The organism is Chryseobacterium sp. CFS2 (genome assembly GCF_036543225.1).
Lineage (GTDB): Bacteria > Bacteroidota > Bacteroidia > Flavobacteriales > Weeksellaceae > Chryseobacterium > Chryseobacterium culicis_A.
Genome location: NZ_JAZHQU010000008.1, coordinates 173,014 through 262,821, shown reverse-complemented (window position 1 = coordinate 262,821; position 89,808 = coordinate 173,014). Strand labels below are relative to the sequence as shown.

The window sequence follows — 89,808 nt, the reverse complement described above, 5'->3', positions numbered from 1 at the left end:
TGTTATATACTATACCCATAGCTACCTGCTTACCCTGACAAATCCCAACCCAACATAAATAATCAATAATGAGTAATCAGCAATGAGTAATAAGTAATATCCAACGTATGCTATTATTACCTATTACTCATCTCTACCCAACACTATTGTCACTCCGTAGGAGCCTAAACAATCCATTTAAAATTCTGTAGTTTGTCCTTTGAATTCTTTAGACTCTAATAAATCTGGCTAGATTCCTACGGAATGACATAATTGGAACTATTAAATCTCACGATATAAAACTGATCATTCTTAAATCGGATCCCACAACTCATAATTTAACTTATCATTCATCATTAATGTCCTCCTAGCCCCGATAGCAATGGTTACCCCGCAGCTTGGATTGGCGAGTGGGTCGGTCTGAGCGTGGGAGTGTGCAGGCGCGAGGAGTATGAATGAATAGCGGGATACAGCTCCTGAAATATCACGACTTAAATTTATTAAACTTCTTTATTTAATCAAGAGGAAGTGTTCATTATTTATACGCTGATTATTTACGCTCATATAAGGCTTATTATCCTTGGAAGCTTATCTGGTATGGAAAATATATATAAATCCTCAGAACCTGCCTTATCTTAATCCAGAAGAAATAAAAAAACCGCTTCGTAAAGAAACGGTTCTTATTTATGATATTGGGACTTTCAATCTTACATATCACTGTTTGTGTCCGGGCATTTAAAATCATCACTGCAGGTAGCACATACAATGGTTCCATTGCAATAGTACATACAGAAATCTGTTTCAGGAAGATTAGCACCTCCAGAAATGTTTTTTAATTGGCCTTTTTGTAGTTTTTTTAAATTTTTCATATCGTTTTAATTAAAAATTTGTAGTTAAAGTAAAATTAGCTAAAATATTTTTAATTAAATAGTGTTTATGAAAATAAAAATTTAATGTAGTTTAAAATAATACAACCCGAAAAGCTTACAGCGCGAGAAAAAACTAAAGATCTGGGTGATGAAACATCTAATAAAAGTTTGAATAGAAAATACGTATTGTTGAAGAAATAGACTGAAAGGAGATTGTTGTGATGCTTATATCTGTTTTTGAATAGTTTCAGGCAGCCTAAGAAACTACTGAATTTTATAGTGTAATAAAATAGGGCAAAAAGGCCAGTTCAGATTTAAATAAAATGGGCTGTCTCAATTTTGAAACAGCCCATTCTTTTCTTATTTTTTAATCAATCCCAGTTCGATCAATCTTTCATGCAGGAATTCTCCGGCAGTTGTATCTTCGTATAATTTTGGATTGTTTTCATCTACACAGTTCTCAAGTGCATTTAAAGACATTGCACTGATAGGATGCATAAAGAAAGGAATTGAATATCTTGAAGTACTCCACATTTCTCTTGGCGGGTTTACCACTCTGTGGATGGTAGATTTCAATTTGTTGTTCGTGTGTCTTGAAAGCATATCACCAACATTGATCATCAGTTCATCTGGCTCTGCAATGGCATCAATCCATTCTCCGTTGTGGTTCTGAACCTGAAGACCTTTACCTTGTGCTCCCATTAAAAGGGTAATAAGGTTAATGTCTCCATGAGCAGCAGCTCTTACCGCATCATCTGGTTCTTCGGTGATTGGCGGATAGTGAATAGGTCTTAAAATAGAATTTCCTTCTGCGATTTTATCATCAAAATAAAACTCATTTAACCCAAGGTGTAATGCTAAAGCTCTTAACACATACTGCCCTGTTTTCTCAAGCATCTGGAATGCCTCTTTACCTACTTCGTTGAATTTTGGAAGTTCATCAACGATTACATTGTCTGGATACTCAGTTTTGTATTTTGAATCCTCAGACAGATACTGTCCGAAATGCCAAAATTCTTTTAAGTCTCCTTTTTTGAAACCTTTTGCAGTTTCTTTACCGAATCCTACATAACCTCTCTGTCCACCAATTCCTGGAATCTCATACTTCTGTTTCGTTTCCACTGGTTGTTCAAAAAAGTTTTTTACCTCTCCATACAAATCATCCACTAGGTTGTCATCAAGAAAGTGGCCTTTTAAGGCTACAAAACCAATTTCTTCATAAGCTTTTCCGATTTCATTTACAAATTTCTGTTTGCGTTCCGGGTTGTCCGAAAGGAAATCACGCAGGTCTACACTAGGTATTTTATCCATTTTTAGAAATTTACGAACAGCAAAATTACATTTTTTTTAAATTAAATGATTTTAAAATCATTATTTATAAGTTAAATTTGCTGTATGAAAAAATATTCTTCTAAGAGAAGTATCCAAATACTTGCACATCTTCTTCAGCAGTACGGAATTGCAGATATCGTAATTTCTCCGGGGTCAAGAAATGCTCCTTTGGCCATTCATTTTTCAGAGGTAGATAGTTTCAACTGTTACAGTATTGTAGACGAAAGAAGTGCTGCTTTCGTGGCAATGGGAATGGCAAAAAGCGAGAAAAAACCTGTAGCGATTACCTGTACCAGCGGATCAGCAGTAGTTAATTACTATCCTGCAGTGACTGAAGCTTTTTACCAGAATGTTCCCCTTTTGGTATTGACGGCAGACCGACCTACTGATTTTGTTGATATTTTTGATGGGCAGACGATTAGACAGAAGGATGTTTTTCATCAGCATTCCTATGGTGACTTTCAGCTTTTGGAAGACAGCAAAGAAAATGCAGAAGATATTAATTTCGATATCATTAAAAAAGCAATTGAGCTTTGTTTTGAGAAACAAGGCCCGGTACATATTAATATTCCTTTAGAAGAACCTTTATATGAGCTGGTATCTGAGCTTCCTACTTTTCCTACTGTTGAAAAAACAATCAAACATAGAGAGTATGAAATTCCATCCAATCTGATTGCAGAATGGCATACCTCACAAAGAATTTTACTGTTGGTGGGAACGAGAGATTACAGTCCGGAATTGGAAAATCAGTTGACTCAATTGGTAAAAAATCATTCTGTTGTTGTATTAAGTGAAGCCAACTCAAATTTACATCACGAGAAGTTCTTCAAACATATAGACCGTTATATTTTCAATTTTACGGAAGAAGATTATAAAACCTATGCCCCTGATCTGTTGATTACGATAGGACAGAATGTGGTTTCCAAAAAGGTAAAACAATTCCTGAGAAAAGCCCACCCGAAGCAACATTGGCATCTGGATGAAGTGTGGCAGCCTGATACTTATTTCTCCCTCACAGAAAAGATAGAAGTTAAGCCTGAAGTATTCTTCTCAAAACTGCTGAAATTTATCAATCTGGAGCCGAGACCTTATTTTAATCTTTGGGATGTTTTAAGGGATAAAAAAGATGCCAAGCATGAACAGTTTTTGAATACAATTGATTTTTCAGATTTTTATTTCTTCAATAAGGCATCACAAACGATTCCTGAAAACTATAATATTCATATCAGCAACTCCTCCGGAATCAGATATGCACAGCTGTTTGATTTTGGAAAGAGAAAAATATATTGTAACAGAGGAACAAGCGGTATTGACGGTTCTACTTCTACGGCAATGGGATTTGCTATCAAAAATGAAAATCCTACGTTGCTGATCACAGGAGATTTAAGTTTCTTTTATGACATCAATGGTCTTTGGAATCAATATATTCCACCATTTGTAAGAATTATGATCTTCAATAACGGTGAAGGAAACATCTTTAAAATCATTCCGGGGCCTGGTAATGCCAACCCGAATACGCTGGATGAATTTATTGCTACAAAACACCGTAAGAATGCAGAATATCTGGCGAAACATTTCGGATTCTCCTATATTCGGGTAGAGGACGAGCTTACGCTGGACAGGGTTCTTGAGAATTTCTTCAAACCTGATGCACAGCCAAAAATCCTGGAAGTAAATACTCACGGGAAGAATAGCGCAGATGTACTGAAGTCGTATTTTGAATTTATGAAATAAGGTTAAAGATCAAGATATTCCTCATTCCCCGGCAGGTTGATAATCCTGTCGATAGGGTAGATAAACATATCATCAAAATCATTCAACGCATTAATGATCTGGAAATGGGTGAATTGCTTTATATTCTGTAAAGTAATCTCCGTTTCTTTGATCTTTTTATGCTTTAAAAGATGCTGTCTCTGTACTCCGTTCAACAGATAGGTAGAAGGGGTAAACCAATCTTTTCCTTTTAAAAACAAGAGGTTGGAAAAAGAGGTGTCAGTGATATGATTGTTTTTGACAATGATGATTTCTTCAGCTTTTGCTTTCATTTTCATCTTATCCAACTCTTTTCGGTCTTCAAATTTAAATGAATAATCAAAGCTGTTGTTTTCTACCAGCTTGAAATCCTGTATTTCAGGAATAGCATAAGGAATCATCTGTGTCCTGATTCTTTTATCAAGGTCATAGGCAATTCTTAGTTTGAAAAGACCATCCTCATCATGCTGCAGGTTTTTATAGATCTTGGCCAGATCGATAGAGTCTTCCTTCCCGAAATGGGAAAATGTTTGATTGACACGTTTCTGATGTAGATCCAATAGAAAAACCTCCTGATCTTCTACTTTAATGCTTTCAATGAATTGGGACATAGATTTTATTTTTCATTTCCTGATACTCGTCTTCTAACTTACTCATGTGCGTTATACCGCCTCCGCTTTTGAAATAAAGTTGATCTCCTTCTTTTTCAATAAAGCGTATCATTACACAGCTGTCAACATTTTGACCGTCAAACCAGCCACAAACTCCTGTGTAATACCCTCTGTCATATCCTTCCGCATCCAGAATTATTTCCAGTGTTTTAGGTTTTGGAGCTCCTAAAATAGAGCCCGCAGGAAGAAGCTTCTGCATAATACTTCCTACTTTTCCGTCAAATTCAGGCTTTATTGTTCCTGAAATCTCAGAACTCATGGCATACAGATCCTTCTGCTGGGTTTTGATAAAATCAATATGCTGAAACTGATCTACCTTTACATCATCAGCTACCATGCTCAGATCATTTCGGAGCAAATCTACTACCGTGTAATGTTCTGCCTTTTCTTTCTTATCATTTTTTAGAATTTCTGCTGCATTTTCAATAGAAGCATCAATTGTACCTTTCATGGGATAAGTTAGAATTTTACCATCAATAATCTTTACAAAAGTTTCAGGAGAAAAAAATACAAAAAAATCTTTATAAAAAACTTTGTACTTCGCATTTGAATGGTAAAAAATTTCTTCTAAGGTTAAATTGGTCTCTATCTTTGTTTTTCTAGTATAATTTACTAAATAAGAGTTTCCTAAACGAATATTTTTCTGAACCTTGTTAAAGCCTATTTTAAAGCTTTCCAGTGTCTCAGGAAATGACTTCCATATTACGTTTTTGTCTAGTGTATGGGGTTCTTTTGGTTCTGTAAGTTCTTTGAAATCAATAATTAAACCCTCTTTTTCAATTTCATGTTCCTGGTATATTTCAACATTCTCTGCGAGAAAGTCGATGACGAAAAAATAGGGAACCTTCTGAAGGGAAAGCTCGTCCATTTCCATAAATTTTTGATGATTCACTGAAAACATTCTGCAAAAATACTTATTGATGTTTACTTTTGCATAAATTTTTTATGATGCAGAATAAATATCCTCAGAAACCGGGACTAGATTTTATATTGAAGCAGGCATTTTTTTATTGGAATAAAACACTCGTTTTTCAGTTGATGTTTTCCATTTTTTATTTTGGAATTTTCCTGACGGTGTTTTTCGCTGCAGATCTGAAATATAATATTTTGAGCCAGTATATGGAAACCAGCAAGTATCTTAAAGATGGGATGCAGGCTTATGCCACACAATATAGTAAAATGGTTTCTACTCCGGAATTTCAGAATTTTTCTCTGATGATTGTGGGAACTATGATTTTTCTTTATCCTCTCAATATCGGGTTTTATCAGATTTACAGAAAAATTGATCTTAAGGAAAAGCTGGAACTGAGAGATTTACTGGTAGGATACAATGGACTTAACTTTTTTAAGTACATAGGATATTATATTTTCTGGTTTTTCATTTATATCAATGCTGCCCAGACCATTATTCTTGGAATCGTTTGGGTGATGGTAACTGTGTTTGTTGCTCCATTGATGTTTTTTACCAATAAAAGAATCTTTGAATCGATTTCTCTTAATTTTAAAGCACTCAGAATGTATTTTCTGGAAATAACAGTATGTGTAATCGTTGCTTTTATATTTAAGTATTTAGGCTTTGCCCTGTTTTTTGTTGGAGGATTATTTACTTTTCCTTTTTGGAATGCCATGATTTATTCATTGTATAAAACTGTCTTTTCTGAGAAAAGTTAAAATTCATTCGTGTTTAATATGATTTTTTACTAAAAAAAAGTAAATTTGGTAAAATCATTAAATATTTAAACTATGTCTGAATTTAACGAATTTGATCAGCAAGGCTCTGTGCCTAACAGAGATACGGGATCAATTATTTCTCATGCCTTTGAAATGTATAAAGGTGTTTTCGGTTACGGAATCGTAGCAATGATCATTTACCTGATTGGAGGATCTCTTATTCAAATGCTTACCGGATTTGATTCTGCTTCAATGGTTGAAGAAATGAAATCCTCAGATGGCGATTTTAATTATTGGAGTGCTCCGGGACTTCCTTTGTATATGGGAGCTTCCAGCCTTTTCGGACTTTTGTTATCTCCTTTATATGTAGGACTGATCTACATGGTGAATAAATACAATACCAAAAATCCAATTGAGTTTTCCGACCTTTTCATCGGATACCGTCAGAATTTTGTAAATATACTGATCTACAGTCTTCTTTCCGGTATTATTTCCTCAATTGCATTGGCATTGTGTGTTTTACCTATCATTTTTGTGTATCCTTTCCTTTTGATAGGATATCCGATTCTGTTATTCGAGAATGCTTCAGCTACAGACGCTTTATCGAAGTCTTTCAATATTGCTAAAGAAAACTATGGAATTTTCTTATTAACAGGATTTTTAGGATTTCTGATTTCTATCGCCGGAGTGATCCTTTGTGGAATAGGAGTGATTCTGACGGCTCCGTTTATTATGATTGTAATGTACTCCACCTATTGTGCTTTCTTAGGAAAACCAAGACAAATTATGTTCAGCAAATAAAAATATAAAAATACATGATGAATAAGGACAAACAAATAAGCAGTGTTGCAATAAAGCAGATGTCATTGCTGGCCATTATTCTGGTATTGGCAGGGTTGATCTGTTTCAATCTGGCATTGTTTATTCCCTCAGTTCTGGGAGCAATTACCATTTATGTAGTCTGCAGAAAGTATAATTTTTATCTGCAGGAAGAAAAAAAATGGAAACCGTCACTGGCCGCTTTTGTGCTTATGTTGGCGAGTCTTATTGTTCTTATTCTTCCTATCTATTTTATTGCTGATCTGATTATTGATAAACTGGGAAATGCTCAGGCTTATATGGCCAAGTTCAATATTTTCCTGGATAAAATCCATTCTTATATTTTCTCTAAAACAGGATTTGATATTCTGAGTAAGGAGAATATGGCAAAGCTTAAAGATAATGTAGGAAAATTTTCTACATCAGCAGTCAGTGGTACATTCAATACCCTTACCGTAGTGATGTCCATGTATTTCATTCTTTATTTTATGCTGGAAAGGCCGAGACTCTTTGAAAAGATCCTGACTTCTTCCGCACCGTTGAAGAGATCCAACATTTCTTTAATTGGCGATAAAATGAGAAAGTTGATCATGGCAAATGCTATCGGAATTCCGGTAGTGGCAGTAGGCCAGGGAATAGTTGCCCTTATAGGATATCTTATTTTTGGAGCACCGGGAGCAATATTGCTTTTTGCATTAACTGCTGCTGCTTCTGTGATTCCTGTAGTAGGAACGGCTATTATCTATGTTCCGGTGTGTATCTTTATGATTGCAGAAGGCAATACCGGGCAAGGAATTGGTTTGGCAGTCTATTGTCTTGTGGTGGTAGGGCTTACTGATAATCTGCTTCGTTTTACCCTTTTAAAGAAACTTGAGAATATTCACCCACTGAATACCGTATTCGGAATCATCATGGGAATGAATCTGTTTGGCTTCATGGGGCTTATTTTCGGACCTATTCTGATCTCATTGACACTTCTCCTGGTTCAGGTATACAGAAATGAATTTTCGGATGAAGAAACCCCTCCGGATCTTGAATTACCCGGTGAGGATGATATTAAAGAAAAATTAATTTAATTATATAAAAGTGGAAGGACTGAATCCCGAAATATTAAAAGAAATCTGTGTAATGAAAATGCCTTTTGGTAAGTATGAAGGAACGGTTCTTATTGATCTTCCGATCAGCTACCTGGAATGGTTCAATAAAAACGGAATGCCAAAGGGAAAACTGGGAATGCAGCTTTCAACGGTTTATGAGATCAAACTAAATGGACTTATGGATTTGTTGGTTCCTATCAGAGCAGCAGTAAGGAATGGATTGTAAAAATTAAAATATATCAATCTTAGTTTTTGGCGTATTGAAGATGAAACGGCATATATTTAATTGAATTAGACATAACTTATCGGAATTAGCTCGCATAGCAAACTGTTGAATTAGCTATAAAATGTAAATGATTGGCTTTACCTATCTGCGGTAAAGCCAATCATTTTTTATTTAAAGGTATTAAGCGTGATTACTGTTTCGTAAAAATTAAACCTTTTGTTTCAGGAAGATAAATATTAATATCTGTTCCAGGAGGACACTTACTATCATCAAGGATAATATCATTAGGTCGATATTCCCATGAAAGCTGTGTAGAATTTATCTTTTTTAGAATTATTTTCCCCCATCCGACACCACAATTAGTACCGCTATAGCTCATTATAACGGAATTTTGATAGGATTTTGTGCCAATACTATACAATTCGATATTGGGAATATTATTATTTTTTGTATCCTGTAAAATTGTACCTGTTGAGTTTTTAACAATATATTTTATTACTAAAGCATCTCTATAAAATTTTTGGTTACCGTAATCCATCAACTTGCTTTCTTCCTTTGTTATATAAAGAGTAATTTCATTTCCCTGAAAATTAGTTCTATAAATTCCTATGTATGGAGTAAGTTCATTATTAGTATCTTTTACATGGGAATTGAGAGGGATATCTGTAATACTTGTATTCAACGGTAGTATTTGTGCTTTACAAGATAAAAGGCTTATAAAAAAACTAAAAAGTATTGTGGCTTTGATATTTGTTTTCATATTCTATATTTGATTTACTATTAGCAAGTACTTGAGATTGGCTGATTATTGGCATTCAGATTAATATTTTTTACAGTACCATCATTTTCTATTCTTTGTAAATTAACTTTTCCTTCCAATCCCATATCCTTTAATGTTTCAAAAAAAAGTTTTTCTACTCCTAAATTATTAATTGTCCCATCACCATTCATATAAGTCATTCCATTTTTTGCTTCATCTGTTAAATTAGACTCCAATTCTATATATTTTTTTTTATATTTATTCAAATCTTCCTGGGAAAAATTTGTTACAGCATTCTCATAAGTTCCATTAAACCAAATAACATAATGCATACCATTTGGAGCAACCATTCCAACATATGCATTATTTACATTTGCAGGATTGGAAGTTGGTTGTGCTCTTGCAAAGCCTAAAAGCTGGTCAATATCATTTGGCGATAACATAGGTATTCCTGTTGGAGTATGATTATGATAACCTCCTGCATAACCTGTTTTATCCTTGAAATTTACACTGTGTGCCAGGCCAGGTATTATCTCAGAAGGTGTTCCGTCTACTTTAAATTTTACTCCTTTTTCACCACCTAAAGTAGATTGTGCTTTAAGTTCATCAATTTTTGCTTTGACAGTAGTATTGGTTATTATACCAGTAGTCTTTTCACAAGGATTCTTAGGGTCCTGAGGGTTTTGTGTTTGGCTTCCACCACCTGAACCTCCATAGGTCTCAGATCCGCCGCTCATTCCGCCACCATTGCTTCCGTAATCTACATAAGGTTGGTAATAATGATTAACAGGTCCAGTAATGTCTCCATAAACAGTAATTATGACGGGTAGTATATCTTCTGTTTGCTCAGGCTGTCCACCTCTTGATACTATTGAAGGTGAATGATAAACGTTTTGAAAATTTGAAATCATACTCTGTACTTCGGGTGAATTATTTTTCAATACTATAAAATTAACCCAATCTCTTTTGGGAGTCACCAATCCTACCAATACTGCATTAACTGAGCCGTCTTTTATGATTGGGTAGGCAATTCCTTTTGTTGTTTCTCCGTAAGTAATACTTCTAAGATTAAAATAGATTTCTCCTACTTCATTCTGGAATTTCTGAGTGAAAACAGGATTATTGTTCATGAATGTCTGAATAATTTCCTTAAATGGCTCATGATAACTGATGTATTCAGAGTTCTTTTGTGTGTGTTTTTGAGAGTCTAGATTGCTCTCAAACCTACTAAATGCTTCGATTTTTTCTCTTTCAGTTCTTTTTTCTTCCTGTATAGCTTCATCGGTTCTACAAGAATTGAAAAAAAACAGAGACACTGTTACTCGTAACAGTAACCGCAAAATAAATTTTTTGTTCATCGATTTGTTTTAATTTTTTAAGTTGGCTAATATATAAATATTCTTCATTTGATAACATGTAGTTTTCCCTATATTTTGAAATATCTTTCCGTAAATTTATATATGTGGAGCGACAAAACGTGTCGTATTATTTTAGTTCTCAATCTCGTATTAAATAAAATTAAACGGATTGATGGATCTTTTGACTCTCATCAGAGTAACGGGTAAGGAATGGATTATAAAAATTAAAATATACTATTTTATATAGTTTCGGCGGCATTGAAGATGCCGCCGAAATTTTTTATTATCAGTTGTTTAAGCTTTTAAGGCTGCAATTTCATCTCTCAGTTTGGCTGCTTTTATAAAATCAAGATTTTTTGCGGCAGCTTCCATCTCTTTCTGTTTCTGGGCAATCATTTTCTCAATATCTTCACTTGCGTAACTGGCTTTTGTTTCAGCAACTTTCTGAAGAATTTCTTTTTGGGTATATTTTTCATCGGGGAAATCTTTGCTTCTCCCTACCAGGTTCTCAGAAATCTTTTTATTTAATGCTTTTGGCTTCAGGCCGTGATCGTCATTGTACTTCATTTGTTTTGCACGACGGTATTCGGTTTCATCCAATGTAGCCTGCATTGATTTGGTGATTTTGTCTGCATACATGATCGCTTTTCCGTTTACATTCCTTGCGGCACGCCCTACGGTTTGTATCATTGATCTTCTGCTTCTGAGCATTCCCTCTTTATCCGCGTCAAGAATGGCTACTAATGAAACTTCTGGTAGATCCAGTCCTTCTCTTAATAGATTGACTCCAATTAATACATCAAAAAGCCCTAAACGAAGATCCTGCATGATCTGAATACGTTCCAGTGTTTCAACATCAGAGTGAATATATCGTGTTCTGATCCCGAATTTGGTAAAGTATTTCGTAAGTTCTTCAGCCATTTTCTTCGTTAAAGTGGTTACCAGTACTCTTTCATCAGCATCAGATCTTTTATGGATTTCTTCCATCAGATCATCAATCTGGTTGATGGTAGGTCTTACTTCAATAATAGGGTCAAGAAGTCCTGTTGGACGGATAATCTGCTCTATATAAGCGCCTCCGGTTCTCTCAAGCTCATAATCTGCAGGAGTTGCAGATACATATATTACCTGATTCTGAATGGCCTCAAATTCTTCAAATTTTAAAGGTCTGTTGTCCATAGCAGCCGGAAGTCTGAAACCATATTCCACTAATGCTTCTTTTCTGCTTCGGTCACCACCATACATGGCATGAACCTGTGGAACTGTGACGTGGCTCTCATCAATAACCATCAAAAAGTCTTTAGGAAAATAGTCAATCAGGCAGAAAGGTCTTGTTCCCGGAAGACGGCCATCCAGGTATCTCGAATAGTTCTCAATTCCTGAACAATAGCCCAGCTCTTTAATCATTTCAAGATCCAATTCGGTTCTTTCCTGAAGTCGCTTGGCTTCTAATGGTTTTCCAACAGAGCTAAAGAAATCAACCTGTTTTACCATATCATCCTGAATGTCTTTAATGGCGCCGTTTAAGGTCTCCTTTGAGGTTACAAAAAGATTGGCAGGGTAAATTTGTATCTGATCAAAATTGTCTTCTACATTCCCCGTTACAGGATCAAAGCTTTGGATTTTTTCAATTTCATCTCCAAAAAACTGAATTCTGATGGCATTATCAGTATAGGCAGGAAAAACATCAATTACATCTCCCTTCACTCGGAATGTCCCTCTTTGGAACTCGTTTAATGTTCTGGCATAGAGTGCGTTTACTAATGAGTGAAGAAGTGCGGTTCTTGTGACCTTCTCACCAATCGCTATGGAAATTAAAGATTTATGAAATTCTGTGGGATTTCCGATACCATAAATACATGAAACGGAGGCTACAATCAAAACGTCTCTTCTCCCTGAAAGAAGACTGGCCGTAGCGGAAAGACGTAATTTTTCTACCTCTTCATTGATACTCAAATCTTTTTCAATGTAAGTTCCTGTTGTGGCAATATAGGCCTCTGGCTGGTAGTAATCATAGTAACTGACAAAGTATTCCACCGCATTTTCCGGGAAGAATTCTTTAAATTCCATAAAAAGCTGTGCTGCCAGTGTTTTATTGTGTGCCAGGACTAATGTCGGACGCTGAACATTTTGTACAACATTTGCAACCGTAAAGGTTTTTCCGGAACCTGTTACCCCAAGAAGCGTCTGATATTTTTCACCGATCTCTATTCCTTCGGTAAGTTTTTCAATAGCTTGAGGCTGATCTCCTGTAGGTTTATATTCTGATTGAAGCTTAAAATCCATAGAAAAGAATGTATACAACAAAAATACAAAAGAAATTATTAGGCAGGATAATGTTTTATGGCATTATTTTTCCATTCATAGCCTACAATCACCTAATCGTAATGCTATGAAAATCAATCAATTTTACATCCCTGTAGTAAGCCTTTTTCTTTTTTTATCTTCATGTAAAGAGAATCATACCAATGCTCAGAAGACAGGAAATGACGGAAGTGTGGAAACGGAAAATCCGAATTCTGATTATAAGCCGGCATTTAAAGGACAGACAAGAATCAAGGCTGTGAAGACAACAACCGCCTATAATGTAGAAATATTGAATAAAGATTTGGGAAGGCCCTGGGGAATTATCAATTTGCCTGACGGGAGGTTTCTCATTACGGATAAAAAAGGTCATATGAATGTTGTTTCAACAGATGGAAAACAGGTGTCAAAAATTGAAGGCTTTCCAAAAGTGGATTCTAAAGGGCAGGGAGGAATGCTTGATGTAGCCCTTGATCCTGATTTTAAAACCAATGGTATTATTTACTTCAGTTTTTCTGAACCATTTGGAAAAGGAAACTTAACGTCTGTTGCGAAAGGGAAGTTGTCTGCAGATCTCAAAAATATTTCAGAGGTGAAAGTTATTTTCCGTGCCGAACCTTCTTATGACGGAGATAAGCATTATGGAAGCCGTCTGGCTTTTGATAAAGATGGAAATTTATTTGTCAGTACCGGAGAAAGATCAGATAAAGTAACCCGCGTATACGCTCAGAAAACAGATAATTATCTTGGAAAAATTCTAAAGATTACAAAAGAAGGTAAGCCTGCTCCGGGAAATCCTTTTATTGGTAAGCAAGGCTTTAAGCCTGAGATCTATGCCTATGGTATCCGTAATCCTCAAGGTATGGCAATCGATTCCAATGGAAATTTATGGGATGTGGAAATGGGACCGAGAGGAGGAGATGAGATTAATCTGATTCAACCGGGAAAAAATTATGGATGGGGAGATGTAACCTATGGGATTGAATATTCCGGGGACAAGGTAGGAAAGGGAATAACCCAAAGAGAAGGAACAGAACAACCGGTTTATTATTGGGATCCTGTGATTTCACCAAGTGGTATTACTTTTTACACGGGGAATATTGATGAATGGAAAGGAAATCTCATTATCGGATGTCTGAGTGGCGAGCATATCAACAGAATCGTAATGAAAGATAATAAAGTAGTGGGAGAAGAACGCCTTCTTGCAGATCAGAAAGAACGTTTCCGTGATGTATTGAATGGAATGGACGGAAATCTGTATGCTGTAACAGACAGTGGTAAGCTTTATAAAATTTCAAAAAAATAACATAAAAAAACTCCTGAGAATCTTCAGGAGTTTTTATTTTCAATTAAAACTTAAAGTTGAGTCTGGCAAAAACCTGTCTTCCGGCAAATCCCATCTGTACAGGATCAAAAATACCTCCGGCTTCTGTATTTCCGCTGGATACATGAGAGGTCTGTAAAGTAGGATATCTGTTGAACAGATTTTTACTTCCTAAAGTCAGATTCAGATTCTTGCAGAATTCATATCCGAAAGAAAGATCGGTGGTAACTTTTGGGTTATAGACCTGTTCTGAGTCGTCATAGCCAATCAGGGTTACTTTATCGAACCTTACCATCTGTAAGTTTACATTAAATTTGTTGAGTCTATAATTAAGATTTAAATTAACCTTGGTCTTCGGAGCTGAAGCAAGGATAAAAGCCTTTTCTCTTGCACTCAGGTAAATGTCTTCTTTTCCCGCCAGCTGTTCTGAAGTATTTACTTTGGTGATTTCCATATCATTATAGTTTCCGGCTAAAGTAGCAGTCAGTTTTCCGGAACCAATGTTTTCAGTATAACTTAAGATAAGGTCAACCCCTTTTGTTTTGGTATCAATAGCATTGGAAAAGAATTGTACCTGATCGATGAATGGATTCTCTGCCTGAACATCTGCCGGCAAGTCTGCTTGTGCAAAATATCCCGTCAAAACGATTCTGTCCTTTACACGAATATAGTAGCCATCTATTGTTGCCGTGAATTTTCCTGTATTGAAAGTAAATCCGGCACTTCCGTTCACAGAGGTTTCCTGTTTCAGTTGAGGGATTCCAAGGCTGCTTGCCAGCTTGCTGTCGTTAGATGCCAGCTGAATTGTAACCAACTGCCCTCCCTGGAAGTTGGTAAACTGTTGGCTGTAGTATTTCTGAGCCAGAGAAGGAGCTCTGAATCCTGTAGAAACAGACCCACGGAACGCAAACTGTGGAGTGATAGCGTATCTTGTAGCAAACTTACCATTCAGGGTACTTCCGAAATCATTATAATTTTCAAATCTTCCGGCAATACTTATCATCCAGTTTTTGGTTACATCCAGTTCAGTGTCTACATACGCCGCAAAGTTATTTCTGCTTTTACCGGTATCAGTAGAATATCCCGGGAATCCCTGAGAACCGCCAGGCCTTACATTGCCACTCGAAGGATTGGTGACCAATAAATTTTGAGGAGTATCTTTTGTAACTACATTTCCATTAATATCATACATGGCATATGAGGCTTCTTCTCCTTTGATGATGTCAAATTTTTCATATCTGAACTCTGATCCGAAAGCGATATTAAGCCCTTCCAGTACTTTAAACTGTTTCACAGCATTAAACCCAGTGGTATTCTGAAGTAGAGAATGTCCTCCTGCATTAAAACTTGTAGGAGATTTAACTCCCAAAGTGGCATTAATTGTATTGTCTATTTGGTAAGTAAATCTATTGTTACCAAAAGCATTATAGAAATCTACATCCCAGTTTGCAACTTTGAATCTTAGGCCATTGTCAAAAGTAAAATCTGTAATGCTGGTGTTTTCAATCGGGTTGAATCCGTTAGGATAAACTTCAGGAATATTTCCGTCTGCATCAGGTGTTCTGGTCCAGGCATAAGCCTTTGTATTTCTATGTGAAAAGCCCTGACGGGAATAGAATTTCAGACCATCAGTTAAGGGCACCTCAATATTTCCAAAAAAGTAAATGTTTTGCGCTTTTGCATCCCCGAAACGCTGTCTTGGTGATGTGTACACATCCGGATTCGCATTTCGTATCGCATAATCTTTATTGATAAACTCTACGGTAAAGTTTCCAAAACCTCCTTTTGAACCTATTTTAGTTCCTAAATTTCCACTGAAATCAAAAGTAGTTCCGTCTATTTTATGATCAGAGACCACATCATTGTTTCCGGGGCTTTTAAAAAGGTTCATTCCTGTGAATAGATTTCCTTCAAAACCTTTATCTCTGTCATTCAGAATAACATTAATTACTCCTGCAATAGCATCCGAACCGTACTGAGCTGATGCTCCGTCACGTAGAACTTCCACTCTTTTTATCGCGCCAATCGGAATGGTATTCATATCATATCCGGTGTTTCCTCTTCCCTTGGTTCCGAAAAGATTAATCAGTGAAGACTGATGGTATCTTTTTCCATTTAAAAGAAGTAAAGTCTGATCAGGGCCAAGACCTCTTAAAGTAGCCGGATCTACAGCATCAGCACCGTCAGATCCTGATTGTTTATTGGAGTTGAAAGATGGAGCAGAAAATTGCAAAAGCTGGTTAATTTCTACCTGTCCTGTGGACTGGCTTACCTGTTTAATGTCTATAATATCGATAGGTACAGGCGTATTGACTACAGTCCTTTTTTTGTTTCGGCTTCCGGTAATGGCTACTTCGTCAATCTTTGATTCTTTCAGAGTGTCTTTTATTTGCTGGGCATAGGAGAGAGTAGAAACTCCAAGGAAAATAATGCTGATGTATTTTATTTTCATATTAATAATTTTAAGTGGTGATTCAATCAAAATTATCAATATTTATTTTTAAATCAACATTAAAATAAAATATTTAGTATGAATATCTTAATTTAATGTTGATTTGGGTTAAATTCGGAAAAATAATAATGTGTTATCCAAATTTAATTAAAAATTTTAATGTTAAAAGCTGGTAATGATTCTGTTAATTCCTTCTTCTAAAATTTCCTGTGAGGTAGAAAAGCAAATTCTGATATGGCCTTCAGCGCCTTTTCCGAACCATCTTTCTGATCCGGGAACAATCGCTACTTTTCCGTGCTTTAAAACGTGCTGGGCAAATTCATCACTGGACATTCCGTTTTCTATCTTTGGAAACAGTACAAAAGTTGCCTCAGGCAGATTAGGAGTTAGAATTTCTGAACGGCTTAATAATGTAAACGCAAGATTCCTGTTACTCTGTAAATGCGCTAAAAATTCCTTATACCAGGGTTTTGCTTTTTCCAAAGCTACACTTCCGGCGATCTGTGACAAAGTAGAAACGCCTTCTATCGTTGAATTGAAATTGGATTTCTCTGTGAAATCTTCAAGGATCTCCTGATCATTGCACAGTACAGCTCCGATTCTCAATCCTGCTATTCCGAATGATTTTGAAAATCCATATACTGTAAAGCTCTTTTTCTTGGCCTTCTCAGATACTGAAGAATAGGTATGAAAGCTTTTATTGTCATAAATAATATCACTCCAGATTTCATCACTCATGACCCAAAGATCATGGGCTGAAGCAATCTCTGCTACTTTAATCAATATTTCTTTAGAATAAACTTTTCCAAGTGGATTATGAGGATTGCATATGCTGATAAGCTTGGTTTTAGGACTGACTAAAGAAACCAGCCTTTCAAAATCAATTTCTCCCGTCACTGTATCCACGGGACATAATATTACTTTTCCTCCTGCCGTTTCTACCGATTTTTTGAAAAGAAAATCTACCGGATCCAGAATTATGGCTTCATCTCCGGGGGTAAGAACATAGGACGCGACCAGAAACATTCCCTGTGCAGCACTATTGACTGCCAGTACATTTTCAGGAGATAAATTTCCGTGTTTTTCAGCATTAAAATGATCTGCAACACTTTTTTTGAATTCCGGAAGTCCCGAAAACGGGCCGTAACTTAAGTAGCCATCTTTCAGGTATTCAATAATTCCCTGTTCTATTTCGGGAGCCGTTCTGAAGTCGGGATCTGCAGCTGTAAGAGGGATAATTCCGTCTTCCAGGGTTGCCCATCTTCCGTTGTAGGCCTTTCTTTTTAGCGCTTCAAAGTTGATATCGTTATTGGTGAACATATTTATTTATAAGATATGGGTAAAATATTTTCTGTTTGTTGGTTGAGAGGGAGTAAAAACTGATTGAGTAATATCCTCCCATTGCTGATGTGAAACTCGATTTCAGGTTTTCTCTCAGACTCATATTTACTGAAAGCATACTCTATGGAATTTTCTTCAACTAGATATTTCGTTAGTAAAAAAGAATCTTTCAAAGCAGAAGTAACTCCCTGGCTTGTAAATGGAATCAGTGGATGTGCTGCGTCACCGATAAATACGGTGTTTTCTTTGTAAAATGGATTGAGTTCTTCCAGTTCATAAACATTCCATAAATGTACATTTTTATAGTCTGATTTTCGTATGATTTCCGGAACTATAGGATGCCAGTTTTCAAAAACTTCAAGCATATATTTTCTTAGGTTCTCTGCAGAACACTCATTGATTGTGTATTTTTGGTTATCAAACTGTGAATACCAAAGAATCGTATCATCAGACAGCTTAAGAATCCCGAATGTCAGACCGCCTTCTTCATGATGAAATTTCATAAAGTCATTTTCAATAGAATCTGCAATTTCTTTATTCTGAATGATATTAACGACCTCACTTTCTCTTACCATTCTCATTATTTCATCTTTAAAAAGATTCTTCCTGATGCGGCTTCTGGATCCGTCAGAAATAACAATAATATCTGCACCAACATTGGTTCCGTCAGAAAACTTAAGGTTGTCACTTTGCTGATCATCGTAAAATATGGTTTCTTCGTATGATATCTTTTCAGCAGAAATGTTTTGGGCTAACAGATTAATCAATGCGTGTCTCGAAATTGCAAAAACATTATCCAGATCTTTTTCTGCCAGAAATTTTCCGGTGTGAGAATACTGTACATATTTTTTCAGGAAATTTCCATTTTTGAGAAGAAGATCAGGGGTAATGATTTGATAAAGATAGTCCATCCCTTCCTTCGGAATGAGAAAGCCGTGACCTGCCAGATCTTTCTTTTTTCTTCTTTCATAAATGTGATAATCAATCTTGTATTTTTCTAAGTAATTCGCCATGCTTAAGCCGGAAATACCGGCGCCCACGACAGCAATTTTCTTCATTTGCGGAATAATGTATTTTTCAGGTTGGTTTTTTAAGTATTTTTTTTATCTCCTTTAGATAAATACAAAATTAAAATTAAAAACCTTCACTATCTCAAAAAATGGTCAATTTGATTTTTGTTTTATAAAAAATAGAATGAAAAGCATGATGTATTATTAGCAATAAAAAAATATGATTGATTTATTTTGTTTATAATATCTAAATGATTATAAGGTTGTTGGGTTAGTGATGACAGCGAAAACAAAAACAGGTAAACTTCTTCCTGTTTGATGAATTCTCAAAATGAATGCATAAAAAAACCGGAAAAAATTTCCGGTTCTATCATTACGCTTTTTCAAGCTGAACAGTAAAGTGTCTTAAGATTTCCGGTTCCCAGGTGATCTTGTATCCTTTTGCTATTTCTTCACGTCTTTCATATACGTTTTTGATAGCAGCAGCAATATAATCCATATGGTTGTTGGTATAAGTTCTTCTAGGAATTGCCAGACGTACCAATTCTAACTTCGGATAGCGGTTTTCTCTTGTTGCAGGATCTCTGTCGGCTAACAAAGTTCCGATTTCTACAGTTCTTATCCCTGCTTCCTTATAAATTTCAAGTCCTAAGGTCTGTGCCGGATATTCTTCACGGGAAACATTCGGAAGGAAATTTAAAGAATCAATGAATACAGCATGTCCTCCAATAGGTTTCTGAACAGGAATTCCATATTCTATTAATTTATTCCCCAGATATTCAACCTGAGAAATTCTGCTTTCAAGGTAAGCAAATTCAGTAGCTTCATCAAGACCTACTGCCAATGCTGCCATATCTCTTCCGGCCATTCCTCCATAGGTAATAAACCCTTCGTAGATAATGGTAAAATTGGATGCCTTTCTGAAAACTTCCTCATTATTCAATGCAATGAAGCCTCCTATATTTACTAAGCCGTCTTTTTTGGAACTCATTGTCATCCCGTCTCCATAAGAGAAAATCTCTTTACAGATATCCTTAATGCTTCTGTTTTCCTGTCCTGCTTCTCTTTTTTTGATGAAATAAGCATTCTCTGCAAATCTTGCTGAATCAAAGAATACAGGGATTCCATATTGGTCAGAAAGAGCTTTTACCGCCTTCATGTTCTCCAAAGAAACAGGCTGTCCTCCGGAAGAGTTACAGGTAATGGTAATTAAACAGAAAGGAATGTTTTCTTTAGGATGGCTTTTATAAACTTCTTCCAGTTTTTCAAGGTTGATGTTTCCTTTGAAAGGGTGAAGATCATTAATATCAAAAGCTTCATCAATTGTACAGTCGATGGCATGAGCTTTTCTGATTTCGATATGTCCTTTTGTGGTATCAAAATGAGAGTTCCCGGGAACTACATCACCTTCTTTTACCAATACTGAAAAAAGAACATTTTCTGCTGCTCTTCCCTGGTGTGTTGGCAATAAATATTTGAATCCTGTGATACTTTCAACGGTTTTCTGTAATTGTTCGAAAGAACGGGATCCTGCATAGCTTTCATCTCCTGTCATCAAAGCTGACCATTGTCTGTCAGACATTGCTCCGGTTCCGGAATCCGTAAGCAGGTCAATGTAAACATGTGAAGATCTTAAATTGAAAAGATTGTAATTAGCTTCTTTAAGCCATTGCTCTCTTTCTTCTCTTGTAGATTGGTAGATTTCCTCCACCATTTTAATGCGGAAAGGTTCCGCGTACGGTAAATTCATGAGTTAAATATGTTTTAAATTGTTTGTAAAGAAAATGTGCTTGAAAATAATTTTTCAAATTTCATCAATGTATAAATAAGGCGGAAAAAGAAATTATTCCGGAGCCTTAAATATATTTTCATCAGAATGGAATCCGGCTACACCGCCACTCACTGCAAACTTCATGGCAGAAGCTGCTGTCATTCCCACTACAGGTTTGATGTTTTTTTCTTCAGTAACAATTACCCAGCCCGAGATGGCGTACGAGTGGGGAAGATATACCGCAACGTAATTATGCTTGTCAACGTCCGACATTTCTTTTTGAGTTAAAAAGCCGATTCTCCAGATTTCCGGATTCTCATTGGTTTTTACCCATACAGGATCGTTGAATTTTTTCTTGTCGCCCACGAATGAAGACATCACGTCTTTCGTGGGAGTATAGATATGTTTTACTCCCGGAGTTTTCTCCAGTAAGCTGTCCATCGTATCGAAAAAGAATCTTCCGACAACGAATTTATTTCCTAAATATCCTAAAATAGCCGTAAACAGAATGATGGATACAAATACGAGCCCCGGAATCTGCTTGGCAAGAGAAGGAACAAGATTGTCAATCGCACTTACGATATACCAGATGACAAAAATGGTAAGCCCGATAGGACCAATGATCACGAGCCCCTGGAAAAAATTTTTCAGGAATAGATTGGCGATATTTTCAAAGCTTGGCTTCTTCAATGGATACTCTTTACTATTTTTATTTTAACCGTGGATGGTTTCTTTGTTTCCGTAGGATTTAATGATATTGGCTTCATATTCCAGCCATTCTTCCCAACGTTTGTTTACTTTTTCAGGATCTCCAAGCTGTCTTGCAAATCCTATGAAAGTTGTATAATGATTGGCTTCAGAAATCATCAGTTCTTTGTAGAAAACCTTAAGCTCTTCGTCTTTGATGTTTTCGGTAAGAACCTTAAATCTTTCGCAGCTTCTGGCTTCAATCATAGCCGCAAAAAGCATTTTGTCCACGATGAGGTCTTCTCTGCTTCCCTGCACAATAAATTTTGCCAGTTCATTGACATAATCATCTTTTCTGGCTCTTCCAAAAGTAAAACCTCTTTTCTTAATGATTTCATGCACCTGATTAAAATGATCCAATTCTTCCTGTGCAATGGCAAGAAGTTCGGTCACAATCTCAGGATATTCCGGAAGCATTGTAATCAGGCCTATGGCATTGGTAGCTGCTTTTTGCTCACACCAGGCATGATCCGTTAAAATTTCTCCAATGTTTCCTTCTGCAATATTTGCCCACCTTGGATCGGTAGGTAGTTTCAACTTAAACATGTTGTAAAATTTTTGTAAATTTAAACAAATTGAGGTAAGGAATGTGACTTTATTTCAATTTGATCATTAAAGTCTTAAGATGCGGTCTTTCTTCTTAAGAATTCCAGAATATTCCAACCTGATGTATCTACTTTTTTCAATCCTGCCGAAATAATGAAGGCCAAAACGATATTAATACCATAAATAATGATCATCAAAAGCCACCACGGCATGTTTTCTTTTAATGGAACTACAAGGAAATAAACCAGTGAAGAACTGATTCCCTGTGCAAAATAGAAGAAAATGGCATTCTTCCCGATATAGGTGATGAAGTTTTCTTTTGTAATCTTCAGTCGGTTATAAAGGACAAATAAAGTTACCAGAGAGAATAATGCCCAGATGATATAAGGGATTTTTGGAGGAAACTTATTCTTATTGATTTTATAGAAGATATCACCTCCATAGTACCAGAACATCCCTATAAGTGCTGCGGTCACAAGTGCATATAATACAGGAATTGCTTTGGAAGGAATCTTTTTTCCACGCATGGTGTGGCCAATTAAAAAGACAGCAAGGTAGAAAGCGACATATCCCACCTGTCCCGTTGGATAATATTCCGGAAAGATGTTGAATAGCAGTGTTAAACCTATACAAAGCCCGATGAACCAATGGATATGTTTTGGGAAAAACCTTAAAATTAATACCCCGAAAACGGTGAGTATATAATATACTTTTAGATACCAGAAGCTTCCCATTACCACAGGAAAGGTATCGGCGTTGGTGTACTGATGAAGATACCAGTTTCCAAGATTTTCCCATTGGGGATAGACTGAAATACTGGTTGTTGAATATTTGGAGCCAAAGGTGGAGTAAAAACTCTGGAGCCATTCCATAGAAAAGAAACTCAATCCAAATACTTTAAAGAAGTAATCTAAAAAGAACAGGAAGGTTACAAAAATCATATAAGTGATCTGCAGTTTCAGAAGACGGTATAATGTTTTTTCAATATTTGCTCCCGAAGTAATACCACTCAACGCATAAAAAAGTGCGACATCAAAGACCAGAGAGAACACCCTTACTTCTGTGGGAATATAAAACTGCCCAGACCAGAAAGCGGTATGGATAAATATGATGGAAAGTGTGGCCAGTCCTTTGGCGAAATCAATGTAGAGATCTCTGTTCATTGTAGTTGCTTGGATATTCTTTTTTATTTTTCAAAAATACAAACAAATTGATTTTATAAAAGAGAAAAAAAATGTTAAAATAAAAAGGGGCGGAACATACTGTCCGCCTCCTTTCTTAAATATGCTAAAAATGAATGTTCTCGTTTATTGAAGATGTTTAAATTCTTCCGCAGAAATTTCTCCTGACTGAATTTTTCTAAGTTCATCAATATATTGACTCATATACGCGTCAATTTCAGGATTTACAGTGTTCTTAGCCATCTTATAAGTTCCGTTTAATACTCCCTGATAATAATAGAAGAAGTTATAATCGAAATTGGAAGCATTAAGATCATACTGTCCTAAAAGGAATCCTAAACGAACTGCTGATCTTCTTTGTGCAGGTGTTCCGTGATGGTTAACACTCGTTGTCTGATAGTCCCCAATACTTTGAGCAAATTCATAGGCTGCTGCAATTTCCGGGAAACTGGTTTTATTGTACCCGTTAGGTCTTCTCAGATAATATCCTGCAAAGCCATCCGCTTCAAGTTCGTTCGGTCTGTATGTTGACTCTGATACAGAAGGAAGATTGAAGATGTACTGCAGCTGATGTCCATATTCATGAGCAAGAATCATTGCGTTTACAATATCACCCCCTTTTGATTTTGCATCATAATAGATTGCATATCCATAATAGATCTTTCCTGTAGAGTAGGAAATCGCATTATAGGTTGAATTGAAATTGGATGGATCGTTTACAAAACGCAGCGTAGGATTGCTTCTTCCCCACATGCTTGCAATTTTAGTCATCTGACCGTTCATAAAATTGGTGTCTGTGGTGTTTTGAAGCCCGGTCAGTAAAACTGAATTGGAACTCCAGTTGTTGTCAACATAAGAACACCCTTTTTCGGTAGTTCCTGGCTGATCAATTTTTGCACTCTGTGCTTCTTGTTGAGGTTGAACATTGTTGTCCATTTGGTCATCACTACATGCTGTTAATGAAGTAACAGCAATGGCGCCTGCTAGTAAGCAGAGATTAAAGTTTCTTTTCATATATAAATTCAATTTGGTAAAACGAAGGTATGAAATTATCTCTTAAGTGTGAGTACATTATTTAAAAAAATTATTCAAAACATAGTGAATAGGATTTTAATTAAAAAAACATTGCTTTGATTGTAAGCTAATTAGAAAATTATATGTATATTTGCACCTCGAAATAACTAAAAATTTATAAACAATGTTTGCAATTGTAGAAATAGCAGGGCTTCAATACAAAGTTGAGCAAGACCAGAAGTTGTTTGTAAACCGTTTAAAAGGAGATAAAGGAGGAAAAGTTTCTTTCGATAAAGTTCTTCTTACTGTAAACGGTGCAATCACTGTAGGCGCCCCAGCTGTAAACGGAATCACTGTAGAAGCAGAGATCCTTGACCACGTAAAAGCTGATAAAGTAATCGTTTTCAAAAAGAAAAGAAGAAAAGGTTACAAAGTGAAAAACGGTCACAGACAATCTTTAACTCAAATCGTAATCACTGGTATTACAGGATTTGAAGGTGGAGCTAAAAAAGCTGCTGCTAAAAAAGAAACTGTGAAAGGTGAAGTTCTTTCTGACAACGCAACTGTTAACTTTGGTGAAGATCACGAGTTGAACTATCACTTAAAGAAAAACAACTTGTCTCAGTCTAAAGAGAACAGAGAAACTTTAATTACTTTAGGTAAAGCAGTTAAAGTTGAATTAGAAAAGAATATTCTTACTCATGAAGAAGTAGATGCTGCTATCATTAAGAATATCGATCAATTTAAAGCACTTAATAAATAATCCAGTAATAAAATGGCACACAAGAAAGGAGTCGGTAGTTCCAAGAACGGTAGAGAGTCTCACTCTAAAAGATTAGGTGTGAAGATTTTCGGAGGACAAGAAGCTATTGCCGGAAATATTATTGTTAGACAAAGAGGTACTCAACACCACCCAGGTGATAACGTGGGAATCGGTAAAGATCACACTTTGTTTGCATTAGTAGATGGTAAAGTAGTTTTCAGAAAGAAAGCAAACAACAGATCTTTCGTATCTGTAGAACCAAACGCATAATTTTTAAGCGTTTTATAAAAATTAAAACCTCAGTTTTTACTGAGGTTTTTTATTTACTGGTTTTCAAAGCATTCATTTATTCGTGAAATATTTTATATTTGTTAACTGCCCAGTTTTGAGTCAGTTGCGAAAGCCGAAAAGCATAAAGAGTAGGCAATATTAAAAACAAAATATCTATGAAAAATGTAAGAAAATTAACCAGAACGAATTTAAAAGGAGTAACCGGAGGTGTGGCAGCAGTATGTCCTTCCATGTTTCAGTCCTGTGACGAATGGTGCAGATGGTCTCCGTGGCAGAAATCACACTGCATGCTTTCTCAGCCATGTACAGAATGTTTTGAATAAGACATACAAGCACAGATTGTATTATTCTTGAAAATAACAAGAGAGCTGAACCTTTAATGTGTTCGGCCTTTTTTAAATATTAAAAAAAGTTAAATAATATCTCATGGTTGTGAAATATTGATATATTTGTCCGAAATCAAATAAAAAAATCATTGCGGAAGCCGAAAAGCAGAGAGAGTAGGCAGCAAATAAAACTAATTATAATCATGAAAAATTTAAAGAAATTAACGAAGAAGAACCTTAAAGAAATCAACGGAGGAGCGGGTACAGTATGGTGTCCACCAAAACCAATTACTTCATGTAGTACGTGGTGCGGACTGACAAAGGAGCAGAAAATGCGTTGTCTGCTTGACGTGGAAGAACTTTGTGAGTGCTTTTAAGCATCACTGACTTTATATAAAGTTTAAAAAATAAACTCCGGCGGCTTCAAAGAAGCCGCCGGAGTTGTTTTTATCTTATTTTCAATTTAGAATCCTACCTGGAAACCAGCTTTAACGCCGAATTTTGAGATATCTGGTCTGTCAAGGTAATTGCCTCTCCAGTTGAAATCAACTCTGAAGATTCTAAGGTTTCCGATTCCTATATTTTCAATCCCGAATCCGTATTCATAATAAATATGTTCGCTGGGCGCTGAATATCTGAAGCCTTCCACATTGATTGCCTTGGCTGCATCACTTAATGTTCCATACGCTCCTCTGATGAAGGCAACCTCTCTAAGTTTCAGTTTTTTAATCAACGGAATATAAGAAAGTATCTTACCGTTAAAATGGTGCTCCAGCTGAAGGGTGGTATAGGCATCAGCTACAAATTCATAATAGTTAAGCTGAGAGAATGTATTGGGTACCAAACCATAGGAAAGGTTGGCAGGAATGATATTCTGTAGTGCCAAAGGAACTGTATTAAAGTTCTTTCCGGCCTCAAAATTAACCACTAGTTTTCCCACACTTCCAATCAGGAAAGGTTTATAAAGCATAAACTGCAATTTGTCATAGTTGAAATCTGCATTAAATAGCCCTTCAATACCTCTTGTATATCTTAAAACAATAGTTGGAGCTAAGTTTCTGGCCTGGTAACGGTCAATTCCGGTTTGTGAGAATTTTGCACCGGGTTTTGCAATTAAACTGATGGTAACATGTGAGTCATTCACTGTTTGTCTTAGGCGACCGTCTTTATAATACATCAGGTTGAATTTCTCCGGAATAGCAGACTTAATACTCTGCATTACTCCGTCTATTCGGATCTGGAAGTTTTTCCAGGGTTCAATAGCAGCAAAGACACTTGTTTTGTTTACAGAACTTAAAGAAATGTTTTCTCCTCTTGCAAAAAATGTACTGGAAGATGAAGATTGTGGGGTAACCCCATCACCGGAAGTAAGCTGTCCTCCAAGCTGAACAATATCTCTGCTGGTTCCTGCCCCAATCATAAAGCGGTTAAGCTTATTGAACATATATCTTGCCTCAACTCCATATTTGAACTGTTGATCTTTGAATCCGTAGGCTGTATAAAACTGAGCTCTCCAGGTATCGTTCAATCCAAAATAGGTTCTTGCTCCTAATCTTATTCTGTCTCCTTCTACCTCATTTCTTCCGTAAATTGAAAAGATAGGACCAATATCTATTCCTTTAAATGCATTATAATATCTTGAACCAAGCGTTTCAAACAGTTTTACCATTCGGTTGAATTTAGGAGTCTGCTGAAGCTGATCAAGCATATTATAAACACCCTGCTCAGCTTTAGATAAAGTATCAGGTCTGGCTTTAGTCCAGTAGGCTTCATCTTTATTGGTAAACTTGTCTTCGTATTCTTCTTCGGTGCGTTTGAATACTTTAGGATCAAGAGGTTTGTTGAATTGATAATCGGAATAATCTACTGACCTTTTGGCTATGATACTCTTGGCGCCTTTCTTTTTTGAAAAAGGGCTCATTTCAAATTCCGTGATCAGTTTTTTAGGAAGAAATGTAGCGTCATCAGGGTTGTCATATTCCACCTGAGTATACACACTGTTGACAAAGTTGACATTGATTTTCTGTGTTGACTTCAATGTTGCTCCTAAAACAGCATAGGTATCTGTATCAATATAAAGATTTCCCTGGAATGCAAGGATGTCTTTTCTCTTAGGCTGATACCTTATCTGGAAGGCTTTTTCCCCACGAATAGTAATGGTGTCCATAAGACTATAATCATAGGTGCTGAAGCCATCTGTTCCCACGGGACTTTGGAAGCCAATATCAAAATAATTTAAAGTATTGTCGTAGATATTAATATCACGATATAAGTTTTTAGCAGAAACCGTAATCACCTGATTGTCCTGAAAACCTGAAGTCTTTTGGGCAACTAATGTTCTTTTGCTGTCCTTATCAGGTCTGTTTTTACCAAAGTTCTCATAAACGGCTTCATTGATGAAAATAGGGAGGCCTAATCTTCCGCTTGCTGTGGAATCTGCATAGTCAAAAATAAAATCCAGTTTGTTGAAAATCTTTTTCTTCATGAACGCACTGTCTAGATTGTTCAGATCAAACTGTGTTTTTTCGTACTCCTTATACGAATAGGTATCGAACTTCTCCAGTCCGTTATTTCTTTTTTGAGCCCAGACTTTCTGCATAATCGCATAAGCCGGGTTTTCTTTCTTGTTCTTGTATTTTGTTTTACCACTTTGAAGAACAATCTCCTGAATATCACTTACTTTAGCCTGTGAAAGCTGTACGAAAATATTTTCAGCATTTTCGGGAGTAATATCAAGGGTTTCTGTAGTATAATTTTTTCTGGAAAATCTTAACTGATGAATGATGCTGTCTGACTGAACGATGAAACTACCTGAAGTTGTCGTCAGGGAAGGATTCTTATCATTGTTGATAAAAATATCAACTTTATTCAGTTCTTTATTGTTCTTTTCGTCAACCACCTTACCGCTGGCCCTGTTTTGAGCGCATACGGAACTGGAGAGAATCAGAAAAAAAAATAAAAGATAGTGTTTTTGGGAGTTATTGTTTAACATCATTCGTTTCTTCAGGCAATTATCATAAACAAAAAGCATGCAGTTTATTAAAAAAATAGGTGAAAAAGTAAAATATTTTTATTCTATAATATAAAACGACAAATGTAGCGAAAATTATATATGCGTTTGTGAAAATTAAAAAGGAAATTTTGATGCTTAAAGGATAAGAATCAGAGGATTAATAGTCGGTAAAAAGTCTTTCCCTGTTGGAGTGATTCCCATTCTTTTTCATTATGATTATAAATGAAAAAAGACCTACATTTCTGTAAGTCTTTTTGCTCCTCCTGCTGGGCTCGAACCAGCGACCCTCTGATTAACAGTCAGATGCTCTAACCAACTGAGCTAAGGAGGAATTTCCCTTGTTTTAGGTGCTGCAAATATAATATGAATATCCGTACCAAGCAAGTTTTATCCTTTATTCTTAATAGTTTTTAACTAAATGTATTGAAATTCAATAAGAAATATTTTCAGAAAATTTCAGGTAAAGTTAGATGTCTTCAAATAAATGTTGAAAATAGCGTTCTGGTGATTCCAAAAAATTCTTTGTGAGCTGATAATGCTCTGTTTCTTTATAGTGTATTTTTTGAATTTTATCATCAAGCAGATAAATTTCTGCAGTCGGATAACTCATTAAGATCGGAGAATGGCTTGAAATTATAAACTGAGCCTTCCCTGTTTTTTCTAATTTGTGAATAATAGAGAGTAAGGAAAGTTGCCTTTGTGGTGATAAAGCAGCTTCCGGTTCATCAAGAAGATAAATTCCGTGTTGAAAATGGTTATGGAATAATGATAAAAATGCTTCACCATGGGACTGCTGGTGTAAAGATTTCCCTCCATAGGCTTCCAGAACTCTTTGATCCTCTTCAGCAACTTCGTCAATATAGGTCGCAAAGTTGAAAAAGCTTTCAGCCCTCATGAAAAAACCTTGAGAAGTTTTATGATGCCAGGAAAGAGTAAGATATTCCGACAGCGTCGATTCTGTTTTATGAAAGTTGTAATTATGATTGCGATTTCCTCCGGCAACATTGAAATTACACTTGTCTGCAATAGCTTCAAGCAGAGTGGATTTTCCAATTCCATTTTCGCCAACAAAAAAGGTAACATTGCTTTTTAGTCTTATATCTAGACCCTTGCGCAAAAAAGGCAGGGTGAAGGGGAAGTCTTGTGGACAATTATCTTTTAAATAAATCCTGGATAAATAAGGCATTTTGCTTGATAAAAATGATTACCTCTTATCAAGCAAAATATGTGCAAAAAATAAGAGGTAATCCTTATTTCTTCAAATCCTTAAGTATTTCCTGAACAGCTCTTTCCAGCTGAGGATCATTATCCTGAAGACGGTCCATAAAGGTGTTTTTAACGTAAATGTCAGGTTTTACTCCTGTTTTTTCAAGATTTTGTCCGTCCAGCGTATAAGTACCCCATGAAGGCAATCTATAAGAAGAACCGTCTACAAGACCTTTTGCTGAAGTAAAAATAATCCAGCGATACGTATCCTGGCCAATGATTTTACCCAGTTTCAATGCTTTAAATCCGGCTGCAGTCATTTCTGCATCACTTAAAGAAGCTTCATTAATCAAAAGGACAATTGGTTTTCCGGAAGGGGCAAAATTAGGTTGTGTCGTTATTTTTCCTTCACGGTATTTCCATTGCAGATAAGGTTTTTGAGAAAGGAAATTCAATACTTTGTCATGAACATTTCCTCCGGTATTATAACGAAGGTCAAGAATAACAGCATCTTTTCTGTTTTCCTGCTCTACCATATCCAAAAGAAAACGGTCCAGCTCATCAGTAGACATGTTTTTCATGCATGAATAAGCGATTCTGTTGTTGCTAAGCTTATCAACACGCTGGTGATTATTGTAGATCCACTCATCGTAAAGTAATCCTTTTAATTCTCCATTAGAAATCGGATGCACTTTGGCGGTTACATTTTTACCATCACGGTTGAACGTGAGTACAAGCTCATCCTGTTTTTTAGGGCTTGTAAAATACGTTTCGATATTTTCGTTTGGATCAATTTTTTTTCCGTTTACAGAAATCAGCTGGTCGCCAGGTTTAATATCAACTCCTGAGCGGTAAGCCGGAGATTTTCTCAAAATGCTTTCTACGGTGTAAGGCTGGTCTTTTTTGAAGGTAATTCCTGTTTCGTTGGTGAAATAGCTCAGGAACATGGTTTCTTCTTTCCCTGTAGAAGAAAATCCTGTGTGAGAAGAATTAAGCTCACCTAAAAGATCATTTAGTAAAATTCGCAGATCATTTCTGTTATGCACATACGGCAGATATTTGGCGTACTGTTCTTTTTTTGCTTTCCAGTCAATGCCATGGAACTTTTCATCATAGAAGTTTTCTTCTACACCCGTCCAGGCTTCAGCATACATCTGGGTAAATTCTGACGCCAGATCCTTGTCAAAACTATATTGAATGTTTATTTTCTCAGGTTTTAATGCGGCAACCGTTGTTTTATAAATATTACCTTCTATTAGAGCGAAGAGGTTTTTCTCGTTTTTAGTAAGGTAATAAGCTGCTTTATCGAAAACTTTTTCTGATTTGGCAGGTTCAAAATCTGTGAAAACTTTTTTGAACAGTTGTCTTTTTCCGTTATCCTGATTAGAATTGAAAAGGAGGATTTCTTTCTTGTCGTCAGCAAAAACGGCAGGATCGTCCTGATATCCATATCGGTCCGTAACCAGCTCGATTCTGTCCAGCGTATCTTCAGGATTTACTTTCAGTTCTTTGATAGCCGGTTCTTTTTCTTCTTTTTTCTCTTTTTCCTTTTCGTCGTCTTTTTTATCCTTCTTGTCTTTATCTTTTGCTTTATCTGAAGATTTTGTTTCCTTCTTTTCTTCAGTAAAAAGATTATCGAATTTTTCAGATTTAAAAGGTTCATCAAACCAGTCCAGCGCCATGCGGTAAATGTTAGACTTCTGCATGCCTAAAGGATAGGACGGATTGGTTCTGTCGCTGGCGAAATAAATATACTTCCCATTCGGTGACCATACAGGATCTTCCTCTGAAACACCTGTGTTGGTAAGGTTCAGGGTCTGTGCTTTTTTAATATTGTAGATGAAAATATCAAGTTCAAAGTTTCTCTTTGCTGAAAACAATACATATTCATCGTTAGGAGAAAAAGAAGGTCTGGAGTTTTGGAAAGCCCATATTTCATCCTTTACAATGGTTGTAGATTTGAAGCTTTTTAAATCCAGCAATCTTACTTCATCACGACCGCTTAAATAAACTGCTTTTGAAAGGTCGTTATTCAGGGTGATATTGCGGTTGTTGCGTAAATCTTCCGTTAATTGCTTTGGTTGACCTTTCCCGTCTGCAGGAATCGTAAACCAGTTTTGATAGCCGTTATATGTTTGATTATAAAGGAGCGTTCTGTTGTCTTTCAGCCATTTTACTTCCATTGCCCGTTCTTTCCCATCAGAAACCTGCTGGGAAAATTTTCCCTCAATATCTGAAACGAATATGATTCCACGGCTTATGAATGCCATCTTTTTACCATCGGGCGATACATCGTAATAGGAAATATTATTTTCAACATTGAAATTCTGTGCTTTTTCCAGTGTTTTGTTGGCATTCAGACTGATGGTAAGAGGTGTGGTATTTTTTGAGGCTACATCATAAGTGAAAAGCTGATAATCCTTTTCAAAAATAACTTTAGATCCATCCGCTGAAACATACGGTTTTTTAATAGAAGTATCAAATTGGGTTAAAGCAGTCTTTTTACCATTTTCAAGTTTGTAAAGATTGTATTCCCCGTTGTTCTCATCAGAAATAAAGTAAATAATACCATTTTTATCTACACTTGGGTTGAAGTCCTTTCCTTCGTAATGGGTGTACTGTTTGAAAGAATTGCTTTTTGAGTTGTATCCAAGAATATCAGGATTGTTTTCTCCTTTATAACGCTTTCTCTGTACCTGATGAGCGCTTTCCGAAGAACTCGTGAAAAGATATTCTCCTGCAGGTGTTTCTACAAGACCGTTGGTATTGTTAAAATAATTGTTGAATAGTTTTTGTGGTGTTTTCCCTTCAATGGTTGTTTTAAAACTGCCGAAGTTATTATTTCTGCTGGACGTAAAATAAATGGTTTTACTGTCCCATGCCCAGCTTTCCATTTCATCTCTTCCGGTATGAAAGGTTAGCTGCTTTATTGTCCCTCCTCCTGCAGGCATTATATACACATCATAATTTCCATATTGGTTGGAACTGAAGGCAAGCCATTTTCCATCAGGAGAAAGACGGGGATTGATCTCCTCTCCGTCCAGTGCAGTAATTCTTGAAGCATTTCCACCATTGGAATCTGATTTCCAGATATCACCATCGTAAGCGAAATAAGCTGTTTTTCCATCAGGGCTTAATGAGGGACTTGATAAAAAATATGACTTTTCCTGCGCTGCAATTCCTATAATAGAAAATACTGTTAGTAACGAAATAATAGTTTTCTTCATGGTACAATTGGGTATTGTTATTTTTTTGCCTTTTTAGAAAAATGTTTATTTGTGAAAAATTTTCTCAATCCGGATTACTCTAAAAAAGAATAGTCGGATGATTAACGAAATAGTTACAGGTAAAATGCTTTAAAGGCTGATAAAATCCAATAAAAAAGAGGTGTGTTTTTGGAAAACTGAAGAAAAATTACAAATATTTATTTTTTGTGTTGGACTCATTGGTTCTACAAAACGCAAAGATTATTTTCATTCATCTTATTTTAAGATAGCTAAGAAGGCGACAGAGTCGCTGATGAATCTGAATGGTTATGTTTGCGCTTAGAAAGAATCAACAAAGTTGATTCCGCCTTTGATTCCTTAAAAATGAAGTACCAGCTACTAATCCTTTGCGTTATATTTAAATTACAAGTGTGTAATTTCTCAGATTTGGAGTCCTTACTATGAAATAGTTCATAGTAAGACACAAAAAAAGACTTACATTTCTGTAAGTCTTCTTGCTCCTCCTGCTGGGCTCGAACCAGCGACCCTCTGATTAACAGTCAGATGCTCTAACCAACTGAGCTAAGGAGGAATGTCCTTTGTTTTAAGTGGTGCAAATATAGGACGAATATTTATACCCTACAAATATTTTTAAGAAAAATTTTAAAAAAATTATAATTTCCCTGTTAATACCTTGAAGATGTCGCTTCCGAAGATGAGTAACATTAAGCCTAACAGGAAGATAACTCCAATCATCTGAGCATTCTCTAAAACTTTCTGTGGAACCGGTTTTCCTACAATAATTTCATATAAAGTAAATAAAACGTGTCCACCATCAAGTCCCGGAATAGGAATAAGGTTCAGGAATGCCAACCATACGGAGAACATCGCTGTAAAACTCCAGAAAGCAACCCAGTTGATTTTAAAGCTTCCGTCAGCATCTTTATCTACAGGCATATTCTTTACAATCGCAATAGGACCTCCTACATTTTTATACCCCTGAACTTTAGAGTTGAACATAATTTTGAACTGCTTAACCTGAGTGGTCAACGCCTCGATAGTTCTTGTAAATCCTCTTGGAATAGCTTCTCCGAAAGAATATTGTTTATTGGTTACAATTTCTTTTGCAATGCTTTTTGTATCAATAGCTATTCCTAATTTTCCGTTTTTATCAACAGAAACTGAAGGTAAGGTTTGTACAGCTCCGTTTCTTTCAACGTCTACAGTAATTGTTTTTCCTTTATTTTCAGCTAAAAGAGCACTTACTTCATCAAAGAATGCTGCTTTCTTACCGTTGATTCCCACAATTTTATCACCTTTCGCAAGACCAGATGCCTGAGAAGAAGGAGTGGCTAATGAATCAATAACCATAGAAACTCTCGGTGTAATGTATAGTTTCGCTTCTCTCTGTTTAAGAACATCCGCAACACCGTCAGCATTTACCGGGAAAGTGACTTCCTGTCCGTTTCTGTTTACAGTAACATTGTCTCCTAAAAGAATATTGATTGAAGTGTTTTCAAGTCTTTCTGCCGGTTTTCCATCTACGCTGATGATTTTGTCACCATTCTGGAATCCCATTTTCTTTCCAGCTGAAGTAGCTTCAATACCGTTATTGAATTTCGTGATATCTGTATACGTTTCTCCATTGAAGAAAGATAGAGAACTGTAGATTAACCATGCAAGGAAAAAGTTAACAGTAACCCCTCCCAGCATAATAATAAGTCTCTGCCAAGCCGGTTTTGATCTGAATTCCCATGGTTCTGCCGGTTTTTTCATTTGGGCAGTATCCATACTTTCATCTACCATTCCTGCAATCTTCACATACCCTCCGAAAGGCAGCCATCCGATTCCGTATTTGGTTTGTTCAGGATGTTTTCTCCAGTCGTTGTCCGGAAGTTTTGATATATCGATAGGAACTTCTTCCTTCTTTCCGTTTACCTCTATTACTTCAGAATCCGGCAGGTTCTTTGATAAAAATTTGTACTGCCATTTTCCATTGATTTTCTTCATGGAGAATATGGAGAAGTAAGGATCAAAAAACAGGAAAAACTTCTCTGCTCTTGTCTTGAACCATATTGCGGGTAAAAAATGCCCAAGCTCATGAAGAAGCACTAGTATAGAGATGCTCAGAATGAACTGAAAAAGTTTGATTGCTATTTCCATTAATAAATTTTAGATTTTAATTTGCAAAGGTAACAATTATCAAAACTATGCCAAATAAAAAAGCTCCCCGAAACGAGAAGCTTTGTCATATTTAAAGACGATTTGTTTATAAATTGAAAGAAACCCCAAGACTGCCATTATTACCAACCTCTGCAAAGACTCCTATTTTCTCTGTGAAGAAATAGCGGGCTCCGATGTGAGCACCCACTCCAAAGTCTTTTCCCAGAACGCCAAGGTCCACTCCTGGGTAGATGTCCCATTTTGAAGGCAGGTTCAGTGCTTCCTGTAAATGAAAGTTCAGTCTCCCGAAAACAAAAACACGATTATCCTTATCGTTGTTTTTATAATTGTCAAAATAGCCGTTGATACCAGCTCCTACTGAAATAAGTTGATTGAGTCCGTAGTCATAAGTTCCCGTTATTCCGGTTCCATATCCCCAGGCACTCAGCCCCAGTTGTATTTTCTGATCTCCTTTTCCTGTCCAGGCCTGAGCATTGGCCATTGCACCAAAAAATAAGATCGTCACCATAAAAAACAATTTCTTCATAAATTTTTAATTTTTAAGGATATTAATAAAAAATACTTCTATCAAAAATGAAACCGAAAGAATGTCAGTCCTATGAAAATGGGTGACTTTAATAAATTATTATGAAAAAGGATTCAGTTTTTGTGGATAAAATCGTCTTTTCAGCAGTTTTAATTCCTCTTTTGTAATCATAAAAACTGTATTTTTATACATCAGATTTCGAATAATTTAAAAAAAGAATAAAAGATGAAAGTTGTAGGGCTTAATTTAGATATCATCTGGAAAAATAAAACTGACAATTTTAAACTCATAGAAAACGAACTGCAAAATGTGGAAGCAGATCTGTTTCTCCTTCCTGAAATGTTTTCAACGGGTTTCTGTATGGATGCTTCTGAAGTTTCGGATCGGAATAATGAATCACTGGAGTTTTTGAAAAGAATGTCAAAAGAAAAAAATGCAGCTTTCTGTGGAAGTGCTCCCGTAGAGCAAAACGGAAATTTTTACAACAGAATGTATTTTATACAACCGGATGGTGAAACGGCTTTCTATGACAAAAGGCATTTGTTTTCCTTTTCGGGTGAAGATAAAGTTTATACACCAGGGAAAGAAAGGGTAATCGTTGAATATAAAGGGATACGTTTCCTGCTTCAGGTCTGCTATGATCTGCGTTTTCCTGTTTTTGCAAGAAATAATGATGATTATGATGCTGTTTTATATGTTGCAAACTGGCCGGAGAAAAGAGTAGGAGCGTGGGAACATTTGTTAAAGGCCAGAGCCATTGAAAATTTATCTTTCGTATTTGGTTTAAATAGAATAGGAACGGATGGGAATAATCTCTTTTATCAGGAGAGCTCTCACTGCTTCTTTGGGGATGGAAAAGAAATTTCTCAGAAACAGGGAAATCTTGTATCTGCAGAACTATATATGGAAGAATTGAACGATTTTAGAAAGCATTTCCAGTTTTTGAATGATAGAGATTCCTTTTCTATTGAATTTTAGGATTTTCCCACAGATTTCGCAGATCTTCACAGATTTTTAATTTCTATATAAAGAAAAATAAACATAATTATCTGTGGAAATCTGTGCGATCTGCGGGAATTATAAAAAGCAAAAACTGTGAAAAATTACAGTTTTAAGCATATTCTTGTAAAAGTTGTGTGAGGGTATTCACATCATGAACACCACTTTCCTTCCATAGCATTTCTCCTTTTTTGAAAATGGCCAGTGTAGGGACTCCACGCACTCCGTATTGAGCTGCCAGTGCAGGATATTGGTCTACATCTACCTTTATGATTCTGGCTCCTTCACCAATATTTTCCTTTACCGTATTTAATACTGAAGACTGTACTTTACAAGGTTGGCACCATGTTGCGAAAAAGTCAATAAGTACCGGTCTTTCAGAATCAATAATTTCCTGAAATTTTTGTGACATAGTTTGGGTTTTATTAGTTTGCTTTTTTGTTTGTTTCGTCCTGGATCGCTTTTACATTTTTCCAACTTGTACCATCATAGGCTTCAACTCCATTTTTCTTCAGTATTTCCATAGCCTGATCTGCCTGAACTCCTTTATTGCAGAACACAACAACTTTTTTGCCCTTCAGGGGTTCTATATTGCTTTGAATCTCCGCTAATGGAATATTGATGGCATTTTTTGCCGTTCCTGCCGAATACTGTTCCGGAATTCTGACATCCACCAATGTGACATCAGAACTGTTGACCACTTCTTTGATGTTTGCTTTGGGGGTGACAGTCGTATGATTTGTTTTACAGGCACTTAGCGTAAAAGCCGTTGCTAAAACAAGTCCAAAAAACTGAATCTTCATGATCTTACGATGTTTTGGATTGGCAGACAAAATCTGTAGTCGGGAATTTTTCCGTCTTTTTGATGCCGTTAAAACCTCCTTCTATTTCAGTAAAGTTTCTGATTCCGTGTGAGTTAAGAATACTTGCTGCGATCATGCTTCTGTATCCCCCGGCACAGTGCAGAAAGAAATGTTCAGAATCATCAATCGTACGAGCCCAGTCACTGATGGCATCCAATGGCTTGTTGTAAGCATTGTCTATATGCTCGGCAGAATATTCAGTCAGTTTTCTTACATCCACTACTGTAGAGTCTTCTGTAAACTGTTCTGCGAATTCGGCTGGAGTGATTCTTTTGATCTCGTCAATTTCATTACCTGCATTTTTCCAGGCTTCAAAACTGCCTTTCAGATATCCTATTACATTATCAAAGCCTACTCTGCTCAGTCTGGTGATTACTTCCTCTTCAGTACCTTCATCAGTTACCAATAATAAAGGGTGTTTTACATCCACAATAAGCGTTCCTACCCATGGTGCGAAATCACCTTTCAGACCTATATTGATAGAGTTAGGAACAAATCCTTTATGGAAATCTGCAGGTCCTCTGGTATCTAAAATTAATGCTCCGGTTTCTTCGGCCAATGCTTCGAAATCTTGCGGAGCAACAGGTTGCATCCCTTTGTTCATCACAACATCCAGACTTTCATAACCGCCTTTATTTAAAGCGACATTCATTCCGAAATATTTCGGTGGAGCGGTCAAACCGTCAAGTACTTCTCTGATAAAAGATTCTTTATCTGGTTGATTAAGAGCATAGTTTGTCTTCTTTTGATTTCCTAAAATATCTACCGTTTCCTTCTGCATATTTTTTCCACAGGCAGATCCGGCACCGTGAGCAGGATAAACCGTAATGCTGTCATCCAATGGCATGATTTTGTTCTGAAGACTGTCGTAGAGAATTCCTGCAAGGTCTTCCTGAGTAAGATTCGTTGCCTTCTGCGCAAGATCTGGCCTTCCAACGTCTCCTAAAAATAAAGTGTCACCTGTAAAGATCGCAGTTTCAACACCATTTTCGTCTACTAAAAGGTAAGTGCTGCTTTCCATAGTGTGCCCAGGAGTGTGCATTACCTTTATTTTTATTTTTCCGATTTCAAAAATCTGATTATCCTCTGCAATAATGGCTTCAAATTCCGGAGCGGCTGTAGGTCCATATACAATCGGAGCACCTGTTTTTTTACTTAAATCCAGATGTCCTGATACGAAATCAGCATGGAAGTGAGTTTCAAAAATATATTTTAAAGTGACATTGTCTTTTTCCAGACGATCCAGGTAAGGTTTTACTTCTCTTAAAGGATCAATAATGGCAGCTTCATTCTCTGATACAATATAATAGGCACCCTGAGCCAGACAGCCCGTATATATTTGTTCAATTTTCATTGGGTCTTTTTTTAATGAGTTAAAGATACAAAGTATTAGATAAATTCTAAATGAAATGTTAAATCCCATTGATAGTTTCTTTCAATACTTTGTTAAACGGATGTTTAACGTAAGATGTTTTTCAGCAAAAAGAATGCCTTACATAAAGACAATTGGGAAATGCTGTTTTATATCATGTTTAGCTTTTGAAGCATAATTCCTTTACTCAATGATATAGTATATTTTGTAAAGAATTTCATTGGTATTTTCCGTGATGTTTTTATCAGTTTTGAATTGAAGATATTCATCTTTTTTAGCTTCTCCTTCATCATATTGAATCAGCCTGTTGTATTTGTCATAGAGATAATCTTTAATCTTCCCATGGTCTGCAATCCTGATCATTTCATCAAAATATTTTTTAGTGTCTGCATGCATGGGCCAATCTTTTTCATGGGTTTTATAGAATTCTATCATTTTCTGTATGGAATATACCTCAGATTCAATATTCATATCGTTAAACCCAGTCAAAAGTTCTTTTTTTTCTGAATTTTTACCCAGCCATTCTATTTTTGCATCAGCTGCAGCAATTACAGAATTAATCATCATAGAATCTCTTTTGATAACGGGAGATAAAATAATATCAGGAGTATTGCTGATAGGAAGAGATTTTTTAGATGCAATGTCCAATAATCCAAAATAGACTTCAGTTTTATTTTTGAGTTCTGCCAGTTGATCAGAAGTCATATCATCACTTGAAACCCTTATTTTAAAGCCCCATCCTCCACATTCATAAATGGCGAGGAGAGATTTCTTATCCGTATATTTTACTCCTTTAAAAAATCACGTTCACCCATGGCATGATCAAATATTGAATAGAGATAATGTACTTTTACTTTATCATTGGATGAGCTTCCAAACATAGGTTTTAGATCTACACTTTTATTAGAATTCTGATTAAGAACCGTTTCATATACAGCAAATTCATCCCTCAATAGCTGATTGTCAACTGATTTTTTAGGATAGAGATATAAAGTAAGAACCGTTTTGCTTTTTTTACTGTTTTGCTGTACATAGCTTACTACAACGTGTTTATTCTGTATATCATAAGAGGTGATCGTTTCTCTTTGAAAACCAGACCATAAAGTTGGAAAGACTACTGAACTAGATGTATGGGTATAATCTCCTTTTATCTGTAAATTGACAGGTTCATTTCTTTTTAGAGAAAAAAATAATGTAGAAAAAATAGAAAGAATAACGAATGTAATTTTCTTAAATGAAATCATATGTGGTATATATGTTGTTGTCATGGCTAAGTGAGTAGTAAATTTAATGAACTTAGAACAAAATTTAATCATATAATATTACTTTAATTACTCAGATTTTTACAAAAAATTTTATATTTATAAGTTAAAAAAGCGATCAAATGGCAGACAAAACACAATTTATTGAAGAACTCAACGCTAGATATACTCCGAAAGGAGAGCATATAATATTAGGAAAAGGAATGCTGGATGGAGAAGTGGTCACAGAGGTAAACGTAACCATTCCCCTGAAAACGATTAACCGCCATGGTCTTATTGCCGGCGCTACGGGAACAGGAAAAACAAAAACATTACAGGTGTTTGCAGAACAGCTTTCCCATGCAGGAATTCCCTCTTTGGTTCTTGATATTAAAGGAGATTTCTCCGGGATTGCAGAAGCCGGCCAGATGAATGCTATCATTGAGGAAAGATATGGCAAAACGCAGCTTCCTTATAACCCACAAGGCTTTCCGGTGGAACTGATGAGTATTTCCGGAGGAGAAGGAGTGAAACTGAGAGCTACGGTTACAGAATTTGGTCCTGTTTTACTCAGCAAAATCCTTGAGCTTAATGATACGCAGCAAAGCATCATGTCTATTGTCTTCAAATATTGTGATGATAAGGGCCTTCCATTGATTGATCTTAATGATTTGAAGAAAGTACTTCAGTATGTGACGGATAATGCACAAGGAAAAGCTGAGCTTGCAGCCAATTACGGATCTATTGCGCCATCATCTCTCGGAGCGATTTTAAGATCTATTGTTGCGCTGGAACAACAGGGAGCAGCAGGATTCTTCGGTGAACTGAGTTTTGATGTTCATGACTTACTGGAAACAAGAGACGGAAAAGGAGTAGTTAATATTTTAAGAGTAGCAGATATTCAGAACAAGCCACAGCTTTTCTCAACATTCATGCTTTCGCTTTTTGCGGAAATTTATATGACGTTTCCGGAAGAAGGAGATAGTGGTAAACCAAAGCTGGTATTATTCATAGACGAAGCCCACCTGATTTTTGATGAAGCTTCCAAAGCCCTTCTTTCACAGATTGAAACAATGGTAAAACTCATCCGTTCCAAAGGAGTAGGAATTTATTTTATTACTCAGATTCCGGGTGATGTTCCTGAAAATGTACTTTCTCAATTAGGATTGAAGATACAGCACGCTTTAAGAGGTTTTACCGCAAAAGATAAAAAAGAAATTACCAAAGCAGTCGAAAATTATCCTACTACAGAATATTACAATGCTTCCAGCCTGATTCAGAACTTGGGAATTGGAGAAGCATTTGTTACGGCTCTGGATGAAAAAGGAATTCCTACCCCATTAGTGCATACTTACCTGATCTCTCCGGAATCAAGAATGGATGTTTTGAGTGGAGCAGAAGTCTCTGATCTGACTTCAAAATCAGCTCTCGTTGCAAAGTATGAGCAGGCCGTTGACAGAGAATCTGCTTATGAAATGCTGACTAACAGAATGGAACAGGCTGCACAAAATCCAGCTCCTACACAAAAGACAAAACCAGTAAAAGAAGAACCGGGAATGTTTGAACAGGTATTGCAGAGTAAAGCAGGCCGTACTTTTACCAGTACATTAATGAGAGAAGGAGCAAAAGCTATTCTCGGAATGTTTGGTCTGGGAGGCAGAAGAAGATAATTTTGAAGAATAATCTGTTATATTTTAACATATTTTTTGTTATTTTAGCGGGTTATCTTTACTTAGCAAGAAAAAATAGAGCCGGATTTTATCGGGAAAAAGACGCCGGTTTTACATATAAATGACAAAAAAAAACAGCAGTTAATATTAAATGTATTCAATTATAGATATAGAAAGTAATGGTGCAGGTTATAGAAATGAATGCATTATAGATATCGCCATATACAGATATGATGGTCAGAAAATTATTGATCAGTTTATATCTCTGGTAAATCCTGAAGGTGATATTACTCCTTTTGTACAGAAGCTGACCAGTATTACCCCGAAAATGGTCAAAACTGCCCCGAAATTTCATGAAATTGCCAAAAGAGTTATCGAAATAACTCAAAATACAACGTTGGTAGGGCATAATATTGATTTTGATTACAGAATGCTTCGTCAGTCATTCAAAAGGCTTGGCTATGATTTCAAAATCAATACGTTAGATACAATTCCATTGGCGAAGAAACTGATCCCTGATGAGGTAAGTTACTCGTTGGGAAAATTGGTGAAGTCTTTGGGGATTCCTTTGACAAACCACCACAGGGCAGAAGGTGATGCCAGAGCTACGTTAGAGCTTTTTAAACTTCTGATTTCGAAGGATACCGAAAATGAGATCATTCAGAAACAGCATGATGAGTCCAACGCAAAAACCTATATCAATAAGATCAAAGAGCTTACCCAGGATCTTCCTAATGATAAAGGTTTTGTCTATTTTCAGGATGAATCCGGACGGATTATGTTCTCGGATTATGTTCAGGATATCAATAAGTTTTCCAAAAAAGTCTTCAATTCCAAATCAAAAAAATGGGAACAGATCCAGAAAGAGGTGGAGCAGATTAATTTTGAGCTTACCGGAACAGACACTATTGCCAAGCTGATTCTGAATTCTAAGAATATTAAAAAGAAAGAAGTTCTGCCTTTCGGACTCTATTTCAGGAATAATAAATATATAGTTGAAAAAAATACACTCAATAAAACTGAAAAACCAGTCTTAAAATTCAGATCATTTACCCAAGGAACCAAGGCGGTTCAGTTTATCGGTTCTCAGGAAGAATTTAAAGATTTTTCTGCTTTGAAACAGAAAATTGAATTCAGAAAAAGAAATGAACTTTGGCTGGGACAGGGAAGAAAATTGGGTGAGAAATTATTTTTAATCATAGAAAATGGAAAAGTAGTTTCCTTTGGTTTTTATGAATTGTTTACACAAATTCAAACCTTAAGTAAGCTTGCGAAGTTAAAAATTGACCTTCCATTATCCTCCACGGATTTGAATAATGAATTGCAGCTGGCACTGCTTCGAAGCGATTTTGAAACTCTGCCTTTACCGAAATGATATAGGAATTAACACTTTATATGTTGATATGAAAGAAGATGCTTTTCAAATCAATTTTCGTAAAATAAAAAATAAATAGTATTTTTGCAAAAAATAAATAGTAGCAATGCAAAATTTTAAACAAATTAAAACTGGAAAAAAGGGAGCTGTAAGGTTCTCTAAGGTTTGGAATATTTAAAAGAGTTGTCTTGCATAAAAAATAATCAATGCGGCAGACTCTTTTTTGAAAGAATCTGCCTTTTTTTATGTTAAAATGAAATTATGAATTCAAAAGAATTATTAAAGATTGCCACTGAGTTTGGCACCCCGGTGTATGTTTATGATGCTGAGTCCATCAAAGTTCAATACGAAAAACTTACATCTTCTTTCTTAAAACATACGAAGTTCTTCTACGCAGCGAAGGCTTTGACGAACATCAATATTCTTAAGTATGTCAAGAACCTGGGCGCTTCTTTGGATTGTGTATCGATTAACGAAGTTAAACTTGGATTAAAGGCAGGATTTTCGAAAGAGAAGATTTTGTTTACTCCCAATTGTGTTGACTTGGCTGAAATTGAGGAAGCAATGACTTTTGGAGTTCATATAAACATTGATAACATTTCTATTCTTGAGCAATTCGGGAATAAGTACGGAAATACCTATCCTATTTTAGTAAGAATCAACCCGCATATTTTTGCCGGAGGTAACTATAAAATTTCAACAGGACATATCGACAGTAAGTTCGGTATTTCCATTCACCAGGTTCGTCACATTGAAAGAGTGATGAAAAGCACAAACCTGAATGTTGAAGGACTTCACATGCATACAGGAAGCGAGATCAAAGATCCGGATGTATTTCTACAGGCTCTGGAAATCATGTTAGAACTTTCTGAACATTTCCCGAACCTGAAATATCTGGATATGGGAAGTGGTTTCAAAATCCCTTATCAGGACAGTGAAGAAGAAACTGATGTGAGAACATTAGGTAAAAAAGTAGAAAAAGTAATTTCTGAGTTTTCAAAATCTACAGGGAAAAAATTCGAGCTATGGTTTGAACCCGGAAAATTCTTAGTAGGAAAAAGCGGATATTTATTGGTTAAAGCTAATGTGATTAAGCAAACAACAGCTACTGTTTTCGTTGGGGTGAATTCAGGATTCAACCATCTGATCCGTCCGATGTTCTACGATTCTTACCATATGATTGAAAATTTATCCAATCCAAAAGGAGCGGAAAGAATTTATACTGTAGTAGGAAATATCTGCGAAACAGATACTTTTGCATGGGACAGAAAACTTAATGAAGTGAGAGAAGGAGATGTCCTTGCTTTCCATAATGCAGGAGCTTATGGTTTTGAAATGAGTTCAAACTTCAATTCAAGATTAAAGCCTGCTGAAGTGTTGTTCTTGGATGGAAAAGCACATCTTATCCGTAAGAGAGATGAATTTGAAGATCTGTTGAGAAATCAGATCGAAGTAGTGATGTAAATCTGAAACATATTATATAAACAGCCACCTTTTTTGGGTGGCTGTTTTGTTTTAAAGTAAACATCCAATCTGTAAAGTTTCATTATAAATTCACAAAGTTTTAACATGGTAATAACGGGGGAATTTCAATTTAATTAGCTAAATTTGATAGGGATAGGATGACGATTGTCCTTCTCAATTACTATTTTTCACCAAAAAAACAACCACCAAAATAGAGTAATTATGGCAAAAAACATAGCAGAGCAGATTGTTGAAATGCTCGAAAATGCCAATGTGAAAAGAATTTATGCAGTAACCGGTGATAGTCTTAATCATCTGAATATTGCTGTTAAAAAAAGCAGTATCCAATGGATTCATGTAAGACACGAAGAAGTAGGAGCGTATGCAGCGGCGGCAGAAGCAGAGCTTGATGGGTTGGCCGTATGTGCCGGAAGTTGTGGTCCTGGGCACGTTCACCTGATTAATGGAGTTTACGAAGCACATCGCTCTCATGTTCCAATGTTGGTGATTGCTTCCACCATTCCCAGTGATGAAATGGGAATGGATTACTTTCAGGAAACCAATACCATAAAACTTTTTGATGACTGCAGCTACTACAATCAGATGATTACCCGTCCGGAGCAGGTGCAGAGAACCGTTCAAACGGCTATTCAACATGCGATTTCCAAAAAAGGAGTTGCCGTGATAGGTCTTCCGGGAGATGTTTCCGAACTGGATGCCGAAGAAGGATCTACTTCCACTCAAATTTTTAAAACAAATCCTGTAATAAGGCCTTCGGATACTGAGTTAAAAAGCTTATCAACACTCATAAACAATAGTAAAAAAGTAACAGTCTATTGTGGAATAGGTGCTGCTGAAGCCCGTGATGAGGTGATAGCATTGTCTAACCTGTTGAAAGCCCCTGTAGGATATTCATTTCGTGGGAAAATGGCCATCCAGCCGAATAACCCTAATGAAGTGGGACTTACGGGATTATTAGGATTTCCTTCAGCTTATCACGCCATGCATGAAGCCGACCTGGTGATTCTTTTGGGAACGGATTTTCCGTATCAAAAATTCATGCCTGTAAAAAATAAAATAGTGCAGATTGATGAAAGCCCTGAAAGATTAGGAAGAAGGGCAAAGTTGGAGCTGGGGCTTGCAGGAGATGTTAAAGAAACAATTAAAGCATTACTGCCATTACTGCAAGAAAAGACAGATGTTCATTTTCTGAATGAGCAGCTGGCATTTTACGATAAAGTAAAAGAAAACCAATTGGAGTATGTGAAAGATTTTGGGAAAGAGAATGCTATTCAGCCGGAATATGTGGCACATACTCTAGACAAACTTGCTAAACATGATGCTATTTTTACGGTAGATACTGGAATGTGTTGTGTTTGGGGAGCCAGATTTATTACAGGAACAGGGGAAAGGAAAATGCTGGGATCATTTAATCACGGATCAATGGCGAATGCAATGCCTATGGCAATTGGTGCTGCCCTGGCTCATCCTGAAAAGCAGGTTATTGCTATGTGTGGAGATGGAGGATTATCCATGTTATTAGGTGATATGGCGACTATCTTTCAATATAAATTGCCGGTAAAACTGATTGTATTCAATAACAGAACCCTGGGAATGGTAAAGCTGGAAATGGAAGTGGGAGGAATGCCCGATAATGAAACAGACATGATTAATCCGGATTTTGCGATGGTAGCCCATGCGATGGGCTATCCCGGAAAAAATGTACACCTGCCGGAAGATGTGGAAAGTGCCATCAAAGAATGTCTGGATCACAACGGTCCTTATCTTTTGAATATTTTTACCAATCCTAATGCATTGGCTCTTCCTCCTAAAATTGAGTTTGACCAGATTATGGGGATGACCAAATCAATGGCGCAACTGATGCTTGGCGGTAAAATGGATGAGGTTTTTGAAACGGTGAAAACGAATTATAAACACATCAAAGGTCTGCTATAAGGTCAGAATATAAAGATTTCAAATCTACCTTGAATTCAGGATTCATACTTAAAACTTCATACTTTGTGTGAAGTTTTTCTTTTTTATAAATGAGCTAAATATTTACCTTTGTTTATTATTAGGAAACAAAATTATGAGAACGATACTTTTATTTTTGGCCTTATGTGCAGCGAATTTTTCATTGGCACAGGATCAGGAAGAACGAGATGATTCATTTATCAGGGAAAGTAATAAAAACCTTTTAAAAATAGATATCAAAGAACCCTTTATGCAGGTTGCTGTAAAATGCAATAATTTTAAACCTGCAGCTTATGAAGGTGGAGTGGCAGCTTACAAAGATATCCTGAACAAATATATGTATGCTTATCTCAATTCGGATTTCTATGCGCTTACTGGTGACTTTACATTTACTCTGGTTCTTGATGACAAAGGAAAAGTTGTTGATGTAAAGGGAATGCCTAAAGTTCAGAACAGTGAAGTTTTTTTTGATGATATGCAGTATGTCGTAAGAAGAATAAAGAAAAACTGGACTCCCGCGTCGTGTAACGGACAGCCTGTAGCTTCACAGATCAAAGTTAAAATGAACTTTTCTTCAGTTTCAGTTGATATAGATTAAATAATTTAAATACAATGATGAAAACAAAATTTATTATGTTTTTTCTGGTTTTTGTATCTATTTGTAAGGCACAGATACTTGATGAATACCCAGAAAAACAAAGCTTTTATGAAGGAGGAATCGTTAATTTTTATAAAGATGTTCATGAATATCTTGTCAAGAATAACTTTAAAGAATGTAGTGATAAGGAAATTTATCAACCCCGAATTATTGTAACAGAAAAAGCTGAAGTTAAATTTATTAAAGATCAGGATACGGCTAATATTGCAAGGAACAAATGTGCATATGATCTTTCCAGAGAAGTTCTTAAAAATCTTAAAAAATGGAAGCCTGCCGAAGCAAAAGGATGGAAAATAGGAGCTATTACCGAATTTATTTTATATCCAAAGGATCTGATGAGCAATTATCAGCCTGGTTATGATGCCAATAAATTTGTAGCGCATACCAAATATCCTGAAGGATCGAAAGCTTTTCATACCTTATTTCATGATAATTTTATGACGATTTTTTCCGATTATCAGCTTAACGGAAAAGTAAATTTGGAGTTTTATATCAATAAAGACGGCCGTATTACTAACCCCAGAATTTATCCTGAAGTTGATAATAAAAATTTCAATATTGATTTTATGCGAACTCTTGCAAGGATAAAAAAGATCTGGATACCAGCTTTCTATAAAGATATTCCTATCGTTGAGAGGATTTCATTTCCGGTACAATTTTCAATAACATTTACTGAAAGATAATCCTGACATTCTGTCACAATATTTTGTATCTTTGCAGACTTATTTCTTCGTAATTAAAAATTGCGAACCTTAAATTGATTATCGTGCAGGAAAAATATATAGACGAAACAAAACAGGGCGAAGCTTTTGCTATTGCAGAAAGACCGGAGAACTCTAAAAAACTATTTTTAGAAAGCTATGGTTGTCAGATGAACTTCTCTGACTCTGAAATTGTTGCATCCATCCTTAATGAACAGGGATATAATACAACAATGAAGGTAGAAGAAGCCGACCTGATTCTTTTAAATACCTGTTCCATCCGTGAAAAAGCGGAACAGACCGTAAGAATGCGTCTTTCCCAGTTCAAAAACCTCAAAAAAGAAAGACCGAATATGACGGTAGGTGTTTTGGGATGTATGGCGGAAAGACTAAAAACCAAATTCTTAGAAGAAGAACAATTGGTGGATCTTGTTGTAGGGCCAGATGCCTATAGAGATTTGCCAAATCTTTTAAAAGAAACTGATGATGGAAGAGATGCAATTAATGTAATCCTTTCCAAAGAAGAAACCTATGCCGATATCAATCCCGTTCGTTTAGGCGGAAACGGTGTTACTGCTTTTGTTACCATTACCAGAGGTTGTGATAACATGTGTACATTCTGTGTAGTTCCTTTTACAAGAGGAAGAGAAAGAAGCCGTGATCCTCACTCCATTATAGAAGAATGTAAAGATCTTGCCAACAACGGATACAAAGAAATTACCCTTTTAGGACAAAACGTAGACTCTTACCTTTGGTATGGAGGAGGTCCTAAAAAAGATTTTGCCAAAGCATCTGAAATGCAGAAAGCAACAGCCGTAAACTTTGCTCAGCTTCTTGATTTGGTTGCTAAAGCTGTTCCGGAAATGAGAATCAGATTCTCTACTTCAAATCCACAGGATATGAGTCTGGATGTATTCAGAATGATGGCAAAACACGACAATATCTGTAAATATGTACACCTTCCTGTACAAAGCGGAAGCAATAACATGCTTGAAGCAATGAACAGACAGCATACCCGTGAAGAATATCTGGATCTGATTAAAAAAGCGAAAGAAATTGTTCCTGATGTATCCTTTTCTCAGGATATGATCATTGGATTCTGTAATGAAACTGAAGAAGATCACCAGGATACTTTAAGCCTGATGAGAGAAGTAGAATATGATTACGGTTATATGTTTGCCTACTCAGAAAGACCGGGAACTCCGGCTCACAAGAAAATGGAAGACAATATTCCTGCTGATGTGAAACAGAGACGTCTTGCTGAGGTTATTGCGCTTCAGGGTGAACTTTCAAAACAAAGAATGAAATCTTATGTTGGAAGAATCCATCAAATTCTGATTGAGGGAATTTCCAAAAAGAACAAAAATCAATGGAAAGGAAGAAACTCTCAGAATGCAGTATGTGTATTCGATCAGCTTGAAGGACAGAAAATAGGTGACATTGTGGATGTTTTTGTATATGACAACACACAAGGCACACTTTTAGGGAGAACAGCGGAATAGTATAAGAAATATATATTCTGAAAAGAAGATCAGCGGCTATATTACCGTAATATTTTTAGTAAATTGTGAAGGAAAGACAGGCCTGTTCAGATTACAGCATATGAGCCCGGATCTGAAAGATGCTGTACTGGATGAAGAATTGGAAAATAAAGTACTGCAGTTTACAAAATCACTCGATGGCTCGATGCCGAAAGAGATAAAAGGTTTAAAAGTAGATTACTATCAGTATTTAACCTATAAAATTGAAAATGGAAAAGTTTCAGAGGTATTACCTTAGCTTTTTGTTACTTATCGTTTACACCAATACTATTGCACAGGTTAACTGTAATGCAGTAGAGGGTGAGAACTGCAAAAAAGCGTGTGGGTTATACAACTGGGCTTCAGATTTACAAGGATATGCAGCATCGCAGGAAGGCTTTGATAAAGCGATTGAACTGTGCCCCGATTTCTCCCGTTCCTATATGGAAAAAGCCGTTCCATATCTTAAAAACGGAGATTTTGTTACCTGGAAAATTTTAATTGACAAAGCCGTTGCTTTAGACCCTCAAATGCACCTTGGCTATAGAGGCTGGACCAAGTTTCAGTTTTTAAGAGACTATAAAGGAGCTATTCAGGATTTAGATGCATTAAAAAAATATGAGCCCGGAGACTTAGGGAGATCTCAAAACGGAGACTATAATCTGGATGTAGTAAGAGCTGTGTCCTACAGTGCTTTAGGACAAAAAGGAAAAGCAGCAGGGATTATAGAAAGGCTTCTGGCTACCAGAGGTTATGTGAAGGGAATGTTTGATCATTACCAGCTGGGAGTGACCTATTTCGAGCTGGGAAGGTATGACAAAGCCCTGGAAAATTTTGAAAAACAAAGCAAAGAATACAACTTTGCCGAGAACATATACTTTAAAAGTAAAGTTTCTAAGATCAGAAACAAAGATTATTTGGATTTAAAAATGTTAGCCCAGCAAACGTATGATGAAGGAAAGACCATGAAAGATGTCTACACTCATCATTTTTAACAAAGTCTACAGAAAACAGATTGAAGAACTGTAGAAGATTAACATTAAATCAATAATCAAAAATTTACTTATGAGCAACGAGCTACAAAACATAAAAAACCGTTTCGGAATTATCGGAAACTTTCCTGCACTCAACCGGGCCCTGGAAAAATCTATACAGGTGGCACCTACAGATATTTCTGTACTGGTCATTGGAGAAAGTGGTGTAGGTAAAGAATTTATTCCGAAAATCATTCATTCAGAATCAAAAAGAAAACATCAGCCTTATATTGTGGTAAACTGTGGTGCAATTCCGGAAGGAACCATAGATTCTGAATTGTTCGGACACGAAAAAGGAGCTTTTACAGGAGCAACAGCTACAAGAAAAGGATATTTTGAAGTAGCAGATGGCGGAACGATATTTTTAGATGAGGTAGGAGAACTTCCGCTGCAGACTCAGGTTCGTCTTTTAAGAGTGCTTGAGAGTGGTGAATTTATGAAAGTAGGTTCTTCACAGGTTCAGAAAACGAACGTAAGAATTGTGGCCGCTACCAACGTTAATATGATGAAAGCCATCCATGACGGAAGGTTCCGTGAGGATTTATATTACCGTTTGAATACCGTTCAGATTGATATGCCGCCTTTGAGAGAAAGGAAAGGTGATATCCATTTATTATTCAGAAAGTTTGCAATAGATTTTGCAGAAAAATACAGAATGCCGGAGCTTGAATTGGAACCAAGCGCTGTTCATTACATTGAAAGTTATTCTTTTCCAGGTAATATCCGTCAGCTAAGAAACTTGGTAGAACAGATGACTGTTGTGGAAAGGAACAGAAATATTACCGCTGAGAAACTGGCCGAGTATATTCCTATGGAAACCCATCTTCCCATGGTAGTAAATACTCAAAGTACTCCAAAGCAGAGCGATTTCGGAAGTGAAAGGGAAATCATGTATAAAATTCTATTTGATATGAGGAATGATATTAATGATTTAAAATCCTTAACTTCGGAATTGATCAAAAACAGAGGAACAGCAGATCTTAGTAATCATGAGAAAAACCTGATCAACAGGATTTATACCCCCGAAAGTCAGCCGCAGGTGAATTCCGGATCATTGTTGTATTTTGAAAATAATAACGATACACCGACCGTTCAGACTCCTACAATTATTTCGACTCCTGATGACAGCTATGAAGATATTGAAGACATCGAAATTGAAGAAAACAGACCGGAATCACTTTCGCTTCAGAATAATGAAAAAGATTTGATTATCAAAGCTTTGGAGAAGCATAAAGGACGAAGGAACAGAGCGGCAGATGAGCTGGGAATCTCACAAAGAACTTTATACAGAAAAATAAAACAATATAACCTGGAAGATTAACACAACATAGATAATGAAAGTAAATTTAACACCCAAGCCGGTCAATTTTAAACTCGGAGAATATATTAACAAAGGTTTCGAACTTTTAAAGAAAGATTTCGGAAATATTTTTGTAGCATTTTTACTATGCTTTATCATGTCAATTATTCCTTTCTGCGGACTGTTGGCAATGGGTAATTTATACAAATATCTTCAGAGATTAAATAGAAATCAGCCGGCTAGCCCGGGAGATATCTTTGATTTTAAAGATTTCATGCCTTATTTTATGTTGCAGTTAATTATTTTTGGTGGTGTGTTATTGCTTTACATTCCTTTATTTGCGGTGTTGGGTATATCAGGAGCAATATCAGAGCGTAATGAACCTAACCCAATGGTTGCTCTTTTCGTGTTTCCTTATATATTCTTATTAATTGCAGCAATATATTACTTCGTATTGAAGGGCTTTTATATCATCCCGTTAATCAGTCTTAAAGGGGTTAAAGAAATAAAAGAAGCGTGGAATATTTCAAAAGTAATGACCAAAGGAAATCTCCTGTCGATTTTCCTTTTCTCATTGGTAGTGAGTATTTTAGCTCAGATTGGTATTGTTGCCTGTGGGATAGGAATTTTTCTTACCTTACCATTTTTATACACAGCAAACTATTTTGCTTATGAAGACGCTATTCAACAAATTGAGTATGATGAAATTATTGAAATCGGATCTAAAAATGAATTTTAACATTAAAAATATCAGCCTGAAACAATCACTGTTAACGGGAATGCTTTTTGCATTGCTGGGAGTTTTAAATTCATGTTACAGCTTTACAGGGTCGTCTCTTACAGACGAAAAGACTGTTCAGATCAATGAATTTCCCAATAATGCACCTCTTGTAAATCCTGCATTATCGCAACAGTTTTCTACAGCAATACAAAACAGATTCCTTCAGAGAACGACTTTGAAAGGAACAAAAGAAAATCCTGATATTCTTATTGAAGGAGAGATTACAGACTACTCTATCACGCCTACCACAATCAGTTCCAATACCCAGACAAACCCTTCTGGTGGGGTGATTCAGCAAGCACAGAATAAACTTACGATTACAGTAAAAGTACATTATGAAAATAAAATTCATCCGGATGCAAGTTTCGACAGAACGTATTCTGATGAAGCTGCTTTCAACAGTGATGTATCACTAAGTCAGATCGAAGACCAGCAGGTAAAGCTGGTAACAGATAGAATTATTAATAAGATATTTAACGACATTGTAGCGAATTGGTAAGATGAATCCACGAGTTTTAGAATTAATAAAAAATCCGAAAAATATTCAGTCCGAAGACCTTGGTCTTTTGAAAGAAGAGATTCACACTTTTCCTTATATTCAAAATATCAGGGCACTTCACTTGTATGGAGTCCATCTGTACGAGAAAGAAAACTATCAGAAAGAGCTTTCCACAACAGCGGCATATACTACTGATAAGAAGATTTTGTATCAGTTGATCAACGGAAAGGTCAAACAAGAGCTCAAACCAGAGATTGTTGAAGAAAAGAAAGCCTCTAAAACAATTGAAAAACCTGCTCAATTAGTCCAGAAAGCCAAGTCTTTCCCTATTAAAAGAGAAGAGGAGGGTTCTGTAGAAAAACCAGCAGAAGAGCAGGAGTCAGCATGTGTCTTACCAACTGCACAGGAGATTAAACATATTTATGTAAATGGGGAACGAAACAGAATTTTATTTGAAGGAGAAGAAAACTTCCTGAACGAGCAAAATTCTGAAACAATAGATATTGAGTCTACTCTGGAATCAGGAACTTTGGTAACCCAAAAGGCTGAACCTGTAGTGGAGGAGCCTATTCAGCAGGAAGAAAAGCAAACTGAAATAGAGGAAAAAGCAGGAGAAGACTTTACACCGGAAACGATCATTCATGAAGATCATATTTCTTCAGAAAAAGAAGAAGAAAAGGTTGACGAAGAAGAAAATATCAGTTTCCATGAAGTATCTCCTTTATCATCAGAGGAAAGTATTGAAGAAGTTACGGAAGAGCCTTTAAATACAGGATCAACTGATATTGAAGCTATATCTGTTTCTGAAGAAGAAATCGCTCAACAAGAAATGCAAGCTGAAGTAGAAGATAATGCTGGAGAAAACTTTACGCCAGAAACCATTATCGACGAAGATCAGATTTCTGCTGAAAAAGAAGAGGCAAATAATAATGAAGAAGAGTCATCAATAGAAATATCTGATGCTGAAGTAAGCTTCCATGGAACAGAATCATTTATGCCGGACGTTAAAATTCAGGCCAATAATGAAGAAACTGTAGAAACCGTTGAGATTTCCCAACCGAATGTAAATAAACATGAGGAGGAAATGAGACGCCTGATTGAAGAGGTTGAGAAAAAAATGAAGGAAACGAAACCTGTTCTGCAAGAGGAGGAAGTAGAGCTTGAAGTGGTTGAAGATCATGGAATTAGCTTTGCTGATACCCAGAATTTTCATTTCTGGTCAACAAGTGAGGATAAACCTCAGGAAACAAAAGAAGAATCCTTACCTAAAGAAGTTGTTGAAAGTCAACTGCCTGCAGAAGAAGCTAAGGTTGAAATTACAGAAGAAAAAGAAGAAGAAACTCCTGAAGTACAGTCTGTATGGAAGCCCATGAGTTTGGAATCCAATATGCCAGATTCTTTAATCAGCAAATCAGAAAAAGAATCAGCGCCTGAAATCAAAACTCCGGTAGCGGAAGCAACTCCTGTTGCAGAATCTGAAGCAATCATTGAAGAACAGCAACCTATCGAAACTGTTATAGCAACCGTTCAGGAAGAAGTTCTGCCAGTGTCGGAAATATCTGAAAATAAAGAGAATCACTCTGTATCAATTGAATCAACTGAAGAAGAAAAAACGGATACAGAAAATGGAAAAGAAGATGTTCCTGTGATGAATGTTTCATTCTTTGGAACTGATATTTCTACCCTTAAAGTTGAAGAAAAGCAGAAGGAAAAGAAAGAAGAACCTGTAGAAAAAGCAGAAGAGGTTACTATGAAGAATATGGCTCAGTCATCAATAGACAGTAATGTCCCTGGTTTTATCAATACTTGGCAGAGCTGGCTTAAGATTGGCAGAACAGAAGAAAATGAAAAGGAAAAGTTGGAAATTAAAGATAAGGCTATTGAAACCTTTATTGAAAACAATCCTAGAATCAGTCAGTTAAAAGAAGAAAGTACCTATGTTGTAAAAGAAAAGAATGACGATATCTCGCATTTGATGACAGAGACATTGGCCAATCTTTATTTTGAACAGAAACTCTATACAAAGGCCATAAAAGCGTTTGAAATATTAATTAAAAAGAGTCCTGAGAAAAAGGAATATTTTGAATCCAAGATTAAGGATATTAAGGACTTCAGAAGTAAAAATTAAAAAAGAAAAAGGTACTGATTAGAACAGTACCTTTTTTTATTTTATCATTTCTAAGGATTGTTTTTACTGCTTCTTAATTTTTTCCAGGCTTTTCGCCCGAACACAATAACAACAATTAAGGTAATTATTGCAAAAATAGCGGCCAGTACTGGAGCTGCCATCGCAAGAATAGACATTATGCCTGCTCCTGCCGTCTCTGTTGTTCCTACCATAGAATTTCCCAGACCTCCTGTTGTTGCGGTAGAAGCGGCCCTTATTCCTGCAAATCCGGAACTGATCGTTGCTGCGGTGCCTCCACCTGCAATTAATGCCAGTGCCCATTGCGGAAAAGTTCCAAGCTCAGCAAACTGGCTGGCAAATAAAATGGAACCTGCAACTGTGGCCATAGGAATAGAGACCGTGTCCAGTAAATGATCAACAAAAGGGATATAATAAGCCAGAATCTCAATAATAGTGGCTATTCCTGTTGTAATAAGCGTAGGGAGACCTGCAAGCCATTCAAAATGCTCATTCATGGGAATCCAATTGAAATAAGAGGCAAGGCTTACTATAAACATGGGAAGAAATACCCGGAAACCTGTAGCTGCCGCCAATCCAATGCCGATAAACGCACTGATTATATAGGGAAAATAGGGAATATTGTCTAACATATTAATTTTCAGATTTATTGTCTTCTCTAAAATACAAAAACTATCTGAAATTAAGAGTATGGTTGATTTTTGAGCTCCGGGATACGAGTTTCGATCTTTGCTATCTGTGATTTACTGTAGAATAAAAAAATACCTACGTAATAATCAGCATAAATCTGTGTGATCCGTGGAAAAATAAAAAATCTGCATGGTTAGCATAATCCGTGGGATAAAATACATCACAGATCTCTTATTCTAAAGGAAAATTATTTTTTCTGTGCTTCACAAAGCTTTATAAACTGAGCCTCTACATCCTGAAATTTCGGAGGCATCTCAGCAGAAACCCAAAACAGCATTGCCACAGTTTTTTCTCCAAACGCTTGTTTAAACAAATCTTTGTTCAGACGATAACATTCTCTCAGTAATCTTTTGATACGGTTTCTGTGCACTGCTCTTTTAAAATATCTTTTAGAAACAGAAACGCCAAATTTTGCATCTTCTACAGCAAGATTGGGTTTGTCTTTCAGAATAATAATTCTCAGATTTCCGCTCGTTCTCCATTTGCCTTTTTCAAAAAGCAAACTGATCTCTGTGTTTTTTTTGAGCTTTTCCGCTCTGGGATATTGGAAATTCGTCATTTACGGAATGTAAATAGGGGTTTTTATTTTTCTCCCGTCTATTTCACAAATTTATATACGAAATCGTTTTGTAAATCTGTGAAATAGGCTGGGGAATATTTTAATCCTGGTTTAATAAATGATTAATCACTTCTGAAGCGGTATACAACCCGAAAATAGCAGGCATATAGCTTATTGTTCCGTAAAAAGATCTTTTATAATTGGTTCCATCAGTCATTTTCAAACTTTCTTCATCCTGGATATCATTGGCAAAAACACAACGAACTCCTTTGTCAATTTTTTCTTTTTTCAGTCTTTTTCTTACCTGTCTTGCAAGGTGACAATGTTCAGTTTTGCTAATATCTCTTACCAATACTTTGCTTGGATCGGTTTTTCCGCCGGCTCCCATTGAACTTACAATTTTTATCCTTCTTCTTTTGGCTGCAATAATCAGACAAAGCTTTGGCGTAACACTGTCGATGCAGTCCAAAACATAATCAAATTTTGCAGAATCCAAAACTTCATCCATTCTTTCCGGATTCAGAAATTCATTGATTTTCGTTAAATTAAGCTGTGGATTGATGTCAAGAAGCCTTTCAGCAACCACCTCTACCTTATGTTTTCCGACCGTAGAATGCAAAGCAGGAAGCTGTCTGTTGATATTGGTAATATCTACCGTATCACCATCCACAATCGTCATATTTCCCACTCCGGCTCTTGCAAGAAATTCCGCGGCAAAAGAACCTACTCCGCCCAGGCCTACTACAAGCACATTGGCTTTTATGAGCTTTTCTAATCCATCTTCTTTTATCAAAAGTTCAGTTCTTTCCAGCCAGTATTTATCCATTTTTTATTCTGTGTAAATTTTCTAAAATTTGTTCATTGAGTTGTTCCAAAGAAACTTCTTTTATTTCCGAAACTTTAACGTACAATTCTTCGATGTTAAAATCTTCATTGTCAGTCTCTAAAAAGATTTTGTCTAATGGAGTGTTTTTCAAAATATCCTGCAAAGATAAATTATACAAAACAGCTTTTCCAAAACTCAGGTAAAAATTATTGGCAAGAAGATCTTCAGCAATTTGATGTTTCTTATTAAAACCATGAATGATCATAGGCTGTTCCGCCTTCTTTTTAAATGAAATAACCTCATAAAATTTTCTTACACAATGAATAATCAGTGGTTTTTTTACTTCATTAGCAATCTTAATCTGCATTAAAAACACTTCTTCCTGAATTTTATGATCAATAGAAACTAAAGAATCTAAGCCACATTCACCAATGGCAAAACAGTTCTGAAATATCATATTTTTCATCCACAAAAACTGCTGTTCTATATTATTTACATCAATATCCTGAGGATGAATTCCGATAGAATAAGGGGAGTCAGGCGGAATTTGCTCAATGTTCAGATTGTAAATTCCGTTTCTGATGTTTTTTTTATGATGGTGAAAATCAAAAAATTCCATATTCAAAAGTAAGGATTTTTCAGAATTAATTTAAAATTATTAAACGTACGTTTATAAATGTGTTAAAAATTTCTTAACTTTACTCAAAGTACGCTTCATGAAAAAAAAATTTACAGAAAAACAGATTCACATACTGGATATTGCAGAAGAGCTGATTGCAAAAAAAGGATACGAGGGAACTTCTGTAAGAGATATTTGTTCTAAAGCAAATATCAATGTTGCCATGATCTCTTATTACTTTGGTTCCAAAGAGAAAATGATGTCTTACCTCTATCAGTACAGGGTGCTGAAAACCAGAGAGAACTTTTCGGAATTTGCTGATACCATCAAAGAAGGGAAACCGGAAATGCAGCTGCGGGAAATGATTAAATATATTGTTTCTCAGCTTTTTAAGTATAATTATTTCCATGGTTTTGTGACTCAGGAGCTTCGTCATACAGAAAATCTGAAAGATGAACTGCTTGATTTCTATCAGTTATTTGTCAAAAAACTGGATGAAGTCATTAAAAAAGGCGTTGCATCAGGTGTTTTTACTTTTACCCCAAAGCCTGAAGATATTCTTACCATGATTATCGGATCCACCTTATTTGTAATCAGGAATAAAAATTTCTATGAGCTCTATGTTCCGAGCAAAAATGAGGAAACCTATGCAAAAGAAGCTGAGAAAAAGGTGAGAATGAATCTTTTATTAAGTGTTTTTGCGATTCTGGGATACGCTGCAGACTAAAATTACGTTAAATATTCATAAAAAAAAATCTATTGACAAAAAAGTTATATTTTTGCAAATTAGTAAATCGGCTGTATAATCCGAAAACTGTTGAACTTTTTATATGAAAAAATATATTTTAGGTCTTTTTGTTGTAGCGGTGATTTCATCTTGTGTAAGCCAACAGGAAAGAGCAATGAGGAGTGCTGATAAAGAATTTATCTTAAAGGCAGCTAATGAAAATTTCGCTAAGAAAAAGTGGAAAAATGCATTGGCTCTTTACGACAGACTGGCAAATCTTGTGGCAGGAACGGATGATTTTCCTAATGTAGGTTTCAACACTGCTTATGCTAACTACTATGACAAGAGTTATAAGCTGGCAGGTCACCAGTTTAAAAACTTTGCAGTGAGTTTCCCAAAAGATCCAAGAGCTGAAGAAGCAGCGTATATGTCTGCATTGTGCTATTATGAAGGATCTATGGACTATAACTTAGATCAGTCCAGTACAGAATTGGCTATTAATGAGCTTCAGGAGTTCCTGAACAATTATCCCAACTCTGAAAGATCTAAAAATATCAGCCAACTTATTGATGAATTGTCTTATAAGCTTGAATTTAAAGCTTACGAAAACGGAAGACAATACTATAAAATGGGAGAGTATAAAGCAGCGAATGTAGCATTTGAAAATGTTTTAGAAGATTTCCCAAGTACAAAACTTCGTTCAAAAATTTATGATTATATCATGAAGTCACGTTATGAACTGGCGATGAAATCCGTATATAATCTTAAAGATGAGCGTATTGAAAGTGCTCTGACTTATACAAAAGTGGTAGAGAAAGAGCTTCCTAATACAGAATATTCTAAAACGGCATTAGATCTTAGGGAAAAGCTGGAAAAGGAAAAACAAAACTTCGTTGTTGTTAAAAAACAAACTGAAGCAAGAATTGCAGCTTTAACGGCAAGACAGAAAAAAGAAGCTGAAAAACTGGCAGATAAAGATAAAGCTGATCAGCAAATAAAGGATCAGATCAGCAACGAAAAGAAAGCAATCCAGTTACAGAGGGACAGTGCGGCACTTAAGACGCCTCCTCCGGCAGCGACTTTCAAAATTCAAAGATAATTCGTAAATTTGCCATCTTAAAATAAAATAATTTTCTCAAAATGAGTGTAAAAGATACAAAAGCAGAAGTAAATACTATTACTTACGATAAAGATAAGATTGAAGATAAAGTAGGTTCAATCTATGAAGCTATTGTTATCATGGGAAAGAGAGCAGAGCAGATCAATGCGGAGATCCGTACGGAACTTCACAACAAGTTGGATGAATTTGCTGTTCATAATTCTACATTAGAAGAGGTTTTCGAAAACAGAGAACAAATTGAGATCTCTAAACATTACGAAAAGCTTCCAAAGCCAACTTCAATTGCTATTGAAGAATGGTTAAATGGAGATGTTTATTTCAGAAAAACAGAAGAAAGAAAATAATCAATCATCTGTGTTTTAATAAATCAAGGTCATAAAGGAATTCATTTCTTTTATGACCTTTTGTTGTTTTAAAGCCTCATTGTGTGGGAAAAAATAAGTACTTTAGTATTTCAAAAATTAGAACTAAATGAGTGTTTCCGGTAAAAAGATACTTATCGCTGTCTCTGGAGGAATTGCGGCTTACAAAATTCATTTTCTCATCAGAGATTTTGTGAAGAAAGGAGCCGAAGTACAGGTTATTATGACTCCTGATGCTGAAAACTTTGTGACGAAACTAAGTCTGTCTACATTATCCAAAAAACCTGTGTATTCAGATTTTTACAGCAGTAACGGAACATGGAACAGTCATGTGGAAATGGCTTTGTGGGCAGATGTTATGATTGTCGCTCCATGTACGGCCAATACACTGTCTAAAATGGTCCACGGAATGTGTGATAATCTGGTTATTGCAACGTATATGTCTGCAAAATGCCCGGTATTCATTGCTCCTGCAATGGATCTTGATATGTATGCACACCCTTCTACAAAAAAGAATCTGGAGCTGGCAGAAAGCTTCGGCCATATAATCATACCTGCGGAAAACGGAGAATTGGCAAGCGGACTGATCGGGCAGGGAAGAATGGCAGAACCGGCAACGATCTTTACTACAGTTGAACATTATTTTCATTCAGATAGCCATTCCGGAAGTCTTGATGGGAAAACAGTTTTAATTACTGCAGGACCTACTTATGAGGCCATAGATCCGGTAAGATTCATCGGAAATCATTCGTCTGGGAAAATGGGCTTCTCTCTCGCAGAAGAGGCTTCGAAAAGAGGCGCAAAAGTGATTTTGATTTCAGGACCAAGTTTTCAGACCCTTAATGATCCAAATGTTGAACTTCATAAAGTAATTTCGGCAAAAGAAATGCTGGCCAAAGTATTTGAATTTTACGACAGAATAGACATCGGGATTGCCAGTGCGGCAGTAGCAGATTATGCTCCAAAAGAAGTGGCTAAGGAAAAGATCAAAAAAAATGATGAAAACCTAACGATTGAATTGGTTAAGAATCCTGATATCCTTAAAACAATGGGGGAAAAGAAGACTCACCAGTTTCTGGTAGGATTTGCCCTGGAAACCCAAAATGAAGAGGAAAATGCAAAAGGAAAACTGGAAAAGAAAAATCTGGATATGATTGTTCTGAATTCTCTTCGTGACGAAGGCGCTGGTTTTAAAAATGACACCAACAAAATCAAAATATTTACGAAAACAGAGAAAAAAGAATTCAATCTGAAATCAAAGGATGATGTAGCAAAAGATATTCTCAATTTTGTAGAGGCTCAATTTTTAAAATAATTTTAATAAATTTCCGTTCTCAATTTTTAATAGACAATGAAAAAAATTATAAGTTTATTTTTTCTGTTTTTTCTCTATACCCAAAGTTTTTCTCAGGAGCTGTTGGCAACAGTGCAGGTAAACTCCAAACAGTTGGGAGGAAGTAACCAGCAGGCCTATAAAGCATTGGAGAAAAGTCTCAGGGATTTTATCAATAATACCAGTTGGACAGGTAAAAAGCTTCAGAATTTTGAAAAAATAAAATGTAATTTCTCCATTGTCATTGGCGAAAGAGATGTTAACAAATTCAAAGGAACTATTGTTATTCAGGCAGTAAGACCTGTTTATAATACGACCTATGAATCTCCTTTGCTGAACCTTCAGGATCAAAGATTTGCCTTTGAATACATTGAAAATGAGAGTCTTATTTTTAATGAAAGACAATTTTCAGGGAAGAATCTTACGGATGTGGTCAGTTTCTATATTTATGTGATTTTAGGGTTGGATGCAGATAGCTTCCAGTCTATGGGAGGATCTCAATGGTATGCAAAAGCACAGCAGATTGCACAGAATTCCCAAAACAGAAACTATGAGGGCTGGAATACCATCAACGAGCCAAGAAGCCGTTCTATTTTGATCAACGAAATCATGAACCCAAACTGGAGTCAGTTGCGTTCTACCATTTATACTTACCACAGAGCAGGATTGGATAACCTTTTCAACCAGGATCAGACGGCCGGGAAAAAAGTGATTTTTGATGCTCTGATGCAGCTTAAAATGTACGAAAACAATTTCCAGCAGGCATTTTTCTTCAACCTGTTCATGGATACCAAAAGTGATGAAATTTTCAATATTTTCAATTCTGGAAATAATGGAGGTCTCATTCTTAATGACCTTAAGCAGAATATGATTATCCTTTCACCAAAGAATATAGAGGATAAGTGGAATAAATGGAAAGTCTAAAATTTCTGAGTACGTTTAATAACAGATAGCATGATTGATGAGTGCACAATCAAAAAACGATTTCTTAACTCATTAAAAAAACTTAATTTTACCGTTCAAACTCAAATTGGATTATAACCCGGATTATCAATGCTTTCGAGAATTTACATTAAAAACTTTGCCCTGATTGATACCCTTGAAGTATCATTGAAAAATGGTTTACAGGTTATTACCGGAGAAACCGGGGCCGGTAAATCTATTATTTTAGGGGCTTTGCGACTTATTTTAGGAGAAAGAGCAGATGTAAAATCTATTGCCAAAGCTGAAGAAAAAAGCGTTGTGGAAACCGAGTTTTCCCTCAACAATCAGTTTAAGAAATTCTTTATTGAAAATGATCTGGATTACGAGCTTCAGACCATTATCCGAAGAGAAATCCTTCCTTCAGGAAAATCCCGGGCTTTCATTAATGATGTACCGGTAACGCTGGATATTCTTAAAGAACTTTCCTCACAACTCATTGATATCCATTCTCAATTTGAAACCTCTAACCTTTTTACCTCAGAATATCAGTTTAAAATTATTGACGGGCTTTCTGAGAATAAAAAAATTATAGAAGATTATCAACAGGAGTTTTCTGATTTTCAGACTCTCAAACTATTGTTGAAAAAGCTGAAAACCCAGCTTTCAGAATCTAATAAAGAAAGTGATTACAAAGAATTTCTGCTTAACGAACTGGAAGAGCTTAAACTTGATGATGTAGACTATGAAGATGTTCAGAATCAGCTTTCCATTCAGGAAAATGCAGGGATGATTTCAGAAAATATAGGCCAGATCTTATCAAGATTCCATCAGGAAGAAATAGGTATTTTATGCTTCTTCCATGAAGCCACAAACAAGCTTTCGAAAATTTCCGAAGTTTCTACCAGTTTTTCTGAACTTGATGAAAGACTTGAAACCTCTTTTGTAGAGCTTAAAGACATCATTTCTGAACTGGAACATGAGGCGGAGAGAGTTGAAATCAATCCGGAAAATCTGGTATACCTTACCGATCTTAATAACAAAATCAATGCTTTATTCCTGAAGCACAATGTTTCAGATCTTCATGAACTGATTGAAATCAGAAATCAGCTGGCAGGAGATCAGAAAGGAGCTTCTGATCTGGAATCACAGATTGAAGAAACAGAAAACAATATTTCTCAAAAAGAAAAAACACTTCAGACCCTTGCTGCAAAGCTTTCAAAGAACAGACATAAGAATGTTCCTGTTTTCATCAAAAAAGCAGAAGTCCTTCTGAAAAAACTAGGGCTGGAAAAAGCAAAAGTCGATATAGAATTACAGGATGCTGAAGAATTCAACCCGTTTGGAAAAGAAAATATCCAACTGTTGTTTCAGGCCAATTCCGGTTTTCCTTTAAAGCCTATCCAGACTGCTATTTCCGGAGGAGAAAGATCAAGAGTAATGCTTGCTGTAAAGAAGATTATTGCAGAAAGTGATGAGCTTCCAACCCTTATTCTGGATGAAATTGATACCGGAGTTTCAGGAAAAGTAGCTGAAGAGATCGGAAACCTTATGAGAGAAATGTCTGAAGACATGCAGTTGATCGTTATTTCTCACCTTGCACAGGTTGCCGCCAAAGGAAATGATAATTATAAAGTGGTGAAGCAGGATATTTCAGGCAAAACACAATCCACCATTATTCCTTTAAGCAGTGAAGAAAAACTGAACGAAATTGCCCAATTGCTTTCCGGAAGTAAAATTACAGAAGCCGCTCTGGCACAGGCAAAAGAGCTTATAGGATAACTGTAGAAATCTAATTTTCGTTAAAAAATTGTAACATATTTTACATTATATTTACTAATGTAAAAAACTAACATATGTTTCTAAAGTTCCTTAGGCTTGAAATCAAAAGCTTCTTTCGTGGTACATCTTTAGGGATCAACCTGACCATGAAAATCCTCCGTTTCATAGGAATTCTTTACTTCATAGGATGTCTTATTGGAGGTGCCTTTCTTGCTTTTTTCTACATTCAGGAAGAAATGCATCAGAACCCTTTAAAGATGGTTTCAAAATTCATGATCGTTGCATGGATTATAGATTTGGCTATTAAATATTTATGGCAGGAAGTTCCTACACAAAATATTAAACCGTTTCTTACGATGAATATCAGGAAGAATACACTGGTCAATTATATGCTGGCCAAAACCTTTCTTTCTGCATTCAGCTGGCTGACATCATTATTCTTTATCACATTTTCCCTGATTGCGTTATTCAACGGATATAGCATTATAGGAATACTGGTATGGCTTATTGGAGTCATAGCATTGCTCTATCTGAATAACTTTATCAATATTTTCTTCAATGGGAAAGAGCCTTTAGCTATTGCCATAGGAATCTGTTTTGTGATCATCGGAAGTCTGGGATACTACAATATCATTCCGGTTTTGTCTTACTCAGAATCAGTTTTTTTAAGCTTCTATGAAAAGCCTTACTTTGCCCTGATCCCTGTTATTCTGTTTGTCCTGCTGTGGTGGATTTGTTTCCGTTATCTGCGTAAAGAGTTTTATCTTGATCAGGGGCTTGAAGCCAAGAAAACAGTAGGAAAAACAGAAAATATAGCTTTCCTGAATAAATATGGGGTTATTGGTACATTTATCAATAACGATGTTAAAATGTTGAGACGTAATAAGGTCACAAAAGGTATTTTACTCGGCAGTGTTATGTTTCTTTTTTATGGATTGCTGATGTTTACTTCTTCACTATACAAAACCCCTGCAATGATGATGTTCATGGGATTATTTGTAACAGGTGGCTTCCAGTTTCTTTTTGGGCAGAGGGTGCCGGCTTTTGACAGCTCATATTATCCTCTGATGATGACTCTGAATGTTCCGTACAAAGAATATTTAAAAGCAAAATGGTGGCTGATGAATATTGTAACAGGAGCTTCTATAATTGTAGCACTTTGCTATGCTTATTTTGGCTGGGAAGTGTATGTCACATTTTTTGCAGCAGGATTGTACAATATGGGGGTGAATTCTCAATTTACTTTATGGTCGGGAGCCTTCAACAAAACTCAGATTGACCTGAACTCAAAGGAAAAAAGACTGGGGCAGAAAGGAAGTTTTAATATGGTGGCTATACTTTTATTGATTCCTAAAATGCTTCTTCCTATGGGTGTATTTGCTTTGGCAAAATATTTTACAGGAATTACAGGTGGAGTGATAAGTATTGCTATTATTGGAGTTATCGGATTTTTTATGAGAGAAAAGATCTTCGATATCATTGTAAAACAATATAAAAGAGAAAAATACAGCGCACTTGATGCATTTAAAAATAAAGGTTAAAACATGATCAACATACAAAATTTATCCAAAACATACGGAACAGCAACTGTTCTTAATATTGAAAATCTTGAAATTCCAAACGGGGAAACATTTGGCCTTGTAGGAAATAACGGAGCTGGAAAAACAACCCTTTTCAGCCTGATGCTGGATTTGATTCAGGCAAGCACAGGATTTGTGAGTATTGACGGAATTAAGGTCAATGAATCCGAAGCCTGGAAAAATAAAGTTTCAGCATTTGTAGATGATACCTTTCTCATTGGCTATCTTACTCCGGAGGAATATTTTTATTTCATCGGGGAGCTGAGAGGTCAGAACAAAGCATCTGTAGATGAATTCCTGAAACCTTTTCATGATTTTTTCAATGGTGAGATCCTGAAATCCGGGAAATATATCCGTGATCTTTCAAAAGGAAATCAGAAAAAAGTAGGAATTGTAGGAGCTATCATTGGAAATCCTGAGATTATTATTCTCGATGAGCCCTTTGCCAACCTGGATCCTTCTACCCAGATCAAACTTAAAAATCTGATCAAAGAATTATCAAAACAAGATGGTGTTACTTTCCTTATTTCCAGTCATGATCTTTCGCATACAACAGAAGTATGTAACAGAATCGTGGTTGTAAACAAAGGTCTTCAGGTAAAAGATATTCAGACCAATCCGGAAACTTTGAAAGATTTGGAACAATATTTTGCAGATCAGGTGTCAGTTTCGGATATTTAATACCACAAAAATAGAGGTATGAATACGACAGAATCACAGAATGTGACAGACTATCCAAATAGCAATACTATTTTCATGGTCTGGAAACTTCATGAAAGCCCTCAGCTGAAAGATATTTTTCAGGAGCTGTGTGCTTTGGTTTTAAATCTTAATAATTCGGTTTTTAACCGTTTTCCGGACAGCAGGGCAAGCTGTGTAATGGGAATTGGTGCTGAAGCATGGAGGAAACTGGAACTTCCAACACCACTGCCAAAGGAATTGACCGATTTTGAAGAAATAAAAGGAGTAAAACATACGGCTGTTTCCACTCCCGGAGATCTTCATTTTCATCTGAGAGCAGATAACAAAAGCCTGATTTTCGATATGGCGATTGAAATATCCAAATTATTGAGCTCCGTAGCTGAAAGTATTCTGGAAATTCACGGATTTAAATATTGGGATGCACGTTCCATTCTTGGTTTTGTAGACGGAACGGAAAATCCGCATGGTGACGACCGTGATTATTTTGGAAAAATAGGAGATGAAGATCCTCAATATAAAGGAGGAAGTTATCTTTTCGTTCAGAAGTACCTTCACAATATGGATGCCTGGAAAAGTCTGTCCACAGAAGATCAGGAGAAAGTGATCGGAAGATCAAAGGAAAATGATATTGAAATGTCTGACGATGTAAAACCTTCGAATTCACACATTGCCTTAGCCAATATCGAAGGCGAGAATGGAGAGGAATTGAAAATAGTCAGAGATAATATGCCTTTTGGTAACCCATCTACGAATGAGTTCGGGACCTATTTCATTGCCTATTCAAGTACATTTACCACAACAAAAAAGATGTTGACCAATATGTTTATAGGTGATCCTCCGGGAAATTATGACAGAATCTTAGATTTCAGTACCGCAGTTACCGGAACACTTTTCTTCGTTCCCACCAGAAATATGCTTGATGAATTTTCAGGATAAAATACAAAGGCTGTCTCATTCTAAGGCAGCCTTTTTCCTTTATTAAGTAATATCAATAAAAATATTTTAAAAAAATTGTAACCTTTTTTTGTTTTGAGTGTCTTTAAGATAGAAACAGCATAAGCATGAAACTTTTGTTCGGAAATAAAAAGAATGATTTGTTGAGCCTCCTGAAAAAACAGGATCCGGCTGCACAGAAGATTTTCTATGAACAGAATGTGAAGAGATTCCTGAGTGTAAGCAAAAGCTATGTGAGCGATTTGTATCAGGCAGAAGATTGTCTCATAAAAGCATTCTGTAAAATTTTTAAGCACATAGAAAGCTTCAGAGGAGAGTCGAACCTGGAAAGCTGGGCGAGGAGAATTGTCGTTAATGAATGTCTGAATTTTATCAAAAGCCATAAAACAGTATTCTATCTGGACGAAATCAACCAGTCTTTTCACGAAGACATCCATGAGCCGGAGATAGATTGTGATTTTAATGCACAGGAACTTTTGGATCAGCTTCCCGATGCCTACAGAATGGTTTTTAACCTGTATGTACTGGAAGGCTATTCTCATCAGGAAATTGCTGATACTTTGCAGATTTCAATGGCTGTCAGCAAGACCCAGTTGTTTAGAGCAAAAGAAAAATTAAGAAAGATCTACTTTCAACAACAAAAAAAAGTGAAAAATGAAAACGTCTAAAGATAATATGGAATGGCAGATCAAAAAACAGATGGAGGAAAGAGAAATTACCCCATCGCGCGATCTGTGGTCTGAAATTGAGCTTCAGAACAGCAGTAATCGTACCAGATTACAGGTGAACTGGATATTAATAGCGGCATGTTTCCTGTTGACATTTGGTTTAGGGAGTGTTTTCTTTTTTCTTAATCGGCCTTCAGAAACACAACCGGAAATTGTAAAGAAAACAGCAAAAAATAATGAAGAAGAAATTATAAAAGTTCCGGTTCAGAATAATATTCCGCTGGCAGTTGAGAATAATGATAAAAAGGAAGTGAAGAAAACACTTTCAGAAGATAACAAAGAAGTTATTTCTCCAGTGGCAATAGGACAAAATAAACTTCTTCCTAAAGAAATGGTTCCTATTAAGAAACTGGAGATTCCTCAGATTTCCAATCCTAGACTGATGGCGAAAGCCGATTCTTTAAAAACTCCGGTTAAAAAGAAAAAATATGTAGATCCTTCCACGCTTCTTTTCTCAGTAGAGCATAAAGATGTCATCGAAAAAACAAAAGATGGAAGCAACGTGGCAACTACTATTGATTTGAATGCCAGATAATTTATCCGTAAAAAAATAAAAAATAATACTATGATCAAGAAATTAATCGTAATGGGATTGCTGTGCTTTTTTTCAGCGTCAATCCATGCACAAAAGAAATTCAATATTAATCTGTCTTCTAAAAAAGATACGGAGGTAAGCCCGATTGTAAAAGAGAAAGTAGAAGAATATGCAGCTAAAATCAACGCTATTATTCAGGAAGAAAAAAAACTGATGGAGGAGGAATTGGTCGTTTTGCAGGCAAAAAATCTCAATAAATCTGATTTCGACAGAGAAAAAGCTCTGATTGCAGATCGGTATTCTGAGAAAATGGATAAAAGAATTGAGGAACTTGGATTTGATCTGGATGATGTGATTCAGAAGCAGGTAAGATATTCTCTTTTGAATACAGATGTTACGTCCAAAGAAGAACTTAAAGAAAAGCTTTTGAAAAAATTCCGTCCCAGCAGAAGCTTTACAGGATATTTCTCCTATGGAATTATGACATTAACGAATAGCTCTCCGGATAACGTACTGGATAAAAATATCGGATATGCCAATAACCTTGAGTTTGGTCTGAAACTGAACTATCAGCTTAGCAGAACAAGCCCCTGGGCTATTATTTCCGGATTAGGATTCTCCTGGAGAACGCTTAGAGCAGATAATAATATGCTGTTTACAATAAGTGCAGATCAGGGAGTTGCTTTAGTTCAAGCTAACGAAAATCTTGATAAAAGTAAACTGAGAACTGGGTATATTATGGTTCCTTTGGGGGTACAATATAATTTCTCCAAGCTTAAGAATGCAGGAATGGATATCCAGTACCGCAGCTATTACACCGGATTTAAAATTGGAGCCAATGTATACGGAGGGGTAAAAATGTCAACCAACAATATTGTAAAAGATGGTGATGGTGAAACCAGAGACCGTGGAAATTATCAGGTGAATCCTTTTGTATACGGAGCACAGATTACGGTTTCCTATAACAGCTTTAGTCTCTTTGTTAAAAAAGATTTCAGCAACTTCTTTAAAGACAGCTACTTCAAAAATGATAAAGCACTGATATTCGGCTTGGCCATTGGATTAGATTAAATATATTTTAATAGCAAACGAAAAACTCCGGGAAAAGCTCCCGGAGTTTTTGCATTGTATCAGTTATAGAATCATTATTTTAAACTTCCTACCATATCTTCCGGTTTCACCCACTCGTCAAACTGTTCAGCAGTTAATAAACCAAGATTAACAGCCTCTTCTTTTAACGTTGTTCCGTTCTTATGAGCGGTTTTTGCAATCTTAGCTGCATTTTCATATCCGATATGAGTATTTAATGCTGTCACGAGCATTAAAGATTTGTCTACAAGCTCTTTAATTCTCTCATGGTTCGGTTCAATACCTACAGCACAATGATCATTGAAGGAAATACATGCATCAGCAATCAACTGGGCAGACTGTAAGAAATTGTAAGCCATAACCGGTTTGAAAACATTCAGCTCATAATTTCCTTGAGTTCCGGCAAAAGAAATGGTGGTATCATTTCCTAAAACCTGTGCACAAACCATCGTCATTGCCTCATTTTGAGTAGGATTTACTTTTCCAGGCATGATAGACGATCCCGGTTCATTCTCAGGAATATGAATTTCCCCGATTCCTGAACGGGGACCTGATGCCAGTAATCTGATATCCTGAGCAATTTTATATAAAGACACAGCCAGTTGCTTTAATGCTCCGTGAGATTCAACAATCGCATCGTGTGCAGCAAGGGCTTCAAATTTATTTTCTGCAGTAATAAAAGGATGGTTGGTAAATTGAGCAATATATTCTGCCACCTTTACATCATACCCGTTAGGAGTATTCAATCCTGTTCCTACAGCTGTTCCGCCTAATGCAAGCTCAGAAAGGTGAGGTAATGTATTTCTTAAAGCTCTCAATCCGAATTCCAGCTGAGCTACATAGCCGGAAAATTCCTGTCCGAGGGTAAGCGGAGTAGCATCCATCAGGTGGGTTCTCCCGATTTTTACAACATCTTTGAAGGCTTTTGATTTGTCAGCCAGTGTATTTTTTAATTTTTCTACTGCCGGAATGGTTACCTCCACTACTTTTGTATAGGCAGCGATGTGCATGGCAGTAGGATACGTGTCATTGGAAGACTGGGACTTATTCACATCATCATTCGGGTGAATTTCAGATTTTTCACCCAATGTTCCTCCATTATTAACATGGGCTCTGTTGGAAACGACTTCATTCACATTCATGTTCGATTGCGTTCCGGAACCTGTCTGCCAGATCACCAACGGAAACTGGTCATTCAATTTTCCCTCCAGAATTTCATCACATACTTTAGCAATCATATCTCTTTTTTCAGCAGGAAGCACTCCCAGATCAGTATTGGTATAGGCTGCTGCTTTTTTCAGATACGCAAAAGCTTCAATGATTTCATGCGGCATTGAACCCTCAGGTCCGATTTTGAAATTATTTCTGGAACGTTCAGTCTGTGCACCCCAAAATTTATCTGCAGGTACCTGCACTTCTCCCATGGTGTCTTTTTCTATTCTGTAATTCATAGTGGTTGAAATTTGTATGATCTGTTGGTTTAAAAGCCATAAAAATTTTTAACATTATTGATTTTTAGTGGAAAAAATAATGTTTTGGCTTCGTTTATTTAGCTTCTATAAAGGTACTTATAAACTCAGAATCCTACAATTTATAATCATTATAAATATCAATATAAATGACTGATTTTACTCATATTTTTTTAAAGGAGGCGTATTTTTGTACAAACAAAAATTGAATGGATTTTAGATATCAGGATCCGTATCCTATTCAGAAGGATGATACGGTGTACAAAAAGCTTACATCAGACTATGTAAAGGTTGAAAAACTAGGGGACAGAGAAATTTTAACAGTAGATCCGAAGGGATTGGAATTGTTAGCCGAAGAAGCAATGGCAGATGTTTCTTTCATGCTTCGTTCTTCCCACCTGGAAAGCCTTAGAAGAATTATTGATGATCCTGAAGCTACAGATAACGACAGATTCGTTGCTTATAACCTTTTACAAAATGCTGCAGTGGCTGTTGAAGGAGCCCTTCCTTCATGTCAGGATACCGGTACAGCCATTGTAATGGGGAAAAAAGGAGAAAATGTGTACACAGGAGTAGAAGATGGAGAGTACCTGAGCAAAGGAATTTTCAATACCTACCAAAAAAGAAATCTAAGATATTCTCAGGTTGTTCCTTTGACTATGTTTGAGGAGAAGAATTCCGGGTCTAACCTTCCTGCACAGATTGATATCTATGCTAAAAAAGGAGATTACTATGAATTTTTATTCTTAACAAAAGGAGGAGGTTCAGCTAATAAAACATTCTTATATCAAAAAACGAAATCTTTATTGAACGAAAAATCTCTTGAAGAATTTGTTAAAGAAAGAATTTCAGATCTTGGAACAGCGGCTTGCCCACCGTACCACTTAGCATTGGTAATCGGAGGAACTTCAGCAGAAGCCAACCTTGCTGCAGTGAAAAAAGCGTCAGCCAAATATTATGACAACCTTCCGACAGAAGGAAATGAGGCCGGGCAGGCATTCAGAGACCTTGAATGGGAAGCTAAAGTTCAGAAAATCTGCCAGGAAAGTGCAATTGGAGCACAGTTTGGGGGTAAATACCTTACTCACGACGTAAGGGTAATCAGACTTCCAAGACACGCTGCATCTTGTCCGGTAGGAATGGGAGTTTCTTGTTCTGCAGACAGAAATATCAAAGGAAAAATTACGAAAGAAGGTATCTTCCTTGAACAATTGGAACAGGATCCGAAAAGATTCTTGCCTGATACTCCTCCGCACCTGGAAGAAGCTGTTGAGGTTAATCTGAACAAGCCAATGCCGGAAATTCTTGCTGAGCTTTCTAAATATCCGATCAAAACAAGATTAAAACTGAACGGAACATTAATCGTAGCAAGAGATATTGCGCACGCAAAAATCAAAGAAATTATCGACAGTGGGAAACCAATGCCGGAATACTTTAAAAACCACCCGATCTATTATGCAGGACCGGCAAAAACTCCGGAAGGAATGGCTTCAGGTAGTTTCGGACCTACTACAGCAGGAAGAATGGACGTTTATGTAGACGAATTCCAAAGCCACGGCGGAAGTATGATCATGTTGGCAAAAGGAAACAGAAGTAAAGATGTTACCAATGCATGTCATAAATATGGAGGTTTCTATCTTGGATCTATCGGAGGGCCGGCTGCCATTCTTGCGAAAGACAATATTGTATCTGTAGATATAGTAGACTTCCCGGAATTAGGAATGGAAGCAGTAAGAAAAATCGAAGTAAAAGACTTCCCTGCATTCATCATTTCCGATGATAAAGGAAACGACTTCTTCGCAAATCTTGCTCACTAATTAGTTTAAAATTAAAATAAATAACAAAATAGAACGCCGATCTTTTGTGTAAAAAGGAAAAAAGTTCTATTTTTGCCTAAAATCTTTAAGAGAATGATAACGATATTATCAGCATTTTGGCCGTTCTACCAGTTCCTTTGGACTATATTCTTCATTACTATGTTCTTAGTAGGATTCTGGTGTATTTTTATGTTCTTCGGATTAGTAATCCCAATGTGGCTAACTGAAGGTTTGAAAGAGTATTTCGGAAAAGTAAAGCCTTTCGACCCTGAAGATATCAGAAGAAAGCTTGTTTCTGAGCAGGAAGGTGTAGAGGTTATCTACAGCGAGCCTAAAGGAAACGGACCTTTCCTTCACGATCACGGACATCATCATTAATTGATTGTCATTGCTTTTTCACCTGAATTCTGAAAAAGTAATATCAAAGCAAAACAACATATACAAAACCGCTTAATTCGTTAGGCGGTTTTTCTATTTATTATTCCTGAGGCTTTCCGGAGAGACTCCAAACTTTTTTTTAAAAGCCCGCGTAAAGTTCTGGAGATATTCATAGCCGCATTCAATGGCGATCTCTTTGATCATAATTTCTTTATTGGTGATCAGTTTCTTTGCTTTTAACATTCTGAGTTCCGATATATAATGAGCAATCGTTGTATGATACTGAGCTTTGAATTCCTTTCTTATAATATTTTGATTCATACCAATATATTTTCCAATCTCTTCTGCTTTTATATTCCGGTGATAATTTTCATCAATGAATTTTCTGATTATTTCCGGAGTCTTTGGGGTAGATTCCAATGTGTTTTTCTCATTAAACTGTTCAAAAATCAGAATAAGAAGTTTGATGATTTTTGCTTCTATGAATAATTTCTGCATGATTCCTTTCTTGGTATAACCTAAAATTTCCTTTACAATCATATGCATTTCAACGGTCATGTCCGGAGGTGTTTCTTTATGCAGGAATATAAAATTATTATGAATCATATTTTCAAGAATCTCTGCGTTCTCACGATTATGCTCAGGATTGATGAGGTTGAAAATATATTGATAATTGATCTGAATCTGCAGATATTTCAGAATTTCCTGATTTTCAGTCCATACTTCTGCAACATTTTCTTTAGGGGAATAATGAAGGATATATTGATTTTTCTTGAACAAAAATTGAGTTCCACAGTCATGAGCCTCCAGATTAATGGCATTACTCAGAAAGAACAGAAGGTTAAAGCTTGACTTCCCTTCCAGCATATGAGACTTGAAGGTTTGGTCAGGACACAGATCTTCCTGCATAATGATTTTGATGTCTTCGGATCTGAACAAAAGTCCATTTTTAGATTCACTCCTCATACAACACATTTTTACGGCCATGGTACAACTTCTTAAGGGAAAAGTCCTTCGCAGGATAACCAAAAGTTCGAAAATGATAACTCGGGGTTAATTATGTGAGGTACTTTTGCGCAAAATTAAATTAAATTTAGAATAATTAAAAATAATATTTCATATGTTTAAAGATTTACATTTTGCAATAAAGAAAATCAGAACGGGATTAGCGCTGCTAACCCTTGCTGGAAGCTATATGTATGCCCAACAATGGGAAAATGTAGGAGGAGTTCAGGATGTATCTGCAGGAGGAAGCAGTTTTAATAATTTGGTTATTGATAATCAGGGAAATTATTATCTGTCCTATTATGATGTTTCAGTAGCCAAAGGCTCTGTTCAGAAATTTAACGGAACCTCATGGGCTTACTTGGGGGGAAGTCCTGGAATTACTACAGGAACAGCAACTTACAACTCACTGTCAATAAGTCCAAACGGGAACAGCATTTATTATACCAACCAACTTGGTTATCCAGGTTCCGGAATGGAAGTACGCTTGTTTACAGGATCTTTATGGTCTCAGCTTCCCAACGCTACCGATAGCTCTGTTAATTATCAGGCTTCCGCAGTATCAGCTGACAATATCATATTTACTTATGGATCTTATGGTTCAGGAACTGTTAAAAGATACTTTGGAGGGGCTTGGGGACAAGTAGGAAATGCAGGCTTTTCAGGAGGAGCTGAATTTGCTGAAATGGTCATCGGAACCAATAATATGGTGTATACCTGTAATGTTTCCGGAGGTTTGAAAGTATATCAAAACAGTACTGGTGCCAACTCAACACAAAACTGGAGTTTAGTAGGCGGAGCTGCGGCAGACGCTTCTTCTTCAGGAGAACAGTATAATACTGATATTGCTTTAGATGGATCCAATACTATTTATGTAGCCTATGTTTCAAACTCAGGAGGAGGAAAAAAGGTAAATGTCAAAAAATTTGATGGGAATTCATGGGTACAGGTTGGAAATGCTAACTTTTCAGAAGGAAGGGTACAGCATGTTGCCTTAGCGGTAACAGAATCTGGGAAACCTTACGTGGTTGCCAGCCGTTTTGAAAATGACAATTTCCTGAGAAATACCGTTTATAAATTAGATGATTCACAAAACTGGATCCCATTTGGTGGTGACTTCGTTTCCGATGGTGAAGCAAAATATAATGATCTTGCAATAGATAAAGCACACAACTATCTTGTTCTGGCTTATTCTGACAACACCACAAAAGTTAAAAGAATTTCATTGACATTAAATCCTCAAACGTGCAGCAATACAGATCCAGGAGTAAATGTAGGTGACGTAGGCTGTGTAAGTTTTATGTATCGCGGTCAACAGGTAGCGTATTCTACGGTAAGAGGCGCTGACGGAAAAATATGGCTTCAACAGAATCTGGGAAGTACGCAGGTAGCTTCTTCAGTAGCTGATGCGAACGCCTATGGAGACCTTTTCCAATGGGGAAGATGGGATGATGGGCACCAGCTTAGAAATTCTCAGGTTGTACAGGCTCCATCGCCCAATACACCTGAAGGAACAAGTACTACGGGAGGAGGTTATATTGCCGGATCTCCAGCATGGTGGGCTGGTTTTTCAAGTGGAGATACATGGACAGGAATATCAGCGGCAGATGTTAATGCATCGGCTGGAGTAGATCCTTGTAAAGCAATAGGTGCAGACTGGAAAATGCCTTCTCAGGCGGACTGGACTGCTTTAGTAGGGGCAGAAGGTATTGCCAATCCGGCAACGGCCTATAGCAGCAATCTTAAATTACCGGCTGGAGGATACAGAAGCTCCAGTGATGGTAACTTTACTTTTGTAGGACAAAGAGGGTATTTCTGGAGCTCAGATACATCAAGTTTGGGAGCAAAATATCTGTATATCGGATCAACAATTGCAAATCCGTCAGCAGGATCTATGAGAGGACAGGGATCATCGGTAAGATGTATCAAGCCTACAACTTCTTTGGGTACTTCTGAAACTACACTGAAAAATGCAGTAATAGGAATGAATCCTAACCCTACAAAGGGAATTCTTACGGTTAAATCTGATTCAGGAATTGAAAAAGTAAATGTAGTAAATGCTGTGGGACAAAGAATGAATGTACAGTTCTCAGATAATCAGATTAACATGACCGAACTTTCTTCAGGATTATACATCGTAGAATTAAAACTTAAGAACGGACAATCCATTTCGAAAAAGATTATAAAAGATTAAGCGAATTTCAGGAACATCGATTTTCGTCAAAAAATTAGTTCATTACAATTACTTTTATTGGGAGGCTCATGAAAATTTCATGAGCCTTTTTTTGATTTATTTTTTCCCGGAAAATTGAAATATTTGATGATGATTAAGCAAGAATAGTCGTTATGAAGGAAAAATTATACTATATTCGATAAAAAATAATAAATGAAAAAGTTTTATTCCGTTGGTTTTCTGCTGATTACATTGTTCGTTTTTGGGCAGATCAATTATACCATTACCCCTAACCCATTCGATGAGACAGATGCTGTAACACTTACAGTTCCGGGAGATCAGATTGACGAATCTGCGTGGGGTGTTTCCAATAATGCCATCTATATCTGGTCCTGGTCTTTTGATACGAATTATCAGAACAGTCAGGATTGTCCTACCAATGGCAGCTGGAACAATTCAAGTGATGTAAATAAACTGAATTATAATGCAGGTACAGACAGTTATTCGCTTACTTTTACTCCAACAGCCTTTTTCGGAAGAACAGGAATAGGGAGGTTTGGATTTCTATTAAAAGATAAAACAGGATCACATCAAACCTCACCTGATATTTTTGTAAACGTAGGTACTTTAAGCTTAAGTCTTACCCATCCGCTGGCCAATAGTTTAACTTCTGTTCCCGTGGGGAATTCTATCAATATTACGGCTACTTCTAATGTTAATGCTACATTTCAGTTAAAAGCCAACGGAACGGTTGTAAATTCAACAACAACACCTTCACAATCTTATTCTTATAGTTATAATGTTTCTCAGGATGCCAGTATGGAACTTATAGCTACACAGGGATCTAATTTTAAAGCCGCAACGTTTATCCTACAGGTTCCGAGAAATGTAGTTTCTGAAGCAATACCTAACTGGATTAAACAGGGAATCAATTATCACCCGACAGATCAGACCAAAGTGGGACTTGCTTTATATGCGCCGGGTAAAAACTTTGTGCATGTCATCGGAAGTTTCAATAACTGGGCAGTGAATGATTCTTATTTAATGAAAAGAGATACTACAAACCCGGATCTTTATTGGATTGAACTCAACGGGATTACCCCTCAACAGCTTTATACTTTCCAATACAGAACCAATGATTTGAGAAAAGTAGCAGATCCTTATTCACCACAAATATTATCTTCTTATGATGATCCGTGGATTTCGGCTTCTACCTATCCAAACTTACCTGCATTTCCTGCCGGGCAGGGTTTTGAAGTGTCAACATTTAAAACAGGGCAGACGGCTTATAACTGGCAGACAACCAATTTCCAAAGACCTGCAAAAGAAGATCTGGTAGTGTATGAATTATTATTGAGAGACTTTACACAGGAAAAGAACTGGCAGTCATTGATTAATAAAATTTCTTATTTAAAAAATCTAAAAATCAATGCTATAGAATTGCTCCCGATCATGGAATTTGACGGAAACCTTTCCTGGGGATACAATACTTCCTTCCATTATGCATTGGACAAAGCTTATGGAACTCCTGAAAAATTCAAAGAATTTGTAGACCTGTGCCATCAGAACGGAATTGCGGTTATTCTGGATGTTGCTTTTAACCATGCAACAGGACGCTCACCTTTGGTAAGACTTTGGAACGTAGATCCTGATGGTGACGGCTATGGAAATGTTGCTCCAGACAATCCTTATTTTAATCAGGTTCCGAAACATTCATACAATGTATTTAATGATTTTAACCATACAAGTACTTCAACGCAATATTACGTTGAAAGATGTCTTCAGCAATGGCTGACTGAATATCACATAGACGGATTCCGTTGGGATTTAACAAAAGGATTTACCCAAAGCTGCTCTGAAAATGATGAAGCCTGTACGAATGCTTATCAACAGGACAGAGTAGATATCATGAAACATTATGCTGACAGACAGTGGGCTATAGACCCGAATTCTTACATGATTTTTGAACATCTGGGAACTGATGCGGAGGAACAGCAATGGGCAAACTACAGGATCGCAGAAGGAAAAGGCATTATGCTTTGGAATAAGCAGACAGAGCCTTACAATCAGAATACAATGGGGTATCAGGAAAACAGCAATTATGACCGTATGAATCACAGTCTTCATGGCTTTACCAATATGAGTGCTGTAGGATATGGAGAAAGCCATGATGAAGAAAGGCTGATGTTTAAAAACCTTGCCTATGGTGCAGTAAACGGCAGCTATAATGTGAAAGACCTGAATACTGCTCTTGAAAGAATGAAAACTTTCGGTGCTACGTTCTTTACCATTCCCGGTCCGAAAATGATCTGGCAGTTTGGAGAATTGGGATACGAATTTAGTATTAACAGATGTGCTAACGGAACTATCGACAGCGGATGCAGAACAGATGAGAAACCTGTTGCATTTACATTAGGATATGATACCAATGCAAACAGAAAAGCAGTTTATGATACATGGGCTAAAATAATCAATATCAGGAATACCCATCAAGTTTTTAAATCTAAAACTTACAGTATAGAATCCAATAACCTTACGAATGATCCTAATGGGTTGATCACAAGAATTTACGTGTATGATGCAGCAATTACAACGGGAATAAAAAATATAGTTGTATTGGCCAATTATACTACTTCTTCCCAAAATGTGGTGCCTTATTTCCCTTACACAGGTCAATGGCAGAATCTAATGGATGATAGTATTTTGAATGTGGCTTCTACAACCACTCCGATCACTTTACAGCCTGGAGAATTCAGAATATTTGGAAACTATGCAGGTGCTTTGTCAACAATAGATATCAATGAAGGGAACAAATTGTCCCTTCAGATTGCAGACAATCCGATACAAAACGGAATCGCACGATTCATTTTCAATAAAGCCAAAAACGGAGAAATTTTAATTTTTGATATGACGGGTAAAAAGCTGGACTCTTTCAAGCTGAATAAAGAAAACGGTATTCATGAAACGAAAATCAGTTATCCACCGGGAACCTATCTGGTACAGCTGAAATCGGATATAGGAATTGCGATTCAAAAGATGATGATCAAATAAAAACAAATTATCAAGCTGTTTAGACTGATAAAAAATGTTGAATATAGTAAAACCATTAAGAAGGATTTAAGAAATAAAGGTAGTTAAGATGAATCATTCTGAATTTTAAGCTTAAAACGAAGCTTATCTTAATACTCTTATCACCTTAATATCATCTTAATGTTTCAAAAATAAAACTTACCACAAGTTCTATAAAATAATGAAAGGCAGATTTGCATTACAGCAGATCTGCTTTTTTGTATATTTAAAAAAATAGTCTACTTTTGCAGTAGATTTATCAAGAAAGGTGGAGGGATTTGGCCCGGTGAAACCTTAGCAACCTGCACGGTTCCAGAAGTGTAAAGGTGCTAATTCCAACCCGGAGGGGGAGATAAGTGAAGTCAATATTCTATATGAATTCCATTTCTTGAAGTCTTGTGTATCTGCGGAAAGATCCGTCAGATTCGTATTATTAATTGGCAAGAACAAAAATGAAAAAATTAAGCACAGCTGTATTATTGCTTGGGGCAATGTTAGTCGCTGCTCAGGAGAATGAGGAGAAAGGCAAAGAAATAGAAGATATCATCATTGTCGGAAACCGAAATGTCAAAAGAACAAAACTGGAAACACCAGTTCCTGTAGATGTTATTAATATTGACAAAATACAAAGAAGTTCTCCACAAATGACGGCTCAGGATCTCCTGAACTATGTGATTCCATCGTTTAATGCAGTGAGACAGTCTGCTTCTGATGGAACAGAGCATATTGATCCTGTAACCTTAAGAGGAATGGGACCAGATCAGATTCTGGTTTTACTTAACGGAAAAAGAAGACATTCCACCTCTTTAGTTAATTATCAGAATACGGTTGGAAATGGATCTGTAGGAACAGATTTAAGTACAATTCCGGTCATTGCGATTGATAGAATAGAAGTGTTAAGGGACGGAGCTGCAGCACAATACGGTTCTGATGCCATTGCGGGAGTTATCAATATTATTCTTAAAAAAAATACGGGAGCCTCAGCAAGTCTTACGTATGGATTGACTGGGAGAAATGATGGGGATACTTATCAGGCAGGAGCCAATTATGGGACTTCATTAGGAAAAAAAGAGGGTTATATCAACCTTTCCCTACAATTAAGCCACAGAGGAAAAACAACACGAACTCAAAATCATGATCTGGATATTTTTGGAAATAATTTTGCCTATGCATTTGCTGATGATCCCGAAGCGGCAAGAGCGGCAGATGATGCAAAGATTAAAGAACGAGGACTAACCCGTGACGATTTTAATTTTCAGATTGGAGATGCCCAGATCAGACAGGGACAGTTGTTTTTCAATGCAGAATATCCTTTTAACGATCAATTTAAAATCTATTCTTTTGGAGGTTTCAGTATCAAAGAAGGAAAAGGTTTTGGTTTCAGAAGACTTCCAAGCGAAACTTCTAATGTGGTTTCATCCATTTATCCGAACGGATTTCAGGCAAATCTCGGATCACAAGTATATGATGTCTCCTATGCTGTAGGAGCAAAATATAATGTCAATGACTGGTTTTTTGACCTTAGCAATACATTCGGAAGCAATACCTTCAATTACAATGTTAGCAATACCAATAATGCTTCCCTGGGAGCAAATTCACCAACGCGTTTTTATGCTGGAGCACACAGCTTCCTTCAAAATACGATTAATCTTGATGTTTCCAAAAAGATAAATCGTTTCAATATCGGATTCGGTGGAGAGTTCAGATTGGAACAATACCAGATCAAACCCGGTGATGAAGCTTCTTATACCCAATATGACATCAACGGAAATGTTGCCACCGAAGGATCAACGGTGCTTGGAGCGGGCGGATCTCAATCTTTTATCGGATTCTCTCCAGACAATGCAGTGAAAAAAAACAGGCATTCCACGGCAGTATATGCAGATGTTTCCTATGATCTGGATAAAAAACTGAATATTGACGCTGCTGCCAGATTTGAAAATTATTCAGATTTTGGAAATACCCTGAATGGGAAATTAGCAATACGATATGAATTTGTAAAAAATTATGCAATTAGAGCAGCTGTAGGAACAGGGTTTAGAGCTCCTTCCCTTCAACAGCAGTATTTTAATAACTCTTATGCCGACATTTCTACTTCCGGTTCAGGAATTGTAACCAAAGGGATTTTCCGAAATGATAGCGAAGCAGCCAGAATTCTTGGGTTTGATAAGCTTAAACAGGAAACGTCTGTTAATGCAAGCGCTGGATTTACGCTGAGACCTTTAAACAAACTGTCTATTTCAGTAGACGGATATTGGATAAAAGTAAAGGACAGGATTGTAATTACCAGCAATATTACCGATCCCAGACTGGATCAGTTTAACGTAGAAAGCGGAAGATTCTTTACAAATGCCATTGATACTGAAACAAAAGGAGTAGATGTGGTCGTTTCTTATGACTTGATTCTTGGAAGCGGTAATTTAAATATTAATCTTGCCGGAAACTATACAGAAACAAAAATCACAGACTTTCATTTTCCGGAAAACTTAGGAACTCCTCAGAATGAATTCTTTGGCCCGGATCAGATCAACATCATTGAAACCCTGTCTCCAAAAACAAAAGCTTCATTAGGCTTGAATTATGGAATAGGAAAGTTCAATTTTCTCGTAAGAAATACCTATTTTGGTAAAGTAATAAGAGATGGTTATCCATTTGGAGGCGTTCAGGAATTCTCTCCGAAGGTTGTTACGGACATCAGTGTCGGGTATGACATCACAAAAAACATCAATTTTACAGTAGGAGCCAATAATGTATTTGATGTTTTCCCGGATCGCCAGATCTATGAAAATTCATATTATGGAGTATTCAAATATGCGCCGGTTCAGATGGGAACACTGGGAAATTATTTCTTTGGAAGACTTAATTTTAACTTTTAATCATTAAATGAGTACTGCTTCACATCAGATTGGCTGGAAAACAGCCGCCGCTATCGTTGTTTCCAATATGATCGGAACCGGGATTTTTACAACCCTGGGATTTCAGTTGTCCGATATTACCAATACCTACAGCATTTTCCTGCTTTGGAGTATTGGAGGAATTCTCGCTTTGTTCGGGGCTTTTTGCTATGCCGAATTAGGTTCGCATTTTAAAGGAAACGGGGGCGATTTTATTTACCTTAAAGAAACCTATCATCCGATATTCGGATATCTGATAAGCTGGATTTCACTTATCATCGGGTTTTCCTCTCCGGTTGCACTGGCTGCATTGGCAATGTCAAAATACCTTTCCGTATTCGATTTTTCTTTTGGAAATGGGTTTGCCATTGCCGCAATATTTCTGGTTGCCATTGCATTATCATTTAGCCTGAAAACATCCAGTAGATTTCATAACTTTTTTACGTTCATTAAGATTGCATTCATTATTGTCCTGGTTATTCTTGGAGTAGGAATTTCAGGTTCACCGCAGATTGGGAACAGTCTCAATTTCAGTGACAGCTGGCAGAATGAGATAATGCTTCCTGCATTTGCTACCTCTCTGGTATTTGTAACTTATTCTTACACAGGCTGGAATTCGGCATCTTATATCGCAGGAGAAATAAAAGATGTTCAGAAAAACCTTCCTAAATCTCTTATTATAGGAACTGTTTTCGTGACGGTAAGCTATATTCTGGTGAATTATATTATGCTGAAACATGCTCCTGTGAGCCAGTTGGCAGGAAAAGAAGATGTGATGGGAGAAGCTGCTGTCAATATGTTGGGACCTGCTTTTGGAAAGATTGTTAATATTTTTATTGCTCTGCAATTGATAGCAACGATTAGCGGATATCTGTGGGTAGGTTCGAGGTTAACACAGGCTTTTGCAAAACATACCTACATTTGGAAACCCTTATCCGAAGGGAATAAAAAAGGAATTCCGGTAAGAGCCATTTTTGCTCATGCAGTGATTGCCTCTGTTATTATTCTGACAGGAAGTTTTAAAGAAATCTTTGTCTATACAGCTTTTATTTTACAGCTTTTTGCCAGCCTGGCTATTTCTACCGTGTTCTTTCTTAAGAAAAAAGACAGAAAAATCTTTAAATCTAATGCTTTTCATATTTTTCCAGCCGTTTTTCTATTGTTCAGCATCTATATTCTTTATTTTACTTTTATCCATAATCCTAAAGAAAGCTTGATAGGATTGGGAATTATTGCAGTGGGAATTGTTTTATATCTGATTGACAGAAGGCTTTCTAAAAGATATTAAAGTAAATTTTAGCGATACAGAAAGACGGATAAACAATTGGTAAATTGGGAATTTTCTTCATTTTGCTCCCTTTATCCCTAATGCTCAAAAATTTATGATGATTCGGAATTTTAATTTTGAATTAATAATCCTTATCTTTGCACCCACAAAATTTCTACAATGTCTAAATCATTAATTCCAAAATTAGAAGCTATAAAACAAAGATATAATGAGGTTGCAGACCTTATTATACAGCCTGATGTCATTTCAGACCAAAAAAGATATTCTTCTTTGAACAAAGAATATAGTGATTTGGGAAAAATTGTAAGAGTTTACGATCAGTACAAAGGAGCGCTGGACAGTATTGCAGAATCTGAAGAAATTATTGCAGACGGTTCAGACAGAGATTTGGTAGATCTTGCTAAAGAAGAAAAGCTGGAAGCTCAGGCTAAAATTCCAGGATTAGAAGAAGAACTGAAAGTATTACTGATCCCTAAAGATCCTGCTGATGACAAAAACGTTATCGTAGAATTACGTGCCGGAACAGGAGGTGATGAAGCCGCTATTTTCGTAGAGGATGTGTACAGAATGTATACCATGTATTTTAAAACAAAAGGATGGAGACATGAAGTAACAGATTCCAACGAAGCTGCAAAAGGATACAAGGAATTGATCATGAAAGTGGAAGGAGAAGGAGTTTACGGAATCATGAAATTTGAATCCGGAGTTCACCGTGTGCAGCGTGTACCTGAAACAGAATCTCAGGGAAGAGTACACACTTCTGCTATTACAATTGCTGTTTTACCGGAAGCTGAAGAAGTAGATTTTGAACTGAATCCTGCAGATATTGAAATGCAGACTTCCCGTTCAGGAGGTGCCGGAGGTCAGAACGTAAACAAGGTTGAAACTAAAGTTCAGCTTACCCACAAACCTTCCGGGATGGTAGTGGTTTGTCAGCAAGCCCGTTCTCAGCTGGCTAACCGTGAGCTGGCAATGGAAATGCTAAGAACAAAATTATACGATATCGAATTACAGAAAGTACAGGGAGATATCGCTGCACAACGTAAATCTATGGTATCTACAGGAGACCGTTCTGCAAAAATTAAAACGTACAATTACCCTCAGGGAAGAGTTACAGACCACAGAATCAATAAGTCTATGTACAACCTTGATGCTTACATGAATGGAGATATTTCTGAGATGATTGATGCCGTAATCATGGCGGAAAATGCAGAGAAAATGAAGGGGGAAGAAGAAAATTACTAAAATTATCAATACATAAAAATATAGCCTCTGACTTTTCAGGGGCTTTGTTTTTCCAAATAATAAAACAAAATATACACTATGAAAAACTACAAAATTATTTTCCTGCTGTTGCTTACCATGATGGGACAGCAACTGATGGCTCAGACGGAAGTAAAGAAACCTAAAGAAGCCTTTGAACTCTTCTTTGGTACTTTCGTGAACAATGATGAAGCAGCATTGAATAAACTCAATGATTATTTAAAGCCTACAGTAGATGGACAAACCGCTTATCAGGTGGATTTTAAAGAAACTTCAAAGGAAATGATCAATGGAAGCGTAGATAATTTTCTTTCAGCTTTTCCTAAAGCAACAGCTGCAGCATGTAAAAAAGAAGCAGAAGATTATTTCACGGCGATGTTCGGGAATTTTAAAACCGGAAAACTTAACGTCAAAGAAGTAAAAGTGGTTCCTAATGAATATGTTGAAGGGCAAAAAATTGCAGAAATAAGGTATGCTGTAAGCTTCCTGGTTCCTTCCAAACTGACTTCCGGTCCAAAAGGTGATCTGAATAAAATAAAAACTGAGGATCTGAAAAAATATTTAATTCAGGCAGTTCAGGATTTTAAAAATGCCGATAAAACGGTAACAACAGATCAAAACTTTACTTTATATGAATTGAAAGAAGGAGATAAAATATACTACTGGAATGGAAGTCCGGATGAGATTGTTAGCAACCTTACCGATTTCTATTTTGAAAGCTTCGGTGCCAATGAATAGTTGAAATATCCTATAATACATAAAAAAGTCCCAATATAACGGGACTTTTTTTATTTCACATACTTTGCGTATTTTTGAGAAAAACCGATCAGTATGAATTTTAAACCTATATTGTTAACAGCTGGAGTATTATTTTCAGCATCTTTTTACTCTCAGAAAATGATTTATCCTAAAGCACTAAAAGGAAGCCAGACAGATTCCTATTTCGGAAGCGCTGTTTCCGATCCATTCAGAGATCTGGAAAATGATTCTGAACCTACAAAAAAATGGGTAGATGAAGAAGTTGCTTACAGTCAGAATTATCTATCTAAAATTCCGTTCAGGGATAAAATCAAAAGCCAGCTGAAGGATATCTGGAACTATGAAAAAATTTCAGCCCCTTTCAAAGAAGGAGACTACACCTATTATTCTAAAAACGATGGATTGCAGGCTCAGTCTGTTTTGTATAGAACAAACAATAAGACCAATGCTACAGAAGTATTTTTAGATCCTAATAAATTTTCAGAAAAAGGAACTACTTCACTTTCCAACCTGTCATTCAACAAAAAAGGAAACCTTGCTGCTTATTCTATTTCTGAAGGAGGAAGCGACTGGAATAAGATTATTATCATTGATGCAATTACCAAAAAGCAGATTGATGAAACGTTACTGGATGTAAAATTCAGCGGAATTTCATGGCAGGGAGATGAAGGGTTCTATTATTCCAGCTACGACAAACCTAAAGAAGGGACTGTACTTTCGGGAATGACAGATAAACATAAAGTATACTTTCATAAACTGGGAACAAAACAATCTGAAGATAAATTGATTTTCGGAGGTGATAAAACCCCAAGAAGATACTTAAGTGCAGGCGTTTCTCAGGACCAGAGATACCTTATTGTCTCTGCGGCTAATGCTACAAATGGTAATGAATTGTACATAAAAGACCTTAAAAAAGGAGGTGACTTTGTACAAATTATGAGCGGATTTGACATTAATGCCAGCATCGTAGATACACAAGGTGATGATCTTTTCATTTTTACTGATAAAGATGCCCCGAATATGCGTCTTGTGAAAACAACTATCGCTAACCCGGCTCCTGCAACATGGAAAGATGTAATTCCACAAACAGAAAACGTGTTAGGAATTTCTACAGGTGGAGGATATTTCTTTGCAACCTATATGATTGATGCCATAGATCAGGTAAAACAGTTTGATAAAACAGGAAAACTGATCAGAGAAATTACACTTCCCGGAAAAGGAAATATTTCAGGATTTGGAGGAAAAGAAAAAGAGAAAGATGTGTATTTCTCTTTCAGTAACTATATTACACCGGGAACCACCTACAAATTTAATGTAGACTCAGGAAAATCTGAAGTGTATCAAAAACCTAAAGTGAAGTTTAATCCGGATGATTACGTTTCAGAACAGGTATTCTATACTTCAAAAGACGGTACAAAAGTTCCTATGATGATCAATTATAAGAAAGGAACTAAACTTGACGGTAAAAATCCTACTATTCTGTATTCTTACGGAGGTTTCAACATCAGCTTACAGCCTTCGTTCTCTGTAGTAAATGCAATCTGGATGGAAAATGGTGGTATTTACGCTGTTCCAAACATCCGTGGTGGAGGTGAATATGGTAAAAAATGGCATGATGCAGGAACAAAACAACAGAAGAAAAATGTATTCGAAGACTTTATCGCTGCCGGAGAATATCTTCAAAGTAAAGGGTATACTTCAAAAGAATACATGGCACTTTCAGGAAGATCAAACGGGGGATTATTAGTAGGAGCAACAATGACAATGCGCCCGGATCTTGCGAGAGTAGCTTTCCCTGGAGTTGGAGTTTTGGATATGTTAAGATATAATAAATTTACAGCGGGTGCAGGATGGTCTTACGACTATGGCACAGCAGAAGACAGTAAAGAAATGTTCGAATATCTTAAATCCTATTCTCCTGTACACAACGTAAAAGCAGGAACCTGCTATCCGTCAACAATGATTATTACCAGTGATCATGATGACAGAGTAGTTCCGGCACACTCATTTAAATTTGGTGCAGAGCTTCAGGAAAAACAGGCTTGTAAAAATCCTATTCTCCTGAGAATTGAAAAGAATGCAGGGCACGGTGCCGGAAGAGCTACAGATCAGGTGATTAGTGAAAATGCGGATCTTATATCATTTGCTTTATTTGAGATGGGAATAAAGAAATAACTCTAAAAAAATAGTATATTTAAGAAAACGGCTAATTTTATTTAAAATTGGTCGTTTTTTTTATGTTATTGTGTTAATAATTCTTATTTTTAGGGCGGATATTTAAAGTTTATTAATTCTAAACTAATTAGGTAATTATGAAAAAAAGAATTTTACTAGTGTGTGCCTTGGCTGCTGGACTTTCCAGTCTCCATGCACAGAGGTGGGAACCGGCCTCACAAAAAACCTCTCAAATCAGAAAAGAAGTAGAAGTTCAATATTCTTACAGGTTTGATTTGCAATCGCTTAGAAATATTTTAAAAGATGCTGTAGAAACAGGGAAAGGGGCTCAGGCTGTGATTGTTTCTTTACCTACAGCAGAAGGGAAAATTGAAAAATTTGCTGTATACAGTGATCCTGTTATGGAAAAATCTATTGCAGACAAATATCAATTGGGTTCTTACGTTGGTGTAGGAGTAGATGATCCTGGAAAATATGTAAGATTCAGTACTGCCCCTACTGAGTTGCAGTCGATGATAATCAAAGACGGAAAATTCCAGTTTATAGAACCTATTACTACAGATAAGCAGGTGTATGGTGTTTTCTACAAAACAAACAGAACAGAAAGCGAGCACGGATTTGAATGTTCTACAGAAGAGAAGAACTTTAAAGATATAAAGTCATTAGAAGCTAATGGAAAAAAGACCCTTTCTAATGTAGGAATCACCAGTAGACCTTCAAGTACAAAATTCAGAACTTACAGATTAGCAATTTCTGTTACTGGAGAGTATACTCAATACTTTATGAATTTGGCAGGTGTACCGGCTACGGCTACTGATGATCAAAAAAGAGCTCCGGCACTTGTTGCAATTAACAATACTATGAGCCGTGTGAACGGAGTATTCCAAAAGGATTTTGGAATAAAATTACTTGTTCAGAATTTCCCGAATGTTATCTATACAGATCCGGCTTCAGACCCTTATTCACCAGGTGATGTAGGATCCGAAGGAGCTTGGAATCTGGAACTTCAGAATGCGATTACAGCTCAGGTAACCAATGCCAACTATGACATAGGCCATTTATTCGGTGCTTCAGGAGGAGGAGGAAACGCTGGATGCATCGGCTGTATATGTGTTGATCCAACAACGACTGTACCTGCAGGTAAAGGATCAGGATTTACTTCACCAGCTAATAGTATCCCAAGTGGAGATGCTTTTGATATTGACTATGTGGCTCATGAAATGGGGCATCAGTTAGGAGGAAATCACACATTTTCAAATAAATCTGAAGGAAGTAATGTTAACGTAGAACCAGGAGGAGGAACTACTATTATGGGATATGCAGGAATTACAAGTGATAATGTTCAAATGTCTTCAGATGCCTATTTCCATTATAAATCTGTAGATCAGATTTTAACGAATTTGGACGGTAAGCCTGCCACATGCGGTACCTCTGAGACAATCACGAACAACACGCCACCAGTAATAGCAGCACTTACCTCTTATACAGTGCCTAAAGGGACTGCTTATTATCTGGATGCCTCAGCAACAGATGCAGAAGGAGATGCTATTAATTACACTTGGGAGCAAACAGATAGTGTTACCGGACTGGCTTCAATTTCAGGAGATACGGGATGGGGATACAATACACAGGGTGCATTAACAAGATCCCGCTTT

At 36.5% G+C, this 89,808-nt stretch carries 77 protein-coding genes, 2 tRNA genes and 1 riboswitch (1 of these 80 only partly in view); of the genes, 46 read left to right on the top strand and 33 right to left on the bottom strand.

The features are described from left to right. Positions 1-686 precede the first annotated feature (686 nt). Together ODR02_RS18890 and ODR02_RS18885 are read right to left on the bottom strand one after the other, a co-directional pair. Positions 687-848: a bacteriocin-like protein gene (locus tag ODR02_RS18890; protein ID WP_165791697.1), complete on the bottom strand. Its 162-nt coding sequence runs from the start codon at positions 846-848 to the stop codon at positions 687-689. 360 nt (positions 849-1,208) lie between these two features. Further along, on the bottom strand, positions 1,209-2,159 hold the full coding sequence (locus ODR02_RS18885; protein ID WP_309513049.1) for an isopenicillin N synthase family dioxygenase: 951 nt from the start codon (positions 2,157-2,159) through the stop codon (positions 1,209-1,211). Between the two features lie 84 nt (positions 2,160-2,243). On the opposite strand from ODR02_RS18885, the gene menD reads away from it, so the two are divergent. Beyond that, positions 2,244-3,914, top strand: coding sequence for a 2-succinyl-5-enolpyruvyl-6-hydroxy-3-cyclohexene-1-carboxylic-acid synthase (gene menD / locus ODR02_RS18880; protein WP_209786626.1), 1,671 nt, complete (start codon positions 2,244-2,246; stop codon positions 3,912-3,914). Between the two features lie 2 nt (positions 3,915-3,916). On the opposite strand, the gene ODR02_RS18875 is transcribed toward menD, so the two are convergent. Both ODR02_RS18875 and ODR02_RS18870 read right to left on the bottom strand, forming a co-directional pair. Further along, on the bottom strand, positions 3,917-4,543 hold the full coding sequence (locus tag ODR02_RS18875; protein WP_105684018.1) for an aminotransferase class IV: 627 nt from the start codon (positions 4,541-4,543) through the stop codon (positions 3,917-3,919). Beyond that, positions 4,527-5,504 (bottom strand): aminodeoxychorismate synthase component I, encoded by a 978-nt coding sequence (locus tag ODR02_RS18870; protein ID WP_309513048.1) that lies wholly within the window; start codon positions 5,502-5,504, stop codon positions 4,527-4,529. Before ODR02_RS18870 ends, ODR02_RS18875 begins: the two co-directional genes overlap by 17 nt. Positions 5,505-5,548: 44 nt before the next feature. Here ODR02_RS18870 and ODR02_RS18865 point away from each other — a divergent pair, with 44 nt between their 5' ends. The 4 genes from ODR02_RS18865 to ODR02_RS18850 all read left to right on the top strand — a co-directional run bounded on the left by ODR02_RS18865 (position 5,549) and on the right by ODR02_RS18850 (position 8,416). Beyond that, positions 5,549-6,274 (top strand): hypothetical protein, encoded by a 726-nt coding sequence (locus tag ODR02_RS18865; RefSeq protein ID WP_245169805.1) that lies wholly within the window; start codon positions 5,549-5,551, stop codon positions 6,272-6,274. A 72-nt stretch (positions 6,275-6,346) separates the two neighbouring features. After that, positions 6,347-7,075: a beta-carotene 15,15'-monooxygenase gene (locus ODR02_RS18860; RefSeq protein WP_209786628.1), complete on the top strand. Its 729-nt coding sequence runs from the start codon at positions 6,347-6,349 to the stop codon at positions 7,073-7,075. Positions 7,076-7,089: 14 nt separating this feature from the next. Beyond that, positions 7,090-8,169, top strand: coding sequence for an AI-2E family transporter (locus ODR02_RS18855; protein WP_309513047.1), 1,080 nt, complete (start codon positions 7,090-7,092; stop codon positions 8,167-8,169). Positions 8,170-8,188: 19 nt separating this feature from the next. Then, positions 8,189-8,416 (top strand): DUF3820 family protein, encoded by a 228-nt coding sequence (locus ODR02_RS18850; RefSeq protein WP_309513051.1) that lies wholly within the window; start codon positions 8,189-8,191, stop codon positions 8,414-8,416. Positions 8,417-8,606: 190 nt separating this feature from the next. Here the strand turns inward: ODR02_RS18850 and ODR02_RS18845 are convergent, their stop codons facing one another. The 3 genes from ODR02_RS18845 to uvrB form a co-directional block, all read right to left on the bottom strand. Further along, complete coding sequence (locus tag ODR02_RS18845; RefSeq protein ID WP_209786630.1) at positions 8,607-9,176, bottom strand: hypothetical protein; 570 nt, start codon at positions 9,174-9,176, stop codon at positions 8,607-8,609. Between the two features lie 20 nt (positions 9,177-9,196). Next, entirely contained in the window at positions 9,197-10,534 is a 1,338-nt protein-coding gene (locus tag ODR02_RS18840) for a hypothetical protein (RefSeq protein WP_309513046.1), read from the bottom strand. Between the two features lie 294 nt (positions 10,535-10,828). Beyond that, positions 10,829-12,820 carry an excinuclease ABC subunit UvrB gene (gene uvrB, locus ODR02_RS18835; RefSeq protein ID WP_209786632.1) on the bottom strand — a complete coding sequence of 664 codons (1,992 nt, stop codon included), beginning with the start codon at positions 12,818-12,820 and terminating at the stop codon, positions 10,829-10,831. Positions 12,821-12,926: 106 nt separating this feature from the next. On the opposite strand from uvrB, the gene ODR02_RS18830 reads away from it, so the two are divergent. Next, the gene (locus tag ODR02_RS18830; RefSeq protein ID WP_309513045.1) at positions 12,927-14,144 is read left to right on the top strand and encodes a PQQ-dependent sugar dehydrogenase; all 1,218 of its coding nucleotides are present in this window, start codon (positions 12,927-12,929) and stop codon (positions 14,142-14,144) included. Between the two features lie 43 nt (positions 14,145-14,187). Here ODR02_RS18830 and ODR02_RS18825 read toward each other — a convergent pair whose 3' ends face one another. The 8 genes from ODR02_RS18825 to ODR02_RS18790 form a co-directional block, all read right to left on the bottom strand. Then, positions 14,188-16,614 carry a TonB-dependent receptor plug domain-containing protein gene (locus ODR02_RS18825; RefSeq protein ID WP_309513044.1) on the bottom strand — a complete coding sequence of 809 codons (2,427 nt, stop codon included), beginning with the start codon at positions 16,612-16,614 and terminating at the stop codon, positions 14,188-14,190. 162 nt (positions 16,615-16,776) lie between these two features. Further along, positions 16,777-17,934, bottom strand: coding sequence for a pyridoxal phosphate-dependent aminotransferase (locus ODR02_RS18820; RefSeq protein WP_309513043.1), 1,158 nt, complete (start codon positions 17,932-17,934; stop codon positions 16,777-16,779). A 2-nt stretch (positions 17,935-17,936) separates the two neighbouring features. After that, on the bottom strand, positions 17,937-19,013 hold the full coding sequence (locus ODR02_RS18815) for an FAD-dependent monooxygenase (RefSeq protein WP_309513042.1): 1,077 nt from the start codon (positions 19,011-19,013) through the stop codon (positions 17,937-17,939). Positions 19,014-19,338: 325 nt separating this feature from the next. After that, the gene (locus ODR02_RS18810; RefSeq protein WP_309513041.1) at positions 19,339-20,715 is read right to left on the bottom strand and encodes a tryptophanase; all 1,377 of its coding nucleotides are present in this window, start codon (positions 20,713-20,715) and stop codon (positions 19,339-19,341) included. A gap of 93 nt (positions 20,716-20,808) precedes the next feature. Beyond that, positions 20,809-21,426: a DUF502 domain-containing protein gene (locus ODR02_RS18805; RefSeq protein WP_047377240.1), complete on the bottom strand. Its 618-nt coding sequence runs from the start codon at positions 21,424-21,426 to the stop codon at positions 20,809-20,811. A gap of 24 nt (positions 21,427-21,450) precedes the next feature. Further along, positions 21,451-22,029, bottom strand: coding sequence for a tRNA-(ms[2]io[6]A)-hydroxylase (locus tag ODR02_RS18800; protein WP_062676098.1), 579 nt, complete (start codon positions 22,027-22,029; stop codon positions 21,451-21,453). Positions 22,030-22,103: 74 nt separating this feature from the next. Continuing rightward, a complete protein-coding gene (locus tag ODR02_RS18795) occupies positions 22,104-23,192 on the bottom strand; it encodes an acyltransferase family protein (protein ID WP_209786638.1) in 1,089 nt (362 codons plus the stop codon). 144 nt (positions 23,193-23,336) lie between these two features. Continuing rightward, on the bottom strand, positions 23,337-24,224 hold the full coding sequence (locus ODR02_RS18790) for a metalloprotease (RefSeq protein ID WP_105684033.1): 888 nt from the start codon (positions 24,222-24,224) through the stop codon (positions 23,337-23,339). Between the two features lie 184 nt (positions 24,225-24,408). On the opposite strand from ODR02_RS18790, the gene rplU reads away from it, so the two are divergent. The 4 genes from rplU (at position 24,409) to ODR02_RS18770 (ending at position 25,981) form a co-directional block, all read left to right on the top strand. Next, the gene (rplU, locus tag ODR02_RS18785; RefSeq protein ID WP_076597840.1) at positions 24,409-24,987 is read left to right on the top strand and encodes a 50S ribosomal protein L21; all 579 of its coding nucleotides are present in this window, start codon (positions 24,409-24,411) and stop codon (positions 24,985-24,987) included. 12 nt (positions 24,988-24,999) lie between these two features. Next, positions 25,000-25,257 (top strand): 50S ribosomal protein L27, encoded by a 258-nt coding sequence (gene rpmA / locus ODR02_RS18780; RefSeq protein ID WP_002984034.1) that lies wholly within the window; start codon positions 25,000-25,002, stop codon positions 25,255-25,257. Positions 25,258-25,433: 176 nt separating this feature from the next. Then, entirely contained in the window at positions 25,434-25,601 is a 168-nt protein-coding gene (locus tag ODR02_RS18775; RefSeq protein WP_165791699.1) for a bacteriocin-like protein, read from the top strand. Positions 25,602-25,807: 206 nt separating this feature from the next. Further along, a complete protein-coding gene (locus ODR02_RS18770; protein WP_309513040.1) occupies positions 25,808-25,981 on the top strand; it encodes a bacteriocin-like protein in 174 nt (57 codons plus the stop codon). 86 nt (positions 25,982-26,067) lie between these two features. On the opposite strand, the gene ODR02_RS18765 is transcribed toward ODR02_RS18770, so the two are convergent. The 7 genes from ODR02_RS18765 to ODR02_RS18735 all read right to left on the bottom strand — a co-directional run bounded on the left by ODR02_RS18765 (position 26,068) and on the right by ODR02_RS18735 (position 35,739). Further along, entirely contained in the window at positions 26,068-28,599 is a 2,532-nt protein-coding gene (locus tag ODR02_RS18765) for a DUF5686 family protein (RefSeq protein ID WP_245169806.1), read from the bottom strand. A gap of 275 nt (positions 28,600-28,874) precedes the next feature. After that, a tRNA-Asn gene (locus ODR02_RS18760) sits at positions 28,875-28,948 on the bottom strand. Positions 28,949-29,083: 135 nt separating this feature from the next. Then, a complete protein-coding gene (locus tag ODR02_RS18755) occupies positions 29,084-29,803 on the bottom strand; it encodes an AAA family ATPase (protein WP_209786641.1) in 720 nt (239 codons plus the stop codon). A gap of 64 nt (positions 29,804-29,867) precedes the next feature. Next, positions 29,868-33,050, bottom strand: coding sequence for a S41 family peptidase (locus ODR02_RS18750; protein WP_309513039.1), 3,183 nt, complete (start codon positions 33,048-33,050; stop codon positions 29,868-29,870). A 497-nt stretch (positions 33,051-33,547) separates the two neighbouring features. Beyond that, a tRNA-Asn gene (locus ODR02_RS18745) sits at positions 33,548-33,621 on the bottom strand. Between the two features lie 80 nt (positions 33,622-33,701). Beyond that, entirely contained in the window at positions 33,702-35,192 is a 1,491-nt protein-coding gene (gene rseP / locus ODR02_RS18740) for an RIP metalloprotease RseP (RefSeq protein WP_309513038.1), read from the bottom strand. Between the two features lie 106 nt (positions 35,193-35,298). Continuing rightward, positions 35,299-35,739: a DUF6646 family protein gene (locus ODR02_RS18735; RefSeq protein WP_105684037.1), complete on the bottom strand. Its 441-nt coding sequence runs from the start codon at positions 35,737-35,739 to the stop codon at positions 35,299-35,301. A 225-nt stretch (positions 35,740-35,964) separates the two neighbouring features. Between ODR02_RS18735 and ODR02_RS18730 the strand changes: the two genes are divergently transcribed. Beyond that, positions 35,965-36,717, top strand: coding sequence for a nitrilase family protein (locus ODR02_RS18730; protein ID WP_309513037.1), 753 nt, complete (start codon positions 35,965-35,967; stop codon positions 36,715-36,717). Positions 36,718-36,850: 133 nt separating this feature from the next. Here ODR02_RS18730 and ODR02_RS18725 read toward each other — a convergent pair whose 3' ends face one another. The 5 genes from ODR02_RS18725 to ODR02_RS18705 all read right to left on the bottom strand — a co-directional run bounded on the left by ODR02_RS18725 (position 36,851) and on the right by ODR02_RS18705 (position 40,217). Continuing rightward, positions 36,851-37,150, bottom strand: a complete 300-nt coding sequence (locus ODR02_RS18725) for a thioredoxin family protein (RefSeq protein WP_034692844.1) — start codon at positions 37,148-37,150, stop codon at positions 36,851-36,853. A 13-nt stretch (positions 37,151-37,163) separates the two neighbouring features. Next, positions 37,164-37,541, bottom strand: a complete 378-nt coding sequence (locus ODR02_RS18720) for a rhodanese-like domain-containing protein (protein WP_309513036.1) — start codon at positions 37,539-37,541, stop codon at positions 37,164-37,166. A 4-nt stretch (positions 37,542-37,545) separates the two neighbouring features. Beyond that, positions 37,546-38,955, bottom strand: coding sequence for an MBL fold metallo-hydrolase (locus tag ODR02_RS18715; RefSeq protein WP_309513035.1), 1,410 nt, complete (start codon positions 38,953-38,955; stop codon positions 37,546-37,548). Positions 38,956-39,156: 201 nt separating this feature from the next. Beyond that, positions 39,157-39,678 (bottom strand): hypothetical protein, encoded by a 522-nt coding sequence (locus ODR02_RS18710; protein WP_309513034.1) that lies wholly within the window; start codon positions 39,676-39,678, stop codon positions 39,157-39,159. An 80-nt stretch (positions 39,679-39,758) separates the two neighbouring features. Further along, entirely contained in the window at positions 39,759-40,217 is a 459-nt protein-coding gene (locus ODR02_RS18705; RefSeq protein ID WP_309513033.1) for a hypothetical protein, read from the bottom strand. Between the two features lie 140 nt (positions 40,218-40,357). Between ODR02_RS18705 and ODR02_RS18700 the strand changes: the two genes are divergently transcribed. The 13 genes from ODR02_RS18700 (at position 40,358) to ODR02_RS18640 (ending at position 55,318) form a co-directional block, all read left to right on the top strand. Beyond that, positions 40,358-41,884, top strand: a complete 1,527-nt coding sequence (locus tag ODR02_RS18700) for a helicase HerA-like domain-containing protein (protein WP_309513032.1) — start codon at positions 40,358-40,360, stop codon at positions 41,882-41,884. 151 nt (positions 41,885-42,035) lie between these two features. Further along, positions 42,036-43,259, top strand: a complete 1,224-nt coding sequence (locus ODR02_RS18695; RefSeq protein ID WP_309513031.1) for a 3'-5' exonuclease — start codon at positions 42,036-42,038, stop codon at positions 43,257-43,259. Between the two features lie 261 nt (positions 43,260-43,520). Next, positions 43,521-44,723: a diaminopimelate decarboxylase gene (gene lysA, locus ODR02_RS18690; RefSeq protein WP_209786650.1), complete on the top strand. Its 1,203-nt coding sequence runs from the start codon at positions 43,521-43,523 to the stop codon at positions 44,721-44,723. A 222-nt stretch (positions 44,724-44,945) separates the two neighbouring features. Further along, positions 44,946-46,679 carry a thiamine pyrophosphate-dependent enzyme gene (locus ODR02_RS18685; RefSeq protein WP_209786651.1) on the top strand — a complete coding sequence of 578 codons (1,734 nt, stop codon included), beginning with the start codon at positions 44,946-44,948 and terminating at the stop codon, positions 46,677-46,679. 133 nt (positions 46,680-46,812) lie between these two features. Continuing rightward, positions 46,813-47,295 (top strand): hypothetical protein, encoded by a 483-nt coding sequence (locus ODR02_RS18680; protein ID WP_309513030.1) that lies wholly within the window; start codon positions 46,813-46,815, stop codon positions 47,293-47,295. Between the two features lie 14 nt (positions 47,296-47,309). Beyond that, complete coding sequence (locus ODR02_RS18675) at positions 47,310-48,038, top strand: energy transducer TonB (RefSeq protein ID WP_209786653.1); 729 nt, start codon at positions 47,310-47,312, stop codon at positions 48,036-48,038. A gap of 83 nt (positions 48,039-48,121) precedes the next feature. Further along, positions 48,122-49,558, top strand: a complete 1,437-nt coding sequence (miaB, locus tag ODR02_RS18670) for a tRNA (N6-isopentenyl adenosine(37)-C2)-methylthiotransferase MiaB (protein WP_105684216.1) — start codon at positions 48,122-48,124, stop codon at positions 49,556-49,558. A 100-nt stretch (positions 49,559-49,658) separates the two neighbouring features. Continuing rightward, on the top strand, positions 49,659-49,835 hold the full coding sequence (locus ODR02_RS18665) for a hypothetical protein (protein ID WP_309513029.1): 177 nt from the start codon (positions 49,659-49,661) through the stop codon (positions 49,833-49,835). Further along, the gene (locus ODR02_RS18660; protein ID WP_309513028.1) at positions 49,807-50,571 is read left to right on the top strand and encodes a tetratricopeptide repeat protein; all 765 of its coding nucleotides are present in this window, start codon (positions 49,807-49,809) and stop codon (positions 50,569-50,571) included. The genes ODR02_RS18665 and ODR02_RS18660 overlap by 29 nt, the downstream gene beginning before the upstream one ends. Positions 50,572-50,641: 70 nt before the next feature. Beyond that, entirely contained in the window at positions 50,642-51,931 is a 1,290-nt protein-coding gene (locus ODR02_RS18655) for a sigma-54 interaction domain-containing protein (RefSeq protein WP_105684051.1), read from the top strand. Positions 51,932-51,944: 13 nt separating this feature from the next. Then, positions 51,945-52,649, top strand: coding sequence for a hypothetical protein (locus tag ODR02_RS18650; RefSeq protein ID WP_209786657.1), 705 nt, complete (start codon positions 51,945-51,947; stop codon positions 52,647-52,649). Then, the gene (locus ODR02_RS18645; protein WP_105684217.1) at positions 52,639-53,190 is read left to right on the top strand and encodes an LptE family protein; all 552 of its coding nucleotides are present in this window, start codon (positions 52,639-52,641) and stop codon (positions 53,188-53,190) included. Before ODR02_RS18650 ends, ODR02_RS18645 begins: the two co-directional genes overlap by 11 nt. A gap of 1 nt (position 53,191) precedes the next feature. Then, entirely contained in the window at positions 53,192-55,318 is a 2,127-nt protein-coding gene (locus tag ODR02_RS18640) for a hypothetical protein (protein WP_309513027.1), read from the top strand. 50 nt (positions 55,319-55,368) lie between these two features. Here the strand turns inward: ODR02_RS18640 and ODR02_RS18635 are convergent, their stop codons facing one another. The 4 genes from ODR02_RS18635 to ODR02_RS18620 form a co-directional block, all read right to left on the bottom strand. Beyond that, positions 55,369-55,968, bottom strand: coding sequence for a DUF4126 domain-containing protein (locus tag ODR02_RS18635; RefSeq protein ID WP_309513026.1), 600 nt, complete (start codon positions 55,966-55,968; stop codon positions 55,369-55,371). Between the two features lie 245 nt (positions 55,969-56,213). Beyond that, the gene (gene rnpA, locus ODR02_RS18630) at positions 56,214-56,585 is read right to left on the bottom strand and encodes a ribonuclease P protein component (protein ID WP_209786660.1); all 372 of its coding nucleotides are present in this window, start codon (positions 56,583-56,585) and stop codon (positions 56,214-56,216) included. A 100-nt stretch (positions 56,586-56,685) separates the two neighbouring features. Then, positions 56,686-57,411, bottom strand: coding sequence for a tRNA threonylcarbamoyladenosine dehydratase (locus ODR02_RS18625; RefSeq protein ID WP_309513025.1), 726 nt, complete (start codon positions 57,409-57,411; stop codon positions 56,686-56,688). After that, on the bottom strand, positions 57,404-58,030 hold the full coding sequence (locus ODR02_RS18620) for a TatD family hydrolase (RefSeq protein WP_209786662.1): 627 nt from the start codon (positions 58,028-58,030) through the stop codon (positions 57,404-57,406). Before ODR02_RS18620 ends, ODR02_RS18625 begins: the two co-directional genes overlap by 8 nt. A 97-nt stretch (positions 58,031-58,127) precedes the next feature. Here ODR02_RS18620 and ODR02_RS18615 point away from each other — a divergent pair, with 97 nt between their 5' ends. The 12 genes from ODR02_RS18615 to ODR02_RS18560 all read left to right on the top strand — a co-directional run bounded on the left by ODR02_RS18615 (position 58,128) and on the right by ODR02_RS18560 (position 69,845). Continuing rightward, the gene (locus tag ODR02_RS18615; RefSeq protein ID WP_034692722.1) at positions 58,128-58,757 is read left to right on the top strand and encodes a TetR/AcrR family transcriptional regulator; all 630 of its coding nucleotides are present in this window, start codon (positions 58,128-58,130) and stop codon (positions 58,755-58,757) included. A gap of 103 nt (positions 58,758-58,860) precedes the next feature. Further along, positions 58,861-59,856 (top strand): outer membrane protein assembly factor BamD, encoded by a 996-nt coding sequence (locus ODR02_RS18610; RefSeq protein WP_105684058.1) that lies wholly within the window; start codon positions 58,861-58,863, stop codon positions 59,854-59,856. 41 nt (positions 59,857-59,897) lie between these two features. Beyond that, positions 59,898-60,221 (top strand): DNA-directed RNA polymerase subunit omega, encoded by a 324-nt coding sequence (locus ODR02_RS18605; protein WP_029298198.1) that lies wholly within the window; start codon positions 59,898-59,900, stop codon positions 60,219-60,221. 127 nt (positions 60,222-60,348) lie between these two features. Then, positions 60,349-61,554, top strand: coding sequence for a bifunctional phosphopantothenoylcysteine decarboxylase/phosphopantothenate--cysteine ligase CoaBC (gene coaBC, locus ODR02_RS18600; RefSeq protein WP_309513024.1), 1,206 nt, complete (start codon positions 60,349-60,351; stop codon positions 61,552-61,554). Between the two features lie 36 nt (positions 61,555-61,590). Continuing rightward, a complete protein-coding gene (gene porD / locus ODR02_RS18595) occupies positions 61,591-62,496 on the top strand; it encodes a type IX secretion system protein PorD (protein ID WP_209786664.1) in 906 nt (301 codons plus the stop codon). Positions 62,497-62,625: 129 nt separating this feature from the next. Then, complete coding sequence (locus ODR02_RS18590; protein ID WP_309513023.1) at positions 62,626-64,275, top strand: DNA repair protein RecN; 1,650 nt, start codon at positions 62,626-62,628, stop codon at positions 64,273-64,275. Positions 64,276-64,349: 74 nt separating this feature from the next. After that, positions 64,350-65,816 (top strand): DUF5687 family protein, encoded by a 1,467-nt coding sequence (locus tag ODR02_RS18585; protein ID WP_309513022.1) that lies wholly within the window; start codon positions 64,350-64,352, stop codon positions 65,814-65,816. Positions 65,817-65,819: 3 nt separating this feature from the next. Continuing rightward, a complete protein-coding gene (locus ODR02_RS18580; protein WP_309513021.1) occupies positions 65,820-66,536 on the top strand; it encodes an ABC transporter ATP-binding protein in 717 nt (238 codons plus the stop codon). 18 nt (positions 66,537-66,554) lie between these two features. Beyond that, on the top strand, positions 66,555-67,493 hold the full coding sequence (locus tag ODR02_RS18575) for a Dyp-type peroxidase (RefSeq protein ID WP_309513020.1): 939 nt from the start codon (positions 66,555-66,557) through the stop codon (positions 67,491-67,493). A 125-nt stretch (positions 67,494-67,618) separates the two neighbouring features. Next, the gene (locus tag ODR02_RS18570) at positions 67,619-68,179 is read left to right on the top strand and encodes an RNA polymerase sigma factor (RefSeq protein WP_149835407.1); all 561 of its coding nucleotides are present in this window, start codon (positions 67,619-67,621) and stop codon (positions 68,177-68,179) included. Continuing rightward, the gene (locus ODR02_RS18565) at positions 68,166-68,774 is read left to right on the top strand and encodes a hypothetical protein (protein WP_209786669.1); all 609 of its coding nucleotides are present in this window, start codon (positions 68,166-68,168) and stop codon (positions 68,772-68,774) included. The genes ODR02_RS18570 and ODR02_RS18565 overlap by 14 nt, the downstream gene beginning before the upstream one ends. Positions 68,775-68,804: 30 nt before the next feature. Then, positions 68,805-69,845 (top strand): porin family protein, encoded by a 1,041-nt coding sequence (locus tag ODR02_RS18560; RefSeq protein WP_209786670.1) that lies wholly within the window; start codon positions 68,805-68,807, stop codon positions 69,843-69,845. 74 nt (positions 69,846-69,919) lie between these two features. Here the strand turns inward: ODR02_RS18560 and fumC are convergent, their stop codons facing one another. Further along, the gene (fumC, locus tag ODR02_RS18555; RefSeq protein ID WP_209786671.1) at positions 69,920-71,314 is read right to left on the bottom strand and encodes a class II fumarate hydratase; all 1,395 of its coding nucleotides are present in this window, start codon (positions 71,312-71,314) and stop codon (positions 69,920-69,922) included. Positions 71,315-71,541: 227 nt separating this feature from the next. On the opposite strand from fumC, the gene ODR02_RS18550 reads away from it, so the two are divergent. Next, on the top strand, positions 71,542-73,149 hold the full coding sequence (locus ODR02_RS18550; RefSeq protein WP_209786672.1) for a fumarate hydratase: 1,608 nt from the start codon (positions 71,542-71,544) through the stop codon (positions 73,147-73,149). 93 nt (positions 73,150-73,242) lie between these two features. Next, positions 73,243-73,527, top strand: a complete 285-nt coding sequence (locus ODR02_RS18545) for a hypothetical protein (protein ID WP_172625768.1) — start codon at positions 73,243-73,245, stop codon at positions 73,525-73,527. Between the two features lie 93 nt (positions 73,528-73,620). Here ODR02_RS18545 and ODR02_RS18540 read toward each other — a convergent pair whose 3' ends face one another. Then, on the bottom strand, positions 73,621-74,493 hold the full coding sequence (locus ODR02_RS18540; RefSeq protein WP_309513019.1) for a helix-turn-helix transcriptional regulator: 873 nt from the start codon (positions 74,491-74,493) through the stop codon (positions 73,621-73,623). A 154-nt stretch (positions 74,494-74,647) separates the two neighbouring features. Here ODR02_RS18540 and ODR02_RS18535 point away from each other — a divergent pair, with 154 nt between their 5' ends. The 8 genes from ODR02_RS18535 to ODR02_RS18500 form a co-directional block, all read left to right on the top strand. Then, positions 74,648-76,726, top strand: coding sequence for a T9SS type A sorting domain-containing protein (locus ODR02_RS18535; protein ID WP_309513018.1), 2,079 nt, complete (start codon positions 74,648-74,650; stop codon positions 76,724-76,726). A 192-nt stretch (positions 76,727-76,918) separates the two neighbouring features. Then, complete coding sequence (locus tag ODR02_RS18530; RefSeq protein ID WP_309513017.1) at positions 76,919-79,756, top strand: alpha-amylase family glycosyl hydrolase; 2,838 nt, start codon at positions 76,919-76,921, stop codon at positions 79,754-79,756. A 271-nt stretch (positions 79,757-80,027) separates the two neighbouring features. Then, a riboswitch (SAM riboswitch) is annotated at positions 80,028-80,133 on the top strand. Between the two features lie 93 nt (positions 80,134-80,226). Further along, the gene (locus ODR02_RS18525) at positions 80,227-82,650 is read left to right on the top strand and encodes a TonB-dependent receptor plug domain-containing protein (protein ID WP_309513016.1); all 2,424 of its coding nucleotides are present in this window, start codon (positions 80,227-80,229) and stop codon (positions 82,648-82,650) included. A gap of 7 nt (positions 82,651-82,657) precedes the next feature. Continuing rightward, positions 82,658-83,956, top strand: coding sequence for an APC family permease (locus ODR02_RS18520; protein ID WP_209786677.1), 1,299 nt, complete (start codon positions 82,658-82,660; stop codon positions 83,954-83,956). A 159-nt stretch (positions 83,957-84,115) separates the two neighbouring features. Beyond that, positions 84,116-85,201, top strand: coding sequence for a peptide chain release factor 1 (gene prfA, locus ODR02_RS18515; protein WP_209786678.1), 1,086 nt, complete (start codon positions 84,116-84,118; stop codon positions 85,199-85,201). 78 nt (positions 85,202-85,279) lie between these two features. Next, entirely contained in the window at positions 85,280-85,957 is a 678-nt protein-coding gene (locus ODR02_RS18510; RefSeq protein ID WP_209786679.1) for a hypothetical protein, read from the top strand. Between the two features lie 93 nt (positions 85,958-86,050). Then, positions 86,051-88,153: a prolyl oligopeptidase family serine peptidase gene (locus ODR02_RS18505; RefSeq protein WP_209786680.1), complete on the top strand. Its 2,103-nt coding sequence runs from the start codon at positions 86,051-86,053 to the stop codon at positions 88,151-88,153. A gap of 137 nt (positions 88,154-88,290) precedes the next feature. After that, positions 88,291-89,808: the beginning of a reprolysin-like metallopeptidase gene (locus tag ODR02_RS18500; RefSeq protein WP_309513015.1), read on the top strand. 1,536 nt of this gene lie beyond the right edge of the window; the window shows 1,518 of its 3,054 coding nt (coding positions 1-1,518); it begins with the start codon at positions 88,291-88,293; the stop codon falls past the right edge of the window.

Bases quoted from the DNA above. Each gene is read 5' to 3' on its own strand.
- ODR02_RS18890 (WP_165791697.1), bottom strand. From the start codon at position 848: ATGAAAAATTTAAAAAAACTACAAAAAGGCCAATTAAAAAACATTTCT.
- ODR02_RS18885 (WP_309513049.1), bottom strand. From the start codon at position 2,159: ATGGATAAAATACCTAGTGTAGACCTGCGTGATTTCCTTTCGGACAAC.
- menD (WP_209786626.1), top strand. From the start codon at position 2,244: ATGAAAAAATATTCTTCTAAGAGAAGTATCCAAATACTTGCACATCTT.
- ODR02_RS18875 (WP_105684018.1), bottom strand. From the start codon at position 4,543: ATGTCCCAATTCATTGAAAGCATTAAAGTAGAAGATCAGGAGGTTTTT.
- ODR02_RS18870 (WP_309513048.1), bottom strand. From the start codon at position 5,504: ATGTTTTCAGTGAATCATCAAAAATTTATGGAAATGGACGAGCTTTCC.
- ODR02_RS18865 (WP_245169805.1), top strand. From the start codon at position 5,549: ATGATGCAGAATAAATATCCTCAGAAACCGGGACTAGATTTTATATTG.
- ODR02_RS18860 (WP_209786628.1), top strand. From the start codon at position 6,347: ATGTCTGAATTTAACGAATTTGATCAGCAAGGCTCTGTGCCTAACAGA.
- ODR02_RS18855 (WP_309513047.1), top strand. From the start codon at position 7,090: ATGATGAATAAGGACAAACAAATAAGCAGTGTTGCAATAAAGCAGATG.
- ODR02_RS18845 (WP_209786630.1), bottom strand. From the start codon at position 9,176: ATGAAAACAAATATCAAAGCCACAATACTTTTTAGTTTTTTTATAAGC.
- ODR02_RS18840 (WP_309513046.1), bottom strand. From the start codon at position 10,534: ATGAACAAAAAATTTATTTTGCGGTTACTGTTACGAGTAACAGTGTCT.
- uvrB (WP_209786632.1), bottom strand. From the start codon at position 12,820: ATGGATTTTAAGCTTCAATCAGAATATAAACCTACAGGAGATCAGCCT.
- ODR02_RS18830 (WP_309513045.1), top strand. From the start codon at position 12,927: ATGAAAATCAATCAATTTTACATCCCTGTAGTAAGCCTTTTTCTTTTT.
- ODR02_RS18825 (WP_309513044.1), bottom strand. From the start codon at position 16,614: ATGAAAATAAAATACATCAGCATTATTTTCCTTGGAGTTTCTACTCTC.
- ODR02_RS18820 (WP_309513043.1), bottom strand. From the start codon at position 17,934: ATGTTCACCAATAACGATATCAACTTTGAAGCGCTAAAAAGAAAGGCC.
- ODR02_RS18815 (WP_309513042.1), bottom strand. From the start codon at position 19,013: ATGAAGAAAATTGCTGTCGTGGGCGCCGGTATTTCCGGCTTAAGCATG.
- ODR02_RS18810 (WP_309513041.1), bottom strand. From the start codon at position 20,715: ATGAATTTACCGTACGCGGAACCTTTCCGCATTAAAATGGTGGAGGAA.
- ODR02_RS18800 (WP_062676098.1), bottom strand. From the start codon at position 22,029: ATGTTTAAGTTGAAACTACCTACCGATCCAAGGTGGGCAAATATTGCA.
- ODR02_RS18795 (WP_209786638.1), bottom strand. From the start codon at position 23,192: ATGAACAGAGATCTCTACATTGATTTCGCCAAAGGACTGGCCACACTT.
- ODR02_RS18790 (WP_105684033.1), bottom strand. From the start codon at position 24,224: ATGAAAAGAAACTTTAATCTCTGCTTACTAGCAGGCGCCATTGCTGTT.
- rplU (WP_076597840.1), top strand. From the start codon at position 24,409: ATGTTTGCAATTGTAGAAATAGCAGGGCTTCAATACAAAGTTGAGCAA.
- rpmA (WP_002984034.1), top strand. From the start codon at position 25,000: ATGGCACACAAGAAAGGAGTCGGTAGTTCCAAGAACGGTAGAGAGTCT.
- ODR02_RS18775 (WP_165791699.1), top strand. From the start codon at position 25,434: ATGAAAAATGTAAGAAAATTAACCAGAACGAATTTAAAAGGAGTAACC.
- ODR02_RS18770 (WP_309513040.1), top strand. From the start codon at position 25,808: ATGAAAAATTTAAAGAAATTAACGAAGAAGAACCTTAAAGAAATCAAC.
- ODR02_RS18765 (WP_245169806.1), bottom strand. From the start codon at position 28,599: ATGATGTTAAACAATAACTCCCAAAAACACTATCTTTTATTTTTTTTT.
- ODR02_RS18755 (WP_209786641.1), bottom strand. From the start codon at position 29,803: ATGCCTTATTTATCCAGGATTTATTTAAAAGATAATTGTCCACAAGAC.
- ODR02_RS18750 (WP_309513039.1), bottom strand. From the start codon at position 33,050: ATGAAGAAAACTATTATTTCGTTACTAACAGTATTTTCTATTATAGGA.
- rseP (WP_309513038.1), bottom strand. From the start codon at position 35,192: ATGGAAATAGCAATCAAACTTTTTCAGTTCATTCTGAGCATCTCTATA.
- ODR02_RS18735 (WP_105684037.1), bottom strand. From the start codon at position 35,739: ATGAAGAAATTGTTTTTTATGGTGACGATCTTATTTTTTGGTGCAATG.
- ODR02_RS18730 (WP_309513037.1), top strand. From the start codon at position 35,965: ATGAAAGTTGTAGGGCTTAATTTAGATATCATCTGGAAAAATAAAACT.
- ODR02_RS18725 (WP_034692844.1), bottom strand. From the start codon at position 37,150: ATGTCACAAAAATTTCAGGAAATTATTGATTCTGAAAGACCGGTACTT.
- ODR02_RS18720 (WP_309513036.1), bottom strand. From the start codon at position 37,541: ATGAAGATTCAGTTTTTTGGACTTGTTTTAGCAACGGCTTTTACGCTA.
- ODR02_RS18715 (WP_309513035.1), bottom strand. From the start codon at position 38,955: ATGAAAATTGAACAAATATATACGGGCTGTCTGGCTCAGGGTGCCTAT.
- ODR02_RS18710 (WP_309513034.1), bottom strand. From the start codon at position 39,678: ATGACTTCTGATCAACTGGCAGAACTCAAAAATAAAACTGAAGTCTAT.
- ODR02_RS18705 (WP_309513033.1), bottom strand. From the start codon at position 40,217: ATGATTTCATTTAAGAAAATTACATTCGTTATTCTTTCTATTTTTTCT.
- ODR02_RS18700 (WP_309513032.1), top strand. From the start codon at position 40,358: ATGGCAGACAAAACACAATTTATTGAAGAACTCAACGCTAGATATACT.
- ODR02_RS18695 (WP_309513031.1), top strand. From the start codon at position 42,036: ATGTATTCAATTATAGATATAGAAAGTAATGGTGCAGGTTATAGAAAT.
- lysA (WP_209786650.1), top strand. From the start codon at position 43,521: ATGAATTCAAAAGAATTATTAAAGATTGCCACTGAGTTTGGCACCCCG.
- ODR02_RS18685 (WP_209786651.1), top strand. From the start codon at position 44,946: ATGGCAAAAAACATAGCAGAGCAGATTGTTGAAATGCTCGAAAATGCC.
- ODR02_RS18680 (WP_309513030.1), top strand. From the start codon at position 46,813: ATGAGAACGATACTTTTATTTTTGGCCTTATGTGCAGCGAATTTTTCA.
- ODR02_RS18675 (WP_209786653.1), top strand. From the start codon at position 47,310: ATGATGAAAACAAAATTTATTATGTTTTTTCTGGTTTTTGTATCTATT.
- ODR02_RS18665 (WP_309513029.1), top strand. From the start codon at position 49,659: ATGAGCCCGGATCTGAAAGATGCTGTACTGGATGAAGAATTGGAAAAT.
- ODR02_RS18660 (WP_309513028.1), top strand. From the start codon at position 49,807: ATGGAAAAGTTTCAGAGGTATTACCTTAGCTTTTTGTTACTTATCGTT.
- ODR02_RS18655 (WP_105684051.1), top strand. From the start codon at position 50,642: ATGAGCAACGAGCTACAAAACATAAAAAACCGTTTCGGAATTATCGGA.
- ODR02_RS18650 (WP_209786657.1), top strand. From the start codon at position 51,945: ATGAAAGTAAATTTAACACCCAAGCCGGTCAATTTTAAACTCGGAGAA.
- ODR02_RS18645 (WP_105684217.1), top strand. From the start codon at position 52,639: ATGAATTTTAACATTAAAAATATCAGCCTGAAACAATCACTGTTAACG.
- ODR02_RS18640 (WP_309513027.1), top strand. From the start codon at position 53,192: ATGAATCCACGAGTTTTAGAATTAATAAAAAATCCGAAAAATATTCAG.
- ODR02_RS18635 (WP_309513026.1), bottom strand. From the start codon at position 55,968: ATGTTAGACAATATTCCCTATTTTCCCTATATAATCAGTGCGTTTATC.
- rnpA (WP_209786660.1), bottom strand. From the start codon at position 56,585: ATGACGAATTTCCAATATCCCAGAGCGGAAAAGCTCAAAAAAAACACA.
- ODR02_RS18625 (WP_309513025.1), bottom strand. From the start codon at position 57,411: ATGGATAAATACTGGCTGGAAAGAACTGAACTTTTGATAAAAGAAGAT.
- ODR02_RS18620 (WP_209786662.1), bottom strand. From the start codon at position 58,030: ATGGAATTTTTTGATTTTCACCATCATAAAAAAAACATCAGAAACGGA.
- ODR02_RS18615 (WP_034692722.1), top strand. From the start codon at position 58,128: ATGAAAAAAAAATTTACAGAAAAACAGATTCACATACTGGATATTGCA.
- ODR02_RS18610 (WP_105684058.1), top strand. From the start codon at position 58,861: ATGAAAAAATATATTTTAGGTCTTTTTGTTGTAGCGGTGATTTCATCT.
- ODR02_RS18605 (WP_029298198.1), top strand. From the start codon at position 59,898: ATGAGTGTAAAAGATACAAAAGCAGAAGTAAATACTATTACTTACGAT.
- coaBC (WP_309513024.1), top strand. From the start codon at position 60,349: ATGAGTGTTTCCGGTAAAAAGATACTTATCGCTGTCTCTGGAGGAATT.
- porD (WP_209786664.1), top strand. From the start codon at position 61,591: ATGAAAAAAATTATAAGTTTATTTTTTCTGTTTTTTCTCTATACCCAA.
- ODR02_RS18590 (WP_309513023.1), top strand. From the start codon at position 62,626: ATGCTTTCGAGAATTTACATTAAAAACTTTGCCCTGATTGATACCCTT.
- ODR02_RS18585 (WP_309513022.1), top strand. From the start codon at position 64,350: ATGTTTCTAAAGTTCCTTAGGCTTGAAATCAAAAGCTTCTTTCGTGGT.
- ODR02_RS18580 (WP_309513021.1), top strand. From the start codon at position 65,820: ATGATCAACATACAAAATTTATCCAAAACATACGGAACAGCAACTGTT.
- ODR02_RS18575 (WP_309513020.1), top strand. From the start codon at position 66,555: ATGAATACGACAGAATCACAGAATGTGACAGACTATCCAAATAGCAAT.
- ODR02_RS18570 (WP_149835407.1), top strand. From the start codon at position 67,619: ATGAAACTTTTGTTCGGAAATAAAAAGAATGATTTGTTGAGCCTCCTG.
- ODR02_RS18565 (WP_209786669.1), top strand. From the start codon at position 68,166: ATGAAAACGTCTAAAGATAATATGGAATGGCAGATCAAAAAACAGATG.
- ODR02_RS18560 (WP_209786670.1), top strand. From the start codon at position 68,805: ATGATCAAGAAATTAATCGTAATGGGATTGCTGTGCTTTTTTTCAGCG.
- fumC (WP_209786671.1), bottom strand. From the start codon at position 71,314: ATGAATTACAGAATAGAAAAAGACACCATGGGAGAAGTGCAGGTACCT.
- ODR02_RS18550 (WP_209786672.1), top strand. From the start codon at position 71,542: ATGGATTTTAGATATCAGGATCCGTATCCTATTCAGAAGGATGATACG.
- ODR02_RS18545 (WP_172625768.1), top strand. From the start codon at position 73,243: ATGATAACGATATTATCAGCATTTTGGCCGTTCTACCAGTTCCTTTGG.
- ODR02_RS18540 (WP_309513019.1), bottom strand. From the start codon at position 74,493: ATGAGGAGTGAATCTAAAAATGGACTTTTGTTCAGATCCGAAGACATC.
- ODR02_RS18535 (WP_309513018.1), top strand. From the start codon at position 74,648: ATGTTTAAAGATTTACATTTTGCAATAAAGAAAATCAGAACGGGATTA.
- ODR02_RS18530 (WP_309513017.1), top strand. From the start codon at position 76,919: ATGAAAAAGTTTTATTCCGTTGGTTTTCTGCTGATTACATTGTTCGTT.
- ODR02_RS18525 (WP_309513016.1), top strand. From the start codon at position 80,227: ATGAAAAAATTAAGCACAGCTGTATTATTGCTTGGGGCAATGTTAGTC.
- ODR02_RS18520 (WP_209786677.1), top strand. From the start codon at position 82,658: ATGAGTACTGCTTCACATCAGATTGGCTGGAAAACAGCCGCCGCTATC.
- prfA (WP_209786678.1), top strand. From the start codon at position 84,116: ATGTCTAAATCATTAATTCCAAAATTAGAAGCTATAAAACAAAGATAT.
- ODR02_RS18510 (WP_209786679.1), top strand. From the start codon at position 85,280: ATGAAAAACTACAAAATTATTTTCCTGCTGTTGCTTACCATGATGGGA.
- ODR02_RS18505 (WP_209786680.1), top strand. From the start codon at position 86,051: ATGAATTTTAAACCTATATTGTTAACAGCTGGAGTATTATTTTCAGCA.